Below are 115,343 nucleotides of genomic sequence, written 5' to 3' on the forward strand. Positions count from 1 at the left end.
CGTGTGGGGTCGGCGTTCTTCGGTATGATGAAACGCTCGATATGTGCGGTCGTTCCGCTGTCGCTGCCGTGCGCCTTTTCCATGTGTAAAACTACGAAACCCATATATTCTTCCTTTCTTTTTTGGCTTGTGAAACAATGATTTTTTGTATTTTCGGGGGCGGCAAATGCCGTCCCCGATGGGGTGTGCAGAGGGGCTTGCCCCTTGCCTTATTGGGGAATTTTCAGCGTTGCTTGCAATGCGGCTCGGAAAATTCCCTAATAAGCTATGGTATTTTCTTCGTAAATACCTGCGGCGTGCTGCCCGTCTGCCTTTCGGCGGTGGCTGTCCCTGCCGTCTGCTTACCCGTATAACCCCACCTTATTATTTTTCCCTTTCGGTCGGTGGTGGGCGGCGGGGCGGTCGTTTCCGTTTTCAAAGGCTCTTTTGCACGGGGCGGTCGGATACAAGGTTTTCCCGATAAATACGCTCGCAGCGAAGCGAGAGGAAGATTTATCGGGAAACGGCGCAGCCGCTTGACCTTTTAGCCGACATAAAGCCCCGTGCTTGCTTTGCCTTTGTAAACGGAAATGATTGCTCCGCTTTCCTCTGAAAAGAGGAATAGAACCTGCAATATATATCACCATAGTGATAGGTTTGCATGTTGGTATGCTGGTATGTTGGTATGTTTGCATGTTGGTATGTTGATATGTTGGTATATCATCACGCTTTCCAACGGCTGTTGGGCTTGCCGTCCGAAACAACCGACACGAATACCGTCGTTTTCTCTTTTCGCCCGTGTATAATCCTTTCCAATAATGCCCTGCGGACTTTCGCCGCCCCGAACGATTCGACACGGAAAGCGAGGGCGGCTATCGTTTCGAGGTTGTAAACCTCCGCGCTGTATCTGTCCGATATGCGGATAATGCGCTTTATGTCATATATACTCAAAACTCCGCTTTTGCAGAGTGCCTTTATCCCTGCCCGAACCGTCGGGACGATAACCCCGAACAGTTCGCAGATTTCCCACTCGGTCATGGCGGTTGCACCTATATCGTTCGGCAGGAAGATATTGCCCTGCTCGTCCATCGTGATAATATTCCTTTTTTCTTTCATCGGGATTCTGTTTTTAATTAGATGGCTCGGCAGATATTCTTCTCCATATCTTCCAACTTGTGCGACAAGGTTTCCATGTCTTGGCTTATCTTCTGGGCGGTGATTTTGGCGTAAATTTGGGTGGTCTTTATGTTGGTATGCCCTAAAAGACGGCTCACCGTTTCGATGGGTACGCCGTGCGATAAAAGTACGGTCGTAGCGTTCGTGTGGCGTGCAACATGGTAGGTCAAACGTACCTTGAAGCCGCATTGTCTGCCTATCTCTTTAAGTATCTTGTTGCAACTTCCGTTGCTCGGAACGGGGAAAACATGACCGTCCCTTGCCAGCCCCTTGTATTTCTCCATGATACGCTTGGGAACGTCCAAAAGACGGATGTTCGATTCGGTGTTGGTTTTCTTTCTTCGGGTGATTATCCACAGATTGCCGTCGAAGAATGTTTGCAGGCGGTCAATGGTAAGGTTCTTCACGTCCGAATACGCCAAACCCGTAAAAACAGAAAAGACGAACAAGTCCCGTACAAGTTCATGGGTGGCGTTCTTCATCGGTGCGTCCATGAGCGTCTGTATCTCCGTTTGGGTGAGGTAGCCCCTATCCACGCTTTCGGGAGAGTTGATATATCCCGCAAAGGGGTTGAACGGCAAACGCCCGTCGTTCCTCGCAATGGAAACGATGTGTTTCAACACAATCATGTAGCCCCACACGGTATTGGTGCGGCATTTCTTCTCCGTGCGCAAAAAATACTCGAAATCGTTGATGAATGTGAGGTTGAGTTCCTTTAACGGGATGTCCTCACGCTTGTAGGCATGGGGCAGGAACTCCCGAATATGGTTGCAGACCGTCCGATAACGGGTAAATGTCCCCTGCGCCCTGCTGTGTCCGACTTTCTTCTCAAACTCGGCGTTGTGCTGCTCGAACAGCTTCAACAAGGTTTCCTGCTTGACGCCGATACCGAGATAGGCGTCTTTGAGTTTGGCGGCGGTAACATAACCGTCCGTCTGCATCAGTTCTTGATAACGGCGGTTTACATCCACACGGATTTTATCTACCGCAAGGTTGATTCTCTGCGCTTCGACGCTCTTGCCCGAAGCACGGCTGTTCTTCACGTCCCACAACCGTGGGGGAACGTCCATCTTGCAACTGAACTGTTTAATCTCGCCGTCCACCGTGATACGGCACATCAGAGGCAGGTTGCCGTTCGGCTTCTCGCTGCCTTTCTTCACGTAAAATAATACCTTGAATGTACTTCGCATACTCACTCCTTTTTTGGGTTACAAAATTAGTTATTAGTGAGTTACCGACAGCTATGCAAATCGACGCAAAACGCAGAAACAGAAGTATTTAGCAAGAAATCTGCACCCGTTACGGGAGTAATGAGGTGGTAACTGAACTTCTGCACCGTTTGGCTTCGAGGTGGCATTTCGTTGGCTCTGCTCCATAGAAAAACAAAGCGTAACGAACGCTGTATCAGCTAATTCGCTACGCTTTGCCCAAATTTGCTTTTTCGCTATGTGTTTATTTTATGTTGATCGTTTGCGTGCCGCCCCGCAGCGGACGGGTTTCCCCCTTCCAGACGAAAGTGCCTTCGACCGCATCGGGCAGCGAAATTTCGGCGAACAGTTCTCCGCGTTTGCCGACGTGGTAGCGGACGGCGACGTCGCCTGAGGATGCGGGATCGATCCGGAGGCTTCTTTCAGTTTGCCGAGCGACGGTGCGATTCGGACTTTCGAGAATCCGGGGCCGTCGCTGTCGATGCCGAGGACGATCCGGAAAAATTCGATGTTCGGGCTGGCTCCCCAGGCATGGCAGTCCGAACGCGACGGTTCGGGTTGCTCGGCCCACGTAGTCAGTCCCAGCGCCATCTGGTCGTCCCAGACTTTCAGGTTGTCGAGCAGCCGGTCGCCGAGCCCGGCCTTTTGCAATGCCTGGTTCAGATAGTACCGGAAATAGATCGTGGCTTGCGTCAGGGTCGTGTCGGACAGCGTACGCTCCATCACGGCTTTCGCTTCGTTCCCGCTTACGGCGCCCAGCAGGACGGCCAGTACGTTGACGTGTTGCGAGTAGTTGCGCCGGTCGTACGTGTCGGCGAACAGACCTTTGTTTTCGTCCCAGTATTTCGGACGGATCGTTCCTCGGATCGCATCGGCCATTTTACGGAACCGCTCCCCGTACATCGGGATGCCGAAAGCCTGTTCCATTTCGGCCATTGCATCGAGCCCCATGACGAACAGCAGATCCTGGAACGCCGAATTTCCCTCTTTTTCGCGGATCGGTTCCCCGCCGTCGAAGTTCGACGCCCAGTCGGCGAAGAACCAGTGCGGGATATAGCCCAGCGAATGATCTTCGCGCAGGAATCCTTCGTACCACGACAGCACGCCGCGGAAAGCGGGCAACAGCGTTTTCAGGTACTCTTCGTCGCCGCGGTAACGCCAGTAGTCGTATCCGGTGCAGATCCAGTAAAGCGAGAAAGACGAAATGAACTGATGCAATCCCGACGGATAGCGGCTCATCGTGATTCCGTCGGCCACGATCGACTGCCGGCCCTGCTCCAGCGCATTGCGTACCATGTACGGATCGCGCGTGTTATACAGCGAGATCATCGCTTGGATCCGCGTGTCGCCGAAATATTGCAGTTGCTCGTAATAGGGACAGTCCATGTAGGTTTCGTTGGCGCACAGCCGGGCGGTGCGCCAGCCGATATCCAGCATCCGCGACAGTTTCTCGTGTCCCGGCGCCGCGAACGACGATGCCCTTTCGAACGGATAGGCGGTGAATGTCCCGTAGATGTCTTGCAGTTCCAGCGGTTCGTCCTGCGTCGTGACGGTCAGTTTGACATACCGCCATGTACGCCACCACAGTGTCGTATAGAGCCGGCCGTTACCGCCGTCCGGACGAACGATATCTTCGTAGCCGAGGAACTGTTTGTTTTTTACTTCGTTGCGGTCGTCTTTGAAAAAGGTCTGCGTATCGCGGTAGAGCGCTTCGGCATAAGCGACGGTGATCTGCGAGCCTTTTCCACCGCTAAACAACAGCGATAGGTAGGCGGTCGTCAGCGAGTCGTTGTCGAGCAGGATTTCGGCGGTCGTATGGGCCGGAACGGTCACCGTCGCGGCCCGGCCGGGAAATCCTTCCGGAATACGCACGCCGTCGCTCCGCCGCACTTCGGCGAAACGCTCGGTACGGTTTTCCATCGGCGGGATCGGCGTAGGCACCAGCAGGCGTCCCGGATAGTCGCGCGCTCCTTTGGCTCCGCCGGTCATGCCGGCCTGCGCTTTGTTCCATGCCGAGTCGTCGAATCCGGGCGTTTCCCAGCCCCAGGGGTAGGCGGCCGCGTCGACCTGCTCGCCCGGTCCTGCGGCATAATAACCGTAGACGCGCGCCTGGTGCGGTTTGTAGGAGTCGTTGTGGCTGCACAGCCAACTGTCGTTCGTATTGACGGCCTCTTCGGCCGCTGTGTTGCCCTGTACGATCAACCCGGTCTGGTTGAAGCTGACCTGGGCGACCGGTTTCATTTCCGCGAAGTTCCATACGACGGCTGCCAGCGTATTTTTGCCGGGTTTCAGCCACCGGGCCAGATCGACCGTTTCGAAGTTCCAGTTGAATACGTCGCCGCGGGCCGGGCCGACCGAAGCCAGCTCGCCGTTGACGTACAGCTTGTAACGGTTGTCGGCCGAGACGTGCACGACGAACCGTTCCGGTTGCTCGGGAAGTTCGAACGTTTTTCGGAAATGGTAAATCCCGTAAGCGTTTTGAGGTTCTCCGGGGACGGAAATCCATTGAGCCGTCCAGCGTCCGTCGAGCCATTGCGGCGCAATGTCGGCCTGGCGGTATCCCTCCAGATGGATCTGGGCCGCAACCGGCGCGGCAAGCGTGCACAGGACGAAGCAAATCGGCAGGTAAAATTTTTTCATCGGTTTTCGTTATTTTCGACGTAAGCGTTTCGTATTTCGTCGCGTATTGTTTTCGGCAAGCTTTTTACGACCAGCAGGTAGGAGTCGCGGATCCATTCCCTGATCAGACCGGCCGGCAGGTCGCCGTCCGTGCGGACGGTGTTCCAGTGGCGTTTGTTCATGTGCCATCCGGGCGAGACTTCTTCGTAAGTCTCCCGTAGTTCCACGGCCCGGTCGGGATCGCACTTGACGTTAATCCACCGGCTGTCGGTCATATCGGTCAGCAGAAACATTTTACCGGCTACTTTGTAGACGAGCGTCGTTTCGTCGAACGGAGTGGTTTCTTCGGTTGCAGGCAGCGAGAGACAAAACTCTCGCAGTTCGAAAATGTCCATTTCGGTCGTGTCTTTGGTTAGGACGGCTCTTTTTGCCGTCGAATAGTGGGGTTCGGATCGCGGGGCAGGAACCCGGTCGTGTTACCTTGCCGAAAGCAAATATACCAATAAAAAAGGGTTTTGCAACGGCTTTTATTCCGATTTGTTCCGATTCTGGTCGGTTTCGTTTTCCGGGTTCGGCGGTATGGGCGCGACGGGGGAGACGACCGGATCGGGCAACGGCGATTTGTCTGTGCGATTTTTGCAGCATACTGCCGGTGTATCCGGTTCAGTCCGGTAATCAGACGATTCGATGTTGAACAAATTTAATAACCTAATTCAAAAAACGATGAAAAAAATTATCACTCTTCTGGCAGTTGTCGCATTCGTCGTGTCCTGTTCGCAGTCCCGCAAGTGGACCGACAAGGAACGCGAAGAAGTACGCAAAACCCTCCGCGATTACCGCGATCGTTCGGCGATCCGACACATGGAAGCCGCCAATTACGGCAACCTCGAACAGTGCGTGCTGACGACGATCGAAGGCACTTATCCCGATTACAACAAGTACGATCAGCTTACGGCTAAGGAGGATACGCTCAACGCTGCGATGGTCTCCTGCGTCGGTTTCTCGATCGGCGATAATTTCGAGAATCTGCCGTTGCTGTTTCCGGCGGCCGAGTTGCAACAGGCCGGTATCCTGCCCGCAGGCGCGACCGACGAACAGATCCAGGCCTTTTATACTTGCCTGGCCGGAAAGGTGAAAGAACTGTACGTGACGCCGCAGCAGTTTACCGTCGCTCTGTTCGTGCAGCCGGGCGTACCGACCGAGCTGGCCGACGCGATGCAACAGTGCGCCGCTTCGGTGGCGGCTCCGGCCGCCGATTCGACGGCCGTGAAACCGGCCGCTCCGGCAAAGAAATAGCCGTTTGGCGAAAAGTAAAAAAAGGACTGCTCTGTGAGCAGTCCTTTTTTTGTGGATTTAATAGAAAAAATCAGTATTTTGATGAATACAAAATCTTATCCTATTACAGAAACGTTTACAGCTTGTTCGCCTTTCTTGCCTTCGTTGACTTCGAATTCGACGTGCTGTCCTTCTTCCAGGCCGCGGAAACCTTCTTTGTTAATACCGGTGTAGTGAACAAAGATGTCGCTACCTGTTTCGGTTGTGATAAAGCCATAACCTTTGGCCGAATCAAACCACTTTACTGTACCTTTCATAAAAAATGTAATTAAAGAAATAAATCAACACAAAGGAAAACAAAAAGTTCGGAAAAACAATAGCATGCGCGTTTTATTTTTATTTTTTTGCGTTTTATTTTTCCGGAACCCCGAATGACCGCTCCCAGAGTGCGTTATCCGTATTTCTCTTGTGCGATCCTACGGACTTTTTCGACGATTTGCGACGGAACCGGACGGATCGGATCACAGTCGTAGTAGGCTGACAGGAAGTCTGTTAATCTCGAAAGGAACGTTTCGGTCGTCTCTTCCGTACCGGTGATCGAGGCGATGTTGGTCACCGGACTCGGTACCGAGCTACGCTTTTGCCTCGCAATGAGCGATCCCCGCGCAGCTGTAGTCCAGCCGTTCCAGGTCGGTACGGTGCAGCAGCGTGCCGTGGAAGAGTTGGCTGGTGCGCGTCACGTGCGAAGCGGTGCCCGATATTTTGTATCCGGCCGCCAGCAGTTCTTTACGCGCGCCTATCGTGGCTTCGATTCCGTTCGCCCGCAGCGCGGCGACGATCGGAACGCCGAAGTCCCGGTCGAGCACCGGGACGGAGCCTTTGTCCGCAATAAAGGCGTAGTTGATGTTCCCGTAGTCGTGGAAGACGGTTCCGCCTCCGGACAGCCTTCGGACGACCTCGATGCCGTGTTCGCAGCAATATCCGGTGTCTACTTCCGCCTCGATGCGCTGGTTGCGCCCGACGATGACCGACGGCCGGTTGATATAGAATAACAGAACGTCCCCTGCGGGACGTTCTGTCAAAAGATACTCTTCCAGGGCGCAATTGAATGCCGGAGAGTCGGATATGCTCCTAAGCAGCAGCATACCGCGTGTTATTTTACGTGGAATGCCACGCGCAAGTCTTCCACTTCCTTGTCCGTGATCGGTTTCAGTTCGCCGATCGGGGCGGCCATAATCAGCGATTTCGCGCTGAATTCGGCTACTTCCAGCCGGTCGAACGTTTGCAGCAGACCGTCGCCGGTGATCAGCACCGAGTCGTTGGCCAGCAGTACGGCGGGTACGCTCTTCAACGCTTCCGAGATCTTCTTGCTGTCCTCGTACTGAACGCCGAACGGAATGATCGGGGTATCCTTCAGGAAGATCCAGCTTTCCGGGATCGTCCGTACGTTGAACTTCACGCCCGAAGTGCAGAAACCCATCAGGTGAGGAGGCTGCGTGATGATGATCGAGTTGATCTCCGGATGGTTCTGGTAGATCTCCTGGTGCAACGCTACCGAGCGGCTCGGGATCTTGCCCGCTTCCACCATGCCGTTTTTCACCTGCACGATGTTGCTCGGTTCGATGTCCCAGCGCGGAACGCCCGGAGGGGTGATTAGGAAGTCGTTGCCTCTCCAGCGTACCGATACGGTACCGTAGGTGCTGATCATCAATCCCTGGTCGCAAGCGCGGCGCACCATCTTGACGATCAGGCTGCGGATCGCGCGTTCGTCGGACGGGTAGGTGACCCCCATGAAGTGCGGGAAATCGGTCGGCAGCGAACGTTCGTGCTGGTCGATCTGCTCGTCGGTCAGGTAAGTCGGCTCGCCGAGCGTCTTCGCGTTGATGACCGTGCGGGCGCAGAATTCGAGCGTCTCGAAACGCTGATAAGCGTCCATCAGGTCTTCGCCGCAGAGCACCACGCCGTGGTTCTCCATGATCACGGCCTTATAGTCGGGGTGATTTTTGAATTCGGTAGCGATTTTCTTGCCCAGTCCCTGACTTCCCGGGACGTCGTAAGGAGCGAACCCGATCGTTCCGCAGACGCGTTTTGCCTGGGGAATGATGTTGGTGTTCGGAATCTGGTGCGTGATACTGAACGATACGAGTGCGGGCGGATGCGCGTGGATCACTGCGGTCATCTTCGGACGCATTTCGTAAATCGCCTTGTGGAACGGGAATTCCGAGGACGGTTTGTGCGGTCCGATCACCGTACCGTCCGCTTTTACGCAGACGATGTCTTTCGGGGTCAGCGAACCCTTGTCCACTGCTCCCGGCGTGATCCAGATGTCACCGTTTTCGTCCTTGATCGAAATGTTACCGCCCGAGGTGGTCGTCATTCCGCTCCGGTAAATGCGACCGATCACGACCGTAATCTGGTCGGCGGGGTGCATCAACTTAGTGTCTAACTGTTTCATAACCTAACTAATTGTTTTTTTAGCTCGAATGCTAAACCTGTTGTTTATCTAACTAACCTAATCGTGTTGCCTTTTTTGTAAGCCCGGCGGAAAACTTCCGTCCGCCGCCGGGCTTTGTTTTACAGTTTGACGCTAACGTTTCCCGTAACGCGCGTTTCGTGCGCGCTTACAGTTTATCGGCGTTGGCCAGCAGGTAGGCCTCCGCTTCGGGATTCCACAAACCCTTGTGCTTTTCGCAAAGTTTGTGCAGTTCGGCGTAAACCGGATTCGATTTGCCTTTTTCCCCGAATTCTGCGATCGGGGTCAGCGGCATTTCGATATGGGTGTATATCAATTTCTTTCCGCCGGGGATGCTCGGCAGGTTCAGCGTCGTTTCGATCACGGCGTTGATACCGCCTACGTGCGTTACCAGGCCGGCCGGATCGAGTCCTTTGCCCATCATCTCGATGGCTTCCTTCATGTCGTCCGTATTGCCGCCGCTGGTGCCTACGACGTGCGTGTAGGCGTAGTGTACGTTGTAGAAGTTGAATTGCGCCTTGAAATCCGTTTTGGCCGGGCCAGCGAAGAAGTTCAGGCAACCGTCGAATCCGAGGATCGCGTCTCCCTGTTCCACGACCGGAGCGACCGGAGCGAATACGAACACGTCGTCGTAGCCTTTGCCGCCGTTCAGCGCTTTCAGTTCCGCTGCCGGATCGGCCATTTTGCCGGTGTTGACGTATTTCAGTTCGATGCCGTTTTTAGCGGCTTCCGCGGGCGAATAGAGCGATGCGGCGCGATCCAGACGCGTCTGGTCGATATCGGTCACCACGATCAGCCTCGGTTTGCGGTCGGTGCGGTGGATGGCGTAGTTGATGGCGGCCAACCCCATCGGGCCCACGCCGGCGAGTACCGCCATGCTGCCGCCTTGTTTGATCTCCATCGCGTGTTTGTACGACCCGGGCGTGATGTGGTAGTTCGCATGCATCGCGCCGATCACGCACGACAGCGGTTCGGACAGCGAAGCGGGGTAATATCCGGCGCCGGTATACGGCAGCAGGCAACCGTTTTCCATCACTTCGTTCGGAATTACCACGTAGGTGGCGTCGCCGCCGATGAATTGGTACGAATAGCCCGGAGCGCTCAACACGCCGACCGGCCCTTTTTCGTAATTCAGCGCGGGTTGGATCGAGAATTTGTCGCCGGCTTTGAATTGTTTGCTCCACTTGCTGCCCACTTCGACCAGTTCCCCTGCGAATTCGTGGCCGATAATGACCGGACGCTGCGCGATGTCGCGCGGAACGCGTTTGTGGATGTCGGCCTCGTGGGAGGCTTTGTACGACGACATGCAGATGCTGTCGCACACGACTTTGGCGAGTATTTCGTTATCTTTGATCTTCGGCAGTTCGAATTCCTCCAATCGGAGGTCGTTTTTGCCGTACAGTCTTACAGCTTTTGTTTTCATGTGTTTTGGTTTTAAAAGTTCACGACGACAAGGTTTCACATGAAAAATCTAAATTTTCTGCAAAGATATACATTAAATTCATATCATGCGAATTTTTGTCATACTTATATAGGTTAAAGGCGTTACGAAACGGTTAACTGTCGGGCCCGCACCGTCCGTATTCGTACGGGCCCGATAGTCGGTGTGTTCCGTCTTCCGTTAGCTCAGCATCACCTGACCGCCGGTGACCGGTACGGCCTGCCCCGTTTCGCAGGTCTGTTCGATCAGGTACAGCACGGCTTTGGTAACGTCCTCCGGGCCGGTTCCCTTACGCATCGGAACCTGATCCATGTAGAACTTGCGGACGTCTTCGACGGTCTTCGCTCCCGGCACTTTGCCTGCGTGCAGGTATTGCAGGAACAGTCCGTTCTCGGGGTTCGACCACAGCGGCCCTTCGTAGAAGTTGCCCGGACATACCGAGTTCACCTTGATCCGGAACGGAGCCAGTTCCAGCGCGAACGACTGCGTCAGCCCGATTCCGCCGAACTTGCCGCCGGCATAGGCGAAGTTCGCCTTCGAACCGCGCAGACCCGATTTCGAGTTGATTTGGACGATGTCGCCGTAGTTTTCGGGCGCGTATTTGTTCTGCAGCTTCATCACGCGCGAAGCCGCTTGTGCACAGTAGAAGTAAGCGTTGTAGTTGATTTTCGTGACGAATTCGAAGTTTTCGGGCGTCATCTCTTCGAGACCGCCGGCGCGCAGAACGCCCGCGTTGCTGACGAATACGTCGAGTCCGCCGAAGTTGCACACCGTTTCGTGGATCAGGTTGCGCAGGCTCGCCGTATCGGCTACGTTCGTCTTGACGAAAATCGCGCGGTTGCTTTTGGCCATGCCGCTGAGCCGCTCGGCGGTCGCCAGACCGACCGTTTCGTTCAGGTCGGCCACCACGATGTTCGCCCCTTCTTTGATCAGACAGGCGGCGATCCCTTCGCCGAACCCCTGGGCGGCTCCGGTGACGATGATCGTCTTGTTCTCGACGCGGCCCGAAGCTCCGCCGGCGCTTACTTTGCGGCGGTAGTTTTCCACTTCCCAGTTGTCGATGAAGTCGATCTGTCGCTGGGTCATCGGGTGTTCGCCGCCGAATGCCTGCGCGATCAGGGCGATCTTCATCATGTCTTCGTAGACGTCGAGGATGATGTCGCAGCCCGCGGCGTTGTCGCCGACGGCTACCAGGCCGATCCCTTTGATCAGGATCACTTTCGGCGTGTAACCGTTCTTATTTACATACGCTTCGATCTCTTTTTCGGCCGTTTCCAGCAGCGCTTCCTTGCTATCGCAGTCGAAATAGAGGTATTTCGATTTGCAATATACGATCGCGTCCGGCGAGAACGGAGCGGCTACCTTGGCGTACTCGGCCGCCGAAGAGAGAAAGTGTTTGGTCAGTTCGTTATTGCGTACTTTCAGCGTTTTGAGACCCTGCTTGCTGAGCATCATCCGGATGGCGGGCAGCACTTCCTGAGCGCATTCGCATACCAGAACGTCTCCTTCGGGCAGTTTCGCGCCGGCCGCCTTTTCGATCGTTCCGAGCACTTTTTCGTAGATGGCTTCCACCTCTTTGGTCGTATTCGCTCCGACGAAGATGCCGTGGTTCTGCAGCAGCAGGATTGCGGGCTCCTTGCCGAATTTCGCTTTGTAGGCGTTGATCCGGTTTTCGACTTCTTTGAAGAGCACGTAACCCGGGTCGGTGTACGGAATGTAAACCGCATCGTCGCCGAACAGCTTTTGCGTTTCGGCCTCTGCGTTTTGGCCGCACATCAGGCCGTTGACCATCGTCGGATGCAGGTGTACGATGAAGTTAGCTTCCAGCGCGTTGTGCATCGACGTCTCGACCGACGGACGGCGATCTTTGGTGATGCAGGCGGCCGCCAGGTCGTTTTTGACCTCTTCCTCGCGGGCTGCCGTGTCGCTGCTGTACGTTTTTTCCGAGATCACGTTCAGCTTTTTACGGTCGAGCACCGCAAAGCCGTCCTCGGTAATGGTGGCCAGCGCGCATCCGCTCGCTTTGACCCACAGTTTTTCCGCATTTTTGTACGAAGTGTTTCCGCCGCCGGCGATGACATAGCGGCTGTCTTTGCCGTATTTGCGGGATATCTCGATCAGTTCTTCTATCTCTTTCATGATTGGTTTACGGGTTTAAAGGATGATGGATTTGATAACGCGGTCGCCGTGCTTGACGTATTCGTCGCGTTTGTCGATATCGGCCTTTCCGCGGCTGTCTACGTAGCCTTGCATACCGCTGCGGACGATGTCCTGATGGGCGGCCACGACGCAGGCGCCGCAGTAGTTGATGAATTTGAGCCGTTCGGTCAGCGGCGCGCCGCCGCGGGCGAACAGTTCGATCGGTTCCATCGCGGGCGTGTTGTGTTCCGAGCCGAACGTTACGACGAAACCGTTGTCGTGCAGGTAGCCGGCGTACTTCTCAAGCACTTCGACGCTGTTGCGCGTCGTGATGAATTCTACCGAGAAAATACCGCGCTGGCGCAGGATCTCGGCCGTTTTCACGACGTCCTGTTCGAAGTCGGTGAATCCGCCCTTCGCATCGTCCGCCAGGAACGGGTAGGTCGGGATGCCCCCGGCGGCCAGGATGATCTTGCGTACCGTGTCCATCGGCAGGAATGCTTTCGGGTCTTCCGGGACGAAAGCCGCTCCGCCCGCTTTGAGCAGGTTGCCGCGAATTTCGTTCTCGACGGCGGCGAGGTCGTCTACATTCGATTTCAGCGCCTTGCCTCCGAAAATCGTTTCGAAGAATTTAGCGATGGCGGCCTTGTCGTTGTTAAAATGCGCGTATGCGGCGATCCGCAGCGCTTTGGCCAGATGGCGTTCGCGGATCGAACCTTTGGTCAGCGTCTTCTCGATCAGGTCGAAGTCGAGCCTGAACGGGGCGTCGTACGATGCGAGCACGTCGTTCAGCTTGCCGCACATGGTTTTTACCTGCGCGTTCGATTCGGCGCGGACGTTGGCCAGTTGCGAGGCGTACGGTTCGGGCAGGTCGATCGGGTAGGCGAGGCCTTTGCCGCTGAGGTAGGTGCGGCCCGGGTTGTTCGGGTCGTTCACCCGTATGCCGGCGGCTTGGTCTTCTTCTTGCAGGCTGATGAACTCGATGTTGAACAGCGGGAACAGCTTGCGCTGAATACATCCGTCGTTCCACTCTTTGTAGCCGTCCATCGAATAAAAGTCGTTGATGCCGACCACTTTCACGTTTTCGTTGACGGCGCGATCCAGCGCGTCGGTCAGTTTGTCGAAAGCGCTGAACGAGTACGGCGTGTGCAGGTGTGCGTTGACGTCGACGCATTCGAGCTTATGTTTTTTTGACACATCCATGATTGTCGGTAGTTTTACGTTTATTAGGTTTTGACATGTTTCGTTAAGAACGAAAGGTCACACGGACTTCGATATCTATGCGACCTTTCGGAAATCGGTGTTATGTTACACGTCTTTAGATACCTTCTTTAGCTCGGCGGATCTGTTCGGCATCGGTGTAGTTACGCGTCGGAACGTATCCTTGCAACGGAACGATCTTTTCGTGGATGATGTCCAAGAAGCTGTCCGGTTGCGGGAAGAACGCGTATTCCAGCTCGTAGGCCGGCGTGATCCAGTCGCGCGATCCCAGAACGACGGCGGGCGCGTCCAGGTAATCGAACGCCAGTTCGGTGATGTTGCGGGCCAGGTCGTTCAGGAACGAGCCGCGCGCCGTAGCGTCGCCGGCGATGACGATCCGTCCGGTTTTCTTCACCGAAGCGAGCACTTTCTCGTAGTTGAACGGAACGAGGCTGCGCGCGTCGATCACTTCGGCGCTCATGCCGTATTTCTCTTCGAGCGTTTTGGCCGCTTCGAGCGCGCGGTACAGCGTGGCGCCGATGGTCAGGATTGTGATGTCCTTGCCTTCGCGTTTCACGTCCGGTTCGCCCAGAGGAATTTCGTAGTATCCTTCCGGAACGCCGCCTTCGTGGAACTGCTCGCCCACGTCGTAGATACGCTGGCTTTCGAAGAAAATCACCGGATCGGTGCCCTGCAGAGCCGCATTCATCAAACCTTTGGCGTCGTACGGAGTAACCGGGAACACCACTTTCAGGCCCGGGATATGGGCTGCCAGCGACGTCCAGTCCTGCGAGTGCTGCGCGCCGTATTTCGAACCTACCGATACGCGGACGACTACCGGCATCTTCAGGATGTTGCCGCTCATGGCCTGCCATTTGGGTAGCTGGTTGAACACTTCGTCGCCGCAGCATCCGAGGAAGTCGCAGTACATGATTTCGGGGATTACGCGGCCGCCGCACATGGCGTATCCGATAGCCGTTCCGATGATGGCGGCTTCGGCGATCGGCGAGTTGAACAGGCGGTGGTACGGCAGCGCTTCCGTGAGACCGCGGTATACGGCGAACGCGCCGCCCCAGTCGCGGTTTTCTTCACCGTAGGCGACCAGCGACGCGTCTTTGTAGAAGCGGTCGATGATGGCTTCGAAGATACCGTCGCGCAACTGGAACTGTTTCATCTTCGAGAACGGCTTGCCGTCCTTGTCGAACGCGAAACGCTCTTTCTTGGCGATCTGCTGTACGCGCGGGTTTTCGCTCATCGGGTGGTTCACTTCCGGCTTAGCGTCCGACAGCGAGTCGATCGACTGGTTCGAGAACATCATCGTGCCGAGCAGTTCCTGATCTTTGTGCAGGTCCATACGCGGGGAAAGTTCGTCGTCGATAGCCAGTTTGAAGGTATCGAACATGATGTCCTTCACCTCTTTGGTCGTGGCGTCCAAGTCGGCCTGCGTTGCGATGCCGGCGGCGATCAGTTCCTTGCCGTAGGCTGCGATGCAGTCTTCCGCTTCCCAGGCTTCCACCTCTTCTTTGGTACGGTACGACGAAGCGTCGGAAGGCGAGTGGCCGCTGTAACGGTACGTCAGCACGTCGATCAGTACCGGGCCGTCTTTTTCCTCTTCGAGGATCGCTTTCTTACGGCGGTAGCAGTCGATCACGGCCAGCGGGTTGAAGCCGTCCACGCGTTCTGCGTGCATCTGGGCCGGGTTGACGCCGGCGCCGATGCGGGCCGCGAAGTCGAAGCCCATCGTTTCGCCGCGGGTCTGACCGCCCATGCCGTACTGGTTATCCATGATGTTGATGATCACCGGCAGGCCGCCTTTCATATCGTCCGCCCACAGTTGTTTGAACTGATCCATCGCAGCGAAGGTCATGCCTTCCCAAACCGGGCCGCGGGCCATCGACGCGTCGCCGAGGTTGGCAACCACCACGCCCGGCTTGCGGTTCACTTCTTGTACAGGGCCGCACCTACTGCGATGCTGCCGCTACCGCCTACGATGGCGTTGTTCGGGTAGATGCCGAACGGCGTGAAGAAGGTGTGCATACTTCCGCCGAGGCCTTTGTTGAACCCGGTCGTGCGGGCGAATACCTCGGCCAGCGCGCCGTACAGCAGGAAGCGGATACCCAGTTCTTTTACGGAACCGCCCTTGAAAGCTTTCTTGGCGACGTTTACCGTAGCGCCGTCCCAGAATTCGTTCATCACCTTCTCCAGATCCTTGTCGTCGAGTAGCTCGATGGCGCGAAGACCTTTGGCGAGAATTTCGCCGTGGCTGCGGTGCGAACCGAAGATAAAGTCATTGATATCGAGCATGTAAGCCATACCTACGGCGGCGGCTTCCTGACCGGCCGACAGGTGCGCCGGGCCCGGGTTGTTGTATTCCACGCCGTTGTATCCGCCGGTCGTTTTTACCAGTTGCAGCATGGTTTCGAATTCGCGGATCACGACCATGTCGTGGTAAATGCGTTTCAGATCGTCCTTGGTGAAGTTCTTCGCCTTGAGCTCTTCCTTGATCGTCTTTTTGTACTGATTGACCGGAATCGGGGTGAAGGTGATCTCACCGGCTTTCCGCATCTCTTTCGGGTCGATATATTGCGACTTAGGCATAATATATGATTTTTAAGTTTTTAATTAGTTGTTATTCGGTTAGAAAGCAAAAATGGTTTCTTTGAAAATTTCGGATACGGTCGGGTGCGGGAATACGACTTCCTGCATCTCTTTGAGCGTCATTTCCTGTTCGATGGCCATGCAGGCGCCGTAGATGATCTCGCTGCACGGGTTGCCGAGCATGTGTACGCCGAGCACTTCGCCGTATTTGGCGCCTACCAATACTTTGCACAGGCCGCTACCGCCTTCGTTTTCGGCGACGAAGCGTCCGGCATAGGCCATCGGCAGTTTTGCGATGCGGTATTCGATACCTTCTTTTTTAGCCTGTTCTTCGGTCAGTCCGACGCCGGCTACTTCCGGATTCGTATAAACTACGCCCGGGATCGCGTTGTAACGCATGACGTCCGGACGGCCCGTCAGGTTGTTAACGACTACTTCGCCCTCGCGGCTGGCCGTGTGCGCCAGCATCGAGAATCCGGTCACATCGCCCGCGGCGAAGACGTTCGGCACGTTCGTGCGCATCTTGTCGTCCACTTTGACCGCGCCGCGGTTCAGTTCCAGACCGAGGTTTTCGAGGCCGATGCCCGCCGTAACGGCGCGACGACCGACGCTCATCAGGATCTTGTCGCCTTTGGCCGACAGCGTTTTGCCGTCTTTGTCTACATAGACCACTTCGTTGCCGCGAATTTCGGTCACTTTGCAGTTGAGATTGAACTTGATCCCTTTCTTTGCGTAAATATCCTGCAACATCGAGCTGATTTCGCCGTCCAGTCCGCCGAGGATTTTCGGCAGCATCTCTACGACGGTCACTTCGGTGCCGAGGCTGTTGAAGAAGCTCGCGAACTCCATCCCGATCACGCCGCCGCCGATAATTACCAGCGATTTGGGCTGCTCTTTCAAGTCGAGGATTTCGCGGTTCGTAACGATCGCGTCGCCGGCTTCTTTGACGCCCGGAATCGGCGGAACGAAGGCTTCCGAACCGGTGCACAGTAGCAGGTTCACCGCATAGTACGTTTCGCCGTTGCACTCGATCTCGATTCCGTTGGCCGAGCGTCCTTTGATTTTGGCTTCGCCCTTGACGACCCGCACCTTGTGCGCTTTCATCTTCGAGCCGACACCGCCCACCAATTTTTTCACCACTTTATTTTTGCGGTCGACGATCTTGCCGAAATCGAACGTCGCGCCCGGCGCGCTGATTCCGTATTTGTCGCCGTGTACGGCGTAGTCGTATACTTTGGCGCTGTAAAGCAGGGTTTTGGTCGGGATGCATCCTTCGTTCAGGCAGACGCCGCCCAATTCCCTCTTTTCGAACAGCACGACGTTCAGCCCTTTCGCACCGGCGCGTTCCGCAGCCACGTAGCCGCCGGGACCGCCTCCGATAATTGCTAAATCAATCATTGTATTTCGGTTTATAGTTTTAGTGATGAACTCCGAAACGCCTTCAGTGGCGTTTCGGAGTCCGGTTGGTTTTACAATTCGAATTCGAGGTTTTCGATCTCCGTGGCGATCTGTTTCACGAAACGGGTCGCTTCGCCGCCGTCCAGCGCGCGGTGATCGTAGGTAAGGCTCAGTCCGATGTGCGGAACGAAACCGTAGACTCCGCCGCCGAGGTCTTTCGGACGCGGAACGATCGTGTTCACGCCGAGGATCGCAACCTGCGGCAGATTGATGACCGGGGTAAAGATCTCTACGCCGTAGTTGCCGAGATTCGATACGGTGAACGAAGCGGCTTCCGAAGAGAGCAGATCCGGATCGATCGAGCCTTTCTTGCAGGCTTCGGCGACCTCTTTGAGCTGGCTGGCCAGCCCCTGGATCGACAGGTCGTCGGCATTCTTGACGGTCGGAACCATCAGGCCGCGTTCGGTATCGACGGCCAGTCCGAGGTGCACCTTCGAGAAGTTGCGGGTGCTGTCGCCGAGGAAGTGGGCGTTGACCTGCGGGAACTTCTTGAGAGCCTTGATAACGGCCATACATACCATGTCGTTGAGGGTGATGTTGGTCGGGTAGCCGTTTTCGACCGCTTTTTTGACCTTCTTGCGCAGCGCCATGATGCGGCGGGCGTCGGCGCTGAGGTGGTGGGTAAGCTGCGCCGAATTCTGCAACGAAGCGTGCATCGCCTTGGCGATGATTTTGCGCATGTTCGAGATCGGCTTGATTTCGCTGTCGGTGGCGTAAACCGAATTCTTCAGCGCGCCTACGTCGGCGCCTTTGGCCATGCCGGCCAGTCCGCTTCCGGCCGTCGGAAGGGCTGCTCCCGTCTCTTTGATAATGGCTTTGGCCAGGGGCGTGGTTTTCGGAGCGGCTTCCGCGGCGGCTTTTACGTCGCGTTCGATCACGCGGCCGTGAGGGCCCGTTCCGGTCAACGCGGCAGCGTTGACGGCTTCTTTTTCTGCCAGCGCTTTGGCGCGCGGGGATACCGGCGACATTGTCCCCGAAGGAGCTGCCGCAGGCGCTGCCGCCGGTGCGGGCGCTGTCGTTTTTACTTCGGCGGGCGCTACCGTGGCCGCTGCCGCCGGCGCCGCAACTTCTGCTGCGGGAACTGCGCCACCCGGACGGAATTCGTCGGTGGATTCGCCTTCGTTGCCGATCACCATTACGTTGGTCAGCACCGGTATTTCATCGCCGTTGTCGAAAAAAACGTCCAGAACCGTTCCGGCTACCTGGGCTTCTTCCTCGAAAGAGGCTTTGTCCGTTTCATAGGCGAAAAGGATGTCTCCCACCGCTACGGTGTCGCCTTTTTTCTTTTTCATTTCGGTCAGGATACAGCTTTCTACGGACTGTCCCTGCTTCGGCATGATAACTACTGTTGCCATAATTTAGGTTTAAGTATGTTGGTTTTAAATTGTAGTTTTTGGAAAATCATTGCAAAGTTACAACAATAACTTAGATATACAAGTGATTTTGATAATTTTTTTTAAGCGTTGATAACAAGCGTGTTATTGAAAATATTAATACTTACAAGTTTGTAGCTTGTATATACAAATTTGTTGACTTGGAATTTGGAATAACAGAATACTTTGTCTACTTTTGGACTGCCCGGCGCGCGGTTCGGACGGTCGCCCGATCGCAGTATCCGGTTGACCGATAAGCCGGTTCGTCGGCGTGCGGGGCGATTAATTCAGAGAAGTTGTTATGGGCAATTTGCCGCAGTATAAACAAATGTACGAAACGTTGCGCGGACAGATCGCGTCGGGGGAATTCCGTCCGGGCGACTTGCTGCCGTCCGAGCACGACCTTTGCCGGCAGTACCGTCTGGCGCGGCCGACCGTGCGCAAGGCGCTCGACCAGTTGGTCGCCGACGGGTTCATCGTCAAGCACCAAGGCAAAGGCAGTATCGTCAAAGGGGCGCCCAAAGGAATCGGCATCCTGTCGCTGACCGGAACGACCTCGGCGCTGAGCAGCGCGAATCTTTCGACGCACATCATCCTGAAGCCGGAGTCCCGGCCGCTGGACGAGGCGTTTTCATTCCCGGTCGAACCGCAGGAGCAGCGGGCCGGCTGTTTTTATTTCGAGCGGCTGCGGCTGGTGAACGGCGAGCCGGTGTTTTTCGATATAACGATGCTGCCCGATATCAACCTGCCCCGTTTCGCCGAATACGATCTCGAAAACCGTTCGCTGTTCGATTCGCTGCGAACGCGCTATCAGATCGTCGTGACCGGCGGAACGCAGCAGCTTTTCGCGATCCGCGCCGACAAGCGGCTGCAGGAGTACCTGAACGTGCGCGCCGGCCATCCGATCCTGCAGTTGAACCGGAAGATCGAGACTAATCGTCCCGGTTTCCATATTTACAGTCAGGTTTTCTGTGCCACGCAGGGCTACGGCCTGATCGGAACTTTTTGATAAGAGGGGGATTCATTGCATAATCGACCGAATTTATTATGAAAAACGATACGAATATGAGTCAGATCAAGCAGTATGCGATCGATACGTTCAACGCCGAGGCGGACGCCATTCGCAACCTGAGCAACCTGTTGACCGACGATTTCGACCAGGCGGTCGAGGCGATACTGGTTTGTACCGGCAAGGTCGTCGTTACCGGCATGGGCAAATCGGGTATCATCGGTAAAAAAATCGCCGCTACGCTGGCCAGTACCGGGACGCCGGCTTTTTTCCTGCATCCGGGCGAAGCCTATCACGGCGACCTGGGTATGATCTCGAAGAACGACGTGGTGCTGGCGATCGCCAATTCGGGACAGACCGACGAGGTGCTGAAGCTGATCCCGTTCATGCAGAACAACGGCAATACGATCATCGCCATTACCGGCAACCCGCAGTCAACGCTGGCTAAAAATGCGCATTTTCATTTGAATATCAATGTGGGGCGCGAAGCGTGTCCGCTGAATCTGGCTCCCACGTCGTCGACGACCGCGATGCTTGTGATGGGCGACGCGCTGGCGATCGCGCTGATGAAGATGCGGAATTTCAAGGCGGAGGATTACGCCGTGTTTCATCCGGGCGGAAGCCTCGGACGCCGGCTGTTGACCCGCGTGCGCGACGTGATGCGCAAGGACGGCGTTCCGTGCGTTCCGAAGACGATGACCCTCGGCGAGGTCATCATTGCGATCAGCGACGCCCGGCTCGGGATTGCCGCGGTCGTCGAGAACGGCAAGTTGATCGGTGTGATTACCGACGGGGACGTGCGCCGGGCGATGGCTAAATACAAGGAGAATTTTTTCCGGATCGAGGCGCAGGAGATCATGTCGCGCAATCCGAAAACCATTTCGCCCGATGTCCGCATTACGGCGGCCGAGGAGATGATGCGCGTCAACAAGATTCATTCGATCATCGTGGTCGACGATGCGGGCGCCGTGGCGGGCGTCGTCGAATTTTTCAACGTGTCGGTGCTCGGGTAGCGTTCCGAAATGCCGTAAGCGACCGTCGAAAAGCCCGCGCAGAATAATTCTGCGCGGGCTTTTCGCATATCGGGTCGTGGTATGGGTATATTGCGGCGGCTCGGTTGCCGTTTGCGGCCGAATAAGCGGCTTCCGGGGCGGCCGTTTTTGCATTATGCGAAAAAAGAATTAATTTTGAGGACGGCGGCGGGCATCCGCGGCCGCTAAACCGGAATCCGATGGCAACGAAGGATCAGAGCGAGTTCAAATACCTGGTGGCGAACGATCGGGACCGGCTGTGGGGAATTACCGTCACGTCGGTCGGTTTTCAGCGCATCGATGCGGACGAAGCCTATCCTCCGGCCGACCACCCGGCCGGTTATTATTTCAACGTGACCGCCGGCCGGGTGCTCGACGAATACCAGTTGATCTACGTGGTCGACGGAGAGGGCGTTTTCGAATCCGACGGCAAGACATACGCGCTGGCTCCCGGGGCGATGTTCTTGATCTTTCCCGGATGCTGGCATACGTACCGTCCGAACCGCAAAACCGGTTGGAGCGTCTATTGGATCGGTTTCCGGGGCAAGGTGGTCGACGAACGGGTTGCCGGCGGCTTTTTCAGCGGGCGTTCGCCGGTCTACAACGTAGGGATCAGTACGCTGGCGATCGACGTTTACCGCGGCGCGATGCAGGCGGCCGGACAGGAGGGCCCTTATTACCAGCAGATGCTGTCCGGCGCCGTTTCGCTGTTGATGGGGGTGGCGCTGAACCTGAATTCCGGCCGGAAATCCCCGAACGACGAGACGTGCGATAAAATCGCCCGGGCGAAGGTGATCATGCGCGATAACCTGTCCGAAAATATCAGCGCGCAGGAGGTGGCCCGGCGGCTGCATGTCAGCTACTCGTGGTTCCGCACGGCGTTCAAACGGCACGCCGGGATGGCGCCGGCGCAGTATATCCTCGAACTGAAACTGTTCCGGGCGATGGAGTTGCTTTCCGATCCGGCGATGACGGTCAAGGAGGTTTCCTATGCGTTGGATTTCAACTCTTCGCGTTATTTCTCCAGCTTTTTCCGCAAGCGCACCGGGTACAGTCCACAGGAGTACCGCTGCCGGCTGCGCGGCAGCGAAGCCACGGACGATCCGCTCGACTGACGGATCAAAAATCAGAACTTATATATCAATTTTGGAACACGATCCGCGTCCGGTCGTTTTACTTTTGTATGAACGAGGGAGATCGTGCGTAATTTTTTAACCCGAACAGAAATCGTTATGAAAAAGAAACTGTTTGTCGCCGCGGCCTTGCTGGCGGCGATGGGCGCGTCCGGCAAGGGACGCGATGCCGCTCCGAAACGGATCGCCGATTCCGACGGAATCGTCCGGATCGAGGTGCTCGCCTGCGAGGATACGATCCTCCGCCGCGGTTCTCCGGATACGGAAGATATCAAATACGGATTCGAGGGCGGCCGGGTCGTGAAAATCGGAAACACTTATCACATGATCACGTCGGAGATGGTCGGCGATCCGTACTGCGTGCGGATGCGCACCGGCTACTGGACTTCCGAGAACGGAACGGACTGGCGCCGCCGGGCCACGATCCGCGAGTCGGACGCCGATTTTACCGGCGCGTCGCAGCGCGCGGCGATCTGGGGGCCGATGATGGTCTACCATAAAAAAAGACAAACGGTGGCATCTCTTTTACGTATGCTATAAGGCGCTTCCGCAGCAACCCGACGTCAATAACCTGAATTTTGACGGCGTGATTCAGCACGCCGTTTCCGATGTAAAAGGAATCGAAGGGATCGGCGGTCCCTATACCGACCGCGAAATATTGATGCGCTACGACGAGAATCCCGATCCGTGGGAGGGACATCAGGGGGTCGATTCGTTTTTCCCGTATCAAATCGGAAAGCAGTGGTACGCGCTGTACGGCAGCGCGACGACCCAGCAGATGTCCACCTGTAGGTGGATGGTCGGGATGGCCCGGGCCGACCGGATCGAAGGGCCGTGGACGCGGATGAGCGAACTGAACCCGGTAGGCCTGGAGAGTTTTGCCGAGAATCCGATCGTGATGCGGCTCGAAAACGGAGTTTATATCGCGATCGTCGACGGCGGTCCGTGGGTCGATAAGCTGGGATATACGTTGTCGTGGGACGGTGTGCACTGGTCGAAACTGCGCCACATCGACATCGAACCGGTCGTGAAAAAATGGTGGACCGCGCTGCGGACGCCGATTTCGCTGATCAAGGAGAAAGACGGCACGTATACGATGTTCTTCACCGCATTTAAGGATTACGACGGCCTGTCGTACGGGGTGGTCAGCAAGTTGAAACTGAAACTTACCTTTCTAAATAAATAACCGTGTCGGGGGAGACGAAGGCGCGCGCCGGTACGGAACGGGGGCTCTTTTCGGTGCGGGCGGCATAACCTACAAATATTGGACGAATGAAAAAAATCCACTTGACCATCCTGTCTTTGATGCTTGCCGTCGGCGGAACTGCCGACGCGCAGGACGGAGCCGACGCGCAATCGGCGCAGCGGCTTTTCGATCAATTCGCCGATCCCGGCAGCGAGTTCCGCACCAAGCCGTTTATGGTGTGGAACACCGAGATTACGCCGCACCGGATCGACCGTATCCTTTCCGAATATAAGGAACAGGGCTGCGGCGGCGTATTTATCCATCCGCGGCTCGGACTGATTACCGAGTACCTGTCGCCGACGTGGAACGAGATGGTGAAATATACGGTGGACAAGGGGCGCGATCTGGGACTCGAAGTGTGGCTTTACGACGAAAATTCCTACCCGAGCGGTTTCGCCGGCGGGCATGTGCCGCGCGAGATGCCGGAAGCGTTCAACCGGGGACAGGGCCTGAAACCGACGGCGGCCGATACGATGCCCGCCGATGTTTCGAAATATTTCGTGATCGTCGCCGAGGAGGACGGTAAATTCGAAAACGTTACCGGTCGGGCCGCTTCGATGGCCGGACGGCCGGGCCGGTTTTACCTGTATGAAAAGACTTTTTACCAGCCGTCGCCGTGGTATGCCGGCGGGCCGTATGTCGACTTGCTGGCGCACGGGGTGACCGACAAATTCATGGAGATCACGATGCAGGGTTACGAAAAGACGTTTGGAGGCGACCTGAAGGGAAATGTGAAGGGCGTTTTTACCGACGAACCCGAGATCGTGTCGCCCGGCGGCGTGCGTTGGACGCCCGATCTGTTCGACGTTTTCCGTAGCGAGTACGGTTATGATCTGAGCGACTGCTTGCCGCAGTTGCACGAGGAAATCGGGGATTGGCGAAAGGTGCGTCACGACTATTTCCAGTTGCTCAACCGCCTGTTTGTCGAGCGCTGGGCCAGGCCGTGGTACGATTACTGTGCCGGGAAAGGGATTTCGTGGACGGGGCACTACTGGGAGCATAACTGGCCGCTGGTGACCGGCGTAACGGACAACATGTCGATGGCCGCGTGGCAGCAGGTTCCGGGGATCGACATGCTGTTCAACCAGTTCAATGAAAAGAGCACCGGCGCGCAGTTCGGGAATATCCGGTCGGTGAAGGAGGTGCGGAGCATAGCCAACCAGCTCGGGCGGCGGCGCGTCCTGAGCGAAACTTACGGCGGCGGAGGATGGAACGTGACGTTCAAAGATATGAAACGGCTGTGCGACTGGCAGATGGTGCTGGGCGTCAACTTGGTCAATCAGCACGTAGGGCACATGAGCATGGCCGGGGTGCGTAAGTTCGACTATCCGCCGATGTTCAATCAGAGCGCCGCGTGGTGGAACGACTACCGGGCGCTGAACGATTACATCGCCCGCATTTGCGCGGCGATGAGCCTCGGCGAACAGCGAAACGATATTCTGGTGCTGGAACCTACGACCTCGGTATGGATGTATAACCAGTATTGCGGGACTGCGTCTTTGAACCGGGCGATGGAGATCGGGCAGGCGTTTCAGGATTTGGTGACGGAACTCGAACACGCGCAGGTGGAATTCGACCTGGGATGCGAAAATATTTCCGGACGAACGGAAGCGTCCGCGACGGAAAGTTCGTCGTTGGGCAGCGGGCGTACGGTACTTTTGTCGTTGCGCCGCAGACCGAAAACCTCGAACGCGAAACGTTCGATATGTTGCGCGGGTTTGTGCGCACCGGCGGCCGGCTGATCGCTTTCGGGCATCCGTCCCGCGTGGAAGGCGAACCGTCTGCGGAAGCGGAAGCTTTTTTTGCGTCGGACAGCGTGATTTCGCTGGCGGAATGCACGCCGGAAGCGATCGACCGTTATTTGCGCAGCGAGGGCATCCGGTTTGTCCGCCGGGAAGGGGGCGATCTGCACCATCACCGCAGGGAGTTCGACGGCGGCCAAACGCTGCTGCTGGTGAATGCTTCGCTCGACGAAGCATCCGACGTGGAAGTCGCGCTGAACGGGAAACATGCCGTGCGGATGGATGCGCTCGACGGGAAGGTATATGAAATGCCGGTCGAAACGGCAAATGGTGCTGTGACCGTAAAAACCCGTGTCGAACCGGCCGGCAGCGTGCTGCTGTATGTTTCTAACGATCCGGTCGAAGCCCGGAAACCGCAGGTGTCGACGGGCGGTACGCCGTTGCAGGCCGACGGTCCGGTGCGAATCGCACGCCACAGGGACAACGTGCTGCTGATCGATTTTATCGATTTGCAAAACGGGGACAAGCAGTACAAAGATATTTATTACAACAATGCAGGCGCGGAAGTATTCCGCAACGCCGGGCTGAGCGGCAATCCGTGGTTCTGGGCGATGCAGTACAAGCAGGATATCGTGAACATGGATCTTTCGGCGGCGCCGGGCTTTACGGCCGCTTACCGTTTTACCGTTTCGGGAGCCGGGGTGGATACGAAGTCGATGAAGATTCTGGTGGAACGCCCCTGGCTGTACACCGTTAAGGTGAACGGTACGCCCGTGCAAGCCGGCGAAGATTGGCTGCTGGACGAAGAGTTCAAGTTGATCCCGGTCGGAAAATACGTGCATTCCGGAGAGAATACGGTCGAACTGGTCGCCGCTAAAACGACCGTCCATACCGAATTGGGCGCTGTCTATGTGCTGGGCGATTTCGAAGTCGTACAGCGCGGCGACCGCTGGACGATCGTGCCGGCGGCCCGTTACGGTTCACTGCGGAACTGGCAGGCGCTCGGCGCGCCGTTCTACCCGTGGGAGATGAAATACGCGAAACGCTTCAAAGTGAACGGCGTTGCCGGGAAAAGCTATTACGTAAAGGCCGACCGCTGGACGGGGTCGCTCGTCGAGGTATGGGTCAACGGCCGTAAGGCGGGCATCGTTTTCGCCGAGCCGTACACGCTCGATGTCACGCCTTTCGTCCGGAAAGGGAAAAACGACGTCGAACTGCGCGTGGTGGGAAACATGGAAAACCTGATCGGTCCGCATCACGTCGCCTACGACGGCATTGTCGATCCGAACCGGTGGAACGTGCCGCAGTTGCGTAAGGCGTCGGAATATTTCCTGACGCCGTTCGGGTTGCAGGAGGATTTTGCGCTCGTCGAATGCGAATAATTGTTTTTTGAAAACGAATAAAAAACATGAAAATCGGACTTTTTGGAATCGGACTGAATACTTATTGGGGGCAGTTCGACGGTTTGCTGGAACGTTTGCAGGGCTACCAGCGGCAGATCGCGGAAAAAATGAGCGGCATGGGGGCCGAGGTGGTCGACGCCGGGATGGTGGACGACCCGGCGAAAGCGGACGCCGCCGCGCGGCGGCTGAAAGAAAACGATGTGGAACTGGTGTTTCTGTACATATCGACTTACGCGCTGTCGTCGACGGTGCTGCCGGTGGTGCAGCGGCTCGGCGTGCCGGTGATCGTGCTGAACCTGCAGCCCGCCGCGGCGATCGACTACGATTACCTGAACGGCATGGGCGACCGCGGTCGGATGACCGGCGAGTGGCTGTCGCACTGCCAGGCCTGCTCGGTGCCGGAAGTGGCCTGCGTGTTCAACCGGCTGGGACTGAAATACGACATCGTGACCGGATACCTGGCCGAGGAGTCCGTCTGGGAGCAGATCGGAGTGTGGATCGAAGCGGCCGGTGTAGCCGCCGCGATGCGTCGGAACCGGATGGGGGTGCTCGGCCATTACTATTGCGGGATGCTCGACGTATATACCGACCTTACGCGGATGTCCGGCGTATTCGGGACGCATGTCGAACTGCTCGAAATGTGCGAACTGAAAGAGCTGCGCGACCGCGTGACCGATGCTGAAACCGCCGCTAAGATCGAGGAGTTCCGTTCGACTTTCGACGTAGCCGCCGATTGCGAACCGTACGAGGTGGAACGCGCCGCGCGGACTTCGGTCGCGCTCGACAAATTGGTGGAGGCGCACCGGCTCGGCTCGATGGCTTATTATTACGAAGGGGCCGCCGGCAACGAATACGAAAATATCGTGACGTCGGTGATCGCCGGCAATACGTTGCTGACCGGCCGTAACATTCCGGTCGCCGGCGAGTGCGAAGTGAAGAATGCTCATGCGATGAAGATACTGGCCGAATTCGGGGCCGGCGGGTCGTTCTCGGAGCCTTATGCGATGGATTTCGACGACGACGTGGTGCTGTGGGGACACGACGGTCCGGCGCATTTTGCGATCGCCGAAGGCCGCGTGGGACTGGTGCCGCTGCCGATCTATCACGGCAAACCGGGCAAAGGACTTTCGATCCAGATGAGCGTCCGCCGCGGACCGGTGACGCTGCTGTCGGTGGTTGAGGGCCGCGACGGGGTGTTTTTGCTGACCGCCGAAGGAGAGTCCGTCGAGGGTAAGGTGCTGCAGATCGGCAATACGAACAGCCGGTATCGTTTCCCGATCGGCGCCCGCGCCTTTATGGACGGATGGGCCAAGGCCGGGCCTGCCCACCACTGTGCGATCGGTATCGGTCATCTGGGTGATAAAATCGAAAAACTGGGCTTCCTGCTGGGCATCCCGGTGGTGAAGGTATGCTGAGCCGGCGGAAAATAACGGGCGACTTGCTCGTTCTGTTGACCGGCGGACTGTTGGCGCTGGCGCCGGCGGGGTGCTCCGTGTCCGGGAATGCGGAACGATTGACCTGGGACCGCAAGCCGGTATTAGACCATGCGCCCCGATTTTCCGTCGGGGAGTGGGAACGTCCGCAGCGGGCCGTGCTGGACGGTTTCCTGCATGCCTACCAGCCTTGTGTGATCGAGACGGACGATTCGGAATACCCTTATCGGATGTGGTTTTTCGGCTGGATCGTCGATCCGACAAATCCCGAATATCCCGGCTGCGATGCGATCTACCATGCCCGTTCGCGCGATCTGGATCGTTGGGAGGTGCTTTGTAAAGACGGCAGTTGGAGCGACGACCGACCAGAGGATTGGGCCTCGACGCTGTTCGCTTCGACCGACGGCGACCGGCATTATTACCATGCGTGGCATGTGGGCGATCCGTCGGTCGTCTTTCGCGACGGGGTGTATTACATGGCTTTCAGTTCGACGTCGAAACCGCTGGACGGGCCGCTTGCGGGGTATCCTTCCGGGATGATGTTGTGCGTAATGGGGGCTACGTCCGTTGATGGGGTTCATTGGCACAAGCGCGAAGAGCCGCTGCTGATCGCGCAGTGCGATTCGGTGTTCCCGCCCCGGGCCGCCGCCGCCCGGGTAGGCGACTTTCACCGGCCGACGCTGATGTGGGACGAGCAGCAGCAGGCGTGGAAGCTCTATTTCGACTATTACAACGCTTCCCTTCCGGGGAACTGCCATATGGGGCTGGCCGAGTGTCGGGGCGATTTCCGGACGGGGCGTTTCGATTTTGTCCATTCCCTCGACGAACCGCTGCTCGACAATTGGCCCAATCCGGAAGTGGTTAAGATCGGCACGGGTTACTACTGTTTTTCCGATCCGCCCGGTTACGCTCCTGCGGATAAGACTCCCGGGCGCTTCGAGGGATGGGACAGCCGCCAGCTCCGGACGGCTTTTTCGGCCGACGGGCGGCATTGGGAGAAGGGCGAATTTATCCCGCCCGATCCCGGAATCGCCGCCTGCCAGGTGCCGCAGACCTTCGTCTGCCGCCGCGACGGCAAATGGTGGCTCTACCTGTTCTATGCCACGCAGATCGGCCGCCGGGACAACGGCCGTCGGTACGAATGGTTCCGCGAAGGGGAGTACAATTGGTTTTACGACCAGATCCGCTATATGCGGCAAGAGATCAAATGACAGAAACGTCGGGAGAACGTTTCGTAAATCCGTCGGCGGGATTTCGAATGAAAAACTGAACTTAAACCTAATATCAAAAATGAAATCGTTGAAAATAATTTGCGCGATCCTGTGTGCCGGACTATCGTTTCCGGCTGCTGCTGCGGGGTCGCAGATCGGAGAACGGTTGATGTGGACCGACGCGGCAACGGCCGCGCCCGATATCCATGTCGGTTTCCGCGGAACGTTTACGCTTGACTCGGACGCCCGCGTCGACCTGCGGCTGAGCGGGGCTTCGTGGTATGTGGTCTGGATCGACGGGGAGTATTTTACCGAAGGGCCCGACCGTTATACGGCGGCTTATCCGGAGTACCAGCTTCGTAGCGTCGATCTGAAAAAAGGAAAACACACGATCGCCGTGCAGTTGCAGTACGAAGGGGTCGTTACCCGCATTCTGCACCCGATACAGCCGTTCCTCTACCTGGAGGCTGCGGTCGGAGGCAAGGAACTGCCGATCGACTGGCGCTGCCAGCGACTTGCCGGTTATAGCTCGCAGGTGCGCCGGATCAACCCGCAGTTGGGGTGGATCGAGTGGCTCGATACCCGCGCCTTGCAAAAGGATTGGCAGCAGCCCGCCTACGACGATTCGTCGTGGGGAAAGCCCGTTTTCGTCGAACGCGCGATCGGGGAATTCGCCGCATCGAAGATCGCTCCGGTCAAAAGCTTGAAGATCGAACCGAAGCTGATCGCCTCCGGCGAACTGGCCGAAGTGTTCGGTTATCCGGGCGATAATCCGGGGGCCAGCTTTTTCCTGCGCGACTTGTCGCCGGAACGTTATCCGGGGCAAGGCGTTTGGCGGCGTTACGATCTCGGCCGGGTACGCCTGGCGCGTCCCGACCTGGTGCTCGATCTGCCTGCCGGAGCTGTCGTGGAGATCGCTTCCAGCGAATTCCTCAGCGACGGCCGCGTCGCCCCGTGGATCACGCTGTCGGCCGGGGATTCCTATAATATGTACCGCTTTATCGCCCGCGGCGGCGAGCAGCGTTTTTTCCCGCTGATCCCGCACGGGGGCCGTTTCGTCGAAGTGCATGTGATCGCGCCGAAGGACAGCGTGCGTTTCGTCGACGAGTCGTTCGTCGAAAGGGGGTATTACGACCGTGCGGACGGCTGTTTTTCGAGCGCGGACGATCTGCTCAATACGATTTGGAACACCGGGATCGAGACCTACAAAGCGTGCAGCGAGGATGCCCTGATCGACAATCCGACCCGCGAGCGCGGACAGTGGCTCGGCGATGTCGGTATCGTCGGCATGGAGATCGGGGCTGTCGGTTTCTCCGATATCGGTATCGTGCGCCGCGGCTTGGTGCAGTCGGCCCAGTGCGCCAATCCGGAAGGCCTGGTGGCCGGACTGTGTCCCGGCGGGGAATCTTACATGGCTTCCTATGCGCTGCAATGGGTTCCGGCCTGCCTGAATTACTGGCGGCTGACCGGCGACCGCACGGTGCTCGACGAATTGTTCGCCGCGGCCGAAAAGAACGTCGCCGCATTCGATCCGTACCTGACCGATCAGGGAATTACCAACGATTGCCCTTACTGGAACTTCATCGACTGGGGGTACGTAGCCAACGATGGCGGCAGCGATATGGCGCTGAACCTGCACTATATGATTGCCGTGCAGACGATGACGCGCTGGGCGGCCGAACTGGGACTCGAAGACAGGGAGGCCTACTACCGCGAAAAAGCCGCGAAGTTCAGCGGAATACTGGATCGTTACTACGCGCAGTACGGGTACGATTGGGATAAGATCGGATACCACCGCACGGTACTCGGCATGAAGGCCGGACTGATTCCGCAGCAGTACCGTCCGGCGGCGGTCGCTTTTATCAAAAAACATATCTTAAACTGCTTTCCGAACAACCCGGACGCTCCTCGGTTGAGCGATCCGGCTGCGAACAACCCGCAGTTGATTACGCCCTATTTTTCGCATTACGCTTTTCCGATCCTGTTCGAGAACGGGGAGACGGATTTCGTCCTCGATCAGTACCGCAAATGCTGGGGCTGGGCGTTGGGCGAAGGGCGCACGACTTGGGTGGAAGTGTTCGATACGCGTTGGACGCATTGCCACCAGTGGGCGGGAGCGCCGACCTGGCAGCTTTCGCGCTATGCGCTAGGGCTGAATCCCCGGTTCGACCGCGCAGTGAATTCGTTCGACCTGACGCTGCACGTCGGTTCGCTCGATCGCGCCTCGGGTAAAATTCCGTTGCCGTCGGGCGCCGTCGTCGGGGTCGACTGGACGCTGAAAGACGGTACGGTCTATTATACGGTCACCGCTCCGGACGAAGCGGTCGAGATTTTCACCGGGCAGGGAAAGAAAAAAGTGCAGGTGAAAGCCAACACTTCCCGGACGCTCGAACTGCCTGCGGTTTCGTCCCGGTAACCGGGGCTTCGGGTTTGGTTTCGGAGTGCGGATCATTTTACAGGATCCGCACTGTTTTATTGTAACTTTTTTCCGGCTTTCCCGTTTAATTCAGATAAAGCGGTTGGCTCGTGTGAGGATTGTTTTAAAGGGATGAGAAAATAGTCGAAAACGGGAAAACTTTTTTAGTTTTCCGTTTTTGGCCTATATTTGTGAATCCATTTAAAAATAAAATCGTATGAAACGTTTAAATTACCTGATTTTCATGTTCATGATGGTCTCCCCGGCGTTCTTGTCCGCTCAGACTGCTACGGTCGGATCGAAAGTAGGTCCTGTTAAAATATGCGATCCGAGCAACGAGCCTGTGGAGCTGCCGTATTTGGGCAAGAAAAACCTGCTGATTTTTTACGTGGACCCCGATAAGGCCAATCAGAATAAGGAGTTCCGCGAGAACCTCGAAAAGAACCAGATCGAGAGCGACAATATATACAGTTTCGGCGTGGTCAATCTCAAGGATGCTCCGTTGCTGCCGAATGCGATCGTGCGGGCTATGATTCGCAAAAAAGTCAAACAAACGGGAGCCGCGATCTATACCGATCCCGATTACATGCTGCGCGACGGGTGGAATCTGGGGGACGTGAACGATATGTTCGTGTTGATTTTCGTGAACAAGGACAAAGAGATCGAGTTTTTGTCGAAGGGGGAGCTTTCGCAGAATCAAATCGATGAATTTTACAGAGTTATCAATAAATACAAGTGATAGCTGAATTGTGGCGATTATTCACTACTTTTGCCCGCAAAACGAACGGGGGACAATGTTTTCTCTGTTGAAAAGTTCCTGAATATGGAGACCACGAAGAAAATTTTGTTACTTGTATTGACAGTTTGTATGAATTTTGCGACGGTTTCCGGCCGGACGGCTGCGACCGGCGGATCGGAAGGAGAGACGGCGGAGGCTGCGGCCGATTCGACGCTGTACCTTTCGAACGACACGATCGTCAAACCGTCGGGGGATACGACGGTGAAGCATCTGTACGTGACGCGGTTGAAGAAATCGGGGGATACGGTGGTGAGGAAGAATAATTTCTTCAGGCGTTTTTATCGCTATTTCGAAACCGCCAACGAAGATAAGACCCAAACGAAGAAGCTGGACTTCAGTATTATTGGGGGACCGCACTATTCGTCCGATATCAAACTGGGAATCGGGATCGTGGCTGCCGGATTGTACCGGGTCGATAAAAAGGACCTCAGCATACAGCCGTCGAGCGTCTCGTTGTTCGGGGATATTACTACGACCGGTTTTTATCTGCTGGGCGTGAGTAACAATACGCTGCTCAAAGGGGGAAAGTACCGGGTCGGTTTCTCGACCTATTTCTTTTCGTTCCCGAGCGCGTTCTGGGGAATCGGTTATGACAACGCTACGTATGCGACTCCCGGCAGCTACAAGCGATTGCAGAACCAGGTGAAGGCGGATTTCATGTTCCGGGTGGCGAAGAATTTCTATCTCGGCGTCGATGCGAGTTTCAACTACATCGAAGGGAAGGATTTTTCGGACGTCGGTTATCTGAGAGGGGAAGCTACCCGTTATATCAATACCGGCGTGGGAGGCTACCTGATGTACGATACGCGGGATTTTATTCCCAATCCGTGGCGAGGGGTTTATGTGAAGCTGGAACAGCGGGTTTTCCCCGGTTTCTTCGGGAACAAAGGGGCGTTTTCGCGTACCGAACTCCAGGTGGACGCCTATCATCAGGTGTGGAAAGGGGGCGTTATGGCCTACGACCTGTACGGGGTGTTCAACTACGGCAATACGCCGTGGACGATGCTCGCCCTGATGGGGGGATCGACCCGGATGCGCGGATATTACGAAGGCCGTTACCGGGATAAGCAGATGATCGAGATCCAGGCCGAACTGCGGCAGAAGATTTACGGGCGCAGCGGGATCGCCGTTTGGGTGGGAGCCGGCAACGTCTTCCCGAGCCTGAACAAGTTCAACCCGGCGCATACGCTGCCCAACTACGGGATCGGTTACCGCTGGGAGTTCAAAAAGCGGGTGAACGTCCGGTTGGACTACGGTTTTGGAAAGAAGGGACAGAACGGATTTCTGTTCAGTATTAACGAAGCATTTTAATGAAAAAGATGATAAATCGGTTTTTCAGCGGATTGAAACGGGCGCTCGGGCTACAGGAGACCATATCGGTCGTTTACGTGGCGATCATGTTGCTGCCGAACCTGTTTTTGGCCGTTACAGAGCCCTATTCGTGGAGTACCGTGCTGGGGTCGATCCTGCTGCCGGCTACGTTTTATTTGTTGGTGTCGGTATCGCTGCCCCGTCCGGGCGGCGTGATGCTGTGCACGCTGCCGCTGATGATCCTCGGCGCGTTCCAGATCGTACTGTTGTATCTGTTCGGCGGGTCGATCATCGCGGTGGATATGTTCACGAACCTGTTTACGACCAATGCGTCCGAGGCCGGCGAGTTGTTGGCGAACATCTGGCCGGCGGTCGTGTTCGTCTGCGTGATCTATATTCCGCTGCTGGTGTTGGGGGTGCGCTCTCTGGTTATCAAACGGCGGCTCAGCGGGGTTTTTCGCCGTCGCGCGCTGTGGGCGGCGGCGGCGTCTTTCGTACTCGGCGTGATTTTCGTGCTCGTTTCGACGTTCGCCCATCCGGGATTCGGCGTGAAATACCATGTTTTTCCGATCAACGTGATTTATAATATCGACCTGACGCTCGACCGCTGGTCGCAGAGCGAAGCTTATCCGGAGACTTCCCGCGATTTTCGTTTCGACGTGACGCGAAGCCGGCAGGCCGACGGCCGCGAAATCTATGTGTTCGTAATCGGCGAGGCGTCGCGCGCCGCATCGTGGAGTCTGTTCGGCTACGAACGCGAAACCACGCCCCGTTTACAGCAGCGGGTCGGCGACGGTCTGGTGCCGTTCCGCGATATGCTGACGCAGTGCAATGCGACCCATAAGAGCGTGCCGATCCTGCTCAGCGCCGTTTCTGCGGCTAATTACAATGATATTTTTCAGGAGAAAAGTATTATTACGGCTTTCAAAGAGGCCGGATTCAGGACGCTGTTCATATCGAATCAGGTTCCGAACCGTTCGTTGATCGACTTTTTCTCGGAGGAAGCCGACAACCGCATCGACATCAGTCCGCGCGAAGGGCAGCTCTATACGGACAACCGTCCGGACGGGGATATGCTGTCTTATCTGCGGGATGTCATCGCAGAGAACGACGATAACCTGTTCATCGTATTGCATACTTACGGATCTCACTTCGATTATACGAAACGCTATCCGGCCGAATTCGCCCGTTTCGTGCCCGATCATGCGTCGGCGGTAAACCGCGAGAACCGGGATGTCGTTTGCAACGCTTACGACAACAGCGTGTATTATACCGATTATGTATTGGATCGGGTGATTTCGTTGCTGGACAGCGCGCGGGTTTGTTCGGCGTTGTTCTATTGCGCCGACCACGGCGAGGACCTGATGGACGACGACCGCGGACGGTTCCTGCATGCTTCGCCAACGCCGACCTATTATCAGTTGCACGTGGCTGCGCTCGCATGGTTTTCGGACGAATACCGGGCGCAATTCCCCGAAAAGTATCGAAATGCCGTGGCGAACCGCGATAAGCCGTCGACGACGGGTTCGGTTTTCCACGATCTGGCCGACATGGCGTTCCTGCAGAGCCGTTACATGGATTCGACGCAGGCCTTTACCAGTTCGGGTTTCGTGTTCAATCCGCGCAGGATGTACCTGAACGACCATAACAAGGCGGTGGAATTTTATAATTCAGGCCTGCGTCCCGAGGATTTCGAGATGCTCGACCGACATCATATCGAATACGACAAGGCTCATGTCCGGGATATCCTTTATTAGGAAGTACGATTTATACGTCAAATAATTTTAACAAAAACCAATTTTATTATGAGAAAAATTTTATTAGCGTCGCTCGTAGCCGTTTTCACGCTGGGGCTGATGAGTTCCTGTTCCAAGGACGATGACGGTCCGGGACCTGATCTGACCGATTATGCAGCCAAGATCGCCGGTATTTTCAAAGGCGATATGACCGTAGCGCTCGGAGAGGCGCAGCCCGGCGCACCGACTACGGAAAAGATTTACGTTACCCGGACCGGGGAGAACAAAGTGACCATGGAGATCAAGAATTTCACGTACGAAGGCATGAGCCTGGGAAATATCGAGATCAAGGACGTTGCCGTGGCTGCGACCAAGGCGACGGACGCTTCCGCTGCTTATAAATGCGCGGTAACCGGAAAAGGCTCCGTTTCGATCAACCTGAACGGGGTGCCGTTGACGGCCGATGTGGAGGTTTCCGGGACGGTTGCCAACGATAAGGCCGATATCAAGATCGTCGTGGACGCTGCGGGTCTGAAAGTCAACGTCGGTTTTGCCGGCGATAAGATCGGCGCGGATACTCCGGACTATGCGCTGGATATCGCCGGGACCTATACCGGGAAAATGATCGTTACCGTAGGCGACACTCCCGTCGGCCCGACCAAGCAGGAGATCGTTTTCGCGCGTCAGAACGAGAATGTAGTGCAGATGTCGATGGAGGATTTCTCTTTCGGCGGCGCCTCCCTCGGTAAGATCGTTTTGAGTGACGTGAACGTTGCCAAGAAGGATGCCGGATATACCGTTGCCGGCGAAGGCGACGTAAAAGTGTCGCTCGGCGGAAACCCGCTGACCGTCAAAGTGACGTTGGAAGGTACGGTGGAAGATAAGGCGACCGAGTTGGTGATGACGATTAACGTCCCGGGCGTAGGCGATGTCAAAGCCGAATTTACCGGCGCGATCGAATACGTTCCGAGCGACCTGGCCGAACTGCTGTCGATCGAATTCGCCGACAATGCGAAAGTTGCCGTGCAGCCTGCGACGACGGACGGTAAGAATTATACTTTTGCGATGACGGCCGACGCTACGGCCGACGACCTGAAAGGACTGGTTCCGACGATCGTGGTATCGGAAATGGCTACCGTCGTACCGGCGTCGAACAAGACCGTCGATTTCTCGCAAGGCGCCGTGGATTTTGTCGTTACGGCCGAGGACGGAACCACTACGGCTACCTATACGGTATCTTGCGTCGGAAAACAGACCAGTCTGGCCAGCTTCGAAGAGTGGGAAGAAGAAAAATTATGGGGTAGTCCGGTTGGTATGAGGCCGGTTCTTTCTTCGGGATGGGCGACCAGTAATTCTGCCGCCGTTGTTCTGCAGGATGCGCCTTATAAACCCGTTGGACCGGTTGATGCCGGTTATAAGGGCAAAGGTGCACAGATTTATTCGATTGATGCCCGTACGTATTACGAAGCGTTGCCGACGATGGTGCCCGCTCTTGCCGCAGGTTCGTTATTCATAGGCGAATTTAAGCTGAATATGACAAATACGTTGGCAAGTACTCGTTTTGGTGCTCTTTGCGATACGAAACCTACATTCGTAAGCGGATATTACAAATATGCGCCGGGCGATAGTATGATCAACAATATCGGCGAAGCTCTCAAAGATGCCGGAACGGACGAGTGTTCGATCGTGGCCGTATTGTATGAAGTGGAAAACGAGGAGGACGAAACGCTCGATGGTAGCAATGTCCTGAATGATTCGCGGATCGTTGCCAGTGCAATTATGACTTCCGGTGAACAGAAAGATTTCAAGCAATTCGGTCTGGAACTGAATTATACCGGAGAATACAATCCCGCGAATAAATATAAATTTGCGATCGTATGTTCGTCGAGTAAGAACGGAAGCGGCTATAAGGGTCCGGAAGGAACGGTACTCGGTGCACGGGGAAGTATGTTGATCGTCGATGAAATTTCCGTTTATTCTGCATTTTAAGACTCTCCTTTGATCAATAAAAACAGGCGAAAGAAATTTCGCCTGTTTTTTTATGGGGATCTTCCGGAAGATTTCTGCCTATTTTTGAAGGTTGTACGATTCCGTTTACATCTGTCGTCTTCCGGCGGAAGTGAGATTTGCGAATGCGTTTATTTGTTGTCCGTTTATCCGAACGTTTCGGCGAACTTCCACAGGTTGTCCTGCTGCGGTACGGGGGCCGTGATGCGTAAGGGTTCCTTGCGCACCGGATGGACGAATTCGATACTCCGCGCATGCAACGAGATGCTGCCGTCGCGGTTCGAACGCGCGGCGCCGTACTTCAGGTCGCCGCGAATCGGGCAGCCGATCTTAGACAGTTGCGCCCGGATCTGGTGGTGACGGCCGGTCAGCAGTTCGATTTCGAGCAGGTGGTAGTGCGTGCCGCTGCCTTTCAGCCGGTACCTCAGTCGCGCTTCCTTGCTTCCCGCAGTCGGCCGGTCGTACACTCTCGATTTATTCGTTTTGCCGTCGCGGACGAGGTGGTGCACCAATTCTCCTTCGGGTTGTTGAGGCCGGTTCTCGGTCAGAGCCCAGTAGATTTTACGGATTTCGCGGTTTTTGACCAATTCGTTCATACGCGTCAACGCCTTGCCGGTCTTGGCGAAAAGCACGGCTCCGCTGACCGGACGGTCGATGCGGTGCACGACGCCGAGGAACACGTTGCCCGGTTTGTCGTCGCGCACGTGGATGAACGCTTTGATTTCGTCTTCGAGGGCCGGATCGCCGGTCGTGTCGGGCTGCACCAACTCTCCGGAACGTTTGTTGACTACGATCAGGTGGTTGTCTTCGTACAGGATGGATTCGGGATTGAACATGGTTCGGGTTGAGATGATTATTCCAGTTCGAATGTAAACGGCAGCAGCAGTTTCGCTTCTTCGACGACGATCGCCCGGCCCGCTCCGCTCATCACGATTCGAATCGGCGCCTGCTGCCTTTTTTCGGCGTCGGTGATCACTTGCCGGCATGCGCCGCACGGGGTACACTCCCTCGGCGACGGCGCCGAGGCGATCGCCATCGTCCGGATCGTTCGGCCCGGACGGTTCGCCTGTACGTAATAGAGCAGGCTGCGTTCGGCGCACATGCCGGACGGGAATACCTCGCTTTCCTGGTTCGATGCGCAAAGGATCTCGCCGTCGTCGAGCAGCGCGGCCGCTCCGACACGGAATCCCGAATAGGGCGCATAGGCCGAACCGCAGGCTTCCGCGGCTTTGCCGATCAGCAGGCGTTCCTGCTCCGGTAGCTCCTGCTGCGTCCGGTATTGCCGGAAATCGAAACAATGCTTTTTTGTCTCCATCGTCGTTCGGTTTAGTCTTCTGAGCCGGTGTCGGATCGTTCCGGTTTAACGGCGCGTACCATGTGGCGTTTGCCGAGCGCTCCCGGCAACCGCCTGACTTCGAAGCCGGCCGCGCGCAGGTTCTCCTTTACCAGGCCTTTTGCCGAGTAGGTGACCAGCGTGCCGCCCGGGGCGAGACAGGCATACAACCGTGCGAATAGTTCTTTGCTCCACAGTTCGGGCTGGGTGTCCGGGGCGAATGCGTCGAAGTACACCAGATCAAAGGTAGTGTCAAATCGGTAATCCTCCAACGCCGCCTCTACTTTTTTCAATGTAAAGCGTTCGTCGATGCCGACCGGGACGTTCCACGCCGCGTCGTGCAGCGCCCGGAACAGCGGATCGGTCGCATAACTCAGTTTTCGGGCAGTTTGCGGATCGACCGGATAGCGCTCGACGGCTTCGTAAAAAACCGTACGGCCTTCCCGCCGTGCGGCCTGCGCCGTCAGCCAGGCGTTCAGACCGCTGCCGAATCCGGCTTCGAAGATCCGGACGTGCGGCGACTCGCTGCATAAAAATCCTTCGCGGATAAAGACGTGTTCGGATTCGCCGACCGCGCCCCGCACGGAATGATAAGCGTCACCCGTAACCGGGTGACGCAGGGTCGGGGAACCATCCCCGGTAATTTCTATTTCGGGCCGGATCAAAGTCCCAGGATAAAGCGCACCATGACCGAGTGCTCGATCTTGATTTTCTGGAATTCCAACTGCGGAGCGGCTTCCTCTCCCGCAGCGTCGGCTACGGCCATGCTTTTGGCCATCAGTACGTTCGCATAGGGGCGCATGTTGAATCCGTAATCTTGTACGAAAATCGCTTCCTTAGCCTGCTGTCCGAGCGCCGCCGCCAGCACTTCCGCGTTTTTGCGGGCTGCTTTGGCCGCGTTCGTGCGTACTTCCTGGCGCAGCTCCTCGATGTTCGAAACGTCCGTCTTTTCGATGTTCACGTCCGAAATACCGGCCGTCTGCAACGCCTGGAACGCCTCGCCGAGTTGCTGGGCGCTGTTTACCTTCAACTGGTAGGCCTTGGTCGAAAGGATTGCGTTCTTACGCAGGAAGTAGGTTTGCAGATCGCTGGACATATCTTGTACGACGAGGTTCTTTTCGAGGTCGATGCCGATTCCCTTGAGTTGTTTGAACATCTCTTTTTCCTGCTGGTCGACCGATACTTTGCCTTTGTTGTCCTTTTCGTTGATGACGATACGCAGGTAGATTTCGTCTGGAACGACTTCCATTTCGGCCTTGCCGGTCACTTCGATATAGGGTTGGTCGATGTAATTCTTTTCCTGTGCGAACAGCGATCCGGCGAGCAATACGGCCGCCACGGATACCATCAGTTTTTTCATAGTCATTCTTTTTTAGAGTTTGTAACTGTATATAAGATCGTTTCCGATCCCTAAACGTTGCATCGACGCATCAATTGTACCACATTTTCGACATGGTGCGTATGCGGGAACATATCCACCGGCTGGATTTTCGTCACCCGGTACGCCCCGTCGAGCAGCGCGACGTCGCGTGCCTGCGTGGCCGGATTGCAACTGACATAGACGATTCGAGCGGGCGCTGCCGTCAGGATCGTGCGGGCCACGTCTTCGTGGATACCGGCTCGCGGCGGATCGAGGATCACCACGTCGGGCCGCCCGTTTTCGGCAATGAAACGCTCGTTTAACACATCCTTCATGTCGCCGGCATAGAAAACGGCGTTGCCGATGCCGTTCAGCCGCGCGTTGACTTTCGCGTCTTCGATCGCTTCGGGTACGTACTCGACGCCGACTACTTTCCGGCATTGCCGCGCCACGAAATTGGCGATCGTCCCGGTCCCTGTGTAGAGGTCGTAAACCGTTTCTGCGCCGGTCAGCGCGGCAAAGTCGCGGGCGATCTTGTAAAGCTCGTAGGCTTGCAGCGAATTGGTCTGGTAAAACGACTTCGGCCCGATCTTGAACCGCAGTCCCTCCATTTGTTCGAAAATATGGTCGTTGCCTTTATAAAGCAAAATGTCGAGGTCGCCGATCGTGTCGTTCAGTTTGGTGTTGACGACGTACATCAGCGACGTGATCTGCGGAAATTTTTCCGCCGTGTGTTGCAGCAACGCGTCGATCCGTTGCGGATCGTTTTCGCCGAAAACGACGATCGCCATCACCTCTCCGGTCGTGGAAGTGCGGACGATCAGGTTGCGCATCAGCCCTTTGTGCTCGCGGATGTTGTAGAACGAATACCCGTTTTCGAGACAGAATTCCCGCACGGCCAACCGGATCGGGTTCGACGGATCGTCCTGCAACCAGCATTTGCGGATGTCGAGCACTTTGTCGAACAGGTTCGGGATGTGAAACCCCAGCGCGGGGCTGTCGGCGATTTCGTCGCCCGAAGCGATCTCTTCGGCGGTCAGCCACCGTTTGTTCGAAAAAGTGAATTCGAGTTTGTTGCGGTAAAAGAGCGTTTTCGCCGAACCCAGGATCGGACTGACTGCGGGCAGTTCGATTTTTCCGATCCGGCCGAGCTGGTCGGCGACCTGCTGTTGTTTGAATCGCAATTGTTCGGAGTAGGGCAGGTGCTGCCATTTGCATCCCCCGCAGGTGCCGTAGTGCTCGCAGACAGGCTCCTCGCGCAACGGCGATTTTTTTACGTAATTTACGATGTATCCCTCCATGAACCGCCGCCGTTTGCTGCGTATCTGTACGTCCACCACGTCGCCCGGAACGGCCATCGGGACGAATACCACGATGTCGTTCCACCGGCCGAGCGCCTTGCCCTCGGCGGCGATGTCGACGATTTCGAGCCCTTCGACGAGCGGGTAGTTCGCTTTTTTTCTTGCCACTTTGTCCTGTTTTATTTCTTACAAAGGTAATGATAACTATCTTTGTGTAAAATTTTGGAACCGACAATCTATGATAACCGTTAAAATTATCGTTTCGAACCCGTTTCAGGAGAATACGATCGTATTGTCCGATCAGACGAAAGAGTGCATCATCATCGACGCCGGCGGTTATACGCCGCAGGAAAACAAGGCGCTGTCCGATTATATCGAGTCGAACGGTCTGAAGCCGGTGATGGCCGTCAATACGCACGGTCATGTCGACCATATGCTCGGCGTGAACTACGTCAAGGAGCGGTACGGGATTCCGTTCGCAATCGACGGGCGCGACGCTTTCCTGATTGAGTCGGCCCCGACGCACGGAGCGATCTACGGCTTCAAAGTGGATTCCGTGCCGACGATCGACATCGACCTGCAAGGCAAAAAGGAGGTTCGTTTCGGCGATACCGCGATGGAGATTATCGAGACTCCGGGCCATACCCCGGGCCATATCTGCCTCTACAACAAAGACGAGAAATTGCTGATTACCGGCGATACGCTGTTCCGCGAAAGCATCGGCCGCACCGACCTTCCGGGCGGCGACTACAGTTGGATCATGCGTAGCATCCTCGATAAACTAATGCCGCTCGGCGGAGACGTGCATTTCTATCCCGGGCACGGGCAGGACAGTACGATCGGCCACGAGGCGCTCTACAATCCGTTCGTAACCGAGGTGCTCGGCGGGGAGGTCAATTATTAATCTTTCGAATGCCGGATACGATGGGACAGATGGGAAATGCGATCCGCAAATTGTTGTATAAAAACCTGTCGCTGGATAGTTACTTGCGGGTGCTCAGCGGCATGTACCTGCAGGGATACCGGTGGGGCGTTTCGCCCCGCTCGGAGGTGTACGAATATCCGCGTTTTCTCAAATACCTCGTTTCACCCGGCGATACGGCGATCGACATCGGCGCGAATCTGGGATATTATTCTTATGTGCTGGCCGGGCTCGCGGGCCCGTCGGGAAAAGTGTACGCCGTCGAGCCGGTGCGTCCGATCTTGAATGTGTTGCGCCGTAACCTGCGGAAATACCGCAATGTCGAAATCCTGAATTATGCGCTCGGCGACGCTGAAAAGACGATCCGGATGGGGAACAGTTCGGTCGGCGAGAACGGCTATTTCGGCACCGGGCAGAATTTCGTGATGGATCGGCCTACGGACGGCCTGCCGGTCGTCGAGTTCGAGGCCGAGATGCGGCGCGGCAGCGTACTGTTCGCCGATTTGCCGAAGATCGACTTCATAAAGTGCGATATAGAAGGATACGAGGGCGTCGTGATCCCGGAACTGCGGCCGTTGATCGAGCGGCACCTGCCGACCGTACTGATCGAGACGGGCGGCGATACGCGCACGGCGATCGCCGACTTTTTCGAATCGCGCGGTTATCGCGGGTTTACGCTGTGCGACGGACGGATGAAGCCGCTCGCGCCGGAAGATACGAAAGACATTATTTTCATACACGGGTCGAAGATCGAGCCGTATCAAACGCTGATCGGGCCATGCGCATAGATATCCTTACGGTCGTTCCGGAACTGTTGCAAAGCCCGCTGAATGAATCGATTCTGAAGCGGGCGCAGCAAAAAGGACTGGTCGAAATCCATATCCATAACATCCGGGACTATACATTCGACAAACACCGTCAGGTGGACGATTACCCGTTCGGCGGCGAAGCTGGCATGGTGATGAAACCCGAACCGATCTTCCGCTGCGTCGAAGCGTTGCAGGCCGAACGCAGCTACGACGAGATTATCTATACTTCGCCCGACGGCGTTCGGTACGACCAGCACGAGGCCAACCGCCTGTCGACGCTCGAAAATATCGTCATCCTGTGCGGTCATTACAAGGGAATCGACTACCGGGTGCGCGAACACTTGATTACGCGCGAGATATCGATCGGCGATTACGTGCTGACCGGCGGGGAACTGGCCGCCGCGATCATCGCCGACAGCGTGATCCGGATCATTCCCGGGGCGATCGGCGACGAGGCTTCGGCGCTGACGGACAGTTTTCAGGACAACCTGCTCGCGCCGCCCGTCTATACCCGTCCGGCGGAGTTCCGCGGATGGCGCGTGCCGGACGTGCTGTTGTCGGGCAATTTCGCCGAGATCGACAAATGGCAAGAGCAGCAGGCGCTGGAACGCACCGAACGGCTGCGGCCCGATCTGCTGAAGTGATCCGGGTCGAAGGTTGCGGAATGGAATTCAACGAGATAAAAATCATATAGCGATGAAGTATTACCTGATTGCCGGGGAAGCGTCGGGCGACCTGCACGGCGCGAACCTGATGAAAGGATTGCTGAAAGCCGATCCGCAGGCGCGGTTTCGTTTCTGGGGCGGCGACAAGATGGCTGCCGTCGGCGGTGCGGAAAACCTGGCGATGCACTATAAAAAGGCATCGTTCATGGGTTTTGTCGAGATAGCGAAAAACCTGCGCACGATCTTGGGACAGATCGCCGCCTGCAAGGAAGACGTCGCCGCTTACCGTCCGGACGTGCTGATCCTGATCGATTACGCCGGGTTCAACCTGAGGATGGCGAAATTTGCTAAAGAGAACGGCATCCCGACCTATTATTATATCGCGCCGAAAGCGTGGGCGTGGAAAGAGTCGCGCGTCGAAAAAATCCGGAAGTACGTCGACCGGCTGTTCGTTATCTTCCCGTTCGAGACGGCCTGGTTCCGCCGTCATGGGATCGAAGCGATCTACGAAGGCAATCCGCTGATGGATGCGATTGCGGAGCGCCGGCAAAACCTGCAACCGTACGCCCGTTTTATCGAAGAAAACGGACTCGACGACCGCCCGATCGTAGCGTTGCTGGCCGGTAGCCGCCGTTCGGAAATCAAATTCAACCTGCCGTTCATGGTGGAGTTGTCCGCGGAATTTTCGCAATACCAATTCGTCGTGGCGGGGGTATCGTGGCTCGACCGCGAGGTGTATGCGCCTTACCTGGCTGGCAGCGACGTCCGCTACGTGTGCGACAAAACTTACGAACTGCTGGCCGTCAGCGATGCGGCGGTCGTGACGTCCGGTACGGCGACGCTCGAAACGGCTTTGCTCGGCGTTCCGGAGATGGTGTGTTACCGCCGCGACCTGCCGACGATGCTGATCGGCAAAATGTTCCTGAAAACGAAGTACGTGTCGCTGGTAAACCTCGTGCTCGACCGCGAGTGCGTGCGCGAACTGTTGCAGTACCAGATGAATATGCCGAATGCGACGGCCGAACTGCGGGCGATCCTGCCCGGCGGAGCGAAGCACGACCGGATGATATCCGATTACGCCGAGCTGGGTCGGCTGATCGGCGGCAGCGGAGCCTCCGACCGTGTCGGGGCGCGAATGGTCGAACTGCTTAAAGAAGATAAGAAATGAAAATCATCTGCATCGGACGGAACTACGCCGAGCATGTCGCCGAACTGGACCATACGCGCGATCTGCCCGGGAAACCGCAGTTCTTCATGAAGCCCGACACGGCGCTGTTGCGCAACAACGATCCGTTCTACGTGCCTGCGTTCAGCCAGGATCTGCACTACGAGACGGAACTGGTCGTCCGGATCAACCGCGTGGGCAAGGCGATCGAAGAGCGTTTCGCCCCGCGTTATTACGACGAGGTGGGGCTCGGTATCGACTTTACGGCCCGCGACCTGCAACGCGAGTGCATTGCAGGAGGTTTGCCGTGGGAGATCGGCAAGGCGTTCGACCATTCGGCGGCGCTGTCGCCGCAGTTCGTTCCGCTGGCCGAACTGGGCGGCGACGTGCAGCGGTTGCATTTCGAGATGTCGCTCAACGACGAGGTGCGCCAGCGCGGCGATACGTCGCAGATGATTTTCGGCGTGAACCGGGTGATCGCTTACGTGTCGCAGTTCGTGACGCTGAAAATCGGCGACCTGATCTATACGGGCACGCCGGTCGGCGTCGGTCCGGTGCGTCCCGGAGATCGTATCCGGGCCTCGCTCGAAGGACGTTTGCTACTCGATTTCGACATCAAGTAAAATTTGGACGAGTACCTTTGTCGCGTTTATGAACCGATTCAATCGTTATGCCGACCGGCTGGATGTCTCTTTGTTGAAACCGCTTTTTACGGAACGAGGCGAGCGCCGGGTTTACGGACGGGGCGAACCGTTCCTGACGGCCGGAAGCGTTCCCCGTTTCGTCGCTTTCGTCGAGAGCGGCGTGTTTCGCTATACGTGCCTTGACGGGCGCGGAAACGAGCATGTGGTGGGATATGCCTTCCCGGACGAATACGTTTGCGATTACCGGTCGTTTATCTGCGGTACGGCTGCCGTGGTCGATATCCGGGCGGTTGCGGAGTCGGTGTCGTACCTGCTCCCCTGCACGGAGCTCGAACGTTACTGGGAAAGCGGTATCGAAGGGCAGCGCCTGGGGCGCCGGGTCGCCGAGGAACTGTTTGCCATAACTTACGACCGGCTGCTCGATTTCTATTGTAAAACGCCCGAAGAGCACTATCTGAATCTGATCGACCGTTATCCGGGGCTTGTGGACGTTATTCCGCTCAAGGAGTTGGCTTCGTTTATCGGCGTGACGCCGGAGACGGTCAGCCACATTCGCCGAAAATTGTCATCGAAAAGAAAATCTTGAATTTTTTCAAGAAATTCCGCGCCGAGCGTATGTATTTTTGGCCGTAGTTAATTATGGAACGCATACGATGACGAGAACAAACGATGTTTCGAAAACGGCGGTCGTGATCGGAGCTACTTCCGGGATCGGCCGCGAAGTGGCGGCGCAGCTCGCCTCGCAGGGTTACCGCGTGGGGATTACCGGCCGGAGGGAGGCTTTGCTGGAGGAACTGGCGCGTTCCGCTCCGCAACGCTATGAAACGGCCGCTTTCGATATTGCGCAACCCGATGCCTGCGACCGGCTCGCGGCGTTGACCGGCTCGCTGGGAAGTCCGGAACTGATTGTTTTTTGCTCCGGGACGGGCGACCTGAACGACGGATTGGACTACCGGATCGAGGAGGCGACCAACCGGGTGAATGTGGACGGATTTACCCGCACGGTGGATTGGTGTTACCGTTATTTCGAATGTCGCGGCGGGGGATGTCTCGCGGCGGTTACCTCGGTGATGGGACTGCGCGGCAGCCGCACGGCCCCGTCTTATGCCGCGTCGAAAGCCTATCAGATCAATTACCTGGAGAGTCTGCGCCAGAAGGCTTGCCGTCAAAAGCTTCCGATTCGGGTCGTCGATATCCGTCCCGGATCGGTGCGCACGGCGATGATGAAAGGCGAAGGCCATTTCTGGATCGCTTCGCCGCAGCGGGCCGCGCAGTGCATTTGCCGGGCCGTTCGCAAAGGACGTTCCGTGCAGTACGTCACCCCGCGCTGGCGGTGGATCGGCTTGGCGCTGAAAATAATCCCCCGGAGCCTGTATCGCAGGATGTAAGCCTGGCCTTCTGCCGAATAGCGAGGTATAAAACGAATGGGAAAAGAGGATATTCAGGATGTTTTTGCGTAGTTTTGCAAGGTATCTCATCGGATGCGTCCGATGATAATCGAAAATCCTGCATATGTTTTTTATCGAAGAATTAAAAGAATACGATTTGATCCTGGCCAGTCGCTCTCCGCGGCGCAGGCAATTGCTCGCGGATTGCGGATTGGAGTTTTCGCTGGCCGGCGATTACGAAGTCGTCGAGGAGTATCCTCGCGACCTGCCGGCGGACGAAGTGGCCGCTTTCCTTTCGCGGTTGAAGTCGGAAGCCTATCCGGAGCCGCTCGGCGGGAAGGATATCCTGATTACGGCCGATACGGTCGTAATTGCGGACGGCCGTATTTTGGGCAAACCCGCCGGGCGGGAGACGGCGCTGGACATGTTGCGGAGCCTTTCCGGACGCAGTCATTCGGTGATTACCGGGGTTACGCTGCGCAATGGAAGCCGCAGCCGCACGTTCGATTCCCGGACAAAGGTTTTTTTTAAACAACTGTCCGACGAAGAGATCGACTATTACGTCGACCGCTACCGTCCGTATGACAAGGCGGGCGCTTACGGCATTCAGGAATGGATCGGTTATGTGGCGATCGAGCGGATCGAAGGTTCGTTTTACAATGTAATGGGGCTCCCTGTGCAAAAATTATTAACGGAACTTGAAATTTTTATCGAATTGAAAGAAAAATAAGTACCGATCCTTTAAAAATGCTCTACATTTGCATTGAATATTTAAAGGATTGTTAGTATGAGGAAAAATAAAGGCGGCTTCAATGCGGGACGGGTTCTGCTTTGCTGCATGGCGTCGGTCGTTGCGACCGGTTGCGTCAAAAATCCGAGCGACGGCCCGAAACCGGACGATCCGTCTGCGGGCGATTATCAGACGTTCGCGACGGCGCAGTCGTATGCCGCGAACATCGATTACCGTCTGAACGGTTATCAGATCGGTTTCGAGGTGTTCGGTGAAAATCCCTATGAAGAGAATGCCGACGGCGCTTTGACCAAGAAAGAGGTCGAACCTTATTTCCGGGGATATACCGACGAGACGGGGCATTTCTCCGGCAATCTGACGATGCCTTCGCTGGTGACGGAGGTCTGGTTGTCGTCCGATGCGATCGGTTCCGTCGGAACGGCGCATCTGAAAGTTTCCGGAAACCGGATCGATTTCGACCAGAACGAGTATATCGCGCAGCATGCCGGATCGAAAGCGATGACCGGGAGCGGTTACACGTATCCGGACGATTGCAAAGTATTGTCCGAATGGACGGATGTATACGGAACGTTGCCTAATGTGCTGTCGGATAATGAACTGCCTGCCTCATTCGTTGCGAGGGTGGATAAGGTCTATTCGGGAGTCGTCGGCAAATTCATCACTACCGTTTATCCCGAATTGTTCGAAGATGAGGCCAGTGCGGATATTTCGATCGAGTCGCCGACCAAGATCAATATGGTCTTTCTGAAAAGCGGCGCTTCGTGGCAGAACGTCGTGGGATATTTTACCTATCCGACCGGAACGGTTCCTGCGGCGGACGCCCTGACGAAAATCATCGCATTCCCGAATGTAACCAAGTATTACAAAGGTAATTCGGATGTGCGTGTCGGGTCGTTGCTTGCCGGCGATCGGGTGCAGCTCAAGTACTGGGACGGAACGGCTTTTCAGGATGAATTCCCGGCCGGGGTCAGCATCGGATTTTTCCTGATGGGACACTGGTTTGCCAGTGGGAATATCGCATCTTACGATTATGCGAAGGATATCCGTTATTCGAAGCCCGATTTGAACCCGATGGCGGACGGGAAGCGCCAGCAGCGCACGGTTTCTCTGTATGACCGGCAAAGCGGATGGGTAGCCGTCGGATTCGAGGACAACAAGGACTGGAATTATACGGACGCGCTGTTCGGTCTACAGATGGAACACCAGAACGCGATTCCCGGCGTTCCTGATCTGCCGGAACCGGGCGCCGACCCCGATACCTACACCGAATACCGGGGAACGCTGGCGTTCGAGGATCTGTGGCCTTACGAAGGGGACTACGATATGAACGACGTGGTCGTATTGTATAAAAGCCGGGTTTATACGGACAGAAGCAACAACGTGTCCCGTACCGTCGATGAATTTACCGCTAAACACAATGGCGCGGCTTATACCGACGGTTTCGGTTATCAGTTGCACCTGCTCGGGGCGGATGCGGTTCGGAGCGTGCAGATCGAAAGCGACCTGGCGCCGTCTTCCTTCATGAAAGGGAAGAGCCTGGAACCGGGTCAGGATCATCCGACGGTCGTGTTGTTCGACGATATCGGCGTTGCGCTGGGACATACGTTTACAGTGACGACTTCGTTTACCAGCGGGATCGGTTACGAGCGGGTCGTACCGCCTTACAATCCGTTCGCCGTATTGAAGACCGACGAAGGACGGGGATCCGAAGTGCATTTGGTCAATTATCCTCCGACGGCGCTGGCCGACAGGACGCAGTTGCATTTCGGACACGACGTTTCGCAGCCCGACAAGGGCCTGTATTACGTGTCGAAAAACAATCAGTTCCCGTTTGCGATCCATATCGCCGGTTACGACTTCCGGTGTCCGAAGGAAGGAACGCGGATCGATGAGGCTTACCCCGATTTCAGCAGTTGGGTAGCTTCCGGGGGGCATAAGGATTGGTATCGGAATCCGGAAACATCGCTCGTTTACTGATAATCCGAAAGCGTATAAAGACAGCCGGGAGGCTTCCGTGCGGAAGCCTCCCGGCTGTCTTGGCGTAGGATCAGAGATTTCCGAACTCGCCGATCAGCCTGTCCACAAGCAGCGGAGTGCCTTGCGCCGAGTTCATCCGGATAAGTTCTGTCGGGTTGCGGATACCGGACATATCCGGCTCGTTCGGGTCGATCAGGTAAACCGGGACATCCGGTCGGATGTAGCGTACCAGCGAGGCGGCCGGATACACGGCCAACGAGGTGCCTACGACGATCAGTAGATCCGCCGTAGCGGCGATTCGGGCCGCGCGGTCGAACATCGGGACGCCCTCGCCGAAAAAGACCACGAACGGACGTAGCAGCGATCCGTCCGGGGCGCGGTCGTCGAGGTGTTGTTCCCAACCTTCGATCGGTACGACCAGCGATTCGTCGGCGCTGCTGCGCAGTTTACGCAGTTCGCCGTGCAGGTGGGTGACGTGCGTGCTGCCGGCCCGCTCGTGCAGGTCGTCGATGTTCTGCGTGACGACCTCCACGTCGAAATGATCTTCCAGTTTCCGGATCGCGTAGTGTCCGGCATTCGGCTCTTTCGACAGCAACTCGCGCCGCCGGATGTTGTAGAAGTCGATAACCGTTTTGCGGTTGCGAGCCAATGCTTCGGGGGTGCATACGTCCTCGATGCGGTATTTGTCCCACAGCCCGTCGGAGTCGCGGAAAGTCGAGATGCCGCTGTCGGCACTGACTCCGGCGCCGGTGAAGACAACGATTTTTTTCCGGTTTTTCATAACTTTTATTTTATATTACTAATAAACGAAACGTTCCGGCGGGCGTCGCAAGACGTTCCCACTCTCCTGGCTGTCGGTTTCGGACAGCGTGAGGTCAGGGTTCTACCGGATTGCATCGGATCGTTTCCAGCGCCGTAACATCGCCTTTTTTCAGCGTCACGTTGCCGCCTTCGGTGAATAGTTCGATGATATCGAACGGTTTGCCGGGGAAAAATACGTCGGTGAAGACGATCCGGCCGTCCGCCGCGAACAACTCCATTGACGCGACGTCGACGAGCAACCGCCAGCGCATCGTTCCCGTTTCCGGTTCGTAGGGGGCGGTCTGTACGGAGGCGAAAGGATCCGAAAACCGGACGGCCGCCGCTTGCGTGCGGTCGACCCGGAACAGCCGTTTCTTCCGGTCGTATTCCATCGAGACGTACTCCCCGAGGTCGTTGCGGAGCCGGATGCCGTATCGCGACGGAGCATCCGGGCCGTCGATGCCATCGAAAGTCAGGTCGAGTTCGATGGGGGCTTTGTCGAACGGAATCCGGTCGGACAGCGTCGCCGTACGGTTTATTTTCTGCCGTTTCAGTTTCACCGATCGGTCGCGAAGCCGTTCCAGTTCCCGCACCGGCTTCGATTTCAGCCGGTAGCCGTCGGCGCTGCGGACGATGCTCAGTTCGCGCGGGAAAGTGGCGGCTCCCGACCAAGACTGGGTCGTATGCCCCTGCGCGGCCGCCGCATATTGGTGCGAGTGCATCCAGCCGACGAAAATCCGGCGGTCGTCCGGCGCGTTGTCGAACGTGATGCCCGCGTAATTATCCTTGCCGTAATCGATCCACAGCGTATCGGTTTGTTCGCTGGTAAAATGTTTTCCGTCGAAATCTCCGATAAAATACTGGGTCGCCGTAGCGAGCTTATCGGGCGTTTCGGTAAAATTCACGACGCTGGCCAGCAGCACCCATTTGATTTCTTTCGATCCTTCGACCCGGAGCGGAAACAGGTCGGGGCATTCCCACGGCCCGACGTGCGATCCGCGGTCGTGCCCGAATTCGCTGAGGTATTCCCAGTGCAGGCAGTCGGGCGATCCGTAGAACCGGACGGCTTTGCCGGCGGTCAGCACCATGATCCATTGTCCGGAAGGTTCGTGCCGGACGATATGCGGATCGCGGAAGTCGGCGATGCCGGGATTCGGCAGAACCGGATTGGCGGCGTATTTGGTCCACGTGCGTCCCCGGTCGGTGCTGTATGCCAGTCCTTGCGACTGGGTTTCGATCCGTCCCTGGGCGGCGGCGACCGGATCGTAATAGGTGAAGATCGCCAGAATCGGCGGATCGGCGGCGGTTCCGAGTCCGGACGTGTTGTTCAGGTCGGCTACGCAGCATCCCGAAAAGATATAGCCCAGGCTGTCCGGAGCCAGCGCGATCGGCATATGCTGCCAGTTCAGCAGATCGCGGCTGACGGCATGTCCCCAGTACATCTCTCCCCAAGGGAGGTTGCCGTTTTCGTCGAACGGGATGTGCTGGTAGCAGAGGTGGTACTCGCCGTCGTAATAAACCAGTCCGTTCGGGTCGCTCATCCAGCCTTCGGCCGGCGAGAAGTGGATTCTCGGACGGTAATTTTCGGGCGGTTGCGGTTGGCCGCTTTGCGCTGCGAGCGTCGTGACGCAGCAGGCGAACAGCAGGGCGGTGATTTTTCGTTTCATCGAGTCGTCGGTTTTATACAAATTTATACAAAATATCCCGGAAAGGAAACCTCTCCGGGATGAATATCGAAACGGACGACTCCCCGAAACGGGAATCGTCTTGGATTTACTTTTCTTCTTTTTTGACGGTCAGCGACAGTTCTTCGAGCTGCGCGTTCGAAATGTTCGAAGGCGAGTCGATCATTACGTCGCGGCCCGAGTTGTTTTTCGGGAAGGCGATGTAGTCGCGGATCGAGTCGGCTCCGCCGAACAGCGCGCACCAGCGGTCGAACCCGAAGGCGATACCCCCGTGCGGCGGCGCGCCGAACCGGAATGCGTTCATCAGGAATCCGAACTGGTTCTCCGCCTCTTCGTGCGTAAAGCCGAGCGTTTCGAACATCTTTGCCTGCAGTTCGGCATCGAAGATACGGATCGACCCTCCGCCGACTTCCACGCCGTTGACGACGAAGTCGTAGGCGTTGGCCCGGATTTTTCCCGGATCGGTGTCGAACAGGCCGATGTCTTCGGGATTCGGCGACGTGAACGGGTGGTGCATCGCGTAGAAACGCTGCGTCTGGTCGTCCCATTCGAGCAGCGGGAAATCGACTACCCACAGCGGCGCGAACTTCTCGTGCGACCGCAGTCCCAGCCGATTGCCCATTTCGAGGCGTAATTCGCACAGGGCGGTCTGCGTTTTTCTGCGCGGCCCGCTGAGGATCAGCAGCAGGTCGCCCGCTTTGGCGCCGCACTGCGCCGCCCATTTCCCGAGGTCTTGCTGTCCGTAGAACTTGTCTACGCTCGATTTGTAGTTGCCGTCGGCTTCGCAGCGCACGTACACCATGCCTTTGGCGCCGACCTGCGGCCTTTTGACGAATTCGGTCAGTTCGTCCAGCTGCTTGCGGGTATAGCCTGCGCACCCTTCGGCGCAGATCGCGCCGACATATTCGGCCGAATCGAATACGCCGAATCCCTTACCTTGGGCGGCTTCGGTAATGTCGTTGAACGTCATGCCGAACCGGATATCGGGTTTGTCCGATCCGTATTTATCCATCGCTTCGTGCCAGCCGATCCGCGGGAAGTTCCCGTCGAACTCTTTGCCGAGGATGTTTTTGAACAGGCGCTTTGCCAGGCCTTCGAACATATTCAAAACGTCTTCGCGTTCGACGAACGACATTTCGCAGTCGATCTGCGTAAATTCCGGCTGACGGTCGGCCCGCAGGTCTTCGTCGCGGAAACAGCGCACGATCTGGAAATAGCGGTCGTAACCGGCCACCATCAGCAGTTGTTTGAACGTTTGCGGCGACTGCGGCAGCGCGTAGAATTCGCCCGGGTTCATCCGCGACGGAACCACGAAGTCGCGCGCGCCTTCCGGCGTCGATTTGATCAGATAGGGCGTTTCTATTTCGAGAAAGCTATTTTCGTCCAGGTAATTGCGAATTTCGTGCGCCATCCGGTGACGCAGTATCAGCGCGTTTTTCAGCGGGTTGCGGCGCAGGTCGAGGAAACGGTATTTCATCCGCAGTTCATCGCCGCCGTCGCTGTTGTCTTCGATCGTGAACGGAGGGGTTTGCGATACGTTGAGCACCTTCAGTCCGTCGACCGCCACTTCGATCTTGCCGGTCGGGATCTTCGGGTTTTTCGCGGCCCGGGGGATCACTTTCCCGCTGGCCTGTATCACGTATTCGCGTCCCAGTCCGGCGGCCGTGGCGCGCACTTCGTCGGACGAATGTTCTTCGACTACCAATTGGGTGATGCCGTAACGGTCGCGGATATCGATGAACGTCATGGCGCCGAGATTTCTCACTTTCTGTACCCAGCCGGCCAGCGTAACGTTTTGGTCTGAATTTTCGATGCGGAGTTCTCCGCAGGTATGCGTTCTGTACATTACCTGATTTTTTATATTTTTGTCTTTTGAAATGCGGGAATGTGCCGGGAAATCAGTTCCTCCGATCCTGCAAAACAGGTTTCAAAGATAGTAAATTTCTGGCGAACGGGATGCAAAACGGCGATGAATTTTTCATGCGGCAGGCTCTGGACGAAGCCCGCAAAGCTTTTAATAAAGGAGAAGTGCCCATCGGGGCGGTGGTCGTGTACGGCGACCGGATCGTGGGACGCGGCCACAACCTGACCGAAACGCTGGCCGATCCGACGGCGCACGCCGAGATGCAGGCGCTGACGGCGGCGACCGGAGCGATCGGCGGGAAATACCTGAACGAATGCCGTTTGTATGTGACCGTCGAACCGTGCGTCATGTGTGCCGGGGCTTGTTTCTGGTGTCAGGTGGGGCAGGTGATTTATGGCGCGCCCGATCCGAAACGGGGGGCGTCGCTGCATACGCCTTCGCTGTTCCATCCGAAAACGCAGGTTCGCACCGGCATTCTCGAACAAGAGTGCCGCGAATGGATGGAGCGGTTTTTCCGAAAGCTACGGTTTTAATTTCTGGCAAACTTTAAGTTATCTGTAATCTTTTGTTCGGGATAGCGTGTGTTTTGTACAATGGCAGTCGCTTCTGTGGATAATACTTGCTGTGCATTTGCTCGAACCGGCCGGAAAGGTAGTTTGCAATCGAAATATATAACGTATATCCACACGAAGAAAGAGCTTTTTATATTTAGTTCTGATTATAGACCGGTATCGAGATACTTAGGAGTGCTTAACTTTTATATAAAAAGTTGAGAAACTCGATTTTTTATGTTTTGTGTGAAAAAAAAGTTTGATATTCAATGTTTTTCATGTATATTTAAAGCGTATAATCTATTTATATGTTGTGTTGTTTATATGTTGTGTTGTGATTGTTTTATCATCTAAATCTATAAAAAATTATGAAAAAAAACTTGACTTATGTAATTGTGATGTTTTGCTGTGCATTTCAGGATTATTGATATTTAGTTGCAGCAAAGAGAATGACTCATGGAGCAATTGGAACAAAACCTCGTCCCGATCATTAGAGACAAAGTATTTGTATATTGAAGAACCCGAAAATGGTGAGTTCTCTATGGAGCAACTGGAGATACTGGGTGTGGCTTTTGATCGAATAAGTAAATATCTGGTAATGACAAATGATTCTTGTTTTTTAACAGTCGATTATGCAGCAGAGGTGTATATGTCGGATGAATTGTTTTCACTGATGCAACAGTCTGTTGACAATAAGAATGCTCAATATCGAGCCTATTTATATTTTAGAGAACATAGAGATTTGGGTATTACGATCGAGAATCCATTTGATATTCAAGTTTTTATTCCGAGGACCAAAGCAGAAACAGAAGGGTATTACGACGGATTTACCAGTACGACGGTTACGAAGTTGAGTCACGCTGAGACGATGGCTTTATTTGAAGATTTAAAAAAGACTGGAGGTGCAGTTGAAAAATTGGCAGAAGCGATTGCCCTTAGGTATACAGGGGCTGTGGGTCTTTCATTGGTTAAAGCTTGCTCATATTTTGTCAGTGCACCTTTCGCAAAAGCTCAAAATGAATATCTTGAATTGGGTAGTTCTTCTGGAATAACTATAAGGGAATCGACAGCTTACTCTTCTACCACAGGTACCTCTTCCACCGTTTACAGTATATCAGTCAATAAATAAGAAGTAATGTGTTGAATTATGAATACGAAAAAAATTCTACTTGAAGTCGGATTTTGGTTATTTTGCGGATTGTATTTGTATTTATACATAAAAGATCCGCTGCAAAGGCTTGGGTGGGAGGATGATTCCACGGCTTCTTCGGAGTGGCTTATCATAATATTCGCTGTTGCCTATATCGTTGTTTATAAGCGGGATATTGATCCTGAGAAAAAGAAAATATACAAAAGGTCGATTGTTCTTTGTTACCCGCTCTTGTTGTGTTTACTGTATTTTTTTAACTAAAACATCAGTTTGTAACTTCTATGTACACAATGATTTAAAGTAGTAGGTTGGTCTCGACTCCGAAAACGCAGGTTCGCACCGGCATTCTCGAACAGGAGTGCCGCGAATGGATGGAAACCTTCTTTCGCAAGTTGCGTTTCTAGTTCTCTCTTTCCCGAATAGCAGAAAATAAAAATAGTTTGGTATTATTTGAGATTTTATCGGACTATTTCGGGGCCGAGGTGATCGTCTTGCCGGGGATGGTGTCGGCGGCTTCTTTCGGAAAATACGTGGTCATTTCCGACGAAGATTACGCGAACAACCGGGAGGAGATCCTGACCCACGAGCAGGGACACCGGCAGTTGGGACACGTGTTCGATCTGACGTTGCTTACCGTGGCGCAAATCGTCTTCTGGTTCAATCCGGTGATCTATCTGATCAAGCGGGATCTGCGTGAGATACATGAATACCAGGCCGACGATTATGCGTTGAAGCGTGGCGTCGACGCCCGTAAATACCAGATGCTGATTATCCGTAAAAGCGTCGGCCTGCAACATTTTGCACTCGCAACCAATTTCAATAACACCTATTGTCAAACCAAAAAACGAATTGCTATGATGAACACGATGAGAAAAAACGGAAAGGTTTATTGGAAGTCGCTGGTTTACCTTCCAGTAGCGGCTTTGGCGCTGATGTCTTTCGGAATGGCCGGAAACAGCGATGCCGCCGGATCGCTGACCGTGCCGGAAGGGTGGATCAAAGCGGGCACCGCACCTGAAAATTATGAAATGGGGGTCGATCCGTCTGCGAAAAAAGATGGGAAGAACGTAGCTGTGATTCAGTCGGTCGAGGCTTTTCAGTCAGGCGTTGGAAAGTTCGGTACATTGATGCAGATGTGTCTTCCCGGCCAATATGCCGGTAAACGCGTTAAAATGACTGCGGATATCAAATCGGAAAATGTTACCGGTTGGGCTGGCATGTGGTTCCGGATCGATGCGAAAAATTCCAGAAACAGTCTCGCTTTTGACAATATGCAGGATCGTCCGATAAAAGGAACTACGGATTGGAAGCAATGTCAGATCGTACTCGATGTCCCTGCCGATGCGGGAAAGCTGGCCTACGGCGTATTGTTGGACGGAGAGGGAAAAGTCTGGTTCGGTAACGTGTCGTTCGAAATCGTCGGCGATTCGGTTCCGTTGACAGGCATGGATATGAATCCAAATATTCCCGAATCTCCTGAAAATCTGGATTTCAGTAAATAGAATCCCGTGTCTCGAAACGGATCGGGCGGAGTCGGTTGCCTCCGCCCGATCCGGCGTGTTCAGTCGATAGGCGTTAATATTTTACGGGCTTCGGCGGTCGGCATGATGTTGAAGTGCCACCACTCCTCGGAGATGGTCGTGAAGCCCGCTTCGGTCATTACCCGGCGCAGCAGCAGTCGGTTTTCCAGTTCCCGCCGGGTGATACGCGCCGAGTCGAGCAACTGCCGCTCGTCGGTAATGCGCGCTTCGTCGCCGAAAAAGTCGTAACACGATCCCATCGGCAGCGGTTGTCCGGTGCAGTCCATTAGCGTCAGGTCGACCGCTGCTCCGAAGTTGTGCATACCGGGGCCGTTGTTCGGGTTGGCTACGAAATCTTTCATCGCGGTTCCTTTGACCATATCCCACATTTCCCGCTGTACCGAAAGGGGGCGTGCGGCGTCGTAGACCAGCAGGTTCAGGTCGGGACGGATCGCTTTGAGCCGGTTTTTCGCATCGATCAGCATACCGGCCGTTTCGGGCAGCATGAAGGCTTTCGTCAATCCGTGATAGAGCCGTTTGCCCATGAAGTTGTAGGGTGTCGCATAGACCAGGCGCACGGCGATCGACGAATCCTGTTCGGCGATGTCGACCAGTCCCTGGTCGCGCATTTTCTTCTCGACGGGCGTATCGTTCGACTCGTGGTTGCTGAACAGCGATTTTACGGTGTCGGCCGGGATGATCTGTATCTGTTCCACCGTGTTTCGGCGGAGGTTGCAGCAGGCGCAACCCATCAATAGGCTGATCAGAAGTCCGGTTTTCAGTGCGGTAAATTTGTATTTCATGGTCTTTTCGCTTTGTGTCGTGTCGTATATGCCGGTACGATGCCGTATCGGAACGCGGGACAAAGATAACCGGAAATTCCGGTTATCTTTGTCCCGCGGTTTGTCTTGGGGTTCGATTCTTTTTAAATGTTCGGGTATTTATTTTTCCGGTTTTTCGTTTTCTTCCGGATTTCGAGCAGGCTTATCGGATCGATCAGACGTTATGACGGCGGGTATCTCTACGATTTTGACGCGGGAGTTTTTCGACAGGGATTTGGTCTTGATTAGAATCACTCCGTTTTTGCCTCTGTCGCCGTAGACGCCCACAAGCGTCGGGTCTTTGAGCACCGATACCGTTTCGACGTCGTTTGGATTCAGTCCCTTGATATTGTCTACTTCTTTCTCGTCGATGAGAATGATGGGGCGGGGTTTCCCGAATATTGAAGTATCGGAAGAGGCTCTGTTTGTTGAGTCTGAAAATCTTGCCATTCGGCTGGCCAGCGCATGGGACAGATTGGCCGATTGCCTGTTGAGCGCAGCCATACGGGATGCTATGGAACGGGTTTGTTCGGACGAGAGGTTGTTTGTCAATGCATGGGCCAACTGGGCCGATTGTCTATTGAGCTCAGCCGTACGGGAGGCCAAAGCATTGGCTTGTTTGATCAGATCGGTCGATTGCCTGTCGAACGCAGTCGTACGGGATGCCGTATCGGTCGTATGCTCCCGGGCGTTTTGCGATGTCTCGGTAGGCTGTTCCGGTTGTTTCGAAACGGTCGGGCGCGCTGCGTTTTTTTCGTTCTGTTCATCGGCTGTCGAAGGCGGCGGCGCGGGGGAGGTAGGTGCGATCGCATTTCCGCCATTCGTCCCGGTTGCGGAGGAAGAGGACATTTGTTGCACGGCGGATAACCTCTGGGGGCTTTCCCCGTTGTTCGGAGAGTACGGTTGTTCGGTGTCGGCGGTCTCCGTAAGTACGGATTGCCGTACCGGGCGTTCGGTAAAGGAAAAGCAAACCGTCAGGAGCGCGGTTAGCGGTAATGCCAGCAAAATTCTGAATTTCGACCGGCGTTTTTGTTTGTTTCGAGCGATCATGATAAGGCGTTTTTTGATGAGTGAATAACGGAACCCGCTGACAAACTCCGGACGGATGACGGTAAGTCCTCCGAGGATCAGCGCGATGTATTGTTCCGAATCGAAACCGTTGTTCAGTACCGCATCGTCGGCCTGGAACTCGTGCACCTCTCTGAGCGAACGTTCCCACAGCCACACGAACGGATTCCACCAGAATAGAATCCGCAGTACGGACGACAGCAGAATGTCCCAACTGTGGCGCAGTCTCGCATGGTGCGTCTCGTGCGCGACGATCTGCGCGATGTCCTGCGGCTTCGTCCCCAGTTCGTTGATATAGATGCGGTTGAAGAAGGTGAAGGCGGAACCCTGCATGTTGAGGCCGTAAATACGGATTTTGCCCGGTTGTAGCAGCGTGGCGCGACGGGTGATTCTCCACAGCCGGAATCCGCCTGCCGATAACGCCAGCAGCATGATCAGATTGCCTGCGTAGCAAAACAGTCGGAGTCCCTGCGGAATACCGCCCGGTCGGGTGCCGGGGAGCGTTTCGGGTTGTATTCCGGTGAAGATCTCGGCCGGAATGCGGAAACCGTACGGTTCTCCTCCGGTTGCCTCCGGCGTCCATACCGGAACGGAAAGCGCCGGAATGACAAAAGCCGCCGCTACTGTCAGCAGCAGGTAGGCCCGGTTGCGTGCGAATGCCTTGTCGCATGCGAACAACAGCCGGTAGACGATCCAGAACGCTGCGAGACAAATCTGTGTTTTGACGAGGTAGGGTAGTTCAGTTCCCATAAGTTTTACGGTTGAGGTACCGTCGGATCGGGGTGCGCCGTGCGGTTCCGGGTTACTCGGTTCGTTTTTTTGTTCGGGCGATGGCTTCCTGCGCGATTTGCAGGATTTTTTCGGACTCGTCGGCCGGCAAGTGTTCCTTCTCGCAGAAAAACGAGACCATTCGGGCGAACGAGTTGCCGAAGAAATTGCGGACGACTCCCTGCATCAGGTTTTGCGTGTAGGCTTCGCGCCCGAACAGCGGGTAGTAGCGGTGGCTTTTTCCGAGGACTTCGTGCCCGACGGCGCCTTTCTTTTCGAGGATGCGCACGATCGTCGAAACCGTATTATAAGCAGGTTTCGGTTCGGGCATCCGTTCGAGGATATCGTTTACGAAAGCGTTTTTTTTCGTCCCACAGGATTTGCATTATTTCGAGTTCCGCCCGGGTCAGTTCCCGCATGTTTTCCCGCTCCGTCTCTTTTTTCATAATATACCGGTTGATTTGAAAACAAACATATAACTAAAATTTTAGTTGTGCAAGTTTTTTTTTACTAATTTCTTAGTTATTGTCGGATGTTTTTACTGTATATTGTTTATTTACAGGTTTTTTGTGTGGTCTGTTTTCCGGGTGCGGTTTTCCGGGACTTTTTGTATTTTTGCGTCGGGTATAAAATCCGTTTCCCGGCGTGTTCGGAAAACGGGCGGATAAACCGAAAAGATCGGGATGTAAATAATTTGTTATGAACGGAAAATATAAAGTGCTTTTTGTCTGTCTCGGGAATATATGCCGTTCTCCGAGTGCCGAAGCCGTGTTTCGCGAGGCCGTTGACAAAGCCGGAATGAGCGGAAAGGTCGAGGTGGATTCGGCCGGAATAATCGGTTACCATGCGGGGGAGGGGGCCGATCCTCGAATGAAGCGGCATGCGTCTCAACGGGGATATCGGCTGACTTCGATATCCCGTCCGGTGATTGCGGAAGATTTCAACCGTTTCGATTTGATCGTCGGTATGGACGATCGGAACATCCGGGACCTGCGCCGCAAGGCTCCGGCGGATGGCCGGGCCGAGATCCGGAAAATGACCGATTTCTGCACCCGTTTCGACGAAACGGAGGTTCCGGATCCCTATTACGGCGGGGCGGCAGGGTTCGAGCGGGTGCTCGATCTGTTGGAAGACGCCTGCGACGGATTGCTCCGCTATGTGAGCCGGCAGGCGGAGACGGAACGGTAAATGCCGTCTTCGGGTTTCCCGGAATCTTATTCGTCGGTTTTACCGGTCAGCCAGAGTAGCTCGTCGATCATCGGGCGCAGCAGTTTCTCGGTCGCTGCGGGAGAAGCGGCCGTCCCTTTTTCGTCGAAAGTCTCCCCGGCCGAAATCACCGTGCACAGCATCGGTACGACCAACGCCCCGAGTTTCAGCAGCAAAGCCTGGAGTTGCTGTACCGTCGCGATTCCCGGCACTTTGCCCGAGGTGACCGAAACGACCGCCACCGGTTGGCGGCGCCACTCCTGCAGGTACAGGTCGATGACGTTTTTCAGCGCGGCCGGGAAGGAGGCGTTGTAGACCGGAGTGACGATGATCAGCGCGTCGGCCGCCACGAGTCGTTCGGTGAAATCGATCACTTTCCCGGACGGATTCGGCAGGAAGGCGAAACGTTCCTCGAACAGCGGAAAATCGTACGCTTTCAGGTCGAGTATTTCGGTTTCGGCCAGTTCGTTGGCCGTCAGATAGTGTTGAAGATAGAGGGCGACACGGTGACTGAGGCGTCCCGTCCGCACGCTGGACGATAGAATGGCAATCCTTTTCATAGTAATTCGATGTTCAAAACGGTGCTTTTCAAAGATACCGTTTTATCCGTGAATAAAAAATACCGAACGATCCGAATTTTAGTCGTTCCTGAAGCGGACGATGGCGCAAAAAGAGCGTATGGAATCAAATATTTTTGAATTATGGCAATTATTTTTAACTTTACGACCGGTCATAGCATTTTTTTATGTGCTGAATATCGTCATTTAATCTCCTCGGATTATGAAACGTATCGTATTCTTTTTGTTTTGTATGCTGTTTTCCTTTTCTTTTTCCGCCCCGGGAAAGGACCGGTCGTTCTTTTTCGTTCAGTTGAGCGATCCGCGGTTGGGCCTTTGTAGTGAGGACGGCGGTTTCGAGCGGGAAAAACAGCAGTTCAAGCAGTTTATCGACGCGATCAACCGGTTGAAGCCCGCATTCGTGGTGATTTCCGGGAATCTGGTGAACGACCGCGGGAACGCCGCCCAACTGGCCGGGTTCCGGGAGTTGTGCCGCCGGATCGATTCGAAAATCCCGATTTATCTGTTGCCGGGCGCTTGCGACGTAGGGGACGAAGCCTCGCCCGAAGCGGTGCAGGATTTTATCGGCCGGTACGGCAGCGATCGTTTCGTTTTCCGTAAGGAAGGGTGTTGCGTGATCGGCCTGAATACGCCGGTCGTAAAAGCGGGGAACTCCGGGCAGCGCCGGCAGCAATACGATTGGCTCGAAAAGCAGCTCCGGCACGCCGGGAAATACCGGCGCCGGATACTGATCGGACATCATCCGTTTTTTGTAAACCGGCCGGACGAACCCGACGCCGACGAAAACATTCCGTCGCAGGAACGGCAGCGATACCTCGATCTCTGCGCCCGTTATCGCGTCGATCTGGTGCTGGCCGGACACCTGTGTCGCCGGACGGAATCCGATTTTAACGATACGCATTTCTCGGTAGCCGGTTCAGCCGACCACCCGGCGGGAAAAGAGAAACCCGGTTTGCAGATTGTGATCGTTCATCCGGAACGGATTCATGCGGTTTATTACGAGATCGACCGGATCCCTTCCTGCGTGGAATTATTTCGCCATTAACCCGGACCGATATTGTTTCTGCCTGAAAATGTGATTAAAACGGGGCGATAGCGTAGAAATTCGTAAATTTCCGTAACTTTATCGCGCCGATTGTGCGACGCAGGAAGCGCCGCAACGATCGGTCGTATCTAAAAGCATCAGAACAGTTATGGAGAGTACCGAACAGATACTTTTTCTCGGGTTGGGCTATATCGGCCTGCCGACGGCGGCCGTGGCCGCATCCAAAGGATTGCAGGTCATCGGAGTCGATATCGATCCGCAGGTCGTGGATACCGTCAACCGGGGCGAGATTCACATTGTCGAACCGGGATTGCGGGAGGTAGTCCGCGAAGTCGTGCGGGCGGGACGGTTCCGGGCCGCTACGAAGCCGGTCGCGAGCGGCGTTTACCTGATCGTCGTGCCGACTCCGTTCAAAGGGAATCACGAGCCGGACGTTTCGTACGTGGAGGCCGCTACGCGTTCGGTCGTTCCGTTGCTGAAAGCGGGCGACCTTTTTATCATCGAATCCACTTCGCCGGTCGGAACGACCGACCGGATGGCGAGGCTGATCTTTTCGGAGCGGCCCGAGCTCGAAGGGCAACTGCACGTCGCCTACTGTCCGGAGCGGGTGCTGCCGGGCAACGTGTTGCACGAGTTGGTGCACAACGACCGGGTGATCGGCGGGATCGACGAGGCTTCGACGCAGCGGGCGATAGCTTTTTACGCCCGTTTCGTGGAGGGCGCGCTGCATCCGACCAATGCCCGGACGGCCGAGATGTGTAAGCTGACCGAAAATTCGTCGCGTGACGTTCAGATTGCCTTTGCCAACGAACTTTCGCTGATCTGCGCCAAAGCGGGGATCAACGTCTGGGAATTGATCGAACTGGCGAACAAACATCCGCGCGTACATATCCTGCAACCCGGCAGCGGGGTGGGGGGCCACTGCATTGCGGTCGACCCTTATTTTATCACGGCCGATTTTCCGAGCGAGTCGCAGTTGATCGCCAAATCGCGCGAGATCAACAATTATAAGGCCTTCTGGTGCGCCGGGCAGGTCAAAGCCGCTATCCAGCGGTTCAAAGTGACGCAGGGGCGTCCCCCGCGGGTAGCCCTGATGGGACTGGCTTTCAAGCCGAATATCGACGACCTGCGCGAGAGTCCTGCCAAGTATATCGCTTCGAAAGTGATGGAGGGGGAGGATGCCGATTACCGGATCGTCGAGCCGAACGTGCGGGAGCATCCGGTATTCAAACTCGCCGATTACCGGAAGGCTTATGCCGAATCCGATATCATCGCTTTTTTGGTGGCGCACAAAGAATTTAAAACTCTGGAATATCGGGATGACGCCGTTATTCTCGATTTTTGCGGCGTTTTTAAAAAACAGTAACGGAATGAAAAAAATCATGCTGGTTTTCGGCACCCGGCCGGAGGCGATCAAAATGGCCCCGCTGGTCGGAGCGCTCCGGGAGCGTCCCGACCGGTTCGAAACGGTCGTCTGCGTCAGCGGACAGCACCGCGAGATGCTGGATCAGGTGTTGCGTCTATTCGGGATCGTTCCCGATTACGACCTGAATATCATGAAGCGGGGGCAGGATCTCTACGATATTACGACGGCCGTACTGGCCGGGATGCGCGGCGTGCTGGCCGAAGCGAAGCCGGACGTGGTGTTGGTGCACGGCGATACGACCACTTCCGCGGCCGCCGCGCTGGCGGCTTTCTACGCGCGGATTCCGGTGGGGCATGTCGAAGCGGGCCTGCGTACGCACGATATGTACAACCCATGGCCCGAGGAGATCAACCGTCAGTTAACCGGGCGGCTGGCGTCGTTTCACTTCGCGCCGACCTCGCTGGCCCGCGAAAACCTGTTGCGGGAGGGCGTTCCGGACGACCGGATATTCGTGACCGGCAATACGGTGATCGATGCGCTCCATGCGGTGGTCGGACGGATCAAGTCGGACGAGGCCCTGGCCGGGAGACTGGCAGGGGAGCTGCGGCGGGCGGGATACGATGCCGCGAGGCGATTGTCCGATCGCCGGCTGGTGCTGATTACCGGACACCGGCGGGAAAATTTCGGGGACGGCTTTTTGCGTATTTGTACGGCGATCCGGACGCTGACCGGCAGGTTCCCGGAGGTCGATTTCGTCTATCCGATGCACTTGAACCCGAACGTGCGGCGCCCGATCGGCGAGGTTTTCGGGACGGACGCGCCGCAGAACCTGTTCTTGATCGAACCGCAGGAATACCTGCCTTTCGTATACCTGATGGAGAAAAGCGCGGTCGTGCTGACCGACAGCGGAGGCATTCAGGAAGAGGCTCCGGGGCTCGGTAAACCGGTGTTGGTGATGCGCGAAACCACCGAACGGCCGGAGGCCGTGCAGGCCGGTACGGTCAAGTTGGTCGGTACGGACGAGGCCCGGATCGTTTCCGAGGTTTCCGCTTTGTTGACCGACCCCGTTTATTACCGGGCAATGAGCGAGGCCGTGAATCCCTACGGGGACGGGGAGGCCTGCGGACGGATCGTCCGGTTGCTGGAATAGACTGTTGGCAAAACCCGAAGTCGGGATATCTGTTTAGCGAAAAGCGCGACTATTTGCGTCTTTTCGGAATAATTTTACGGATGAATTTGTTATTTCAGAAAAAATAATTTAATTTTGATATTAAGGCCGTCTGGAACGGTTTTTGGGTCTGAATACGATATTTGCGCATCCTTAAATTTTTGACCTATGAAAAAGAGAATGAAATTGGTTTTGGCAATGATTCCGGCGCTGGCTTTGGGCGGTTGCAAGTCGGTTCTGGAAATTCCCGTCGTCGAGACGGGGTGGGATATTTACACCGGCGGACAGTACCGTTACGGACCTTCCATCATCGTCAACAAAGACGGCTCGGTCGATGCGTGGTTCGCCGCTCCGGGCGGTTATCACGACGACGGCAATCTGAAATTCGATGCCGATGCCGTCATGAAGCCGGTCGTGCTGGGCAAAGGCATGACGGCCGCCCAGCGGTTCGCCGAAACCAAACCGTTCTATTCGGTACGCGTGATCTGCCCGAATCAACAGGCGAAAAACGCATCGCTTACGTTCAGCCTGTACCGGTGGGATACCGACTATAAAACGACCCTGCGGCACCGTCCGGTGGCCACGCAGCGCTATGAAAATTATAAGGACAACCAGAGCCTGGAGCTGGTCAACAAGGATAAGTTTCCGTACGGCGAATACTTGTGGACGCTCAGCGACGGCAACAACGACCAGTGTATGGTCTGGCAGTCGGATAAGAATATGGAAGGGGTGACCAACTATTTGAACGGAGAAGAGGTCGCCGGTAGCTTCCGGGCACGCGTGTCGCAGGACTTTTCGGACGGAACCATATTCTGGGATCAGGCTTCCTATCAGCATTCGACCGACGGAGGCAAAACGTGGACTCCGGAGCAGATGGTGCTGCTTCCGACCGAATTTGCTTCCGATCATTTTTCGGTATGCGACCCGGCCGTAGCCCAGTGGGGCGATTATTACTATGCGGGTTATACTTCTACTGAAAACGAGGGGATGGTCGAAAACCATGTTTATATCGCCCGTTCGAAATCGCCGGTAGGCCCGTGGGAAAAGTGGAACGGTTCGGGCTGGACTACCGGGACGGACGTACAGCCGATGATCCGGTACACGGACGATCCGAAGAAGTTCGGAGCCGGGGAGCCGTCGTTCGTGGTGCTCGGCGACAGCGTCTATTGCTACTATACCTGGAATGCGACGGGCGACGAGTCGATAACGACCCGGTTGGTTACGGCCGATGCGAACGATCCGAATTGGCCCGCCCATCTGAATTTCCACGGGACGGTGATCAATAAGAGCGACATCAAAGGGGCCGATCATTGCGATGTGAAATACCGTGACGATCTCAAGAAATTTCAGGCGATCCATGCCGCCCAGCGGATTGGTCCCGACAGCTATATCGTGTTGTGGGAATCGGAGGACGGAATCCATTTTACCCGGAAAGGAGAGATTCGTGATAATTTGAAGCCTTACCTGCACAATTGCGGGTGGAGCGGCGACGGCCGGGGACACATGCGCAAAGGGGTGCAGCAGTATATCTCCTATGCGTACGGTACGCCGGAAGCTGCGTGGGGACAATGGAATACGTGGTGGAGTCCATTGAAACTGACCGAATAACCAAACTACTATGAAAAGAAGGAACCTGTTGTTCCCATTGCTGATAACGGCAATGGGCTGGGGATCGTGCGCTAAAAACGATCCCGGAAATGTCGGAAACGGATCGCTTGTTGTCCGCCTGGATGTCGATCCGACCGTGAGAGTCGTAACTGCGTCGGCAACCAAAAGTGCGGATGCCGCCACCTTCACGCTCGAGATCCTGCAAAACGAAACGGTGATTAAAAAGCTGTCGCCCATCGGCGTCGATCCGGGGCCTATCGAATTGCCTTCGGGAGTTTATACGGTGCGGACCTATTCGCAGTCTTTTACTGCGCCGGCTTTCGATACGCCCGTTTACGGCGGATCGGCGGGGGTGTCGATCGCCGTTGACAACGAAACCCCGGTTTCGATCGGCTGCAAGCAGACCAATGCCGGCGTCCGGGTCAGCTATTCGGAAGCTTTTCGCGCCAACCATTCGACGCGTTCAACGACGATCCGGCAGATCCAGGGCGCTCTGACATTTACTGACGACGACGTTTCCGGTGGGCGAATCGGCTATTTTCCGGCCGACCGGGCGACGATCGTCGTTACGGCCGACGGAGTGGAATACGAGCAGGAGCTGACGCTGGATGCCCAAACCGTCTATAACGTGAGCGTCGACGACGCGCCTCAGTCGGTTTCGGGAAACCTGAAACTCGATATTACGGTTTCGACCGATGTGAGCGAGCAGGACGTGGCGGTCGTTTTCCCTTCCGGCGTGGTCGATTATACGGAGACGATGGGCGGCGTTCCCGTTTCGGTCGAGCAAAATGTCAGCGGGTATGCGAAATGGTCGTACCTGAAAGCTTCGTATGCGGGATCGGGCGCTTTCGTTTCGTCGGCCGCTTCTTCCGATTACAACGGCGCTTCCGGCGGAAATTACCTGTTGTTCAAGACGTCCGGCGCCTATTTTACGGTTTCGGGCCTGAATACGTCGATGGCGGCGAACGATCTGGTGCTGTCGTTCGGATGCTGTAGTTTTTCGCAGGCTTACGATGTGAATAACCTGACGGTCAGCGTGAGTCAGGATGAAGGGGCTAATTTTACGCAGCTTCCGATCGCGTCCGATGCTCGTCCGGCGAATAAAAAATGGGCTCAGGTCTCCGTTACGGAGGGAATCCCGAAGACCAAAAATCTGGTGATTCGTTTCGATTGTCTCGGAACGAATTACGGAATCGACGATATCCGGTTGAAAACGCTGTAAAAAGCAGCGAAAACAACGGGCGTTCCTCCCACAGGAGGAACGCCCGTTTCATGCCGGATATCGTTCCGGACGATTATCTCCAACGGGTCGTATAATTTTTCAGTTCCTGTCTCAATTGCGGATGTTTACCGCCGGTCAGCCGGTCGAGAAGCTGGTGAAATTTGGCCCCGTGGTTTTTATGTAGCGTGTGGCAGAGTTCGTGAACGATGACGTAGTCGATCAGGTGGTCGGGCAATTTCATCAGATGGATGCTCAGCGACAGGTTGTTTTCCGACGAGCAACTGCCCCAGCGCGACCGGGTGTTGCGGATCGTCACGGTTCCGCAACGGAATCCGAATGTTTTACAAAGTGCGTCGACCCGTTGCGGCAGGTAGGCTTTCGCTTCGATACGCCATGCTTCCTCGATTCCCTGCTGGATGATCCGCTGAACCTCCGGAGCGTCGTATCGCAGGGCGGCGGGATAACTGACCCGGATGATTCCGTTTCCGATCCGAGCCGAAGGGCTCAAGCAGGGACAGGGGTTCAACTGCAATACGTGACTGCGCGTAGCGTAGGGCAGTTCGATCGTTTCGTGCGGGTAGCGCCTGGCGAGCCGTTCCCGGGTACGGACGGCCCATTGTTCCTTTTCGTTCAGAAATTGGATCGCCTGCCGGTCGCTGACCCCCGAAGGGATCGACAGGCGTATTTCACCCGTTGCCCGGATGCTGATGCCGAGCCTGCGTAACCGCGACGAGCGGACGACCGTGATCGCACCGAGCGACGGATGGTGATATTCCGCCATGAACTTTGCTTATTTAACCAGTTCCGTTTCGGCCCGGTCGACCCGGTCGAAATGGAACTTATCGAGCGTTTGCTGCATCAGGGCCGAAATTTCGTCGGTACACAGGTTGCCGATACTCCCTTCGTGGGTGTGGTGTACGGTTTTTTCTGCTTTAAAATTCCCGTTTTCGATGTCGATCCCTACTTTTTTGTAGGCTTCCCGGAATGGAACTCCGTTGAGCACCATGTTGTTGACCACTTCGACACTGAACAGGTAATCGTATTTCGGATCGTCCAGAATGTGCTCTTTAACCTGCAGGTTTTCGAGCATGTAAACTGCCATATGAATGCAGCTCCGCAGTTCGGCGATGGCCGGGAAAAGCACTTCTTTGAGCAACTGCAGGTCGCGGTTGTATCCGCACGGCAGGTTGGTCGTCATCATTGCGATCTGGTTCGGAAGTCCTTGGATCAGGTTGCATTTGCCCCGGATCAGTTCCCATACGTCCGGATTTTTCTTGTGCGGCATGATGCTCGATCCGGTGGTCAACTCGGCCGGATAGGAGATGAATCCGAAGTTCTGGTTCAGGAACAGCGTGTTGTCCATCGCCAGCCGCGCCAGCGTAGCGGCGACCGACGACATGGCCTGCGCCATGATCCGTTCGCTCTTTCCGCGCCCCATCTGGCATATACGACGTTGTAACTCAGCGTGTCGAAACCGAGCAACTGCGTGGTCATCGTACGGTTCAGCGGGAACGACGAGCCGTATCCGGCGGCCGATCCGAGCGGATTCTTGTTGCAGATGCGGTAGGCGGCGTGCAGCATTTCGGTATCGTCCACCAGGCTTTCCGCATAGGCTCCGAGCCACAGCCCGAACGAGGACGGCATTGCGATCTGCAGGTGGGTGTATCCCGGCATCAGCACCTCTTTGTACTTTTCCGAAAGTTGTTGCAGCCGGTGGAACAACTGCTCCACGTCCGCTACGATCTCCCGGATCTGCCGCCGCAGGAAGATCCGCAGGTCGACCAGCACCTGGTCATTGCGCGAACGGCCGCTGTGGATCTTTTTGCCGGCGTCGCCGATGCGCTGCGTCAGCAGGAATTCGACCTGCGAGTGCACGTCTTCGACGCCCTCTTCGATCGTAAATTTTCCGGCCGTGATGTCCCGGTAAATGTTTTTGAGTTCGCGCTGCACGTTCGCGAGGTCTTCGCTGCCGAGCAGTCCGATGGATTCGAGCATGCGCGTGTGCGCCAGCGATCCCAGGACATCGGCTTCGGCAAGAAAGAGGTCCATCTCGCGGTCGCGCCCGACGGTGAACTGTTCCACCGCCTTATTCACGTCGTTGGTTTTTTGCCACAACTTCATCTGTCTGTCGTTTTGGGGTTTTAAACAGGGAGCGTACGGGCATTTGCGGGTACGCCCCGTAATTCTATTCTTGTTTGGCGATTCCGTTCATCACTACTTCCACCCGGTTCGGCGAATCGGAAATCTTCTTTGCGAGCCGGGCGATGTCTTCCGGGGTGATCGCGTTCAGCGTTTTCAGGTATTCGGTGTGCGAGTCGGTTCCGTAGCGGTAGAAAGAAGTGAGCTGCCCCAGCCAATAGCCGTTTTCCTTGATCGACTGCGCATAGCTTTTCTGTAAGAACTCTTTCACTTTGTCGAAAGCGGCTGCGGTCGGGCCTTCGTCGCCCACTTTTTTCAGTTCGGCCAGCGCCCGGTCGGCCAAAGCTTCCGATTTCTCGTTGCTCGTATCGAAACTGATCGTGAACGCATACCGGTTGTACGGTTCGCGCAGCAGCGAAGCCTGCGTGCTGACCCCATAGGTACCTCCCTCCTCGGCGCGGATCGTTTCGACATAGACGATGTCCATGATCTGTTTGAGAAAGGTCATTTCGAGTTGGTCTTTCAACGAATAGCGTTCGTCGCCGCTGATCGTGACGACGACCGTCGCTTTCGGTGTGGATACTTCTTTGTCGAAGCGGGATTCGCGGTTTCCCGGCACGATGAATTCGATGTGCCGAGCCGTTTCTTTCTGCGCTGAACCCGGCAGCGAGGCGATATACCGTTCGATGTCGGGACGTATGCTCTGCGGATCGACGTTACCGACGAAGATGAACGTGAAATCCGCCGCATTGGCGAAACGCTGTCTGTAAAGTTCCAGAATCCGGTCGTACGAGTAGCCGTCGAGACGCTGCGGCGTCAAGCGGCGGTAGCGCGGGTTGTTCCCGTATATCGCCCGGTTTAACGTATCCTGCATCGTTATCGAAGGATTGGCTTCCTGGTTGGCCAGGACGGTGCGCGTCTGGTTTTTCCAGGCCGAGAACAGGACGGTGTCTTCGCGCGGTTCGGTGAACAGCAGGTGGGTGAGTTGCATCAATTCCGAAAAATCTTTCGGCGAACAACTGCCCGAAACGCCTTCCGACGTGCTGCCGATATAGGGTTGGTAGGAGATCCGTTTGCCGGCGAGTTTCTTTTGCAAGTCGGTCGGCCGGAATTTGCCCAATCCGCCGACGAGCGCCGTACCGGTCGGGAAATTCATGTACAACGAATCGCCGTCTCCGTAGGCGGAAGTTCCTCCGAGGCTGATCGCTTCGAATAGGATTTCGTCGCTCTTGAAATCGGTCGGCTTGAATACGACGCGCGCTCCGTTGCTCAGCGTCCACACTGTCGTGCCGAATACCGGGTCGGTCTGCTCGGAAACGACGGTTCCCGCCTGCGGTTCGCGGTCGAGAAATCCGCCTTCGTCCAGTTTCTCCTCGTACGGGGTCACCGGGGCTTCGTACGCTTTGCGGTAGGCTGAGACGAATTCTTTTTCGGTCGGGAAGTTCAGCGAGTCTTTGGACGGGGCCATCATCATCAGCGCGATGTTGTGATCCGGGAACATCGTCCTGAAGATATCGTTGATGCTGTCCAGAGTGATCTCCGGAGCGCGTTTCAGATAGTAATGATACAGGTATTCGGCGCTCGCAAGCGGTTCGTTTTCGAGGAAATTATCGAGGCACTCCTGCACGTAGGTATCGTTTTTGACCTTGTTCCGTTCGTTGTATTTATTCTCGAAGTAGCTGGCCAGTTTCGCCTGCGCCCGCTGGTATTCGGGTGCGGTGAAGCCGTATTCGCGGGCCCGCTTCAGTTCGCCGATCCCGGCGTCGAGCGCCCGCTGCCAGGCGTCGTCCCGGAAGGCCACGTAAAGCTGATAAGCGCCCTTGGTTTTGGCCAGGAAATAATCGTCGTCGCCGAATCCCGCATACAGGTACGGAGGGTCGGCCTGTTGGGTCAGTTCGGCCAGTCGCGCGTTCAGCATGATCGAAAACGTAGACTGAATATAATCGTTGTCGAGCGCTTCGGTCGTTTTCATTCGTTCGGGCGTCAGCTTGTCGTGTTTGTAGAAAACGGCCAGCGACGAAGAGGTCGCTTCCGGATCGGTGGCGATGGCTGCGATCGGTTCCGCATTGTCTTCTACCGGGAAATATTTCCGTTCGGCGGCGCGCTTGTGGCGCGGGATATCCTGCCACATCGTTTTGATCCGCGCCTCGACGCTGTCCACGTCGATGTCGCCCACGACGACGATCGCCTGCAAATCCGGACGGTACCATTTTCTGTAATAATTTCTCAGCACTTCGTACGGAAAATTGTCGACCACTTCCATCAATCCGATCGGCATTCGGCTCGCATAACGGTTGCCGTTCGGGTAGAGTTTCGGCAGCAGACTGTCGTACATCCGGAGCGTCGCGTTGCTGCGCGTGCGCCACTCTTCGTGGATCACTTTGCGCTCGCGGTCGATCGCGTCGTCTTCGAGCAGGATGAATCCCGACCAGTCGTGCAGGATCAGCAGGCAAGAGTCCACCAGTCCCGGCTTTACGGTCGGCACGTCGGTAATGTTGTAGACCGTTTCGTCGACCGAAGTGTAGGCGTTCAGATTCGCGCCGAACTTGATGCCGTTCTGTTCGAGGTAACCGGTGAGTTTCCCGTCCGGGAAGTTTTTGGTTCCCGCGAAAGCCATGTGTTCGAGGAAGTGCGCCAGTCCGCGTTGATTCTCCTCTTCGAGAATCGATCCGACCCGCTGGGCGATGTAAAAGTTGGCCCGTTCTTTCGGCAGGTCGTTGTGCCGGATGTAATAGGTCAGACCGTTCGGCAGTTTTCCGACGCGCACCGCCGTATCGACCGGAACGGGCTGGTATTTCGGTGCGCGGTGGCCGTACATACTCGCAGCGGCGAGCACGACGGCGGCAGTCAGAATCAGTTTTTTCATACGTCCGAATTTTAGGTTTGTCCGATCCGTTTCGTCGGCGTGGTCGGATTCGTTACAATATCGCGGATAACATTTTTATATACAGTTCGATCCCTTCGCGGATTTCGCTCAAATGGACGAATTCGTCGGCGCTGTGCGACCGGGCGCTGTCCCCGACGCCGAGTTTCAGCGACGGGATGTCGAGCAGCGCCTGATCCGACGTCGTCGGCGATCCGTAAGTCGTGCGTCCGAGCGCCAGGCCCGCCTGTACGATCGGATGATCCGGCCGGATGCTCGACGGTCGCAGGCGCGTGGAACGCGCTTTCACTTCGCAGCTCACATGCTCCTTAATAATCTCTAAAACCTCCTCGTTCGTGTAACGGTCGGTGACGCGGATATCCACCGTGAAGCGGCATTCGGCCGGAACCACGTTGTGTTGCGTTCCGGCCGAGATGATCGTCACGCTCATCTTGACCGCACCGAACAGGTCGGACACCTTCGGGAAACGGTACGTGCGGAACCACTCGATGTCCTGCATCGCCTTGTAGATCGCGTTGTCCCCCTCCTCGCGCGCCGCGTGTCCGGCTTTGCCGTGCGCCGTACAGTCGATGACCATCAGTCCGCGTTCGGCGATGGCCAGTTGCATCAGCGTCGGTTCGCCGACGATCGCGAATTCCAGCGGCCCCAATTCCGGGATCACGCATTCGAGTCCGTCGTGCCCGCTGTTCTCCTCTTCGGCCGTGATCGCTACGCATAAGTTATACTTCAGGTCTTTCCGGTCGTAAAAATGCAAAAAGGCTGCCAACAGCGATACCCCGCTGGCCCCGGCGTCGTTGCTGCCGAGCCCGTACAGCCGGTCGCCCTCGACGGTCGCTGCGAACGGGTCGCGCGTGTAGGCGCCGTTCGGTTTGACGGTGTCGTGGTGCGAGTTCAGCAGAATGGTCGGTTTGGCCGGGTCGTAGTGGCGGTTGAACGCCCAGACGTTATTCTTTTTCCGGTGCACTTCCACGCCGCGTTCTTGCAGGAATTCGGCCAGCAGCCCGGCGGTTCCGGCTTCTTCTTTGCTGAACGAAGGGGTTTGGATCATCTGTCGCAACAGAGCGACCGCATTTTCGTATAATTGTTCCGTTTCCATAGCGTTATCGATTGTTTATCCGTTGCCGCGCCGTTTCGAACAGCATGACGGCGGCGGCGGCCGAAACGTTCAGCGACTCGATGCTTCCGACGATCGGGATCGCCAGTTGGAGATCGCACATCTTGAGCACCTCTTTCGAAATGCCCACGTCCTCGCTGCCCATTACCAGCGCGGTCGGCTTGGTCAGGTCGGCCTCGAACAACAGCGTGTTGCTCTTTTCGGTGGCCGCTACGATCTGCATTCCTTCGCTTTGCAATATTCTCAGCGTGTTGCGGACGCTGCCGACCCGACTGACGGGAATGACGCTCAGCGCTCCGGCCGAACTTTTCATCGACTCGGCGTTGACCGGCGCGGAGTTCTTGACCGGCATGATCAGCCCGTGCGCTCCGGCGCATTCGGCGCTGCGGGCGATCGCCCCGAAGTTGCGCACGTCGGTCACCCCGTCGAAAACGACGACCAGCGGCGTTTCGTCCTCCGGAATCCCGGCCAGCATGTCGTACACGTCGACGTATTCGATCGCCGCCGTCAGCGCGACGGCTCCCTGGTGGTTGCCGTTGCGGGTCAGGTAATTCAGTTTTTCGATCGGAACCCACTGCACGTGGATGCGCTTGCTGCGGCACAGTTCGGCCAATTCGTTCAGCAACACGCCGTCGGCGCCCTTTTTCAGGTACACTTTTTCGAGCTGTTTGCCCGCCTCGATCGCCTCGATGATCGGGCGTAGCCCGAATATCATGTTTTTCTTTTCCATCGTTTTTCTTTTTTCGGGCTTTGGTCGCCCCGGCGTTGCCGCCGGGTCTACGAGGCCAGCGTTTCTTTCAGGTTTTCCAGCGTGATGCTGAGTTCTTCCCAGCGGTACGTCAGTTTATTGAGTTTGTCTTTCAGTTCGTTGTAATGCGCGTAGAAGCTGCCGTCCGCCAGGTCGATGCCGTGTGCGGCGGGGTCGGCCAACTGCCGGTCTTTTTCGGCGATCTCCTTTTCGAGCGCCATGATCTCCTGTTCGGCCTTTTCGACGTCGCGTTCCGCTTTGCGGAGCTGTTTTTCGGCTTCCCGTTTCTGTTCGTACTGCGCCTTGCCGGACGGCCCTTTGGGCTTTTGTTCGGCTGTAACGACGGGAGCTTTCTGTTCGATTTCGCGCATCGACTCGATTTGCCGGTCGCGTAGGAAATCGTAAATGCCGCCCAGGTGCTCCTTGACCCGTCCGTCGCGGAATTCGTATACCCGTTCGACCAGCCCGTCGAGGAACTCGCGGTCGTGCGAAATGACGATTACCGTGCCGTCGTATTTTCTGACGGCGTCTTTGAGGATGTCCTTCGAACGCATATCCATGTGGTTGGTCGGCTCGTCGAGTACCAGCAGGTTGTATGGTTCGAGCATCAGCCGGGCCATAGCCAACCGCGCCCGTTCTCCTCCGGACAGTACGCGCACCTTCTTGTCGATGTCCTCGCCGCGGAACAGAAATGCCCCCAGGATATCGCGCAGTCGCGTCCGAATGTCGCCGACGGCCACCCGGTCGAGCGTGTCGAATACCGTGAAATCGCCGTTCATCAGGTCGTCCTGATTTTGTGCGTAGTAGCCGATGCGGACGTTGTGTCCGATGCGGACGCTGCCTTCGGTCGGCTCCAGTTGCCCGATCGCCATCCGCGCGAACGTGGTTTTCCCTTCGCCGTTGCGGCCGACCAGCGCGATTTTTTGTCCGCGTTCGATCGTAAACGTCGCGCCCGAAAAGACGTGCTTTTCGCCGAAACTTTTGCCGGCGTCTTTCGCTTCCACGACGATCTGTCCCGAACGCGGGGCCGGCGGAAACTTGATGTTCAGCCGGCTGAGGTCTTCCTCGTCCACTTCGATCCGTTCGATCTTTTCGAGTTGCTTGATGCGCGACTGCACCTGGTTCGATTTGGTCGGCTTGTAACGGAAGCGTTCGATGAAGTCTTCGGTCTGTTCGATCATCTTTTGCTGGTTCACGTAGGCCGCCATCTGCTGCTCGCGCCGTTCGCGCCGCAGCTCGACGTACCGGCTGTACGGCACGCGGTAGTCGTACACCTTGCCGAGCGATATTTCGATCGTCCGCGTGGTGACGTTATCGAGGAATGCGCGGTCGTGCGAAATCAGCACGACCGCGCCGTTGTACTCCTTCAGGTAGTTTTCGAGCCATCCGATGCTCTCGATGTCGAGGTGATTCGTGGGTTCGTCGAGCAGGAATACCGACGGCCGGCGAAGCAGCAGCTTCGCCAGTTCGATGCGCATCCGCCATCCGCCGCTGAACTCGCTGGTCGCCCGTCCGAAGTCGCTTCGTTGGAAGCCCAGTCCGAGCAGCGTCTTTTCGACCTCCTCCTCGCGGTTCATCCCGCCGAGAATGTGAAAGCGGTCGGTCGCATCGTTCAACCGGTGCAGCAGCTTTTCGTACCCCTCGCTTTCGTAGTCCGTCCGCTCGGCGATCTCCCGGTTCAGTTGCTCGATTTCGCGTTCGAGTCCGATCACTTCCGAAAAGGCCGATTCGGTTTCGGCGAACAGCGTGGTCGTGTCGGCCACCTTCATCTGTTGCGGCAGGTAGCCTACCGTGCAGTCGCCGTTGCGCGAAACGGTTCCCGACGAGGGCGGCTGTTCTCCGATCAGCACTTTCAGCATCGTCGATTTTCCCGCTCCGTTCTTGCCCACCAGACCGATCCGGTCTTTGGCATTGATCAGGAACGATACCTCCCTGAACAGATCCCAACCCCCGAAGCTGACCGTAAGATTGTCTACCGATATCATCGTTTGTCTATACGTTCAACAGTTTGTGGATTGTCTCTTCCGGATTCGGGCTGGCGAATACCGTGCTTCCGGCAACCAGTACTTCGCATCCGGCGGCATACACCTCGGCGGCGTTATCCAGCGTGATTCCGCCGTCGATCTCGATCACCGCCTGCGACCCGCAGCGGTCGATCTCCCGACGCAGTTCGGCCACTTTCTCGGTCGATCCCTCGATGAACGACTGTCCGCCGAAGCCCGGTTCGACGCTCATGATCAGCACCAGGTCCAGTTCATTGAGATAGGGTACGATTGCCGATACCGGCGTTTTCGGCTTGATCGAAACGCCGGCTTTGACGCCCGCCTTTTTGATCGTCGCGATCGCGCCGTGCAGGTCGTCGGTCGCTTCGAGGTGGATCGTGACGATGTCCGCGCCGGCCTTGGCGAAGCGTTCGATGTATTTTTCCGGATTGACGATCATCAGGTGCGTGTCGAGCACCTTTTTCGTTCCTTTGCGGATCGGCGGCATCAGTGGAAATCCGAACGAAATGTTCGGCACGAATACGCCGTCCATCACGTCGATGTGCACCCATTCCGCTTCGCTGCGGTCGAGCATCGCGATATCATCGGCCAAATGTCCGAAGTCCGCCGAGAGCACCGAAGGGGATATGATTCTTTTCATGTTTTCTGAAGTTTTGGTTTTGTAAATGTCAAATTTGTACAAAGGTAATGATTTTATAGCTATTTTTGTTCTGCGGCCGGCGTTGCCGGCTAAATTTAAAGGACAGGAGAATGATCGAAGCGGGTTTGTTGTTCATCGGATTGGTTGCGGGAATCGCTGCGGCGGCGTTGGCTTTCCGGCCGGCGTTCAGGCGGTATGCGCGGACGGAAGAGGCGTTGAAAGCGGATAATGAAGCCAAAAACGCACAGTTGATCGACCTGAACCGCCAGGCCGCCGAACGGGCGGCCCGGTGTGCGGCCCTCGAGGAGAAATTGCTCTATCAGCAGGCCGAAGCCGAGCGCGAGCGCGCCCGCCGCACCGAAGAGATCGCCGCGCTGCAAGAGCAGCAGCGTCTCGCTTTTAAAAATCTGGCTAACGACATTCTGGAGGAGAAGAGCCGGCAGTTCAAGCAGAGTAACCGGGAATCGCTGGAGTCGTTGCTGAAGCCGTTCCGGGAAAATATCGAAGGATTCCGCAAACGGGTCGACGAAGTGTACGACAAGGAGGCGCAGCAGCGTTTCTCGCTGAAAGAGGAGATTCGCAGCCTGAACGAGATGAACCGCCGGATGTCCGAGGAGGCCAACAACCTGACGCGCGCGCTGAAGGGCAATTCGAAGGTGCAGGGCGATTGGGGCGAAATGATCCTCGAAACGATCCTCGATAGTTCGCACTTGGTCAAGGGGATTCATTATTTTACGCAGGAAAACCTCAAAGACGCTGCGGGCAACAACCTGCGTCCGGACGTGATCCTGAACCTGCCCGATCGCAAGCAGATCGTCGTCGACTCGAAAGTGTCGCTGACGGCTTATGTCGCCTATACCGAAAGCGCCGATCCGGACGAAGCGTCGCGCGCGGTGAAGAATCACCTGCGGTCGGTGCGCAGTCATATCGACGAGCTGGGCAGCAAGCGTTACCAGGCGCTCGTAGACTCGCCGGATTTCGTCATCATGTTCGTGCCGAACGAGCCGGCGTTCTTGCTGGCGATGCAGCACGACCCGACGCTGTGGAGCGACGCTTATAATAAAAAGGTGATCGTCAGCAGTCCGACGAACCTGTTCGCGCTGCTGAAATTGGTCGACGACCTGTGGAAGCGGGACAAGCAGAACAAGAATGCGATCGCGATCGCCACCGAAGGGGCGAATCTGTACGACAAATTCGTCGGTTTCGCCGAGACGCTGACCGATCTGGGGCGCAGCGTTTCGGCTGCCGGGGAGAAATACGAACGGGCGATCAAACAATTGAAAACCGGCAGCGGCAACCTGATCCGGCGTACCGAGCGGTTGCGTGAGCTGGGGGTGAAAGCCACCAAAGACCTGCCTGCGCAGTTGTCCGATTACGACGATGGCGACCCGTTGCCGGGGGCGCAGGACGGCCGCTCGGGGCTTCAGGTTGAAAAAAATAACGGTATCGGTTAAATTTTTCTTGTTTTTTCCCGTTTTTGTCGTACATTTGCACAGTTAAAAAATAAAGTATAACAAGCTAATCAGTTCAGAGGGACGATGAATCAGCTTTCGCTTTTTTGGGGTTATTATTTTTACTTCTACTTTTTTACCAAAAGCGGACTGGGGTTGCGTTGCCGATAGCGAAGATAAGTGCTTGTGCGAAAAATAATAAAAATCCCGGTCCGTAAGGAGCCGGGATTTTTTGTCGATACGGAAGATGTAAAAGAGACAGGAAGATGAACGGAAAGATGAAAGTGGCCATACAGGGTTACGAGGGGAGTTTCCACCACATTGTCGCCGAACGGTATTGGGGCGAAGGGATCGAGATCGTGCCGTGCCCGACATTCCGCGAAGTGGCTCGCCAGGTCGAAAGCGGCGACTCGGACTGCGGCGTGATGGCGATTGAGAACTCGATCGCCGGCAGCATCCTGCCGAATCTCGGCATCCTGCATAACAGCCGCCTGCAGGCGGTCGGCGAGTATTACCTGCATATCAGGCAGAACCTGATGGCGCTGCCCGGCGTGCGGTTGGAAGATATCGAAGAGGTGCACTCGCATCCGATGGCGTTGTTGCAGTGCGTCGATTTCCTCGATCCGCACGGCTGGAAGCTGGTCGAAACCGAAGACACCGCGCTCAGCGCCCGCCGGATCGCCGAACGGGGCACGCGCAACGCCGCCGCGATCGCCGGCGAACTGGCGGCCCGGCTGTTCGGACTCGAAATTTTGGCTCCCGACATCCATACGATCAAGAACAACTGCACCCGCTTTATGATTCTGCGCCCCGACCACCAGCCGATCGACGAAAAGGCCGATAAGGCGTCGCTGTGCCTGATGACCGACCACCGGCAGGGATCGCTGCTGCAAGTGCTGCGGGCGATGGAGGATTCGTCGATCAACATGACCAAGCTGCAATCGTCGCCGATCCCGAGCGAACCGTGGCACTATATGTTCCATATCGACATGGAATTCGCGTCGATGGACGATTATAACGAAGTGATCGAACGTATGCGCCGCGCGAGCCGCGAGCTGCACGTATACGGCGTTTACCGCAGAGGAGAACATTCGTAAATTTTAAAATAGCAAAAGATGAATCCGATCAAAGTGGAACTGGCCGAACGGCTGGGCAGCGTCGAGGAGTACTACTTCTCGAAGAAGCTGCGTGAGATCGACGAGATGCGGGCCGCCGGACGCGAGGTAATCAACCTCGGCATCGGAAGTCCCGATCAGCCTCCCCATCCGGAGGTGGTGGCCACGCTTGCCGCCGAAGCGGCCAAACCTGGGAATCACGGTTATCAACCCTATAAAGGCGCCGCCGTGCTGCGCAACGCATTCGCCGCTTGGTATCGGGATCGTTACGGCGTAACGCTCGATCCTGTGAGCGAGATCCTGCCGCTGATCGGCTCGAAAGAGGGGATCATGCACGTTTGCATGACCTACCTGGACAAGGGCGATAAAGTGCTGGTGCCGAATCCCGGTTATCCGACTTACCGCTCGGCGGCTACGATTGCCGGCGGGGTCTGCGTCGATTACAAATTGCGCGAGGCGACTGGCTGGATGCCCGATTTCGACGAGATCGAACGGCAGGGGATACAGGGCGTCAAAATGATGATCGTCAATTATCCGCACATGCCGACCGGGGCGATACCCCAAGAGGGTTTGTTTCAGAAACTGGTGGATTTCGCGAAAAAGCATAACATCCTGCTGCTGCATGACAACCCGTACAGTTTCTTGCGTAACCCGCGTCCGGCGAGCCTGCTTGCGGCCGACGGGGCGATGGATGTGGCCATTGAACTGAACTCGCTGAGCAAAAGCCACAGCATGGCCGGTTGGCGTATCGGGATGATCGGAGCGGCGAAACAGCGGATCGACGAGATCATCCGATTCAAGAGCAATATGGACTCCGGAATGTTTTACCCGATGCAGGCGGCTGCGGCCAAAGCGTTGAGCCTCGGCGACGACTGGTACCGTTCGATCAACAAGTTGTACGGCAGCCGCGAAGCGAAAGCCTATGAAATTCTGAACCAGATCGGGTGTTCGTACGATGCGGGCCAGGCCGGTCTGTTCGTCTGGGGACGCCTGCCGGAGGGCGCGGGCGACTGTTACGAGTTTTCGGATAAAATACTGAACAGCTGCGGCGTCTTCCTGACTCCGGGCGGTATTTTCGGTTCGGAAGGGAACCGGTACGTCCGGATCAGCCTTTGCGCGACGGAAGAGTTGTTGCAGCGTTCGATCGATAAAATCAAGACATTGCTATGAAGGCGGCGGTAATAGGTATCGGGTTGATCGGGGGATCGTTCGCACTGACCCTGAAAGATAAAGGCATTTGCGAGGAAGTGATCGGAGTGGATAATTCCGAGCGCAACCGCGCCAAGGCGGTCGAATTGGGACTGGTCGATCGCACGCTTCCGCTGGACGAAGCGATTCCGGCTGCCGATCTGATCGTGCTGGCCACGCCGGTAGATTCGATTCCGCTGCTGGCCGTGAAAGTGCTGAACAAGGTCGACCGGCAGGTGGTGATCGACATGGGATCGACCAAACAGGAGCTTTGCGAGGTGATCGCCCAGCATCCCAGGCGCGGGCGCTTCGTAGCGACCCACCCGATGTGGGGTACCGAGTACAGCGGCCCGGAAGCGGCCGTTCACGATGGATTTGAAGGACGTACGGTGGTGCTTTGCGACGGTGCGGAGAGCGATCCGGACGCACTGAAACTGGTCGAGGATATCTACCGGAAAATCGGAATGCCGATTAAATACATGAGTTCCGAGGAGCAAGATACGCATACGGCTTACGTCAGCCACATTTCGCACATCACGTCGTTCGCGCTTGCGCTGACCGTGCTTGAGAAGGAGCGCGAAGAGGAACATATCTTCGATCTGGCGGGCGGCGGTTTCGAGAGTACGGTGCGTTTGGCGAAAAGTTCGCCGGAAACCTGGGCTCCGATTTTCATGCAAAATAAATATAATGTGCTCGACGTGCTGCGCGAGCATATCCATCAGTTGCAGATTTTCCGGCGCCTGCTCGAAAAGGACGACACCGAAGGACTGAAACAGATGATGCAGCGCGCGAACCGGATCAACCGGATTATAAAATAGGGCGTCCGGCGCCCGTTCGCCGGAATGAAAACAGGAAACGTAAAAAACATAAGGATATGAAACCGTTTGATATCAAAGCGAAACGTCCCTTGATTATCTCCGGCCCGTGCAGCGCGGAGACGGAGGAACAGACACTCGAGACTTGTCGGCAAATCGCTGCGACCGGCCTGGTCGACGTACTGCGCGCCGGCATCTGGAAACCCCGGACGAAGCCCGGTTCGTTCGAAGGAGTGGGCCTCAAAGGTCTGGCGTGGATGAGTAAGGCCCGCGAACTGACCGGCCTGCCGATCGGAACCGAAGTGGCCACGTCGAAACACGTCGAGGCCGCCCTCGAATTCGGGGTGGATGTGATCTGGGTGGGGGCCCGTACGACGGTCAATCCGTTCAGCGTGCAGGATATTGCCGATGCGCTGAAAGGGGCCGACGTGACGGTGCTGATCAAAAACCCGATGAATCCCGACATCGAACTGTGGAGCGGGGCGATAGCCCGGATGCAGAATGCCGGAATCACCAAGCTCGGCCTGATCCATCGCGGTTTTTCGGCCTACGGAGCCTCGCTGTACCGCAACAATCCGATGTGGCATCTGGCTATCGAAATGCGGAGCCGTTTCCCGGAACTGCCGATGATCTGCGATCCGTCGCATATCTGCGGCTGCCGGACGTATCTGCAGGAGGTTGCGCAGAAGAGCGCCGACCTCGATTACGACGGGCTGATCATCGAAAGCCATATCTGTCCGGACAAGGCGTGGAGCGACGCTTCGCAGCAGGTTACCCCGGACGGGTTGAAGGAGTTGCTGGGTAAGATCGTATGGCGTCGTTCGACGACCGACAGCCCGGATTACCAGCAGGCATTGGCGAAACTGCGCAGCCAGATCGACCAGATCGACGCCGAAATTTTCGAATTGATCAGCAAGCGGATGCGGGTGGCCGAGCAGATCGGACTCGTCAAACGCGACAACAACGTGACGATCCTGCAGGGCGGCCGATGGCAGAGCATCGTAGACCGCGTGGTTTCGCAGGCTCCGAAGTTGGGCGTCAGCACCGAATTCCTGAAAACGGTGCTCGAAGCGATCCACCTCGAAAGCATCAACCGCCAGAATATGGTGATGAACCGGTAAATTGCCGGAATCCGGTCGTGACGGGGCGTTCGGCATACGGTCGGACGCCCCGTCGCGTTCTGGGTGGAAATAATATTGTGTTATCGTGTTTGTATTCAGGATAATGACTTGTGAGATCGGCGATGCGTCAGACAGGAGGGATCTTCCGCGTCATGTATAAATATTCGTTATTTTCACGGTTTTTATTTTCCCTCGCCGCAATTTTTACATAACTTTAAAAACTTTATCGTAGATCCCGAATTTGAACGATTATGTTGAGAAATCCGATTATCGGCCAGTATGTAGAAGCGTTGACCGATCCGTTTCGTATTTTCAGGACGCTGGGGGAGGTTGTCCCCGAGCGGGATGCATACGGAGAACCGTTGTTCTGGTCGGGGAATTATTCGGTGATTTTCAAAGTCCGCTGCGCGGACGGAAAATATTACGCCCTGAAATGTTATACGCGCCTGCCGCGTCATGCCGCTGCGGTCTATGCGTCGCTCGGCGGCGGAACGGTTCCTTATTTGGTGCCGGCCCGTTTCCTGCCGGACGAGATTTATCTGTGCGAGCACTCGGGCGGAGGAGCTTATTATCCGGTAACTTTGATGGAGTGGGTCGAAGGCGAGTCGCTTGGCGGCCGGTTGGCTCGACTGTGCCGTAACGGCGACCGTACGGGGCTCAAGGAATTGGCCCGGGCGTTCGACCGGATGGCGCTGTGGCTGTTGGAATCGGATTTCGCGCACGGCGATCTGAAACAGGACAATCTGATGGTCGATCGGCAGGGGCGGTTGCGGCTGATCGATTACGACGGAGCCTATATCGGAGAACTGGCCGGACGGAAGGCAGAAGTCATCGGCTCGCCGGCTTACCAGTATCCGTCGCGCGATGCGGATTTTTTCGGGAAGGCGATCGACGATTATCCGATCGCCCTGATTAGCCTGAGCCTGCATGCGCTGGCACTCGATCCGTCGCTTTTCGGGCGTTATCACGACGGGGAGAATATTATTTTCGACGCTGCCGAGGTGAATCGGGGGAAGTCGGCCCTTTTCGACCGACTGATGCGGGAGTGGGCGCGCTGCGGCGCGTCGGCTTTGGTCGTTCTGGGCGCTGGATGCAGCATCCGACGCCGGAAGTGAACGGATTGCCTGGGTTGTTGAGGGATTTATCGGGCAATGTGCCGGACGGATTGTCGGACGGGATCGAGATAGTCGACGACGAAAACCCGCGTTGCGCCGTATTTCGCTGCGACGGGCGGTTCGGGTACGCCGATTTGCAGGATCGGCGCATCCTGTTGCAGAACATCTATCTCGACGCGAAACCTTTCCGTGAAGGATTGGCCGTCGTGCGTCTCGAAGAGGGGTTTTGGATGATCGACCCTCGGGGACATTGTCGGATCGATTGCCGCGATTACCGGAGCGTGGAACCGTTGAGCGAAGGCCTGGCCCTGGTTTCTGACGGGAGCCTGTACGGTTTTATCGACCGGGAGGGCAGACGGGCGATCCCGCTGCGGTACGTGTTCGCAACCAGTTTCCGGGAAGGGCTGGCCGCCGTGCGGATCGGGGATAAATTCGGATATATCGACGTGTCGGGCGAGCTGGCGGGGCCGCCGGTTTTCGACTATGCCGGTTGTTTTCGGAACGGTCGTGCGCGGGTCGAAAAAAACGGAGAATCGTTTTTTATCGGGCGTTTCGATCGAAAGTGGCAGATTCGGGTCTGAAATGATCGCTACGGTTTGTTTATCCGGACAGGAATTGTAATTTTGTTAGAGCCTTAGCTAAATCGCAATTCTATGTATTCAGCCAGAATCAGCCGGAACTCTCCGGCAGCTTTCATTATCCTGATCGATCAGTCCGGATCGATGGCCGAAACGGTGGTAATCGATCGTAAAGAAGTTGTCAAAGCCAAAGCGGTGGCTTTTATCGTCAATATGCTGATCGCCGAGCTGCTCAACCGCAGCAGGCGGGAAGAGGGGTACCGCGATTATTTCGATATCGCCGTACTGGGGTATCACGGAGACGAGGTTGCTTCCCTGTGGAAGAACCCGAATAGAATGTTTATGCGTCCCAACGATTTGATAGGAAACGAACTGTCTCGCGTGCCCGTTCAACGGGAGCGCCGGTTGCCCGACGGCAGTACCGTCGTATCGTCGGTTTGCCAGAAGATCTGGGTGGAGCCTTATGCGGGCGGAAAGACGCCGATGTATCATGCGCTGACCGAGTGTTACCGGCTTTGCAAAGCGTGGTGCGGCGCGAAGGCGCACCGGAAGAGTTATCCGCCGACGATCTTCAACATTACCGACGGGGAGTCGTCCGACGGGGACGATTTCAAGTTGCAGGAGATCGCCGACAGTATCAAAGGACTCTCTACCGAGGACGGTGCTGCGCTGCTGATCAATATCCACATCTCTTCCGATGCGGAGCGTTCGCCCGTGTTGTTTCCCGAATCGAAAAAAGAGCTTCCCGATCAGCGTTACGCCCGGTTGCTGTACGATATGTCCAGTGAAATGCCGGCAATTTATAACGAAAGCATCGTCCAGCTGCGGGGACGCGACGGGGAGCGTTTCAGGGGGATCAGTTACAACGCGGCGATGACCGATCTGGTCAGTATGATGAATATCGGCTCCGTAAGTGCGAACCTTTTATTCTAAAACCTATGGCTTTATCGATATATAATTTGATTGAATCCGTTTGCAATCCGGCGGGCCGTTTCAAAACGCTGCGGGAGATCGGGGTAAAGACGGATGAAAAGGGCGATCCCGTTTTTTCATATTCGGGAACGACGATCAGTTTCTCGGTCGTGTGGAAGGGCAGGAGCTACCTGCTGAAATGTTCGCTGCGCGAGGAGCAGGAGAATACGTTGTCGTGGCGGCGGATTGCCGCCTATCTCCAGAGGATACGTTCCTCGTTTCTGGTCGGTTATTATTATCTGAGCGGAGAAATGTTGGTTTTCAACGACCGGGGAGCTGCCGGTTACATCGACGTGGTGTTGATGGAATATCCCGATCATATGCAGCCGTTGGATGAGTTTCTCGAAAAGGCCTGCATGGAGGGCGACAAAGAACGTATCCGTAAATTATTGACGGAATTTTGCCAGATGGCCGTGTGGCTGATCAACGACAACCTGGTTCACGGGGCGATCCGTGCATCGAACGTGATGATCGACAAGGATTGTTCGGTGCATCTGGTCAATTACGAGTACATGCAGATGCCGCGATCGGACGCTCCGGATTACGAATCGATTCGGGACGCCGACAACGTGATGGTAGCCAACCTGGCGTTGGGTATAAAAGCGGTTGCATCCGATCCGGCCGCTTTCCGGTATTTGAGGGGCAATGCGATATTCCGGTTTCCCGTGGTGCGTTCGCCCCTGCTTCCGATGTTTGCCGATGTCGCCAGGGAGGCGGGATGCGAACCGGTGTTGCGGATCGTCGAAATGCTTTCGTGCAGCAATCATACGTTGCACGGTCGTTTGGCGTTGAGCGAAGCGTTGCGGAAATTGTCAGGCGACCGTACGGAACTGGGTGTCGATTTGTCGGTAAAACTGGCGAACGAACGGAGACCGTCCGCTGCGGAGCCGGACGACAGCGATGCCCGGCGGGAGGAGTACCTGCTGAACCGTACGCAGCTTCAGTCGTTTTATTGTTGGGTCGGGCCGGTTTGCGAATCGTTGATCTGCGTCCGCAAGGGCGATCTGTGGGGCTATGTGGATTGTTCCGGGAATGAAGCGCTTCCATTGCGTTACGAGTGGGCGAGCGATTTCATGGAGGGGCGCGCCGAGGTCATGCGCAACGGTTGTTACGGGTTAATCGACAAAACCGGAAAGGAGATCCTGCCGGCGATTTACGAATTGGTCGAATGGAACAGCGAGCGCGGAATCGCCAAAGTCGCTTGCGACGGGCTTTTCGGATTATGCGACCGCGACGGGAAAGAGTTGGTTCCGTTTATTTACCGTTGGATGGGCGGCACCGAATCCCGTTTCGTTATGACGATGCTTATGACTTTAAGGATGGAACGGCATTGGTCGTGCGCGGCGGGAAAAGTTACAAGATCGACATGCAAGGCCGTGAGGAGGAGACGACCGAAGAGTAGGCCGCGGGCATAAGGTACTGAAAATAAAAAGCGGGCGTGTCGACAGACACGCCCGCTTTTTCAGGTACTCGGTCATTTATTTCACCAGGCGCATTTCTTCGATCAGGCCGGAGGCGCCGGCGTACCGGTCGATGATCCAGAGAACGAAGCGGATATCGACGCAGACGGTCCTCGCATATTCGGGATGGAAATAGATGTCGCCGGACATCGATTCGCGGTTGCCGTCGAAAGCCAGCCCTACGAGGTTGCCCCGGCCGTTGAGAACGGGGCTGCCCGAGTTCCCTCCGGTGATGTCGTTATTGGTGATGAAGTCCGTGTAAAGGACTCCCTTTTCGCCCCATCTGCCCCAGTCTTTGGCCCGGATCAGCGAGAACATCTTGTCGTCCACCCGAAATTCGAAATCTTTCGGGTCGTTTTTTTCGAGGTATCCGTCTACCGTCGTGCGGAAGTCGTATTTTACCGCGTCGTACGGGCTGATCGACTCTACGTTGCCGAACGTGATCCGCATCGTGGAGTTGGCGTCCGGGTATTGCGGGAGCCCTTTCGATTCCCGCATCCGGTACAGCGCTTTGGCGTACAGGGATTCGGTTTTGTCGACGTCGGTTTCCGCCTCTTCTTCGGCGTTGCGGACTCCGTCGCTGAACGTCATCGTCGAAACCGAAGCGGCGAGAGCTACCAGCGGATCTTGCATGATCTGGTCGGCCGTGCGCGGGGTTTCGAAGTATTCGCAGAGTTTTTCGAGGGTGGCGCACGCGCTGTTACGGAACGCGTAGTCGGCGATCGCTTCGGCATTGCCGTCGTAGCGGGTATAAACCTGTTGCAGATAGTCGCCCCACATCTGCGGCGGTACGTTGTCCGTGAATAGTTTCAGCATGGCGGCGAAAATCTCCTGATCGGTGGCCGGATCGTAGGCCGCGTACATTTTTTTCGTCAGGTTCAGCGCGTAGGCGAACGCTTTGTCTGTGACCCGCACGCTGTCGATCTTCTCTTTCCGCATCCGGTTGACCATCGACGCTACTCGGAAACCGGTCATCAGCGCGTCGCTCGGGCTGATCCAGGCCTCCTGGAAGTAGTTTTTCCGGCGGACGGCCTCCGCACGGGCCGCATACCCTTTTTTCAGGTCGGCCAGAACGCGGCCGTATTCGGTCTGCCGTTCGGGCGTTTCCGCGATCCACCGTTGCAGTTCGGTTTCTTCCGCTTCGCGGATGCCGGCGACGTCGTAACGACGCAGGCAGATGTTCTCCCAGGTCGCGTAATCGGCGTAATTGCTGAGGTTGAAATATTTGTCGCTGTACAACAGGCGTACTTTCGGATCGGCTTCCATGTGCTTTTTGATGATCTCCATCCGCTCGTGCCGCGCCCGGATCACGACCGGGTTGACGACCTGCTGTTTTTCGGCGACGGCGAACGACGACATGTACCGGTTGGTACGTCCCGGGAAGCCCAGCACCATCGTATAGTCTCCTTCGTGGACGCCGCCCGTCGATATGTCGAGGACTTTCGCCGGTTTGATCGGAACGTTGTCTTTCGAATACGGGACGGGCTTTCCGTCTTTGTCGCCGTATACGCGGTATAGGGCGAAATCGCCTTTGTGCTGCGGCCATCCCCAGTTGTCCTGGTTGCCTCCGAACGCTCCGATCTTTTCGGGCGGAGCCCCGACGAGCCGGACGTCCTTATAGACTTCGTAATAGAACAGCAGGTATTTTTCCCCGCGCCACATCGAAGCGCAGGAGACTTCGTAGGGAGTGTCCTTCCCGTATTTCTTTTCGATTGCGCCGTATATCTTCCGGGTGCCGAATACGCCGAATTTTCCTTCCCGGATCATGCTGTCGCGCATTTCCACCGCTTCGTCGGTAACGTCGGCGATCCGGCGCAGGAACATCACCGTTTTGCCTTTGACCGGGAGTTCGTCCTGTTCGGTCGCCGCCCAGAATCCGTTTTCAAGGTAGTTGTTTTCCGGGGTGCTCAGATCGTGTATGTCGCCGTAAGCTACGTGGTGGTTCGTGATGACCAGGCCCCGGTCGGAAATCACGCTTCCGGTTCCCATCCCGTAGTCCACCGCTACGATCGCGCCGCTGAGTGCGGTACCCCGCTCGTTGTAGATCTCGCCCGGTTTCAGCTTCAATCCCTTTTTTTTCATTTGGGGATAGATCGAACTTTCGAACAGGTTCACCAGCCACATCCCTTCGTCGGCCATGGCCGACGCGGGAGCCAGCAGCGCCAACAGGGCGTAAATCAAGATTTTTTTCATCGGTTTTCTCTATTTTAAACGGGAGAGTCTGCGAAGACTCTCCCGTCCGTATCGGTTACTCGGCCGGAGCTCCGGGAGATTCCGGAACTGTACGCCCTTCGTTTTTGAACTTGAGTTTGGGTTCCTCCTCCTTTGTCGAACCGTCCGTGTATTTGATCGTCCATTTCGGAGCGTTGAAAAGTTCGGTCCAGATTTTGGCGTCGTCCCACATCCCGGTAACGTAAGTGATTCGCAGTACGGGGGTGGTGTCTTTCAGTTGCACGTCGATGCGCAGGATGCCTTCCTGCGTCGAAAGGAAACTCTTGAAATAAGGAAATCCCTTTTTAATCAGCGTTTTTTCGATCGCCGGGTATTCGACTTCGTAAACCGCCGTTTCGTAATTCCGGCCGTCGAGTTTTTTCATATTGTCGAGGAACTTGCCCGACATCGCCGCCGTAGGCTTGAACATCAGCTCGACGAATTCACGACTCGAAATCCGGTCTCCGTTGCGTTCGTACGAAACGAGTTTGTAGTCCACCGGGAACCAACGCACTTTGCCGCCCGCCGCAAGCATGTGCGTCTGTTCGACTTCGATCGAGTCTTTCAACAGTTTTTCGGAAAGTTCGGCCGACGGGTCGGCGTAAAGTTTTACGGTCACCGGGCACGAATATTCGGCGTCGAAGCCGTAAATCCCCGGGATCTGTTTCAGGATATTCCCGAAATAGACCATATCCATCCGGTCGAACAGCTTGTCGACCCCGAGGGTCAATACCTCTACCGAATCGACCTGCGGTTCGGGATTCGAGAATTTCATGATGGTTGGGATGAAAATGACCTCGCGTATTTTGTCTTCGTTGGTCTGGGCCGGGTCGTACGAGATTACTACCGCATGGCGCTTGACGAATGTTTTGACGCCGTACACACCGGGCACTTTCTGCATTTTGGCGGAGAAGGCCTTCGAACTGCCGTAACATTTGATCGAGGTGAGCCCTTCCATTTCGAATGTCTTCATCTCTCCGACCTGTTCGGTATTGCCCCACCGTTCGTCGATCGTAGGCAATTCCCACTGGTTCCCCAGGATCAGCGCGAGTACGAACAGCACGATCGTCAGTATGCCGGGCAACCAGCGCAGCGACTTTTTGCCGCCGACCTGCAGGGAGCCTTTCGGACAACTCGATACGCAATCGCCGCACAGCGTGCAGTCGATGTGCCGGACGGTTTTCAACTCCTTCAGATCGATGTGATAGGGACATTTTTTCGTACAGGAGCCGCAGCCGTTGCAGCTCTCCGCGTCGCGGACGATGCGCAGCAACGGGAATACTTTGCTACGCAGGTAGATCATTTCGTACAGGTAGCCGATCAGGCAGGCTGCGCCCAGCGCCCATACCCATGCCGACGGAAGCCCGGCCCATCCGAGCAGCCAGAACAGCAGGAGGATCCCCACGAACGTGATCGTGAATTTGAAAATATTGCTCAGCGCTCCGAGCGGACAGATGTATTTGCACCAGAACATTTTGATGAAGAAACTGCCGAGGAACAGCAGCACGATCGAGATGCTGGTCATCCAGGCCGTGATTTCACCCTTGAAACCGGTCGCCATTGCGTAGTAAGGGTCGAAATTCTTGCAGAACAACTCGCTCGAAGAGACCGACATGTAGAATACCACGAACAGCAATCCGTATTTGACGATCCGCAATCCCCGATCGGCGATGCCGCCCGGTTTCAGGTCGAAGTTCATTTTCAGCTTGCGGCCGCCTTTGCCGAGGTATTCCCCGATTGTCCCCAGCGGACACAGATAACCGCAGAATAGCTTGCTGAACAGGATGACGCCCACGGCCAGTACGACTCCCATCATGATCTGCGCCATCGACATGCTGCATGCCAGCGAATTGTTATGCAGGTAACTGCCGATAGCCTGCAAGCCTCCGAACGGGCAGTAGGCTTCCGGATCGGCGCGTTGTTCTCCGAAAAAGATCCCATAGAGAATAAATGCCACGATCGCCAGCAGCGTGCCGCCTTGCAGCGAAAGTTTCAGCCAGTTGCGTTTTTTTGATTTCATTGATCGAATTTATTAGAATATAAAAAGTGCAATCCCTGCCACAAACATAAAGATTCTTGCGAAGAATTACAACGGAAGCGTTATGAATCGCCGTAAAAACGCCCTTTTCCGGTCCGACCGGGGGATCAGTAGGCGGCGAGATCGATCTTCGTCGGCTGCCAGCGTCCGCCCGTCAGTTGCATGACCGTATCGATGCCGGCTTCTTGCAGTGCAGCGAGCGCTTCCCGGCGGCCGCTGTCGATCGTTTGGGGCAGGTGGGCGTCCGAATTGACGAGCACGGGAATGCGCAACTCCCGCAGCAGCCGGAAGTGCGATCTGTTCGGGAAAAATACGCCGCCGGCGCCGGCATGGTATTTTTTCGTGTTGATTTCGACCATTGCGCCGTGCCGCGCGATCGTTTCGAAATATTCCCTGATTTTCTGCCGGTACCATGGCTGTTCCGCAATGTCGGGCTGGCATCGGGAGGCATTGTAGACGATCTTGTCGGCATGTCCCACGAAGTCGAATCCTCCGGTCGAGACCATCCGCATCAGTTTGTCGAAATAGTCCGTAACCAGCTTGCGCAGGTCGTCGCCGAAATGAAGGCGCAGGTTTTCTGCAAACGTCTCCGCGTCGGTGTCTATATCGACATATTTCCCACGGGACTCGATCAGGTGCACCGATCCGATCCGGTAGTCCAGCGGCAGTTTCTGAAAGTAGTCCGAAGCCGGATTGCTCTGTTCGTTCAGGTAGTCGATTTCGAGTCCGGCGTACAGTTCGATCCGATCCGCGTATGCGGCTTTCAGCCGGTCGATTTCCGCAAGGTAGGCCGCCATCCGTTCCGCTTCCAGCGTCCAGCGGGCCGGGAAAGGGAGCGGTGCGTGCGACGAGATTCCGTAAGCGGCGAATCCTTGCCGCACGGCCTCCTCGACGAAATCCTCCATCGGAGCTTTCCCGTCGCAGAACGAGCAATGGCTGTGGTAGTTGGTGCGGTTGTTCGGTCTGTCGGTAGTCATGTGCGGGTTACTGTTTTTGTTTGAAAAGGCGGCGCTGTCCGAGGTTTACCGAGAAAAGCACTTTTTGCTGCCAACCCCATTTCCTGCCGTCGTAATGGTGCACCGATGCCACGCGCAACTTCATGATTTCGGTATGTACCGGCTGCCAGTAGATTTCCAGCCGGTCGTAGATGTTATGCCGGGTGCGGTACCACGGCTCGCCCCAATAGAGTCCCGGGCCGTAATCGAGCGACGGGTCGGCCATGTAGTAGGGCATCAGATCCTTGCCGGCGTACAGCGTGTTGAAGATCCCGAAATTCCATTTCTGCACTTTCAGCTCGATCTGTACGCCGCCGGGCGTGACGTAGTCGCCGACGTATTTGCGGTCGTTCTGGAACGCCTGGAGCCACCCGGCTTGCAGCGACAGTTCCTGCATACCCGTTTTTCCGCTCAGGTCGATCCCTACGTGCGGATGCAGCAGTACGTTGTCCACTACGCCGTCGTCGAGGTAGGTGCCCGCATGGTGGTACATCGACAGGTGGTAACCGGCATAGAAAAGCCCGTGGCGGATGCGGCCTGCCGAGAAAAGTAGGAATTTTTCGCGTTTTTCGTTAGTTATCATGCTGTTCCAGTCGCATCCGAATTCGACGTAACCCTTTTCGCCGACGTATTGCAGCAGCAATCCGGTCAGATTCGGGTCGTAATATTTCACCGAATCGCTGAAAAAGGCGCTGGGGTAGTCCCCGATCACTTTACGGCGCGGAACCACGCCGGCGAACGCCTTGAATTTCGGGGCGTTGTATTGGTAGTAGCCGAAAATCTCGTTATCGGTCTGGAACGGTTTCGCTCCGAAGTTCGCCAGCAGATCGATCCCCATCATCAGCGAATGACGTTCCGCCCACCGGATACCCATTTCGGGTGCGATGCGGGCTCCGAATAGCGTTTGCGGCCAGTTGATTTCGCTTTTGTATTCGCGGTTGTCGAAAAAGAAGTCGAACGACGCTCCCCATACCACTTCCTGGGCCATGGATTTGGGTGCGGTCAGCAACAGGGCGGCCAGGGCCGTCATCAGTAATCTGAGTGTAGATTTGATCATCGGGTTATTGTTTTTAGTGGATTTTATCGTCGTTTGAGAACCGAATTCTGCAAATATACGGGATAATCCCGAAGAACGAATCGTGTCGACGGGTAAATTGTTGTGAAGCGTCTGCCGGAACGTTCTGTGCGGGGATTGAAAAATCCGGAAGGACGTTCGTGTCGCGCAAGGAATTATGGATTTCGTTTTTTGGAGAAGTTAAATAAAAATTCTACTTTTGGGGCGGAAAATCCGGTTCCGTAGCTCAGTTGGATAGAGCAACAGCCTTCTAAGCTGTGGGTCGCGCGTTCGAACCGCGCCGGAATCACCGAGTTAATTGACGGGTTGCAGTGGAACTGCAACCCGTTTTTTATGAATACGCGTACGATTTTCACGCGATTTTCCGATTCTTCGTTTTTTCAAAAAACGGTTTATTCCGGCCGGATGTCCGGTTCGGCAATGTTGCGCCGAGGGGCACACTCCGGGCGATGCAGTGCTGGAAATCAATACGGAATCCCGATATTCAGGTATGCCGTCCGGTTTTTTTTACTGGATATTGGGGATTGTCGTCTCTTTGCGGGCGCTCTAATTTTGCAGCGATTAAAAAGCTGTAAATGAAAAACATCTATCCCATTCTTATTTTATCTGTTTGTTGCAGCGTTTGGGCGCGCCCGGTATGCTCGCAAAAACTTACGGCCGATTCGGCAGCCCGTAAAACGCCGTTCGAGTGGAACTTCAAAAAGTATCGTGTCGGCGGATACGGGGAAATCTTGTTCCAATACATGACTTACGGAACGAACCGGTATACGAATCCGGTCGGGGCGACGCGCGATAACCGCGCCGAGGTGTCGTTGCCCCGGGCCGTCTTTGCATTCGATTATCACTTCGGCAAAGGGTGGTACCTGGGTACCGAGGTTGAGTTCGAGCACGGCGGAACCGGTGCGACCAAGGAAATCGAGTACAATAAAGAGGGCGGCGAGATCGAAACCGAGATCGAAAAAGGCGGTGAAGTGGCTCTGGAACAGCTTCATATCACGAAACATTTTTCGAATGCGTTCAACCTGCGGATCGGCCATATGATCGTACCGGTGGGGTTGACGAACTCGCACCATGAGCCGACTCTCTTTTTCGGGACGGTGCGGCCCGAGAGCGAAACTTCGTTGCTGCCGTTGACTTGGCACGAGACCGGCGTTTCCGTACTCGGTTACCTGGGGGACTTCCGTTACGAGATGATGCTCGTCAGCGGACTCGACCCGAACGGTTTCTCGTCGGAGAATTGGGTCGGAAGCGGACGGCAGAAGATTTTCGAGATTTCGAAAATGACCAATCCGGCCGTTGCGGCGCGGGTCGAATATTCCGGCGTGCGCGACCTCCGGCTGGCCGTGTCGGGTTACTGCGGCAATACGGCGAAAAACTCGTCGAAGCCTTATGCGATGACCGGCGTGAAAGGAACGGTGGCGATCGGTTCGTTCGATGCGCAGTACGTGGGACGCAACTTGATCGCGCGGGGTAATTTCCTGTACGGAACCGTTTCGGATTCCAAGGCGATTTACGATATCAACCGCAAGTATTTCAATAGCACGGGTTATCCGATCACGCCGTTCGGTAAGGCTGCCATGGCTTACGGCGCCGAGGTCGGATACGACGTGCTCTCTTTTGCCCGCACGAACAACCGACTGTTTCCTTTCGTGCGTTACGAATACTACAATACCGGTCAGAAGATCGAGCGGGGAGCGCAGGAGTTGCCGCGTTACAAACGCGATGTGTTTACCGTAGGGCTCAACTATTTTCCGATCCGCGACTTGGTCATCAAATTCGACTACTCGTACCGCCGGATCGGCGGCGACCGGTACAACAGCGAAGATACGTTTGGTCTGACGGTGGCTTATTCAGGATGGTTTTGCTCCAAATAAATGAATATCAAACTTTTAATTTTAAATAATCATGTACGGAATGAAAACGAAATGGATGGGTGCGGCTTTGCTGGCCGCACTGATCGGAGCGACGGGATGCAGTAAGAATGAAGACGGCGGCGACGGCGGCGGAAACGGCGGTGGCGGCAGCAACGCTTCCAAACTGGAGAGTTATGCGATGACGTCCGAGTGGATCAACTACGCGACGGCCGTGTCGTCGGAACTGCTCGACGACTGTATCGGCCTGTGGGCTGCGTGGAACGGTCCGACGGGGATTCCGGACGAAGATTGGGAACGGATCGGCCGCGACTTTTTCACAAAAAATACGATTGTCGGCGCGAACGGTTACGCCGAGTACATGAGAACGGCCAATGCGGGCAACGCTAAATTCACCAGCGGCGTCGATGCGATCCGGACGATCCTCGTCGACGGTTTCGCCAACATTTCGAACGAAGTCGGCTCCTCGAAGATCGGTAATCCGAACACGTTGGCCAAAGACGGCAAAACGGCGGAAGCCGTGTTGCAGGTTGAATCGTGGTATAGCTGGAACTCGATTACCGACTATTCGGACAACATCATCAGCATTAAAAACGGATACGCCGGTCGGATCGGAGCGATCGGGGACGCAGCCCATGCGAATAGCATTTCGGCCTATGTCAAGAGCCGGAATGCCGACTTGGACGCACGGATGACCGCGGCGATCGACGGAGCTTACAATGCGATCAAAAGTATGCAGTCGCCTTTCCGTAATAATCTGACCGGAACGAAGGTGGATGCCGCGATCGAGGCTTGCGCCGATCTGACCGAACTGACCGAAGGCGAGCTGCTCGGCGCGTTCCGCGATGCGGGCGACTACGATTTCACGTCGATACTGACCCAGTATGCCGACCAGGTCGTAACTCCCACCTACAAGGATATGAAGGAGAAAGCCTGGACGCTTTACAAGGCGATGCAGGCCCTGCAAGCCGACAATAAGAGTCAGGCCAAAGTCGATGCCGCCTGCACCGCATGGCGTGCGATGCGCGTGCCCTGGGAACAGAGCGAAGCCGTACTGTTCGGTCCCGCCGGCGAAGAGACGGGACTCGGATTCGACCCGTCGATGGACAGTTGGCCGCTGGATCAGGAGGATATCGCTACGATCATAACCAACAAGAACCTGTCTACCGTAGAACAGTACATCGCGGCGATCGGCAGCGAGTCGGTTCGCGGATTCCACACGATCGAACTGCTTCTGTTCAAAGACGGGCAAAACAGGAAGGTACTCGCCGAGTAATTCCGGAAGAGAACAGAACTTTTTCATACGCAAGGTTATGTCCGCTTTTATACAGAAGCATTCGGTTTATGTGACGGCGTTGCTATGCGTCGTCACATTTTCCGCATGTAAAGACGGCGATTTTTACGAGATCCGCGACGAATATGGCAATGTCGCCGATTCGCGTACGTTATCGGCCGGTATATCCACCGTTTATCAGTCGGGCGTAACGGCCTACGATACGCCGGCCGGCTGGGTGACGGGTAACCTGAATACCCGTTTCTACCGGGGGGACGCGCTGTACGACAATCCGCGCGTCAGCGGCGACGATCCCACGCAGGGCGGCAAAGGGCCGCTTTACGCCGGTTCGTCGTGCGGAAGCTGCCATTCGAATGCCGGACGAACTTATCCGACGCTCTATTCGGAAGGCGGCACCGGTAGCGGGGGCTTCTCGTCGCACCTGATCTACATTACGAAGAAAAACGGAGGCTTTTTCCGCAATTACGGCCGTGTGCTGCACGATCAAGCGATCACCGGCGTCGAACCGGAGGGGAAACTTTCCGTTTCATACACCGAGGAGACCTACGCTTTTCCCGACGGGGAGAAGTATTCGCTGATTACGCCTTCCTATTCCGTTTCGGCTTGGTATGCCGACAGCATCGCTCCGCAGGATCTGATCGTCGACGTCCGCATTCCGCTGCGCCATGTCGGCATGGGGCAGATGATGGCGCTTGACCCGATCGAGCTCGAAGAGCTCGCCCGACGCAGCAACTATCCCGAATACGGGATTTCCGGCCGGCTGAACTACATTACCGAGCGCGGCCGGCAGTATATCGGCGTGTCGGGCAATAAGGCGCAGCATGCCGACCTGACGATCGAACTGGGATTTTCGTCCGACCTGGGCGTCACGAACGACCGTTATCCGCTGGAAGTGGCCGAAGGGCAGTCGCAGATGCTCGGATACAGTCATTACGGGATACAGATTTCGACGCAGGATATGGAACACGTCGACTTCTACCTGCATGCGCTGGGTGTTCCGGCGCGCCGCAATGTTGACGATCCGGTCGTGCAGCAGGGCGAGAAGGCGTTTTACCGGGCCCGCTGCGACCTGTGCCACGTTCCCACGCTGCATACGCGGCAGGACGCTCCGGCGCTTATCAACGGAACCCGACTGCCGTGGCTGGCCAATCAGACGATCCATCCGTACAGCGATTTCCTGCTGCACGATATGGGACCCGATCTGGACAGCCATTATACGTCGGGATTGGCGCAGGGCTGCGAATGGCGCACGACGCCGTTGTGGGGGATCGGTCTGCAGCAACGGGTCAATCAGCATACCTATTTTCTGCACGACGGCCGCGCCCGCAACCTGAAGGAGGCGATCATGTGGCACGGGGGCGAAGGCGCCGTGTCGCGCGAACTGTTCGCCCGGATGTCGCGGGACGACCGCGACGCGCTGATCAAGTTCCTCGAATCATTGTAAACGACAACCGAACACTATCGACATGAAGATAAAAATTATATTTTTACTGACCCTATGTGCAGCGGCCGTTCAGGCGACGGCCCAGATCAAGCAGGCCGAAGTCGCTGCGGACAAATACGACGACGCGGACAAATACATCGAAAGCGCCGTGATCCCGATGGGGGGCAAAAAAGGATTCAGTTTTCAGACCAAGGCGGGCGATTTCATGCTGAAGCCTTACGTGCTGCTGCAAACCGCCGGAAAATTCAACTGGTACGACGACGAACAACTCGGCCTGGACGACCAGGACAACGTGGCGAACAGCGGTTTCGAGATCCCGTATGCGATTTTGGGTTTCTCGGGCCGGGCTTTCAATAAACTGACCTTCAATCTGACGCTGAATGCGGCCAAAACCGGCGGGGCGCTGCTCCAGCAGGCGTGGGTCGACGTGAATCTCAAAGACCAGATCCGGTTCCGCGTCGGTAAGTTCAAGACGCCGTTCAGCCAGGCTTACCTGGTGACGCTGGGCGAAACGCTGTTCCCGATGCTGCCCACTTCGCTCACTTCGTCGGTCTATATGGACCGCAGCCTGAACTCGACCCCGCCGACCTTCGCTACCGGCTTCGACCTGGGCGTCATGATGCACGGCCTGCTCGGCGGCAAATGGGAATACAACCTGGGCGTGTTCAACGGTACGGGCATCGACGTGAACCTGGCCCAGAAAACGCTCAGCGACGACCTGGGCATTCCGTCGCTGCTGTATGCCGCTCGGGTGGCCTATATGCCCAAAGGCCCGATCCCGTCGCATCAGGGCCGTATCGACGACTTGCATAACGATAAGATCATGTTCGCGCTGTCGGCTTCGTATAACGTAGAGGCTAACTGGCAGACGACCAACGATCTGCGGCTCGGCTTCGAATTCACTTACCTCAAAAATCGGCTTTACTTGTCGGCCGAAGCCTATTACCTGAGTTCCGATCTGGTCAAGCGGCAGCGGGTGAACCATACTTACCGTTACATCGGGGGATACGCTCAGGTCGGTTATTTCGTGACCCGGAAGTTGCAGCCTGCGCTGCGGTGGGATTTCATGGACCGCAACTCGACCGAAACGGACGGTTTCCTGAACATGCCGGCCGTCGGACTGAACTATTATATCATGGGGTATAACCTGAAACTGCAGGCGATGTACCAGTTCCTCGGTCGTTGGGGGCATGCGACGCAGGATGCGCGCGAGCTCGACGATCTGGGACTCGCCCAGCATACGGCCATGGTCATGCTGCAGTTTTCATTCTAACGATGCGCCGAAATGAATAAACGATATCGTCGCCCGGTTTGGGCTGCCGTCCTGTGTTCGCTGTTTGCGGTTTCTTGCGACAGCGGGGATATTTTCGAGAAGGACAAAACGGCGGATGGGGGAGTCGCCGTACGCGGAACGTTCGAACTGCTCAATCCGGAAGTTTTTCCGCAACAGTACGACCTGATTTTCGGAGTTTTCGCCGCCGACGGCACGTCGGCGCTTTCGTCGGTCAACGTGTTGAAGCCGGCCGACGGAGAAAAAGTGCAGTTGTCGATCGACAACGTGCCCGACGAGGCTCGTTCGGTACGGTTCAGCCTGATCAATTCGGGCCGCCAGGTCGTTCATACGTTTTTCGAATACGATCTCGACGATGACCGGACGTCGGACGTCGATCTGCCGGCCGTTCAGATCGACCTGCTGGAGTACGACCGCATTCAGCGGATGGTTTTTCAGCAATATAACTGCATTTCGTGCCATCAGGGAACCAGCGGGGCAGGCGGCTTGCTGCTGACCGAAGGAGACAGCTACCGCTCGCTGGTCGGCGTGCCCGCGACGCACTCGGACAAGCCGCGCGTCGAACCGTCCGATCCCGACGGCAGCTTTCTGTTGGACGTGTTGACTGCCGAAGGGGCGGTCGCCTATCCGCATACCGGCCTGGTTACGCGGAGCGAAGACATCAACCTATTGCGGGTATGGATCGAAAAAGGATGCCCGCAGAATTAACCCTATGCCTATGTGTTTTTCAAGCAAAGTATTGTTTTATAGCGATGTGCGCATCGAGATCGGATATTTCGAACGCAGCGGCGGTATCGGCGAATGCCATGCGATGCTGCACGTGACCGATACGCAAGCCCCGTTCGCCAAGCAGTTCGGGGATATTTCCGCCGCTTATTTTTACTTGCTGTCGAGTTACGGCGGCGAGCTGCGTCCCGTTTTCAAACGCTATTTTCTGAGCGATGCGGCCAATCAGATCGCCGTGTTGCGGGCCGGGGAAAAGCCCTATCCGCCCTGTGCGACTTCCGTCGTGCAGCAGCCTCCGCTCGACGGCGGTAAGATTGCGCTGTGGGTCTACCTACAGTCGGATGTCGAAGTCGCTGCGATTCCGTCCGGAGTCACGGCCGATCATAACGGTTACCGGCATATTTGGACAGCGGGGGGAACCTCCCTGTGCGGCGCTTCGGCCGATCAGACCGAGACATTGCTGGCGCGTTACGCGGACTTGCTGGCCGGACTCGGATGCGCGTTGGAGAACGATTGCGTCCGCACCTGGTTTTTTGTGCAGAACGTGGACGTCAATTACGGGGGAGTCGTCCGGGCTCGTCGCGGGCTTTTCGAACGGCATGGACTGACGCCGCAGACCCATTACATTACGAGTACCGGGATCGAAGGCCGTCACAGCGACCCGCGATGCACCGTCCTGTTCGACGCTTACGCCGTGCAGGGGCTGCAACCCGGACAACAGACTTACCTGCATGCCCGGGATTATCTGAATCCGACCTACGAGTACGGCGTGACGTTCGAGCGGGGGGTGCGCGTCCGGTACGGCGACCGCAGCCATGTCCTGCTGTCCGGAACGGCCAGTATCGATAACCGGGGAGAGATCGTGGCTCCGGAAGACATCGCGGGCCAGACCGTGCGGATGCTCGAAAACGTCGAAGCGTTGCTCGCCGAGGGGGAGGCGTCGGCGGACGACCTGGCTCAAATGATCGTCTATCTGCGCGATGCGACCGACTATCCGGCGGTGCGGAAGATATTCGACGACCGGTTCGGACCGGTTCCCAGGGTGTTCGTGCATGCTCCGGTCTGCCGCCCCGGATGGCTGATCGAAACGGAATGCATTGCCGTTCGGCAGGAGTGCAATCCGCAGTTCGCTCCGCTTTAGCCGATGAGAGCGCTTACCCGGTTCGCATTCGCGCTTTTCGTCGGCATGACGCTCTGTCTGGCCGCCGCGACTTTCGTCGAAAAAGCGGAAGGAACCGAATTCGCCGCCCGGACGATCTATCACAGCGGATGGTTCGTCCTGTGGTGGGCTTTACTGGCCGTTTCGGCCTTGACGGTCGTCGCGGGCCGGGCAGTTGCCGGCCGCCCGGCCGCCGCGGCGCTGCACTTTTCATTCGGTTTGATTTTACTCGGGGCGTTGCTGACCTTTATGACCGCGCGGAAAGGATACGTCCATCTGCGGGAGGGGAGAACCGTAAACGCTTATTTCTGCGAAACGTCCGCCGAGTCGCGGTCGCTTCCGTTCGGACTCCGGCTCGACCGGTTCGAAATTGCGTGCTATCCGGGAACGCAGGCTCCGGCGGACTACCTCAGCCGGGTGACGGTGGTCGACGGACAGGATACCCGCGCCGCCGTCGTGTCGATGAACCGCGTGCTGTCGTACCGGGGTTACCGTTTTTACCAAACGTCTTTCGACGAAGACCTGCGCGGGAGCATTCTGTCGGTCAACCGGGACCCGTACGGCATTCCGGTTACTTATGCCGGTTATCTGCTGCTCGGGTTTTCGATGATCGGTACGTTGTGCTCGAAACGGTCGGGGTTCCGCCGGCTGCTCCGTCATCCGTTGCTTCGGCGGACCGGTTGCCTGTTGTTTTTTGTATTCGGCGCATACGGAGCGGCGGCCGCTCCGGCGACACTGAGCCGTGAAACTGCCGATGCGCTGGGACGGCTGCGCATATTGTACGACGGGCGGATCGCGCCGGTACAGACGTTCGCCCGCGATTTTACGCTGAAAATCTACGGAAAACCGTCTTATCGGGGGTTCTCGGCCGAACAGGTGCTCGCCGGCTGGATTTTTTATCCGGAACAGTGGCAGTTCGAGCGGATGATCCGGGTCGGGCAAGACACTGTGCGCAGGTCGATCGGGTCGGGAAAAACGGCTGCTCTGGTCGATTTTTTCGGCACAGGAAGAGATTACCGGCTGGCCGGAATGCTCCGTCTTCCGGCTGATCGGAACGATTCTGCGCTGAAAGCGTTTGTCGAAGCGGACGAAAAGGTGCAATTGATAGCGATGCTCCAGTCCGGCCGGATGCTGAAGTTGTTCCCCGTCGTCGTCGGAGACGGTGTGCGTTGGTTTGCGCCGACCGATTCCGTCCGCGGTTTGCCGCGGGGCGATTCGGTTTTTATCAAAGGAATTTTCCCGTTGTTGTACGAGGCCGTGCAAAGCGGTCGTGATGCCGACATCCGGAAATTGATCGACAAAACGGACGCTTTTCAGCGGGAACGGGACGGCGAACGGTTTCTGCCGGACGCGCGGCTTCGCGCCGAGTTGTGGTATAACCGGTTCGATCCGGTTTCGCTGCTTTGCAGAATCAACCTTTGTTTCGGCCTGCTGGCGTTCGTTCGTTTCGTGTGGAGCCTTGCTGCCGGAAGGCGGCGACGATGGGTCGAAAAGATATTTCTCGTTCCGCTGATTCTGTCGGCAGTGGCGCTGACCGCAACGCTCGCGCTGCGGAGCTATACGGCCGGACACCTGCCGCTGAGCAACGGATACGAGACGATGCTGTTCGTCGCCTGGTGCGTGCTGCTGATTGCGCTCGGACTCCGGCGGCGTTTCCCGATCGTGACGGCTTCGGGGTTGTTGTTGTCGGGATTTGCGCTGCTGGTGGCATGGCTCGGGATGACCAACCCGCAGATCACGCCGCTCGTGCCGGTGCTCCGTTCGCCTTGGCTCAGCCTGCACGTGTCGCTGATCATGGCGTCCTATGCGCTGTTCGGATTGATTATGTTGAACGGGACGGCCGCGCTGATCTTTGCGTCCGTCGTCCGTTCGGATGCTGCGGCGAAACGAACGGTTCTGCTGTGCAGGTTGCAACTGACCGGACGGTTGTTGCTTTATCCGGCCGTTTTCCTGCTGGTCGCCGGTATTTTTATCGGAGCCGTATGGGCGAATGCGTCGTGGGGCCGTTACTGGGGTTGGGATCCGAAAGAGGTGTGGGCGCTCGTTACGCTGATGCTGTATGCCTTGCCGTTGCATGGACGGAGCATTGTCCGGTTTCGTGATCCGCTGTTTTTTCACGCTTACTGTCTGTGGGCGTTCGGGGCGGTGCTGATGACTTACTTCGGGGTGAATTATTTTCTCGGTGGCATGCACAGCTATGCGGGGGCATTCGCTTTCGGCTCTGCGCTGACCGTCACGGTGGCGGTTGTCGTTGTTTTTGTGTTGCTGACGGTCGTTGCGCGGGTGCGGTACAAAAATCCGGTTCCGTATTCGAGGCACCGCCGCTATCCGGGATCAGGAAGCGGAAACTGAATTCGTTTTTTCGGTTTCCGCTTCGTTTCGGGTGTAAGGTCATTGCAGGCGGCCCCAATACTTACAGGGTTTTCCGTCCCGGGTGACGCCTTCGATCGCGATGTCGTACCGGGGCGAGTCGTTGTCGTCCGTATAAAAATAGATATCGCCCGTGCCGTCGGAGCCGATTTTCAGGGTGGGATTCCAATAAACGGTTGTCCGGACGTCCGGTTTTTCGCTCTCCCGCATTTGAGGCAGGCTGTAAATCGGGCAATAGAATTGTACGCTTTCGGCATAACCGGCCATTTTACAGATTTCCGCTCCGACGGCCCGCGCCCTTCGCTGTAATTCCGCTTCTGGTTTGAGTACCGCCTCTACGACCAGAGCCTGCCCATTATGGTCGATTTTTACATAAGAGGCATCCCGGGTCGTAAATCCGTTGTATTGCGAATAAAAGGTCGGGCTTCTCATCCCTGTTCGCGTATTCATCTGAAAGGTTCTGGCCATGAAATGCGGCAACGGGATGGGTTTGAACATGGATAATCTCGCAGAGTCGTACAGGGTACCCTGTACCGATATTCTGGGGCGTCTTTTGTCGATTCCCCGCACGACGGCTCCTTTGAGGTAATAGATTTTCTTGCCGCCTCGATATAGTATTTTTCTTTCGCATTTTCCAGGTAGATTTCCTGTTCCTTTTTTTGTTCGGAAGTGCGTTCCGTAAACGGATGCATCCTTTCGAATCCGGGCCGAGAATAGTAGCTGTCGATTTCTATTCCCTGCATGGGTTTTCCTTTTGCCGTTTGCGAATAGACGAAAAATTTTGCCGTGTCGTGGAATTCGAGTCCTCCGATACGGAAATCGCCTTTTTTGTCCGTTTTTACGGATTGTGAAATGATTCCGTTTTTTCCCGACGATACGGCTATGACCGGGGCGTTTTTGGCTTTCATCCCTACGATCCATTTGACGTGCCCGCTGATGAACAAGTCCCGCTCTACGGGTTGCGTCGGCCGGAACCGGGCGGTGTCGTTGATTTTGTTCAGGTCGAATCTTCTCCATCCGTTGGTCATCATGACCATATCCAGCCGGCGTCGGGTATCCGGAGCGTCGTTTAAGAAGTAATATCCCGGGTTCTCGACGTGTCCTTTGAGGTCGGAACTCAGTAGCAGGTTCGACCGGATGTTGTCGGAAAGGGAGTCCGGTTTTACGGAATTGCTGTCGGTGACGCTGACGGAACAGTCTGCTTCGAGCGGAATCGCGTTGGCATCGGTAAGCGCGATCCGGACGTGAACCTGTTCCCTGCGTCCGTATTTCGGTTTATCAGGAGCGATCGACCATACTTCCCTCTGGTGGGGATGAGAGACGAAAACGAGTCGTTCGCTGCGGGGCTTTCCCCGGGCGTCGAGCAGAATTAGGTGCAGGATTCCTTCTGGAAGAGAATCGGTCGGCCATCCTCCGATGAGATTCCCGGAATCGACGGATACGATTGCCGTGCAGATTCCGCGTACGTGAGTCACGAGAATCATCGAATCGCATGTCGATCCGGGAGCGGCGGCGATCTTGTATCGTATTTCCCGAGGGGACTGGGAGACGACGATGGCATATCCATCCTCTTTTACGGTGGGTAATTGCGTCCGCAATTTTCTTCCGTCCGAAGCGGTCACTTCGGCCCGGTAGTCTTGTCCGCTTTGGGGCGACATCGTGAATACGCCCATTCCGTCGTGCTCGCTTACGATTCTTGCAACGGTGTCGCCGTTGCTGCCGAATACGGTTCCGCTGAACGATATCGGAGAGCCGTCCGAACTTTCTCCCTTAAAAGCAATCCGTTGCGGTTGTCCTGCGATGAGATCCCCGCCTTCGGGGAAAAACTGTATGCCGAAAGGGGAAAAACTGCCTGGAAAGAAAAACGTGCGTTTGTAATACATCCGGTCGTTGTCAATCTCCAGATCTATACGGCCGCCCTCGCAGGCCGAGATTACGGGCAGTTCGGCGAAAATGGAGCCTGTGGCGGAACTTCTTTGCTGTCCCGAAGAGAGACGCTTCCCGTTCCTATCGAAGATTTTGAACTGGATGTTTATGTCGGAATACGGCCTGTCGTTTTCGTCACGGAATCGTACGACGGCCTGTTTTTTTGCTGCGCTCAGATCGGTATAGCTGATTTCCGCGTCGATCTGGTCTGCAATCGGGTTTCCGATCGGGATGTTTTTTTGAAAGAAAAATGCCGGATCGAAATTCAGCATCCATCCGGTGTATGCTCTAAGAGTATAGTCTCCTGTCGGAAATGTTGCCGGAATTATGAAATTATTGGTAAATCCGTACCGGTCGCGTTTGACTTTTTTTGAAAATACGATTTCTCCTTTCCGGCCGATCAGGTCGACGTAGATAAAGTTCGACAAGGTGTCGCTACAGTGGTTCACGGCGTCGACGAGGTACGCTTTGAACCACATTTCGTCGCCTGCGGCATAATAGGGCTTGTCGAGGTGCAGCCACAGTTTTTCCATGTGCGCCGACCGCTGCCTTTCGAAGAAGGAGTCTATCCGTGCCGTCAGGCGCGGCAGACTGTCCGCGGCCGAAGATTTTTCCCCTTTCGCGCAAAGCGTCGTCGTCGTCCACGATATGGCGATCAATAAAATACTTTTGAAAAAAAGTCGCTTTGTCATGCCGGCGCGGTTTTTTAATGATGCCTTCGTTTTATAAAGTTATTTATATAATTCGGTTTTACCAAATAGTTTTATGTAGAAATTGCGATAATGGCGGACGGATTATAAAATAAGGCTTACGGGATATTCCGTAAGCCTTATTTTCCCGGCATTTTTCGCCGGACGCAACTGCCCGCCGTCCGTTATTCGTCGTAAATCAGTTCGAAATCGTCGACCCACATTTTACTGTCGCGGCTACCGGTGAAGTAGTCCCCGTATCTTGAGGCCGAGCATACCAGTACGAGGTGGGTCGGAACGATGTTCGTCGCGTTGTATTCCAGTTTGATCGTGAACTCCTGCCAGCCTTCGGTGGATTGCGAGAATACCAGTTCTCCGTAAGCGACTACCGCCGGGCTGTTCGGGTTGAAGAAGGTGTTTTTGTCCCGCGTGTCGATGCAGATCGGTATCTCGTCGGTACCGACCAGCGGATCGCCGTCCTCTTTCTCGCAGACGCCGTATTCCTGGGGAGTCCACGTGCCCAGCGCGAAATAAATGATTCCGTTGTCGGGATCGCCTTTGGCGATGGTCATTCCCGGGGGCTGGGTCGTGCCGACGTCGGTAATGTTTCCGCAGGTATATTTTACCCATCCGTGCAGTGCGGTGGGCCGCAGCGTGAACGGGCGGCCGAAGCCGACGATGCCGTTCGTGCCCCGGGTACCTATATACTTGCCTACGAACAGGTTGCCTGCGGCCAGCTTGCCTACTCCGGCGATGCCGACGAGTTTCGATTCGAGCCGGGCGGCGTATTGCCCCGGGCTGCCCGGCCGCGTTTCGGCGACTTTGTCGGTCAGCGTCGTGCCGGCAATGGCGGCGCCCGTATTGCCCGTGCCCCAGTAGGCCCCGTCCCTGGTCGGACCCGGGTAGACGATGTCTTTTTCCGTGCACCATTCTTCGAACCCTCCGCCGGTCAGTACGGCTTCGGGATCGGTCGTCAGCGTCGTTACCGGCGAGAGGTCGTCGTCCGAAACAGCCACCACTTCGTAGGCCGTTTCGGGTTCCAGCCCGGCGATGCGGGTATGGAACGCCCCGCCCGACACCTGGATCTTGTCGGAGGGCACTTCGATCCACTGAGCGTCGCCTTGTTTGCGGTAACGGAATCCGAGCGCCGCGCCGCTGCGTCCTTCGGCATAGAGCCAGATGATCCGCGACCAGGCGTCGGTCTGCGTGAACTGCACGGTCACTTCGGTCGGAACGACGTACAACATCCATTGTTCGGTGAAGTCGTGGTATTTGATTTCTACCGACCGGAACGTTTCGAACGAAGTCAGTTCTTCGGCCGCGGGGGTCATGGTCGTGATGTCTTTCGGGCCGAGTTTGAGTCGGGTGATCCGGATGTGCTGCATGTCGGTTCCGGTAGGGACGTACGCGCGGGCGATTCGTTTGTCGGGGTCGAATTCGGCGGCGCCGATCTGCGACTCGACCGTGAAAAAGCGTTCGATCGGTTGGTCGGCCCGCAGTGTCCAGTCGTAGTCCTGGTAGAGCGACAGAACGACGGACAGGTCGGCCCGCAGGTCGAATTCGCCCGACAGCGGAATCGACGAACGTCCTCCCTCGGTAATCGTTATTTCGCTGATCGGAACCCGGCTGATGTCGGTCGTCTCGTCCAGGTGCAGGGTGACGATCCGGTTTTTGGTGTCGATGTCGGAACTTTCGCAGGTGAAGCCCTCGCCCTGTACCGACAGGATGTCGATGGATACGACCGGATACGGGATGTCGTTGCGGATACAGGCCCCCAGCGTCAGCGTCAGTAACAGGATACAGTAGCGTCGAATGTTCATCATGGTATCGTTTACAGGTGTATGTTCAGCCCGATCCGGATGTTGGCCAAGTTCAGGCGGAAAAGCATTTTCGAGGCGTGGCGGGTTCCGACGACGTTTCCTTCGGGGTCTTTCTGCGTCACTTTGTTGAACTGGACTCCTCCGAGTCCGAACGAGAGCGTGCCGCACACGTTGGGAAAAATATAGACGGCCACGCCGGGATTGAACGAAAAGCGGAACTGCAGGTTGTCGCTGTTGGTGTATTTCATCTTTCCGTCGGATTCGTAGGCCAGGCTCGTCGAACCGGTCTTGACCGCGAACTCCAGTTCGGCGAAGAACCCGAAATGGCCTTTGGCATCGATCCCGGCGTACGAACGTAGGAACGCCCCGTAGGAAGCGGAGTGGCTCTTGAGGCTGACGTTTGCGAAAGACATGTTCACGTCGTTGACTTCGCCCAGGTCGAGCGTGGCGCTTCCCAGATTGCCTTCCATCTGCGTATAGCCGAAACGGGCGCCGACGCTCAGGTTGTCCTTGATGAAGTAGCCGAACGACGGGTTGACCGTAAAGATGCTGCCGCTGAGGTTGATCCCGTCGAGGATCAGCATGTAGTCGGTATCGTCGCTCGACAACGTGCCGTACGAAACGGTGATACCGGCCGCCATCTCGCCTTTGTAGACGAACTTGATCTTGTTGATCTCCCGGTCGATGCGACGACGGGTGGGTAAAAACGGTTTGGTTTGGGCCGTTGCGGATTCTGCGGGCTGCAACCCAGCCTGCGGGACGGGGGACAAGGCGACCGTATCGTTTTCGGCTGCGGGCGTTTCGGGGGAAGCCGCTGCCGCGGGCGACCAAACGGCGCCGAGTCCGGCCAGTATGCTGAGAAAAAGGATTCGTTTTTTCATCGTGTCTGCCGAATTAAAGATAGAACGCCACCCCGAGGCCGATGGAGAAAATATTGACCTTGAAATTCATCATGCTGCTCGACCGTTTACCGACGGTTACCTGGTTGTGCACCTGCTTGATGCTGCTGTAACTGATCCCCATGACGCCCACGTTGACCTCGAAGGCCATGTTGTTGGTGGCGAATGCGACCAGCCCGGGCGAAATACCCAGCGACAGCAACAACCCCGTTCGTAAGTTCCCTTTACCGGAGAACCGGATGCGAACTTGGCCTGCGAGCCGCCGATGGCGAACTGCATCTCGTTGAACAGTGCGAAACGCTTGTTGTTGCCCAGCGGGATATACTGCCGCCAAATCAGCGCCCCTTCGTAGACATGCTTCAGCGAGTAGTACGAATCTACTTTCAGGTCGATGCCGGTGTCGTCGTCGCCGAGCTGGATGCTGCCGCTGTCGATCCGCAAGTAGGTGCGCGAGTAGGTGAACCGGGCGCCGAGGGCCATATTGTTCGCTACGGCGTAGGCCAATACCGGGGCGATCTTCACGGTATGCCCTTCCGAGTTGATTCCTTCGATCACGACGAACGTGTAGTCTTTGTTCGAGTGCGTCGAAAAGGAAGCGGTCATTCCGGCGACCCACTGGCCTTTGGGAACGAACGTGTTGGATAGCTGATGAGCCCGCGTTCTTTTTTCAACGGCTGCCCGGAAGCTCTATCCGCGGCCTCATACGCCGCCGGAGCGGATGCCGGCGACTCTTGCGCCAGCATCCGCCCCGGGCAGGACAGACATAGCAGGATCAGGGTGAAGATTCCTCCTTTCATGCTATGATTTAATAGATAAATTCGACATCGTCCAGAAACAGGTTACTGTCGGTGCTTCCCTCGAAATAGTCGCCCCGGTAACTGGCCGACGCCGTTACCATCAGAACGTTTGGTTTTTCGGAATTGTACTGTTCGCGGTAGTTGATCGGGATGGTCACTTCGGTCCACTGCGCTACCGACGATTCGATCATCAGGTCGCCGTAACCGAGGATGTGGCCTTCCAGCGTCGAAGCGTCCGACTTTTGGGTATAGAGGAATTCGTCCGAGGGCGAGAAGGCCGTTTCGTCGGCATCGTTCGTGTTCACCACGTGGCAGGTGGCTCCGGCTTTGGTCATCCGGATCAGGCAGACGAAGATCCGCCCCTTGTCGCCGCTGCCGACGTTGCATTTGTACCATACTCTGAGTCCGGTCGGCTTTGCGTTGAACGTAAAAGGACGTCCCATGTTGACGGTTCCGCCCATGCCCGACACTGCGCCGAAAGAGCCGACGAAAATATTCCCGGCGGCCAGTTTACCGATGCCCGCCATGTTCGGGAATTGCGTTTGCAGTTTGGCGCAAGTCGTTCCGGAAGATCCCGGTCGGGGGTCGGCTTCGCCGGTAGTGAGATTGAATTTGTCGCCGAGCGAAGTGGCGCCCGGGTTGCCCGTACCCCAGAATTCGGTTCCGCCGCTGGCATAGGGATACCACGCCTTGCCGGACTTCTGCCACTCCTCGAATCCTGCGTTCGGCAGTTGGATGCCGGCTTCGGTGTTGACGCTCCGCACGGCTCCGTTCTCGGCTCCGTTTTCGAGCAACTGGCATTCGTAAGTGCGGCCGGCTTTGAAATCGGTCGCTTGGGCCGTATAAGTGTACCCGTCCGCGCCTTTCGATGCGTTCAGTTCCGTCCAGGCGTCGGTGCCGGCGATCCGGTAACGTATCTTGATATCCGTGCCCGAGGGGTTGGTGACGATGGCGTTCAGGTTCGCCGTGCCGAACCACAAGTCGGTCGACGAAGCTCCCGTCGCACCGGCTACCGCGACGCGCGCCGTGGCTTTGCCTTCGCTGTTGTCCGTATCGGTCATCAGGAAACTCAGTTCATTGACGCCGCTGGTCAGTTTCGCGAAGAAAGTGCCGTCGAGCGACAGCGAACTGTTGTATTCGTCGATTTTTTTGAAGGCGATTCCCTCCGCTGCGATTCCGTCTACTGCTGCGCCCCCGGCCACGACGTCGTACTGCTGCCCCCCGGCCGTCATTTTCAGCGACGAGAGCGGGTTGATCGAAGCGATTTTGAACTTCACCGGGTCGAGATAGTATCCCGTAACGTTTCCGATCGGGAATCCGTCCCCGGTCAGCGTCGGTTGCGGGCTGAACGTGAAGCTGTCGTCGTGCGCGCTCTCATACTCCCGCACTTTGACGTTCACGGTCAGGTAACCGTCCGGGGTTTTCGAATATTTGAGCGTCAGCGTGTACTGCATACCTTGCTGCGGCAGTTGGATTTTTCCGGTTTTCGTGCCGTTCTTGTCGATCTCCGGGTCGGAACTTTCGCCGAAAAATCCCCAGCTCAGGTTCTGCGTCCCTTCGGGCAACAGGAAATAGCCTACCGTGTCCTCCGTATATTCCAGCGTCGGAACCAGGTTGTTTTCAGCGTCCGTCCGCGAAAATTCGTCGGATGCGCAGACGTAAAGCCGGCGGCTTTTGTCGAATTTCTGCGTGATGGTCGCATCGAATACGGCACGTACCACGATGTTCGTCACCTTGCATACCACCGGGACGATCTTCGTCTCGTGCGCCGCCAGGTCGAACTCGGACGCTCCGGCGTAACTCTTGTGCGTGAAGGAGGCTTCGCTGTTGTCGCCCGCTTCGACGGTTACCTTGTATTTCCCGGCGGCCAGGTAAAGGTTGGCGGGCACGTCGGTGGCGGGCTTGTATTTGCGGATCAAACTTTCGGTCGCGCCACCCTGGCCGTCCGGTTCGACTTTGTACAGCCGCAGCGTGCTGATGGCCAGTGCGTCGTATTCGGCGGCTTTGGATTGTCCCCCGTATCCGGGAATATCGAAACTCAGTTGCAGCATTCCCTGTCCGTTTGTCGGCAGGCTGCCGTCGGCATCGCTTTTACCGCACGATGCCAGTGCCAGCGCCAGGCAGGAAATCAACGCGATGACGGGATTGATATGTTTTTTCATCTTCGTATCGTTGTCCGGTTAATTTTTCGTTACATACAGTCGGATAGTCTTCGTATTGGTGCCCGACGCATCGGTGACCGTCAGACGGAAGTCGCAGTTGCCTTCCTTGTTCAGCAGCGACAGCAGATCCATAAATCCGGAGATGTCGAACGACAACGTTTTCTGTCCGGACACGGCCGCTCCGGTCGGGAATCCGAATCCTTCCAGTTTGGACTGGAATTCTCCCGGATTGATCAGGTCGAGATGCGAAGCCAGGCCTACGCTTTCCAGTTCGCTGGCCGGAAGTACGTTTTCGCTGATGATGTCCACCGTGAAGCCGGTAAATCCGGTTTGCGAGGTCACTCCGATCAGGATCTCCATGCCGATGTGGTTGTAACGGGTGTCGAAGTCGTAGGTCTTCGAACCGCTTTTGTTTGTCCATACGATGCCCGGTCCCGATTCGGTGGAACCGCTTTCGGTCACGCGGATATTCAGTTTCGTGTAGGAAGTGCGGCCCTTCGAATCGACGGTCACGAATTTTGCGGTATGCGTTCCTTCGTATTGATAGAAGCCCGACATGCCGGCGTCTTTCACGGTGGCCGTCAGTACGGAGGTAGAGGCCTCTTTCATCACGACATACGGCGCGTTCGCTTCGTTCTCGGGCCACAGGGGTACGGTGCGGTTCTTGTATCCTGCGGCATCGACGGCGGCCAGGAAGTCGGCGTTGTCCGACTCGAAGACGAGGTTGACCGATTTGACGGTCGCGCCGTCTTCCGGCGTAACGACGGCTTTCAGGTTTTCCGTCCATTTGCCGAGCAGCTCGTCGTACATCGACCCGGAAATGGTGTACCCCTGCGCGATGTCCTTGCCGTCGAGCGTCACAACCGGCGATCCTTCGTCGGAGATATCTTCGTCCGGGATCGTCTCCTCGGCGAAGGCGTACAGTCGCATCACGTCGACGTCGATCTTCTGGTCGTACACCCAGTTTTCGACGGTGATCTGGAATTGCACGTTCCCTTCGTTGGCGTTCAGTACGTTGATGGTGATTTTGCGCCATTGTCCGGCCTTGCAGTTGGTGATCTCTTTCGACCAGTTGACCGTCACGTATTCGGGCGTCGCGTCGCCGGGCGCTTTGTTATATTGGCCGGATAACAGGATTTTCAGCGTATTCGCCGTTTCGACCGCCTTGAAATAGCCCGCTTTGCCGGCGTTGGCCGCCTCGCGGTCGAAAACCAGCGCGTTGTCGCCGATCGACAACGTGACCGCCAGCTTCTCTTTACCCGCGGCTTCTGCATCGGCGTCGGACATGAACAACTTCTGGAGATCCTGCGTGAGAGTTACCGTCGTGCGGATGTTCGCCAGCGTGCAGACCAGATCGTCGACCGTCGTTTCGTTGTTTTTGATCACGCTTTTGGTCACCGAACCGGCGTAAACCGGTTTTTCCCAGTCGGCATAGGTCGTGCCGGCCATGTAGTCGGCGTAATCCGGCGATTCGGCGGAGACTGTGTAGGAGCCCGGTGTCAGCGGCATACGCTGGTTTTCCGCTTTTTTGAGGTTTGCATAGACGTGGTTCGTCTGTTCGCCGGTTTTGGCGTTGCGGATGCTCACCTTGTAGTTGTCGGGGGCTTCCGAAACGGAACCCGCTGCACGGGTCATCGCCGCTTTCGTGCCGTTGGAGTAGGGGATTACTTCGGCATCGTCCGCCACCGTAACGCTCATCGCGGACATGACCAGATAGCCCGTTTCCGTCTGCGGGTCGCCTCCGTCGCCGTTGCCGCCGAAATCGACCGATTCGTCCTTGCAGCCGGACAGCATCAGCGTCATTGCCGTCAGCGTTACTAAGGTAAAGGTTTTCATATCGTGTCAGTTTTTTATTGTTTCGTTTTCGGTCAGGCGTCGGGGTTCAGTTCCACGTCCACCTCTTTGATTTCGATCGGGGAGTCGTCGAGCGAAACGGTGATGCTCGCCTGTCCCACCGCCCCTGCGTCGAGCAGGATCGTATGCCATGTCCGGGCCGCGGTCGTGCCGATTTCCGTTTCGGGGAATTCTACTTTCACGCCGTTGGTTTTCGTCGCCGAACCGCTCAGGAAGAGTTTGGTGGCCGCTTTCACGAAAACGGGGAGCGTGCCGGTAAGCGGTTTTGCGGTCGATCCGGAAAAGCCCGACCGGAAGCCCGATTCGGTGCGGACGGTCAGGTCGTAATCGGTATAATATTGCCTGAACCATTCGGAACAGCTCAGCGAATAGACCGAGTTGACCAGCGACAGCGAAACCTGCTCGGTCGTGGTCTTGCGCGCCACGACGGTAAATTGTTTGGTTCCCTTGAAGCAACCGGCGTTTTCTCCTTCGGTATCCGGATTTCCGTAAGAAAAATCGGCCTGATAGTCGCCCGCCTGTAGCAACGGCTGGTCGTAGTCGGACATTACGTCGTACGAAGCGACGGTGCCGATGCCGCTCGAAATTTCCAGCCGCAAGTTTTCCGTACCCGGGATATATTCGGCGGGTAGCGTCCGGGTATCTGCTTTGCTGGTTTCCGCGATGTCTACCGCCGGTGAAATCGTGCAGTAGAAACCGACCGAGCCGTTTCCTGTCGCCTGCGGACCGGACCCGACGTCTTTCGAACAGCCGGAGGCCCATATTGCCGTTATGGTCAGGATCGTTAAAAGTTTGCTTTTTTTCATTATCCTAGCTGGTTTGGTTCTGTTATTTTATGGAAACCCGTATATTGTCTATGTAAACGTAGGTATCGCCTGCTGTTATCGTGGATAAGCCTTGCCCGTCTACCCGAAATGAAGCTCTCCACGATAGGCGGTGTTTGTTGGTGCATCCGGTTACGGTGATGTTCCTGTGAACAGGCAGATTCGTATAACTGCCGTTCGTACCGGGTTCTTCGGTCAGAAATATGTTCTCGATCGCATTGCCGTCCCCTTTGATCGTTCCCGTCTTGGTGTCGGTGCCGAAGTCGTATTTGGAATACATGACGGTTGTTTTATTCAGTATTGTGTTTCCGTTTTTTTTCGTTCCTCCCACGTCGTATGAAACGAGCAAAGAGACATTCGCGCCTTCCTTGAGACCGGTCAGGTGGGGAGTGTCGATCCGCCC

94 protein-coding genes, 1 tRNA gene and 3 pseudogenes (1 of these 98 running past the window's edge) are annotated in these 115,343 nt (G+C 56.2%); 51 read left to right on the forward strand and 47 right to left on the reverse strand.

Translation table 11 applies throughout. The annotated features are described in order from the left end of the window. Positions 1–702: 702 nt before the first annotated feature. The 4 genes and pseudogenes from DW082_RS06905 to DW082_RS06920 form a co-directional block, all read right to left on the reverse strand. Positions 703–1,095, reverse strand: coding sequence for a hypothetical protein (locus DW082_RS06905; protein ID WP_049702877.1), 393 nt, complete (start codon positions 1,093–1,095; stop codon positions 703–705). Between the two features lie 17 nt (positions 1,096–1,112). Next, a complete protein-coding gene (locus DW082_RS06910) occupies positions 1,113–2,345 on the reverse strand; it encodes a site-specific integrase (protein WP_049702876.1) in 1,233 nt (410 codons plus the stop codon). A gap of 262 nt (positions 2,346–2,607) precedes the next feature. Next, positions 2,608–5,003 (reverse strand): annotated as a pseudogene (locus DW082_RS06915) (alpha-L-rhamnosidase C-terminal domain-containing protein). Further along, positions 5,000–5,377 (reverse strand): MmcQ/YjbR family DNA-binding protein, encoded by a 378-nt coding sequence (locus DW082_RS06920; RefSeq protein ID WP_055205451.1) that lies wholly within the window; start codon positions 5,375–5,377, stop codon positions 5,000–5,002. Before DW082_RS06920 ends, DW082_RS06915 begins: the two are co-directional and overlap by 4 nt. Positions 5,378–5,705: 328 nt before the next feature. On the opposite strand from DW082_RS06920, the gene DW082_RS06925 reads away from it, so the two are divergent. Continuing rightward, the gene (locus tag DW082_RS06925) at positions 5,706–6,278 is read left to right on the forward strand and encodes a hypothetical protein (protein ID WP_055205452.1); all 573 of its coding nucleotides are present in this window, start codon (positions 5,706–5,708) and stop codon (positions 6,276–6,278) included. Positions 6,279–6,373: 95 nt separating this feature from the next. Here DW082_RS06925 and DW082_RS06930 read toward each other — a convergent pair whose 3' ends face one another. The 11 genes from DW082_RS06930 to DW082_RS06970 form a co-directional block, all read right to left on the reverse strand. Then, positions 6,374–6,574: a cold-shock protein gene (locus DW082_RS06930; RefSeq protein ID WP_081032628.1), complete on the reverse strand. Its 201-nt coding sequence runs from the start codon at positions 6,572–6,574 to the stop codon at positions 6,374–6,376. A gap of 134 nt (positions 6,575–6,708) precedes the next feature. Further along, complete coding sequence (locus DW082_RS14510) at positions 6,709–6,873, reverse strand: hypothetical protein (RefSeq protein WP_182424116.1); 165 nt, start codon at positions 6,871–6,873, stop codon at positions 6,709–6,711. Positions 6,874–6,889: 16 nt separating this feature from the next. Further along, complete coding sequence (locus tag DW082_RS06935; protein WP_118457955.1) at positions 6,890–7,402, reverse strand: lipoate--protein ligase family protein; 513 nt, start codon at positions 7,400–7,402, stop codon at positions 6,890–6,892. Positions 7,403–7,410: 8 nt separating this feature from the next. Then, on the reverse strand, positions 7,411–8,712 hold the full coding sequence (locus DW082_RS06940) for a class II aldolase/adducin family protein (protein ID WP_055205455.1): 1,302 nt from the start codon (positions 8,710–8,712) through the stop codon (positions 7,411–7,413). A 166-nt stretch (positions 8,713–8,878) separates the two neighbouring features. Next, entirely contained in the window at positions 8,879–10,153 is a 1,275-nt protein-coding gene (locus DW082_RS06945) for a zinc-binding dehydrogenase (protein WP_118457957.1), read from the reverse strand. A 198-nt stretch (positions 10,154–10,351) separates the two neighbouring features. Then, entirely contained in the window at positions 10,352–12,310 is a 1,959-nt protein-coding gene (locus DW082_RS06950) for an SDR family NAD(P)-dependent oxidoreductase (protein ID WP_118457958.1), read from the reverse strand. 15 nt (positions 12,311–12,325) lie between these two features. Beyond that, positions 12,326–13,513 (reverse strand): hypothetical protein, encoded by a 1,188-nt coding sequence (locus DW082_RS06955; RefSeq protein WP_118457960.1) that lies wholly within the window; start codon positions 13,511–13,513, stop codon positions 12,326–12,328. Between the two features lie 115 nt (positions 13,514–13,628). Beyond that, on the reverse strand, positions 13,629–15,452 hold the full coding sequence (locus DW082_RS06960) for a transketolase C-terminal domain-containing protein (RefSeq protein ID WP_259335546.1): 1,824 nt from the start codon (positions 15,450–15,452) through the stop codon (positions 13,629–13,631). Continuing rightward, positions 15,449–16,108: a thiamine pyrophosphate-dependent enzyme gene (locus tag DW082_RS15015; RefSeq protein WP_259335547.1), complete on the reverse strand. Its 660-nt coding sequence runs from the start codon at positions 16,106–16,108 to the stop codon at positions 15,449–15,451. Before DW082_RS15015 ends, DW082_RS06960 begins: the two co-directional genes overlap by 4 nt. A 39-nt stretch (positions 16,109–16,147) precedes the next feature. Then, positions 16,148–17,506: a dihydrolipoyl dehydrogenase gene (gene lpdA, locus DW082_RS06965; protein ID WP_118457962.1), complete on the reverse strand. Its 1,359-nt coding sequence runs from the start codon at positions 17,504–17,506 to the stop codon at positions 16,148–16,150. Positions 17,507–17,577: 71 nt separating this feature from the next. Continuing rightward, positions 17,578–18,921, reverse strand: a complete 1,344-nt coding sequence (locus DW082_RS06970; protein WP_118457964.1) for a dihydrolipoamide acetyltransferase family protein — start codon at positions 18,919–18,921, stop codon at positions 17,578–17,580. 346 nt (positions 18,922–19,267) lie between these two features. Here DW082_RS06970 and DW082_RS06975 point away from each other — a divergent pair, with 346 nt between their 5' ends. The 14 genes from DW082_RS06975 to DW082_RS07040 all read left to right on the forward strand — a co-directional run bounded on the left by DW082_RS06975 (position 19,268) and on the right by DW082_RS07040 (position 37,398). Beyond that, a complete protein-coding gene (locus tag DW082_RS06975; protein ID WP_259335548.1) occupies positions 19,268–19,948 on the forward strand; it encodes a GntR family transcriptional regulator in 681 nt (226 codons plus the stop codon). A 56-nt stretch (positions 19,949–20,004) separates the two neighbouring features. Beyond that, a complete protein-coding gene (locus tag DW082_RS06980; protein WP_055205463.1) occupies positions 20,005–20,961 on the forward strand; it encodes an SIS domain-containing protein in 957 nt (318 codons plus the stop codon). Positions 20,962–21,179: 218 nt separating this feature from the next. Continuing rightward, positions 21,180–22,094, forward strand: a complete 915-nt coding sequence (locus DW082_RS06985) for an AraC family transcriptional regulator (RefSeq protein WP_055205464.1) — start codon at positions 21,180–21,182, stop codon at positions 22,092–22,094. 117 nt (positions 22,095–22,211) lie between these two features. After that, the gene (locus tag DW082_RS06990) at positions 22,212–22,652 is read left to right on the forward strand and encodes a hypothetical protein (RefSeq protein WP_118457966.1); all 441 of its coding nucleotides are present in this window, start codon (positions 22,212–22,214) and stop codon (positions 22,650–22,652) included. Between the two features lie 46 nt (positions 22,653–22,698). Next, positions 22,699–23,298 (forward strand): hypothetical protein, encoded by a 600-nt coding sequence (locus tag DW082_RS06995; RefSeq protein ID WP_118457967.1) that lies wholly within the window; start codon positions 22,699–22,701, stop codon positions 23,296–23,298. A gap of 86 nt (positions 23,299–23,384) precedes the next feature. Then, on the forward strand, positions 23,385–25,100 hold the full coding sequence (locus tag DW082_RS07000; RefSeq protein ID WP_118457969.1) for a glycosyl hydrolase: 1,716 nt from the start codon (positions 23,385–23,387) through the stop codon (positions 25,098–25,100). Continuing rightward, the gene (locus DW082_RS07005; RefSeq protein ID WP_118457971.1) at positions 25,064–26,482 is read left to right on the forward strand and encodes a hypothetical protein; all 1,419 of its coding nucleotides are present in this window, start codon (positions 25,064–25,066) and stop codon (positions 26,480–26,482) included. Before DW082_RS07000 ends, DW082_RS07005 begins: the two co-directional genes overlap by 37 nt. A gap of 26 nt (positions 26,483–26,508) precedes the next feature. Further along, positions 26,509–27,918, forward strand: coding sequence for an L-fucose/L-arabinose isomerase family protein (locus tag DW082_RS07010; protein WP_118457973.1), 1,410 nt, complete (start codon positions 26,509–26,511; stop codon positions 27,916–27,918). Positions 27,919–27,941: 23 nt separating this feature from the next. Next, the gene (locus tag DW082_RS07015) at positions 27,942–29,147 is read left to right on the forward strand and encodes a hypothetical protein (protein ID WP_147386985.1); all 1,206 of its coding nucleotides are present in this window, start codon (positions 27,942–27,944) and stop codon (positions 29,145–29,147) included. Positions 29,148–29,226: 79 nt separating this feature from the next. Further along, complete coding sequence (locus DW082_RS07020) at positions 29,227–31,563, forward strand: hypothetical protein (protein WP_182424117.1); 2,337 nt, start codon at positions 29,227–29,229, stop codon at positions 31,561–31,563. A gap of 217 nt (positions 31,564–31,780) precedes the next feature. Beyond that, positions 31,781–32,302, forward strand: a complete 522-nt coding sequence (locus DW082_RS07025) for a YtfJ family protein (protein WP_055205470.1) — start codon at positions 31,781–31,783, stop codon at positions 32,300–32,302. Between the two features lie 129 nt (positions 32,303–32,431). Beyond that, the gene (locus DW082_RS07030; RefSeq protein WP_055205471.1) at positions 32,432–33,673 is read left to right on the forward strand and encodes a BamA/TamA family outer membrane protein; all 1,242 of its coding nucleotides are present in this window, start codon (positions 32,432–32,434) and stop codon (positions 33,671–33,673) included. Positions 33,674–33,681: 8 nt separating this feature from the next. Beyond that, complete coding sequence (locus DW082_RS07035; RefSeq protein WP_070103346.1) at positions 33,682–35,430, forward strand: phosphoethanolamine transferase; 1,749 nt, start codon at positions 33,682–33,684, stop codon at positions 35,428–35,430. A 48-nt stretch (positions 35,431–35,478) separates the two neighbouring features. Beyond that, a complete protein-coding gene (locus DW082_RS07040; RefSeq protein WP_118457979.1) occupies positions 35,479–37,398 on the forward strand; it encodes a PCMD domain-containing protein in 1,920 nt (639 codons plus the stop codon). Between the two features lie 164 nt (positions 37,399–37,562). Here the strand turns inward: DW082_RS07040 and DW082_RS07045 are convergent, their stop codons facing one another. From DW082_RS07045 to rlmD, 5 genes are read right to left on the reverse strand one after another with little or no spacing between them, the layout of a single operon-like run. Further along, positions 37,563–38,252, reverse strand: coding sequence for an RluA family pseudouridine synthase (locus DW082_RS07045; protein ID WP_118457981.1), 690 nt, complete (start codon positions 38,250–38,252; stop codon positions 37,563–37,565). 17 nt (positions 38,253–38,269) lie between these two features. Further along, on the reverse strand, positions 38,270–38,731 hold the full coding sequence (locus tag DW082_RS07050; protein ID WP_118457983.1) for a cytidine deaminase: 462 nt from the start codon (positions 38,729–38,731) through the stop codon (positions 38,270–38,272). 11 nt (positions 38,732–38,742) lie between these two features. After that, on the reverse strand, positions 38,743–39,414 hold the full coding sequence (mnmD, locus tag DW082_RS07055) for a tRNA (5-methylaminomethyl-2-thiouridine)(34)-methyltransferase MnmD (RefSeq protein ID WP_055205476.1): 672 nt from the start codon (positions 39,412–39,414) through the stop codon (positions 38,743–38,745). Further along, the gene (locus DW082_RS07060) at positions 39,411–40,109 is read right to left on the reverse strand and encodes an SIMPL domain-containing protein (RefSeq protein ID WP_101571617.1); all 699 of its coding nucleotides are present in this window, start codon (positions 40,107–40,109) and stop codon (positions 39,411–39,413) included. Before DW082_RS07060 ends, mnmD begins: the two co-directional genes overlap by 4 nt. Before the next feature lie 50 nt (positions 40,110–40,159). Then, a complete protein-coding gene (gene rlmD, locus DW082_RS07065) occupies positions 40,160–41,578 on the reverse strand; it encodes a 23S rRNA (uracil(1939)-C(5))-methyltransferase RlmD (protein ID WP_101571072.1) in 1,419 nt (472 codons plus the stop codon). A gap of 70 nt (positions 41,579–41,648) precedes the next feature. Here rlmD and DW082_RS07070 point away from each other — a divergent pair, with 70 nt between their 5' ends. The 9 genes from DW082_RS07070 to DW082_RS07110 all read left to right on the forward strand — a co-directional run bounded on the left by DW082_RS07070 (position 41,649) and on the right by DW082_RS07110 (position 49,731). After that, on the forward strand, positions 41,649–42,314 hold the full coding sequence (locus DW082_RS07070; protein ID WP_101571070.1) for an MBL fold metallo-hydrolase: 666 nt from the start codon (positions 41,649–41,651) through the stop codon (positions 42,312–42,314). A 20-nt stretch (positions 42,315–42,334) separates the two neighbouring features. Next, positions 42,335–43,120 carry an FkbM family methyltransferase gene (locus DW082_RS07075; RefSeq protein ID WP_306345967.1) on the forward strand — a complete coding sequence of 262 codons (786 nt, stop codon included), beginning with the start codon at positions 42,335–42,337 and terminating at the stop codon, positions 43,118–43,120. Further along, on the forward strand, positions 43,111–43,785 hold the full coding sequence (gene trmD, locus DW082_RS07080) for a tRNA (guanosine(37)-N1)-methyltransferase TrmD (RefSeq protein WP_055205480.1): 675 nt from the start codon (positions 43,111–43,113) through the stop codon (positions 43,783–43,785). Before DW082_RS07075 ends, trmD begins: the two co-directional genes overlap by 10 nt. A 52-nt stretch (positions 43,786–43,837) precedes the next feature. Beyond that, entirely contained in the window at positions 43,838–44,974 is a 1,137-nt protein-coding gene (lpxB, locus tag DW082_RS07085; protein WP_055205481.1) for a lipid-A-disaccharide synthase, read from the forward strand. Continuing rightward, positions 44,971–45,594: a fumarylacetoacetate hydrolase family protein gene (locus DW082_RS07090; RefSeq protein ID WP_055205482.1), complete on the forward strand. Its 624-nt coding sequence runs from the start codon at positions 44,971–44,973 to the stop codon at positions 45,592–45,594. The genes lpxB and DW082_RS07090 overlap by 4 nt, the downstream gene beginning before the upstream one ends. Before the next feature lie 28 nt (positions 45,595–45,622). Continuing rightward, positions 45,623–46,201: a Crp/Fnr family transcriptional regulator gene (locus DW082_RS07095; RefSeq protein WP_118457985.1), complete on the forward strand. Its 579-nt coding sequence runs from the start codon at positions 45,623–45,625 to the stop codon at positions 46,199–46,201. 67 nt (positions 46,202–46,268) lie between these two features. After that, positions 46,269–47,003, forward strand: a complete 735-nt coding sequence (locus DW082_RS07100) for an SDR family oxidoreductase (RefSeq protein WP_101571062.1) — start codon at positions 46,269–46,271, stop codon at positions 47,001–47,003. Positions 47,004–47,127: 124 nt separating this feature from the next. Next, positions 47,128–47,733, forward strand: a complete 606-nt coding sequence (locus DW082_RS07105) for a Maf family nucleotide pyrophosphatase (protein ID WP_101571060.1) — start codon at positions 47,128–47,130, stop codon at positions 47,731–47,733. A gap of 57 nt (positions 47,734–47,790) precedes the next feature. Continuing rightward, complete coding sequence (locus DW082_RS07110; RefSeq protein WP_118457987.1) at positions 47,791–49,731, forward strand: LruC domain-containing protein; 1,941 nt, start codon at positions 47,791–47,793, stop codon at positions 49,729–49,731. 70 nt (positions 49,732–49,801) lie between these two features. Here the strand turns inward: DW082_RS07110 and DW082_RS07115 are convergent, their stop codons facing one another. From DW082_RS07115 to aspS, 3 genes are all read right to left on the reverse strand, one after another. Next, positions 49,802–50,512, reverse strand: a complete 711-nt coding sequence (locus DW082_RS07115; RefSeq protein ID WP_118457989.1) for an NAD-dependent deacylase — start codon at positions 50,510–50,512, stop codon at positions 49,802–49,804. A gap of 94 nt (positions 50,513–50,606) precedes the next feature. Continuing rightward, on the reverse strand, positions 50,607–52,199 hold the full coding sequence (locus tag DW082_RS07120) for a glycoside hydrolase family 32 protein (protein ID WP_147386986.1): 1,593 nt from the start codon (positions 52,197–52,199) through the stop codon (positions 50,607–50,609). A gap of 106 nt (positions 52,200–52,305) precedes the next feature. Continuing rightward, positions 52,306–54,063 (reverse strand): aspartate--tRNA ligase, encoded by a 1,758-nt coding sequence (aspS, locus tag DW082_RS07125; RefSeq protein ID WP_118457993.1) that lies wholly within the window; start codon positions 54,061–54,063, stop codon positions 52,306–52,308. 110 nt (positions 54,064–54,173) lie between these two features. Between aspS and DW082_RS07130 the strand changes: the two genes are divergently transcribed. The 3 genes from DW082_RS07130 to DW082_RS07145 all read left to right on the forward strand — a co-directional run bounded on the left by DW082_RS07130 (position 54,174) and on the right by DW082_RS07145 (position 57,284). After that, complete coding sequence (locus tag DW082_RS07130) at positions 54,174–54,614, forward strand: nucleoside deaminase (protein ID WP_228385763.1); 441 nt, start codon at positions 54,174–54,176, stop codon at positions 54,612–54,614. A 559-nt stretch (positions 54,615–55,173) separates the two neighbouring features. Further along, complete coding sequence (locus DW082_RS07135; protein ID WP_118457995.1) at positions 55,174–55,761, forward strand: hypothetical protein; 588 nt, start codon at positions 55,174–55,176, stop codon at positions 55,759–55,761. 461 nt (positions 55,762–56,222) lie between these two features. Next, positions 56,223–57,284, forward strand: a complete 1,062-nt coding sequence (locus tag DW082_RS07145; RefSeq protein WP_118457999.1) for a M56 family metallopeptidase — start codon at positions 56,223–56,225, stop codon at positions 57,282–57,284. A 59-nt stretch (positions 57,285–57,343) separates the two neighbouring features. On the opposite strand, the gene DW082_RS07150 is transcribed toward DW082_RS07145, so the two are convergent. The 3 genes from DW082_RS07150 to DW082_RS07160 form a co-directional block, all read right to left on the reverse strand. After that, positions 57,344–58,105, reverse strand: coding sequence for a M15 family metallopeptidase (locus DW082_RS07150; protein ID WP_118656292.1), 762 nt, complete (start codon positions 58,103–58,105; stop codon positions 57,344–57,346). A 138-nt stretch (positions 58,106–58,243) separates the two neighbouring features. Continuing rightward, the gene (locus DW082_RS07155) at positions 58,244–59,941 is read right to left on the reverse strand and encodes a M56 family metallopeptidase (RefSeq protein ID WP_118458003.1); all 1,698 of its coding nucleotides are present in this window, start codon (positions 59,939–59,941) and stop codon (positions 58,244–58,246) included. Between the two features lie 52 nt (positions 59,942–59,993). Continuing rightward, the gene (locus DW082_RS07160; RefSeq protein WP_310648307.1) at positions 59,994–60,290 is read right to left on the reverse strand and encodes a BlaI/MecI/CopY family transcriptional regulator; all 297 of its coding nucleotides are present in this window, start codon (positions 60,288–60,290) and stop codon (positions 59,994–59,996) included. 368 nt (positions 60,291–60,658) lie between these two features. Between DW082_RS07160 and DW082_RS07165 the strand changes: the two genes are divergently transcribed. Then, positions 60,659–61,147: a low molecular weight protein-tyrosine-phosphatase gene (locus DW082_RS07165; RefSeq protein ID WP_055205494.1), complete on the forward strand. Its 489-nt coding sequence runs from the start codon at positions 60,659–60,661 to the stop codon at positions 61,145–61,147. A gap of 26 nt (positions 61,148–61,173) precedes the next feature. Here DW082_RS07165 and DW082_RS07170 read toward each other — a convergent pair whose 3' ends face one another. After that, positions 61,174–61,725, reverse strand: a complete 552-nt coding sequence (locus DW082_RS07170) for an NADPH-dependent FMN reductase (RefSeq protein WP_118458005.1) — start codon at positions 61,723–61,725, stop codon at positions 61,174–61,176. Positions 61,726–61,945: 220 nt separating this feature from the next. On the opposite strand from DW082_RS07170, the gene DW082_RS07175 reads away from it, so the two are divergent. From DW082_RS07175 to DW082_RS07195, 5 genes are all read left to right on the forward strand, one after another. Beyond that, a complete protein-coding gene (locus DW082_RS07175) occupies positions 61,946–62,788 on the forward strand; it encodes a metallophosphoesterase (RefSeq protein WP_118458007.1) in 843 nt (280 codons plus the stop codon). A gap of 148 nt (positions 62,789–62,936) precedes the next feature. Further along, the gene (wecC, locus tag DW082_RS07180; RefSeq protein WP_101571040.1) at positions 62,937–64,154 is read left to right on the forward strand and encodes a UDP-N-acetyl-D-mannosamine dehydrogenase; all 1,218 of its coding nucleotides are present in this window, start codon (positions 62,937–62,939) and stop codon (positions 64,152–64,154) included. Positions 64,155–64,158: 4 nt separating this feature from the next. Next, a complete protein-coding gene (gene wecB / locus DW082_RS07185) occupies positions 64,159–65,304 on the forward strand; it encodes a non-hydrolyzing UDP-N-acetylglucosamine 2-epimerase (RefSeq protein ID WP_118458009.1) in 1,146 nt (381 codons plus the stop codon). Positions 65,305–65,490: 186 nt separating this feature from the next. Next, complete coding sequence (locus DW082_RS07190; RefSeq protein WP_118458011.1) at positions 65,491–66,930, forward strand: hypothetical protein; 1,440 nt, start codon at positions 65,491–65,493, stop codon at positions 66,928–66,930. A 10-nt stretch (positions 66,931–66,940) separates the two neighbouring features. Next, positions 66,941–68,152 carry a DUF4493 domain-containing protein gene (locus tag DW082_RS07195; protein ID WP_118458013.1) on the forward strand — a complete coding sequence of 404 codons (1,212 nt, stop codon included), beginning with the start codon at positions 66,941–66,943 and terminating at the stop codon, positions 68,150–68,152. Between the two features lie 73 nt (positions 68,153–68,225). On the opposite strand, the gene DW082_RS07200 is transcribed toward DW082_RS07195, so the two are convergent. The 7 genes and pseudogenes from DW082_RS07200 to rpe form a co-directional block, all read right to left on the reverse strand. Continuing rightward, positions 68,226–68,933 carry a M48 family metallopeptidase gene (locus DW082_RS07200; RefSeq protein ID WP_118458015.1) on the reverse strand — a complete coding sequence of 236 codons (708 nt, stop codon included), beginning with the start codon at positions 68,931–68,933 and terminating at the stop codon, positions 68,226–68,228. 9 nt (positions 68,934–68,942) lie between these two features. Further along, a pseudogene (gene argH / locus DW082_RS07205) lies at positions 68,943–70,273 on the reverse strand (argininosuccinate lyase). 64 nt (positions 70,274–70,337) lie between these two features. After that, positions 70,338–73,157: a pitrilysin family protein gene (locus DW082_RS07210; protein WP_101571029.1), complete on the reverse strand. Its 2,820-nt coding sequence runs from the start codon at positions 73,155–73,157 to the stop codon at positions 70,338–70,340. Between the two features lie 52 nt (positions 73,158–73,209). Further along, positions 73,210–74,271 carry a M20 family metallo-hydrolase gene (locus tag DW082_RS07215; RefSeq protein ID WP_055205504.1) on the reverse strand — a complete coding sequence of 354 codons (1,062 nt, stop codon included), beginning with the start codon at positions 74,269–74,271 and terminating at the stop codon, positions 73,210–73,212. A 4-nt stretch (positions 74,272–74,275) separates the two neighbouring features. After that, positions 74,276–75,019, reverse strand: a complete 744-nt coding sequence (gene rlmB, locus DW082_RS07220; protein WP_055205505.1) for a 23S rRNA (guanosine(2251)-2'-O)-methyltransferase RlmB — start codon at positions 75,017–75,019, stop codon at positions 74,276–74,278. 47 nt (positions 75,020–75,066) lie between these two features. Beyond that, positions 75,067–77,022 (reverse strand): ribosomal protection-like ABC-F family protein, encoded by a 1,956-nt coding sequence (gene abc-f, locus DW082_RS07225; protein WP_101571025.1) that lies wholly within the window; start codon positions 77,020–77,022, stop codon positions 75,067–75,069. Between the two features lie 7 nt (positions 77,023–77,029). Then, the gene (gene rpe, locus DW082_RS07230; RefSeq protein WP_118458065.1) at positions 77,030–77,680 is read right to left on the reverse strand and encodes a ribulose-phosphate 3-epimerase; all 651 of its coding nucleotides are present in this window, start codon (positions 77,678–77,680) and stop codon (positions 77,030–77,032) included. 110 nt (positions 77,681–77,790) lie between these two features. Between rpe and DW082_RS07235 the strand changes: the two genes are divergently transcribed. The 10 genes and pseudogenes from DW082_RS07235 to DW082_RS15465 all read left to right on the forward strand — a co-directional run bounded on the left by DW082_RS07235 (position 77,791) and on the right by DW082_RS15465 (position 87,437). Further along, complete coding sequence (locus DW082_RS07235; RefSeq protein ID WP_118458017.1) at positions 77,791–79,134, forward strand: DNA recombination protein RmuC; 1,344 nt, start codon at positions 77,791–77,793, stop codon at positions 79,132–79,134. Positions 79,135–79,397: 263 nt separating this feature from the next. After that, the gene (locus DW082_RS07240; protein ID WP_055205506.1) at positions 79,398–80,228 is read left to right on the forward strand and encodes a prephenate dehydratase; all 831 of its coding nucleotides are present in this window, start codon (positions 79,398–79,400) and stop codon (positions 80,226–80,228) included. Positions 80,229–80,246: 18 nt separating this feature from the next. Next, entirely contained in the window at positions 80,247–81,416 is a 1,170-nt protein-coding gene (locus tag DW082_RS07245) for a pyridoxal phosphate-dependent aminotransferase (protein WP_118458019.1), read from the forward strand. After that, positions 81,413–82,252, forward strand: a complete 840-nt coding sequence (locus DW082_RS07250; RefSeq protein ID WP_055205508.1) for a prephenate dehydrogenase — start codon at positions 81,413–81,415, stop codon at positions 82,250–82,252. Before DW082_RS07245 ends, DW082_RS07250 begins: the two co-directional genes overlap by 4 nt. Before the next feature lie 56 nt (positions 82,253–82,308). Continuing rightward, complete coding sequence (locus DW082_RS07255) at positions 82,309–83,370, forward strand: chorismate mutase (protein ID WP_055205509.1); 1,062 nt, start codon at positions 82,309–82,311, stop codon at positions 83,368–83,370. A gap of 251 nt (positions 83,371–83,621) precedes the next feature. Beyond that, positions 83,622–84,485 (forward strand): hypothetical protein, encoded by an 864-nt coding sequence (locus tag DW082_RS07260; RefSeq protein ID WP_118458021.1) that lies wholly within the window; start codon positions 83,622–83,624, stop codon positions 84,483–84,485. Then, positions 84,482–85,066: a WG repeat-containing protein gene (locus DW082_RS07265; RefSeq protein ID WP_220452649.1), complete on the forward strand. Its 585-nt coding sequence runs from the start codon at positions 84,482–84,484 to the stop codon at positions 85,064–85,066. The genes DW082_RS07260 and DW082_RS07265 overlap by 4 nt, the downstream gene beginning before the upstream one ends. Positions 85,067–85,138: 72 nt before the next feature. Further along, positions 85,139–85,996, forward strand: coding sequence for a hypothetical protein (locus DW082_RS07270; protein ID WP_055205511.1), 858 nt, complete (start codon positions 85,139–85,141; stop codon positions 85,994–85,996). A 785-nt stretch (positions 85,997–86,781) separates the two neighbouring features. Continuing rightward, positions 86,782–87,234: pseudogene (locus DW082_RS15460) on the forward strand (WG repeat-containing protein); the annotation flags it as partial. 23 nt (positions 87,235–87,257) lie between these two features. After that, complete coding sequence (locus DW082_RS15465) at positions 87,258–87,437, forward strand: WG repeat-containing protein (protein WP_409049074.1); 180 nt, start codon at positions 87,258–87,260, stop codon at positions 87,435–87,437. 76 nt (positions 87,438–87,513) lie between these two features. On the opposite strand, the gene DW082_RS07280 is transcribed toward DW082_RS15465, so the two are convergent. From DW082_RS07280 to DW082_RS07295, 4 genes are all read right to left on the reverse strand, one after another. Beyond that, the gene (locus tag DW082_RS07280; RefSeq protein WP_118458026.1) at positions 87,514–89,688 is read right to left on the reverse strand and encodes a S46 family peptidase; all 2,175 of its coding nucleotides are present in this window, start codon (positions 89,686–89,688) and stop codon (positions 87,514–87,516) included. A gap of 55 nt (positions 89,689–89,743) precedes the next feature. Next, positions 89,744–91,726: a 4Fe-4S binding protein gene (locus DW082_RS07285; protein ID WP_055205514.1), complete on the reverse strand. Its 1,983-nt coding sequence runs from the start codon at positions 91,724–91,726 to the stop codon at positions 89,744–89,746. Between the two features lie 125 nt (positions 91,727–91,851). Then, the gene (locus tag DW082_RS07290; protein ID WP_101571012.1) at positions 91,852–92,721 is read right to left on the reverse strand and encodes a histidinol-phosphatase; all 870 of its coding nucleotides are present in this window, start codon (positions 92,719–92,721) and stop codon (positions 91,852–91,854) included. A 7-nt stretch (positions 92,722–92,728) separates the two neighbouring features. Beyond that, complete coding sequence (locus DW082_RS07295) at positions 92,729–93,796, reverse strand: hypothetical protein (protein WP_259335549.1); 1,068 nt, start codon at positions 93,794–93,796, stop codon at positions 92,729–92,731. A 233-nt stretch (positions 93,797–94,029) separates the two neighbouring features. Between DW082_RS07295 and DW082_RS07300 the strand changes: the two genes are divergently transcribed. From DW082_RS07300 to ccsA, 8 genes are all read left to right on the forward strand, one after another. Then, positions 94,030–94,103: transfer RNA gene (locus tag DW082_RS07300), tRNA-Arg, on the forward strand. Positions 94,104–94,389: 286 nt separating this feature from the next. Next, positions 94,390–95,688: a hypothetical protein gene (locus tag DW082_RS07305; protein ID WP_118458028.1), complete on the forward strand. Its 1,299-nt coding sequence runs from the start codon at positions 94,390–94,392 to the stop codon at positions 95,686–95,688. Between the two features lie 40 nt (positions 95,689–95,728). Further along, a complete protein-coding gene (locus tag DW082_RS07310; protein ID WP_182424121.1) occupies positions 95,729–96,961 on the forward strand; it encodes an imelysin family protein in 1,233 nt (410 codons plus the stop codon). Positions 96,962–96,998: 37 nt separating this feature from the next. After that, positions 96,999–98,423 (forward strand): di-heme oxidoredictase family protein, encoded by a 1,425-nt coding sequence (locus DW082_RS07315; RefSeq protein ID WP_101571006.1) that lies wholly within the window; start codon positions 96,999–97,001, stop codon positions 98,421–98,423. A gap of 22 nt (positions 98,424–98,445) precedes the next feature. Next, on the forward strand, positions 98,446–99,696 hold the full coding sequence (locus DW082_RS07320; protein WP_101571004.1) for a porin: 1,251 nt from the start codon (positions 98,446–98,448) through the stop codon (positions 99,694–99,696). Between the two features lie 12 nt (positions 99,697–99,708). Then, positions 99,709–100,422: a hypothetical protein gene (locus tag DW082_RS07325; protein ID WP_055205520.1), complete on the forward strand. Its 714-nt coding sequence runs from the start codon at positions 99,709–99,711 to the stop codon at positions 100,420–100,422. Between the two features lie 10 nt (positions 100,423–100,432). Beyond that, entirely contained in the window at positions 100,433–101,581 is a 1,149-nt protein-coding gene (locus tag DW082_RS07330; protein WP_055205521.1) for a Rid family hydrolase, read from the forward strand. 3 nt (positions 101,582–101,584) lie between these two features. Then, on the forward strand, positions 101,585–103,951 hold the full coding sequence (ccsA, locus tag DW082_RS07335; protein WP_118458031.1) for a cytochrome c biogenesis protein CcsA: 2,367 nt from the start codon (positions 101,585–101,587) through the stop codon (positions 103,949–103,951). Between the two features lie 39 nt (positions 103,952–103,990). Here ccsA and DW082_RS07340 read toward each other — a convergent pair whose 3' ends face one another. From DW082_RS07340 to DW082_RS07385, 9 genes are all read right to left on the reverse strand, one after another. After that, positions 103,991–104,419 (reverse strand): hypothetical protein, encoded by a 429-nt coding sequence (locus tag DW082_RS07340; protein WP_118458033.1) that lies wholly within the window; start codon positions 104,417–104,419, stop codon positions 103,991–103,993. After that, positions 104,416–106,587, reverse strand: coding sequence for a hypothetical protein (locus tag DW082_RS07345; protein WP_147386987.1), 2,172 nt, complete (start codon positions 106,585–106,587; stop codon positions 104,416–104,418). The genes DW082_RS07340 and DW082_RS07345 overlap by 4 nt, the downstream gene beginning before the upstream one ends. Before the next feature lie 182 nt (positions 106,588–106,769). Further along, positions 106,770–108,407: a PCMD domain-containing protein gene (locus DW082_RS07350; RefSeq protein ID WP_118458037.1), complete on the reverse strand. Its 1,638-nt coding sequence runs from the start codon at positions 108,405–108,407 to the stop codon at positions 106,770–106,772. Positions 108,408–108,415: 8 nt separating this feature from the next. After that, on the reverse strand, positions 108,416–109,285 hold the full coding sequence (locus DW082_RS07355; protein WP_118458039.1) for a hypothetical protein: 870 nt from the start codon (positions 109,283–109,285) through the stop codon (positions 108,416–108,418). A 96-nt stretch (positions 109,286–109,381) separates the two neighbouring features. Further along, positions 109,382–109,906, reverse strand: coding sequence for a hypothetical protein (locus DW082_RS07360; protein WP_182424123.1), 525 nt, complete (start codon positions 109,904–109,906; stop codon positions 109,382–109,384). 202 nt (positions 109,907–110,108) lie between these two features. After that, positions 110,109–112,262, reverse strand: a complete 2,154-nt coding sequence (locus DW082_RS07370) for a PCMD domain-containing protein (protein WP_118458043.1) — start codon at positions 112,260–112,262, stop codon at positions 110,109–110,111. A gap of 18 nt (positions 112,263–112,280) precedes the next feature. Beyond that, positions 112,281–114,098: a DUF4493 domain-containing protein gene (locus DW082_RS07375; protein WP_118458045.1), complete on the reverse strand. Its 1,818-nt coding sequence runs from the start codon at positions 114,096–114,098 to the stop codon at positions 112,281–112,283. A gap of 32 nt (positions 114,099–114,130) precedes the next feature. Continuing rightward, entirely contained in the window at positions 114,131–114,922 is a 792-nt protein-coding gene (locus tag DW082_RS07380) for a DUF4493 domain-containing protein (RefSeq protein ID WP_055205529.1), read from the reverse strand. A gap of 22 nt (positions 114,923–114,944) precedes the next feature. Then, positions 114,945–115,343 carry the final stretch of a fimbrillin family protein gene (locus DW082_RS07385; RefSeq protein WP_118458047.1) on the reverse strand. The gene runs 1,479 nt beyond the window's last position, so the window shows 399 of its 1,878 coding nt (coding positions 1,480–1,878); the start codon falls outside the window, past its right edge — the gene reads right to left on this strand; it ends in the stop codon at positions 114,945–114,947.

Origin of the sequence: Alistipes sp. AF48-12 (genome assembly GCF_003477565.1) — a bacterium.
GTDB classification, from domain to species: domain Bacteria; phylum Bacteroidota; class Bacteroidia; order Bacteroidales; family Rikenellaceae; genus Alistipes_A; species Alistipes_A hominis.

Coding starts and splice junctions, on each gene's coding strand:
- DW082_RS06905 (WP_049702877.1), bottom strand. CDS start 1,095: ATGAAAGAAAAAAGGAATATTATCACGATGGACGAGCAGGGCAATATC.
- DW082_RS06910 (WP_049702876.1), bottom strand. CDS start 2,345: ATGCGAAGTACATTCAAGGTATTATTTTACGTGAAGAAAGGCAGCGAG.
- DW082_RS06920 (WP_055205451.1), bottom strand. CDS start 5,377: ATGGACATTTTCGAACTGCGAGAGTTTTGTCTCTCGCTGCCTGCAACC.
- DW082_RS06925 (WP_055205452.1), top strand. CDS start 5,706: ATGAAAAAAATTATCACTCTTCTGGCAGTTGTCGCATTCGTCGTGTCC.
- DW082_RS06930 (WP_081032628.1), bottom strand. CDS start 6,574: ATGAAAGGTACAGTAAAGTGGTTTGATTCGGCCAAAGGTTATGGCTTT.
- DW082_RS06935 (WP_118457955.1), bottom strand. CDS start 7,402: ATGCTGCTGCTTAGGAGCATATCCGACTCTCCGGCATTCAATTGCGCC.
- DW082_RS06940 (WP_055205455.1), bottom strand. CDS start 8,712: ATGAAACAGTTAGACACTAAGTTGATGCACCCCGCCGACCAGATTACG.
- DW082_RS06945 (WP_118457957.1), bottom strand. CDS start 10,153: ATGAAAACAAAAGCTGTAAGACTGTACGGCAAAAACGACCTCCGATTG.
- DW082_RS06950 (WP_118457958.1), bottom strand. CDS start 12,310: ATGAAAGAGATAGAAGAACTGATCGAGATATCCCGCAAATACGGCAAA.
- DW082_RS06955 (WP_118457960.1), bottom strand. CDS start 13,513: ATGGATGTGTCAAAAAAACATAAGCTCGAATGCGTCGACGTCAACGCA.
- DW082_RS15015 (WP_259335547.1), bottom strand. CDS start 16,108: ATGCCTAAGTCGCAATATATCGACCCGAAAGAGATGCGGAAAGCCGGT.
- lpdA (WP_118457962.1), bottom strand. CDS start 17,506: ATGATTGATTTAGCAATTATCGGAGGCGGTCCCGGCGGCTACGTGGCT.
- DW082_RS06970 (WP_118457964.1), bottom strand. CDS start 18,921: ATGGCAACAGTAGTTATCATGCCGAAGCAGGGACAGTCCGTAGAAAGC.
- DW082_RS06975 (WP_259335548.1), top strand. CDS start 19,268: ATGTACGAAACGTTGCGCGGACAGATCGCGTCGGGGGAATTCCGTCCG.
- DW082_RS06980 (WP_055205463.1), top strand. CDS start 20,005: ATGAGTCAGATCAAGCAGTATGCGATCGATACGTTCAACGCCGAGGCG.
- DW082_RS06985 (WP_055205464.1), top strand. CDS start 21,180: ATGGCAACGAAGGATCAGAGCGAGTTCAAATACCTGGTGGCGAACGAT.
- DW082_RS06990 (WP_118457966.1), top strand. CDS start 22,212: ATGAAAAAGAAACTGTTTGTCGCCGCGGCCTTGCTGGCGGCGATGGGC.
- DW082_RS07000 (WP_118457969.1), top strand. CDS start 23,385: ATGAAAAAAATCCACTTGACCATCCTGTCTTTGATGCTTGCCGTCGGC.
- DW082_RS07005 (WP_118457971.1), top strand. CDS start 25,064: ATGTTGCGCGGGTTTGTGCGCACCGGCGGCCGGCTGATCGCTTTCGGG.
- DW082_RS07010 (WP_118457973.1), top strand. CDS start 26,509: ATGAAAATCGGACTTTTTGGAATCGGACTGAATACTTATTGGGGGCAG.
- DW082_RS07020 (WP_182424117.1), top strand. CDS start 29,227: ATGAAATCGTTGAAAATAATTTGCGCGATCCTGTGTGCCGGACTATCG.
- DW082_RS07025 (WP_055205470.1), top strand. CDS start 31,781: ATGAAACGTTTAAATTACCTGATTTTCATGTTCATGATGGTCTCCCCG.
- DW082_RS07030 (WP_055205471.1), top strand. CDS start 32,432: ATGAATTTTGCGACGGTTTCCGGCCGGACGGCTGCGACCGGCGGATCG.
- DW082_RS07035 (WP_070103346.1), top strand. CDS start 33,682: ATGATAAATCGGTTTTTCAGCGGATTGAAACGGGCGCTCGGGCTACAG.
- DW082_RS07040 (WP_118457979.1), top strand. CDS start 35,479: ATGAGAAAAATTTTATTAGCGTCGCTCGTAGCCGTTTTCACGCTGGGG.
- DW082_RS07045 (WP_118457981.1), bottom strand. CDS start 38,252: ATGTTCAATCCCGAATCCATCCTGTACGAAGACAACCACCTGATCGTA.
- DW082_RS07050 (WP_118457983.1), bottom strand. CDS start 38,731: ATGGAGACAAAAAAGCATTGTTTCGATTTCCGGCAATACCGGACGCAG.
- DW082_RS07060 (WP_101571617.1), bottom strand. CDS start 40,109: ATGAAAAAACTGATGGTATCCGTGGCGGCCGTATTGCTCGCCGGATCG.
- DW082_RS07070 (WP_101571070.1), top strand. CDS start 41,649: ATGATAACCGTTAAAATTATCGTTTCGAACCCGTTTCAGGAGAATACG.
- DW082_RS07075 (WP_306345967.1), top strand. CDS start 42,335: ATGGGACAGATGGGAAATGCGATCCGCAAATTGTTGTATAAAAACCTG.
- trmD (WP_055205480.1), top strand. CDS start 43,111: ATGCGCATAGATATCCTTACGGTCGTTCCGGAACTGTTGCAAAGCCCG.
- lpxB (WP_055205481.1), top strand. CDS start 43,838: ATGAAGTATTACCTGATTGCCGGGGAAGCGTCGGGCGACCTGCACGGC.
- DW082_RS07090 (WP_055205482.1), top strand. CDS start 44,971: ATGAAAATCATCTGCATCGGACGGAACTACGCCGAGCATGTCGCCGAA.
- DW082_RS07095 (WP_118457985.1), top strand. CDS start 45,623: ATGAACCGATTCAATCGTTATGCCGACCGGCTGGATGTCTCTTTGTTG.
- DW082_RS07100 (WP_101571062.1), top strand. CDS start 46,269: ATGACGAGAACAAACGATGTTTCGAAAACGGCGGTCGTGATCGGAGCT.
- DW082_RS07105 (WP_101571060.1), top strand. CDS start 47,128: ATGTTTTTTATCGAAGAATTAAAAGAATACGATTTGATCCTGGCCAGT.
- DW082_RS07110 (WP_118457987.1), top strand. CDS start 47,791: ATGAGGAAAAATAAAGGCGGCTTCAATGCGGGACGGGTTCTGCTTTGC.
- DW082_RS07115 (WP_118457989.1), bottom strand. CDS start 50,512: ATGAAAAACCGGAAAAAAATCGTTGTCTTCACCGGCGCCGGAGTCAGT.
- DW082_RS07120 (WP_147386986.1), bottom strand. CDS start 52,199: ATGAAACGAAAAATCACCGCCCTGCTGTTCGCCTGCTGCGTCACGACG.
- aspS (WP_118457993.1), bottom strand. CDS start 54,063: ATGTACAGAACGCATACCTGCGGAGAACTCCGCATCGAAAATTCAGAC.
- DW082_RS07130 (WP_228385763.1), top strand. CDS start 54,174: ATGCAAAACGGCGATGAATTTTTCATGCGGCAGGCTCTGGACGAAGCC.
- DW082_RS07135 (WP_118457995.1), top strand. CDS start 55,174: ATGGAGCAACTGGAGATACTGGGTGTGGCTTTTGATCGAATAAGTAAA.
- DW082_RS07150 (WP_118656292.1), bottom strand. CDS start 58,105: ATGAAATACAAATTTACCGCACTGAAAACCGGACTTCTGATCAGCCTA.
- DW082_RS07155 (WP_118458003.1), bottom strand. CDS start 59,941: ATGGGAACTGAACTACCCTACCTCGTCAAAACACAGATTTGTCTCGCA.
- DW082_RS07160 (WP_310648307.1), bottom strand. CDS start 60,290: ATGCCCGAACCGAAACCTGCTTATAATACGGTTTCGACGATCGTGCGC.
- DW082_RS07165 (WP_055205494.1), top strand. CDS start 60,659: ATGAACGGAAAATATAAAGTGCTTTTTGTCTGTCTCGGGAATATATGC.
- DW082_RS07170 (WP_118458005.1), bottom strand. CDS start 61,725: ATGAAAAGGATTGCCATTCTATCGTCCAGCGTGCGGACGGGACGCCTC.
- DW082_RS07175 (WP_118458007.1), top strand. CDS start 61,946: ATGAAACGTATCGTATTCTTTTTGTTTTGTATGCTGTTTTCCTTTTCT.
- wecC (WP_101571040.1), top strand. CDS start 62,937: ATGGAGAGTACCGAACAGATACTTTTTCTCGGGTTGGGCTATATCGGC.
- wecB (WP_118458009.1), top strand. CDS start 64,159: ATGAAAAAAATCATGCTGGTTTTCGGCACCCGGCCGGAGGCGATCAAA.
- DW082_RS07190 (WP_118458011.1), top strand. CDS start 65,491: ATGAAAAAGAGAATGAAATTGGTTTTGGCAATGATTCCGGCGCTGGCT.
- DW082_RS07195 (WP_118458013.1), top strand. CDS start 66,941: ATGAAAAGAAGGAACCTGTTGTTCCCATTGCTGATAACGGCAATGGGC.
- DW082_RS07200 (WP_118458015.1), bottom strand. CDS start 68,933: ATGGCGGAATATCACCATCCGTCGCTCGGTGCGATCACGGTCGTCCGC.
- DW082_RS07210 (WP_101571029.1), bottom strand. CDS start 73,157: ATGAAAAAACTGATTCTGACTGCCGCCGTCGTGCTCGCCGCTGCGAGT.
- DW082_RS07215 (WP_055205504.1), bottom strand. CDS start 74,271: ATGGAAACGGAACAATTATACGAAAATGCGGTCGCTCTGTTGCGACAG.
- rlmB (WP_055205505.1), bottom strand. CDS start 75,019: ATGGAAAAGAAAAACATGATATTCGGGCTACGCCCGATCATCGAGGCG.
- abc-f (WP_101571025.1), bottom strand. CDS start 77,022: ATGATATCGGTAGACAATCTTACGGTCAGCTTCGGGGGTTGGGATCTG.
- rpe (WP_118458065.1), bottom strand. CDS start 77,680: ATGAAAAGAATCATATCCCCTTCGGTGCTCTCGGCGGACTTCGGACAT.
- DW082_RS07235 (WP_118458017.1), top strand. CDS start 77,791: ATGATCGAAGCGGGTTTGTTGTTCATCGGATTGGTTGCGGGAATCGCT.
- DW082_RS07240 (WP_055205506.1), top strand. CDS start 79,398: ATGAACGGAAAGATGAAAGTGGCCATACAGGGTTACGAGGGGAGTTTC.
- DW082_RS07245 (WP_118458019.1), top strand. CDS start 80,247: ATGAATCCGATCAAAGTGGAACTGGCCGAACGGCTGGGCAGCGTCGAG.
- DW082_RS07250 (WP_055205508.1), top strand. CDS start 81,413: ATGAAGGCGGCGGTAATAGGTATCGGGTTGATCGGGGGATCGTTCGCA.
- DW082_RS07255 (WP_055205509.1), top strand. CDS start 82,309: ATGAAACCGTTTGATATCAAAGCGAAACGTCCCTTGATTATCTCCGGC.
- DW082_RS07260 (WP_118458021.1), top strand. CDS start 83,622: ATGTTGAGAAATCCGATTATCGGCCAGTATGTAGAAGCGTTGACCGAT.
- DW082_RS07270 (WP_055205511.1), top strand. CDS start 85,139: ATGTATTCAGCCAGAATCAGCCGGAACTCTCCGGCAGCTTTCATTATC.
- DW082_RS15465 (WP_409049074.1), top strand. CDS start 87,258: ATGCGACCGCGACGGGAAAGAGTTGGTTCCGTTTATTTACCGTTGGAT.
- DW082_RS07280 (WP_118458026.1), bottom strand. CDS start 89,688: ATGAAAAAAATCTTGATTTACGCCCTGTTGGCGCTGCTGGCTCCCGCG.
- DW082_RS07285 (WP_055205514.1), bottom strand. CDS start 91,726: ATGAAATCAAAAAAACGCAACTGGCTGAAACTTTCGCTGCAAGGCGGC.
- DW082_RS07290 (WP_101571012.1), bottom strand. CDS start 92,721: ATGACTACCGACAGACCGAACAACCGCACCAACTACCACAGCCATTGC.
- DW082_RS07295 (WP_259335549.1), bottom strand. CDS start 93,796: ATGATCAAATCTACACTCAGATTACTGATGACGGCCCTGGCCGCCCTG.
- DW082_RS07305 (WP_118458028.1), top strand. CDS start 94,390: ATGAAAAACATCTATCCCATTCTTATTTTATCTGTTTGTTGCAGCGTT.
- DW082_RS07310 (WP_182424121.1), top strand. CDS start 95,729: ATGAAAACGAAATGGATGGGTGCGGCTTTGCTGGCCGCACTGATCGGA.
- DW082_RS07315 (WP_101571006.1), top strand. CDS start 96,999: ATGTCCGCTTTTATACAGAAGCATTCGGTTTATGTGACGGCGTTGCTA.
- DW082_RS07320 (WP_101571004.1), top strand. CDS start 98,446: ATGAAGATAAAAATTATATTTTTACTGACCCTATGTGCAGCGGCCGTT.
- DW082_RS07325 (WP_055205520.1), top strand. CDS start 99,709: ATGAATAAACGATATCGTCGCCCGGTTTGGGCTGCCGTCCTGTGTTCG.
- DW082_RS07330 (WP_055205521.1), top strand. CDS start 100,433: ATGTGTTTTTCAAGCAAAGTATTGTTTTATAGCGATGTGCGCATCGAG.
- ccsA (WP_118458031.1), top strand. CDS start 101,585: ATGAGAGCGCTTACCCGGTTCGCATTCGCGCTTTTCGTCGGCATGACG.
- DW082_RS07340 (WP_118458033.1), bottom strand. CDS start 104,419: ATGAATACGCGAACAGGGATGAGAAGCCCGACCTTTTATTCGCAATAC.
- DW082_RS07345 (WP_147386987.1), bottom strand. CDS start 106,587: ATGACAAAGCGACTTTTTTTCAAAAGTATTTTATTGATCGCCATATCG.
- DW082_RS07350 (WP_118458037.1), bottom strand. CDS start 108,407: ATGATGAACATTCGACGCTACTGTATCCTGTTACTGACGCTGACGCTG.
- DW082_RS07355 (WP_118458039.1), bottom strand. CDS start 109,285: ATGAAAAAACGAATCCTTTTTCTCAGCATACTGGCCGGACTCGGCGCC.
- DW082_RS07360 (WP_182424123.1), bottom strand. CDS start 109,906: ATGACCGCTTCCTTTTCGACGCACTCGAACAAAGACTACACGTTCGTC.
- DW082_RS07370 (WP_118458043.1), bottom strand. CDS start 112,262: ATGAAAAAACATATCAATCCCGTCATCGCGTTGATTTCCTGCCTGGCG.
- DW082_RS07375 (WP_118458045.1), bottom strand. CDS start 114,098: ATGAAAACCTTTACCTTAGTAACGCTGACGGCAATGACGCTGATGCTG.
- DW082_RS07380 (WP_055205529.1), bottom strand. CDS start 114,922: ATGAAAAAAAGCAAACTTTTAACGATCCTGACCATAACGGCAATATGG.